A 115,343-nucleotide genomic window follows, 5' to 3' on the forward strand; every position below is an offset into this window, starting at 1 on the left:
CCCCCCCCCCCCCCCCCCCCCCCCCCCCCCCCCCCCCCCCCCCCCCCCCCCCCCCCCCCCCCCCCCCCCCCCCCCAACCCCCCCCCCCCCCCCCCCCCCCCCCCCCCCCCCCCCCCCCCCCACAGGGGGAGGGCGGCGTTCAATCAGATCGGGCAGGTCACGCCGGTGCCACGAATCCCGCAATAGCCTTCGGGGTTCTTCGCCAGGTACTGCTGGTGATAGGCCTCGGCATAGAAGAAGGTCGGCGCTTCGTCGATTTCCGTGGTGATGGTGCCATGGCCGGCCTTGCTCAGTTCGGCCTGGAACAGCTGTTTGCTCTTCAGCGCGGCCTCCAGTTGGTCCGGTTTGGTGGCGTAGATCACCGAGCGGTACTGGCTGCCGATGTCGTTGCCCTGGCGCATGCCCTGGGTCGGATCATGCAGTTCCCAGAACAGCGCCAGCAGCTGTTCGTAGCTGACGATCTCCGGTTCATACACCACCAACACCACTTCGCTGTGGCCGGTCAGGCCCGAGCAGACTTCCTCGTAGGTCGGGTTCGGCGTGAAGCCACCGGCGTAACCTACCGAGGTGCTGTACACCCCTTCGCGTTGCCAGAAGCGCCGTTCCGCGCCCCAGAAACAGCCCAGGCCGAAGATCGCGAATTCCACGTTGCCGGGGAAGGGGCCCAGCAACGGGTTGCCATTGACGAAATGTTTTTCCGGCACGCTCATTGGAGTTTCGCGGCCAGGCAGAGCTTGTTCTTTGGTTGGGAGCACGTTTTTGTTCACCAGTATTTCCGAGCGCAAGACCATGTCGCAGTCCTCTCAGTCAGGTTGGGATAAGCGATACAGGAAGATAGACCAACAGTGTGCCCGAGTGTTACAGCGCTGTCAGGCCAAAGGGCCGCGCGGGTAACGTTTGAGCTGCTGGATCAGTTCGATGCCGGGGATCGGCCGGTCGAACAGGTAGCCCTGGCCGACGTCGCAGCGATGGCGACGCAGGAAGGTCAGCTGTTCGTAGGTCTCGATGCCTTCGGCCACCACCTTGATCTTCAGGTTGTGGGCCATGGCGATCACCGCGGAGGTGATTTCCATGTCGTCCTGGTTATCCGGGATTTCATGGATGAAGCTGCGATCGATCTTGATGATGTCGATCGGGAATTTCTTCAGGTAGCTCAGGGACGAGTAGCCGGTGCCGAAGTCGTCCATGGCCAGGGTCAGGCCGAGCTTTTTCAACTGGTCGAGTTGCTGGTGGGTGTCTTCGGTGGCTTCCAGCAGCAAGCCTTCGGTCAGTTCCAGCTCCAGTAGGCTCGGCGGTAGCTGTTCTTCCTTGAGGATGCTGGCGATGGAGGCCACCAGGTCCGGGTCGGAGAACTGCTTGGGCGACAGGTTGATTGCCACCTGCAGCTTGCCCAGGCCGGAGGCGGTCAGTTGCTTGCTCATGCGGCAGGCCTGGCGCGCGACCCATTTGCCGATCGGGATGATCAGGCCGGTTTCTTCGGCGACGCTGATGAACTGGTCCGGACGGATCATGCCGCGCTCCGGGTGGTTCCAGCGCAACAGCGCTTCCATGCCCAGCAGGCGACCGCTGCGCAGGCAGAGCTTGGGCTGGTAGAACACGTCCAGCTCGTTCTGGGTCAGGGCGCGACGCAGGTTGTTCTCGACGAACAGCTTGTAGCTGGCCTCGGCGTTCAGCGCTTCGGTGAAGACCTGGACCTGGTGCTTGCCGTTGGCCTTGGCCTTGTGCAGGGCCAGACCGGCGTTGCGCATCAGTGTCTGTGGGTCGCGGCCGTGCAACGGCGCGCAGGCCAGGCCCACGGAGCCGGTGACGCTGATCAACTGGTTGTCGACGAACATCGGTTTGTCGAGGGTGGTCAGCAACTGGCTGGCGATCTGTTGCCCGGTTTCCAGGTCGGTGTCGTCCAGCAGCACCGCGAATTCGTTACTGGCGAAGCGCGCCAGACTGCCGCTCGGACTCAGGCTGTTGCGCAGGCGTCGGGCCAGGCTGATCAGCAGCTTGTCGCCGGTCTGGTGGCCGAGGCTGTCGTTGATCCGCTTGAAGTTGTCGATGTCCACCAGCAGCAGGCTGATGGGCGAATCGCTGTCGCGGGCGAAACGCTCGTCGAGGTTGCGGATAAAGGCCGGACGGTTGCCCAGGTTGGTCAGGTTGTCGGTGTAGGCCAGGCGTTCGATGCGCTGTTGCGCGAGCTTGGTCTGGGTGATGTCTTCGTAGATGCCGATGTAGTGGGTCAGCTCTCGGTTGTCGCCATAGACCTTGGAAATCGACAGCTGGCCCCAGTAGGGTTCGAGGTTCTTGCGCCGGCTCTTGAACTCGCCTTGCCAGCTGTTGCTCTTGGCCAGGCTCGAGGGCGCGTCGAACAGCAGCTCGCTGAGGTTCTCCAGGGCCGGCAGCTCGGAGAGCTTCTGGCCGTGGACTTCCTCGGTGCTGTACTGGGTGATGGCGGTGAAGCTGGGGTTGACGTATTCCACCACGCCTTCGCTGCTGACCAGCAGGAAGGCGTTGGCGCTCTGCTCGACGGCGCGCTGGAACAGGTGCAGGGCGCTGGTGGCGGTCCGTCGGTTGTGATTATTGATGACCTGGGCGAACTGGTCCGCCAGCTCGCCGGCAAAGGCGATTTCATCGGACTGCCAGGCGCGGCTCTTGCCGGTTTGTTCCAGGCACAGCACGCCGACCACCTGGCCGTCGATACGGATGCTGGCGTCGAGCATGGCATTGGTGTCGCGCGGGCGCAGGCTTTCGGCCATTTCCCGGGTGCGCGGGTCGCGGTTGGCGTTGTGGGCGTCGATGGCGCGGCTGGTGTGCAGGGCTTCGAGATAGTCGGGGAAACCACCGACATCGATGATATCCGGCAGCACGTACTGCTGGCGATCACGGTGATAGGAGCAGATCGGCACCAGGCGATTGCCTTCGAGGTTCCAGATGCTCGCACAGTCGATTTCGTAGATATCGCAGGCGCAACGGGTGATCAGTTCGGCGGCTTCGAGCAGGGACTTGCCGGCGCTGTAGCGCTGGCGCGCCAGGCGCAGGATCAGGTCCTGCTGGGCGCGCACCCGGTCCAGGTGGAGCAATTGCTCCTGCTGGGCGCGCTGGTTCAGTTCCAGGGCAATCTGCAGGCGGTTGTTCTGGGTTTCCAGGTCGGCGGCCGGCAAGGCCGGTTCCTGGCCGAGCAGGCCCTGGACCACCAGCAGGTAGCCACGCAGCAGGTGACGGTTGTGTTGTTTGTAGGCTTCACCGACTTCCAGCAGGCTCAATGGGCCCTGGGTGGTGTGCAGGGTGTAGCGGATCAGGTAATGCGGGCTATCGACCAGTTGCTGCTGGATGGTGTCGTGCAGCCGGTAACGGGCTTCGGGCTCCATCAGGCTGGCATAGGGCGAACCGACCAGGGCACACAGTTCGATGGCCGGTTGGCCGAACTGGCGCTCGCAATTGGGATCGAGAAACAGCAGTGCCCAGCTTGCTTCATTCAGCCGTTCGAAACGCAGCATGCCGAGCCGCGAGGGCACCGGCAATTGCGTGACTACCTCGGCCGCCAATCTATTGGCGACATCCGGTTGGCTTTTCATTAAGAGCTCGCTTCAAGAGTACGGGTCACGCTGGTTCAAGAGCGTTTTTCTGGCGTGTTGGGCAAGGTTGCATTAAGCGGGTCAGGCTGACAAGCACAACAGTGGCTCCGTGCCTTCAATGTATCGGCCGAAGGGGGAAATTCTTCAGTGAACGGGCCTCGCCAGCCGTCTATTTCGCGATAGTCACGGTGTTTGCTGAATCGTTTGTGGTGTTGCCCGGAAAACGGACAAAAAAAGCCCCGCCAAGTGGCGGGGTTGAGGTACGAGCGTGGCGCTCGGAAATCGGTGCGCGGCCCCGGTCTCCTCATGGGAAGAGACCGGGTTCGCGGTTACAGCAGGATAGTGCGGATGTCCGCCAGCAGGTCGCTCAGGCGCTTGGTGAAGCGCGCGGCGGCCGCGCCGTTGATCACGCGGTGATCGTAGGACAGCGACAGCGGCAGCATCAGCTTGGGTTGGAACGCTTTGCCATCCCAGACCGGCTGGATGGTGGCCTTGGAAACACCGAGGATCGCCACTTCCGGCGCGTTGACGATCGGCGTGAAGCCGGTGCCGCCAATATGCCCGAGGCTGGAAATGGTGAAGCAGGCGCCCTGCATGTCGTCGGCGGAGAGCTTCTTGGTCCGGGCCTTTTCAGCCAGGGAAGCCGCTTCGGCGGCGAGTTGCAGCAGGTTCTTCTGGTCGACGTTCTTGATCACCGGGACCAGCAGGCCATCCGGGGTGTCGACGGCGAAGCCGATGTTGACGTACTTCTTGCGGATGATCGCCTTGCCGCTTGGGGCCAGCGAACTGTTGAAGTCCGGCAGCTCCTTGAGCAGGTGGGCGCAGGTCTTGAGCAGCAGCGGCAGAATGGTCAGCTTGACGCCAGCCTTCTCGGCCACGGCTTTCTGGGCCACGCGGAACGCTTCCAGCTCGGTGATATCCGCCGAGTCGAATTGGGTCACGTGCGGCACGTTCAGCCAGCTGCGGTGCAGGTTGGCGGCGCCAGCCTGCATCAGGCGGGTCATCGGTACTTCTTCGATTTCGCCGAAGCGGCTGAAGTCCACCACCGGAATCGGCGGGATGCCGGCTCCGCCGGTTGCGCCGGCAGCCGCGGCGGCCGGTGCTTCCTTGGCCTTCTGCATCATCGCCTTGACGTAGACCTGCACGTCTTCCTTGAGGATGCGACCGTGCGGACCGCTGGCGCTGACCGCGTTCAGTTCGACGCCGAACTCACGGGCCAGTTGGCGTACCGCTGGGCCGGCATGGACCTTGGCCCCCGAGTTGGCCGGGGCGGCTGCCGGAGCCGCTGCTGGAGCCGGTGCAGTGGCGGGTGCGGCTTCAGCCTTGGCCGGTGCGGCAGGTGCGGCCGCTGGAGCAGGAGCGGCTGCCGTGGCAACGCCCTTGACCTTCAGCTTGAGGATCAGGTCACCGGTACCGACTTCGTCGTCGAGCTTGATGGAAATGCTTTCCACCACGCCAGCGGCCGGCGATGGGATTTCCATGCTGGCTTTGTCGGATTCGAGGGTGATCAGCGATTGATCGACCTCGACGGTGTCGCCGGCCTTGACCGAGACTTCGATGATCTTGGCCTTGCCCGCCGAACCGATATCCGGGACGTGGATGTCCTGGACGCTGTCGGCAACCGGAGCGGCCGGTGCAGCCACTGGCGCCGGAGCGGCAGTCGGTGCGGCGGCGGCTTGGGCCGCTGCTGGAGCAGCAGCCGATGCAGCACCAGCGACTTTCAGAACCAGGATCAGGTCGCCGGTACCGACTTCGTCGTTGAGCTTGACGCTGATGCTTTCCACGACGCCGGCGACCGGCGATGGAATTTCCATGCTGGCCTTGTCGGATTCGAGGGTGATCAGCGATTGATCGGCTTCGATGCTGTCACCGACCTTGACCGAGATCTCGATGATCTGGGCTTTGCCCGACGAACCGATGTCCGGCACGTGCACTTGCTGGGCCGAGGTGGCGGCAGGCGCGGCGCTCGGAGCGGCAATCGGTGCCACGGCGGCAACCGGCGCAGCCGCCTGGGCGGCAGGCGCTGGTGCGGCCGCAGGCGCCGCCGCAGCGGCACCTTCGACTTCCAGTTCGAGCAGTTCGTCGCCTTCTTTCAGGCGGTCGCCCAGCTTCACTTTCAGGCTTTTGATGATGCCGGCTTTCGGCGCGGGCACTTCCATGCTCGCCTTGTCCGATTCCAGCGTCAGGATGCTCTGGTCGGCTTCGATACGGTCGCCGACCTTCACAAACAGTTCGATTACTTCACCTTCACCGCTGCCGATGTCAGGTACGCGAATGAGTTCGCTCACAGGGTGTCTCCTCAGCAGTCCAGTGGGTTGCGTTTTTCCGGGTTGATCCCGAACTTGACGATAGCGTCCGCCACCACCTTGGGTTCGATCTCACCACGGTCAGCCAAGGCTTCCAGGGCTGCCAACACCACGAAATGACGGTCGACTTCGAAGAAGTGACGCAGCTTCTTGCGGCTGTCACTACGGCCGAAACCGTCGGTACCCAAGACTTTGAACTCCTTGGATGGGACCCACTGGCGAATCTGTTCAGCAAACAACTTCATGTAGTCGGTAGAGGCGATCACCGGACCTTTGCGGCCGTTGAGGCATTCTTCGACGTAGCTCAGCTTTGGCTTCTGGCCAGGGTGCAGGCGGTTGCTGCGCTCCACGGCCAGACCGTCGCGACGCAGTTCGTTGAAGCTGGTCACGCTCCACACGTCGGCGCCGATGTTGAATTGCTCACGCAGGATCTTCGCTGCTTCACGCACTTCGCGCAGGATGGTGCCGGAGCCCATCAGTTGCACGTGGTGAGCCGCTTCCTTGGTGTCTTCCTCGAGCAGGTACATGCCCTTGATGATGCCTTCCTCGACACCGGCCGGCATGGCAGGTTGTTGGTAGGACTCGTTCATCACGGTGATGTAGTAGAAGACGTCCTGCTGCTCTTCGGTCATCTTCTTCATGCCGTCCTGGATGATCACCGCCAGCTCATAGCCGTAGGTTGGATCAAAGGTGCGGCAGTTCGGGATGGTGCCGGCCAGGATGTGGCTGTGACCGTCTTCGTGTTGCAGGCCTTCGCCGTTGAGCGTGGTCCGGCCGGCGGTGCCGCCGATCAGGAAGCCACGGGTGCGGCTGTCGCCAGCGGCCCAGGCGAGGTCGCCGATCCGCTGGAAGCCGAACATCGAGTAGAAGATGTAGAACGGCAGCATCGGCTGGTTGTGGCTGGAGTACGAAGTACCGGCAGCGATGAAGGAGCTCATGGCGCCCGCTTCGTTGATACCTTCTTCGAGAATCTGGCCCTTCTTGTCTTCCTTGTAGAACATCACCTGGTCTTTATCGACTGGCTCGTAGAGCTGGCCGACGGAGGAGTAGATGCCCAACTGACGGAACATGCCTTCCATACCGAAGGTACGGGCTTCGTCGGGGATGATCGGAACGATGCGCGAGCCGATTTCCTTGTCCTTGACCAGTTGCGCGAGGATCCGCACGAAGGCCATGGTGGTGGAGATTTCACGGTCGCCCGAGCCGTCCAGGATCGCCTTGAGGGTATCGAGTGGCGGAGTCGGGATGTTGACGCTCTTGGCGCGACGCTGTGGCACGAAACCGCCCAGTGCAGTGCGACGCTCGCTGAGGTAGCGGGCTTCGGCGCTGTTGGCTTCCGGCTTGAAGAACGGCAGGTTTTCCAGCTGGTCATCTTTGACCGGAATGTCGAAGCGATCGCGGAACAGCTTCAGGCTTTCAACATCAACCTTCTTGGTGTTGTGCGCGGTGTTCTTCGCTTCGCCGGCGCCGGTGCCATAACCTTTGATGGTCTTGGCCAGGATGACGGTCGGTTGTTCCTTGTGGTTGACCGCTTCGTGGTACGCCGCGTAGACCTTGTACGGGTCGTGGCCGCCACGGTTGAGTTTCCAGATCTCGTCGTCGGACAGATCAGCAACCATCGCCTTGAGTTCTGGCGAGTTGAAGAAGTGCTCACGGACGAACGCGCCGTCTTTGGCTTTGTAGTTCTGGTACTCGCCGTCGATGACTTCGTCCATCCGGCGTTGCAGGATGCCGTCGACGTCCTTGGCCAGCAGTGGGTCCCAGAAACGGCCCCAGATGACCTTGGTGACGTTCCACTGGGCGCCACGGAACACGCCTTCGAGTTCCTGGATGATCTTGCCATTGCCGCGAACCGGGCCGTCGAGGCGCTGCAGGTTGCAGTTGATGACGAAGATCAGGTTGTCCAGTTTCTCGCGGCCGGCCAGGGAAATCGCACCCAGGGATTCCGGCTCGTCGCACTCGCCGTCGCCGAGGAAACACCAGACTTTTTGCTTGCCTTCCGGGATGAAGCCACGGGCTTCCAGGTACTTCATGAAGCGAGCCTGGTAGATCGCCTGGATCGGACCCAGGCCCATGGAAACGGTCGGGAACTGCCAGAAGTCAGGCATCAGCCAAGGGTGTGGGTAGGACGACAGGCCCTGACCGTCGACTTCCTGGCGGAAGTTGTTCATTTGCTCTTCGCTGATGCGACCTTCCATGAACGCACGGGCGTAGACGCCTGGCGAGGTGTGGCCCTGGAAGTAGATCAGGTCGCCGCCGTGTTCGTCGGTCGGGGCCTGGAAGAAGTAGTTGAAACCGATGTCATACAGGGTGGCGCTGGAGGCGAAGCTGGAGATGTGACCGCCCAGGTCAGAATCTTTCAAGTTCGTGCGCATTACCATGGCCATGGCGTTCCAGCGCACCAGCGAGCGAATGCGGCGTTCCATGAACAGGTCGCCAGGCATGCGTGCTTCGTGGGTGACGGGAATCGTGTTGCGGTACGGCGTGGTGATGGCGTAGGGCAGTTGCGAGCCGCTGCGGGTCGCGAGTTCGCCCATACGGGTCATCAGGTAGTGAGCACGGTCTTCGCCTTCTTTGTCGAGAACCGATTCCAGGGCGTCCAGCCATTCCTGGGTTTCGACGGGATCGAGGTCTTGCATGGCTTGCTCCAGGGCGGAAAGGCTTCCAGAATCGGTTGCCTGAGTTTGCGACTGGCCTTGTGGGCAGACGACATAAATTCTTGGATGTCCGGAGGTTGTACCGGAGTCCTGTAGTTTTACTACAAATCGTCGGCCATTTCAGCCTTTCGAATGTATAGACGAGTAGTAAAACTACAGATCGACGAGTAAAAACTTCCTGCTATGTTGTGAGCGTAATCGATATTGTTGGTTGGAAATTAATCAAGGCGACCATTTTTTTGAAGCTGGCTGCCAAAAAATAACCATTATCAGCTATTTCTAACTTTTGTTCGACAGTCCTTTCCAGAGCGTGTTTCTCGCTATCACAGACTGCGGCTGATTGTTCGATCACCAAGGATAGACCATGAGCCTTCCAACGTTGGCCGACCTGCCGGCCATTCTCCTGCCTGCCGCCAGTCGTGCCGAGCAGTCGTTTCGTGCCGCCGTCGCCGTCCTGGAGGACGATCACGGGTTGGCGCAGTGGACCGCGCAGCGCTGGGCGCAGTTCGCCCGGGTCAGCGCGGCCAGCGACTTCTTTATTGAACAATCGGTGCGTGACCCTTTGATGTTGCTGGAGCTGGCGCAGTTCGGCGACCTGGATCGTGGCTTGGCACCAGGGGAGATGTGCGGGCAGATCGCCGCGGCGCTGCAGCCGGTCGAAACCGAGGATGAGCTGGGTCGCGCCCTGCGGCGTCAACGCACGCGCCAGCAGGTACGGATCATCTGGCGTGACCTGACTCGCCAGGCGGATCTGGTGCAGACCTGTCGTGATCTTTCCGATCTGGCCGACGCCTGCATCGACCAGGGTTATCGCTGGCTGTACCCGCGGCATTGCCAGCAGTTCGGCACGCCCACCGGGCGGCGCAGCGGCGAGGCGCAGCAGATGGTCATCCTCGGCATGGGCAAGCTCGGTGCGATGGAGTTGAACCTGTCCTCCGACATCGACCTGATCTTTGCCTATCCGGAAGGCGGCGAGACGGTCGGGGTCAAGCGCCCGTTGGACAACCAGGAGTTTTTCATCCGCCTGGGCCAGCGCTTGATCAAGGCCCTGGACCCGATCACCGTCGACGGTTTCGTGTTCCGCGTCGACATGCGCTTGCGGCCCTATGGCTCGGCCGGTGCGTTGGTGCTGAGCTTCAACGCTCTGGAGCAGTACTACCAGGATCAGGGTCGCGACTGGGAACGCTACGCGATGATCAAGGCGCGGGTGGTGGCCGGTGACCAGGTGGCCGGCGCGCAATTGCTGGAGATGCTGCGGCCCTTCGTCTATCGGCGTTACCTGGATTTCTCGGCCATCGAAGCGCTACGCACCATGAAGCAGCTGATTCAGCAGGAGGTCCGGCGCAAGGGCATGGCCGAGAATATCAAGCTGGGTTCCGGTGGTATTCGCGAGGTCGAGTTCATTGCCCAGGCCTTCCAGCTGATTCACGGCGGGCGTGACCTGAGCCTGCAGCAACGGCCGCTGTTGAAGGTGCTGAGCACCTTGGAAGGCCAGGGTTACCTGCCGCCGGCGGTGATCGGCGAATTGCGCAATGGCTATGAATTCCTGCGCTACACCGAGCATGCGATCCAGGCGATTGCCGACCGCCAGACCCAGATGTTGCCCGACGGTGAAAAGGACCGCGCGCGGATTGCCTTCATGATGGGCTTCGACAGTTGGGCGGCGTTTCATGGGCAACTGATGCACTGGCGCGGGCGGGTCGACTGGCATTTCCGCCAGGTGATCGCCGACCCGGACGAAGAGGACGGTGCCGCGAGCGAAGTGATGGTCGGCGGCGAATGGCTGCCACTGTGGGAAGAGTCCCAGGACGAGGAGGCGGCCTGCCGGCAGTTGCAGGAAGGCGGTTTCAAAGAGGCCGCCAAGGCCCTGAAACAGCTGGCGGCGCTGCGTACCAGTCCGCAGTTGCGCGCCATGCAGCGTCTCGGCCGGGAGCGGCTCGATGCCTTTATTCCGCGGCTGCTGGCCCAGGCGGTGGAGCATGCCGATCCGGACCTGGTGCTGGAGCGCGTGCTGCCCTTGGTGGAAGCCGTGGCCCGGCGGTCGGCCTACCTGGTGCTGCTTACGGAAAACCCCGGGGCCTTGCGCCGCTTGCTGACCTTGTGTGCCGCCAGCCCATGGATTGCCGAACAGATCACCCGCTTCCCCATGCTGCTCGACGAGTTGCTCAACGAAGGCCGGCTGTTCAAGCCGCCGCTGGCGCCGGAGTTGGCGGCGGAGCTGCGTGAGCGCCTGACGCGGATTCCGGAAGACGACCTCGAGCAGCAGATGGAAGCCTTGCGCCACTTCAAGTTGGCGCATCGCCTGCGGGTCGCGGCCTCGGAGATTTCCGGCAGCCTGCCGTTGATGAAGGTCAGCGACTACCTCACCTGGCTCGCCGAAGCGATCCTCGAACAGGTGCTGGCCCTGGCCTGGCGCCAGACCGTCGCCCGGCATGGTTCACCGCGCCGCGTCGACGGCAGCTTGTGCGACCCTGGCTTTATTATTGTCGGCTACGGCAAGGTCGGCGGCATCGAGCTGGGCCATGGCTCGGACCTGGACCTGGTGTTTATCCATGATGGCGACCCGAATGCCGAGACCGATGGCGCCAAGCCCATCGATACCGCGCAGTTCTTCACCCGCCTGGGCCAGCGGATCATTCACCTGCTGACCACCCAGACCAACTCCGGCCAGCTCTATGAAGTGGATATGCGCTTGCGCCCGTCCGGGGCTTCGGGCCTGCTGGTCAGTTCCCTGGGCGCCTTCGAGCGTTACCAGCAGAATGAAGCCTGGACCTGGGAACATCAGGCGCTGATCCGCGCCCGGGTGCTGGTGGGCTGCCAGGCGCTGGGTACGGCGTTCGAGAAGGTGCGGGCGGCGGTGCTGGGGCGTGAGCGGGATTTGCCGACCTTGCGTCAGGAAGTCAGCGAGATGCGCGCCAAGATGCGTGACAACCTGGGGAGCAAGGCCACTGCGGCGGGCACCGCGGCCAATGCCTTCGAGACCACGGCACCCTTCGATATCAAGCAGGATGCCGGTGGTATCGTCGATATTGAATTTATGGTGCAATACGCGACATTGGCCTGGTCGAAAGCGCACCCGGCGTTACTCCGCTATACCGACAATATCCGCATTCTCGAAGGGCTGGAGCAGGCTGAGCTGATTCCCGCCACGGATGCCAACCTGCTGCGCGAGGTCTACAAGGCCTATCGCTCCGCCGCCCACCGCCAGGCGCTGCAGAATGAGGCGGGGGTGATCGCTGGCGATCAGTTCGCGGTCGAACGCCGCGATGTCATGCGGATATGGACCGAGCTGGGGCTAAGCTGATTGATATTTTAGAGGCGGGGAGGCTTAAGCCTCCCCGCATCGTTTGTGGAAGCCTATGAATATTCTGATCGTTGGGCCCAGCTGGGTCGGTGACATGGTGATGGCTCAGACACTGTTCCAGTGCCTGAAGCAGCGTCATCCGCAGTGTGAGATCGATGTACTGGCCCCGGAGTGGAGCCGCCCGATCCTCGAGCGCATGCCCGAGGTGCGGGCCGCCTTGAGCTTTCCGCTCGGCCACGGAGCCCTGGAACTGGCCACGCGGCGGCGCATCGGCAAGTCCCTGGCCGGTCAATACGACCAGGCGATCCTGCTGCCCAACTCGCTGAAGTCGGCGCTGGTGCCGTTTTTCGCCGGCGTGCCAAAGCGCACCGGTTGGCGCGGTGAGTTCCGCTACGGCCTGCTCAACGATGTACGCAAGCTGGATAAAGAACGTTATCCGCTGATGATCGAGCGTTTCATGGCCCTGGCCTATGAGCCGGGTGAAAGCCTGCCGACGCCATATCCGCGGCCGAGTTTGCAGATCGACCCGACCAGCCGCGAGGCCGCGTTGGCCAAGTTCGGACTGAGCCTGGATCGCCCGGTGCTGGCGTTGTGCCCGGGTGCCGAGTTCGGCGAATCCAAGCGCTGGCCGTCGGAGCATTACGCGAAAGTCGCCGAGACGTGGATTCGTGAGGGTTGGCAGGTCTGGGTGTTCGGCTCGAAGAACGATCACGGGGTCGGCGAAGACATTCGTCAGCGCTTGATCCCGGGGTTGCGGGAAGAGGCGGTGAACCTCTGTGGCGACACGTCCCTGGCCGAGGCCATCGACCTGATGTCCTGTGCCGATGCGGTGGTCTCCAACGACTCGGGGCTGATGCATGTCGCCGCCGCGTTGAACCGGCCGCTGGTGGCGGTCTACGGCTCGACTTCGCCGGTTTTCACTCCGCCGTTGGCGGACCAGGTGGAAATCGTCCGCCTGGGCCTGGAGTGCAGTCCCTGTTTTGACCGGACCTGCCGCTTCGGCCATTACAACTGCCTGCGTCAGCTTGAGCCGACCCCGGTGAACGAAGCCTTGCAGCGGTTGCACGGCACTGCGGTCGAGGTCCACTAATTGCGCGTATTGCTGGTCAAGACCTCCTCCCTGGGCGATGTGATCCATGCCTTGCCGGCGCTCACCGATGCCGCGCGAGCGATTCCCGGCATCCGTTTCGACTGGGTGGTCGAGGAAGGGTTCGCCGAAATCCCGAGCTGGCACCCGGCGGTGGACAAGGTAATTCCAGTGGCGATCCGCCGCTGGCGCAAGAATATCTGGCAGACGATCAAGAGTGGCGAGTGGCGGCGTTTCAAGCAGAGCTTGCGCGCCACCCCCTACGATCTGGTAATCGATGCCCAGGGCCTGGTGAAAAGCGCTTTGCTGACCCGTTATGCCAAGGCCCCGGTGGCCGGTCCGGACACGAACTCAGCCCGCGAACCCCTGGCCAGCCGCTTTTATTCGCGGCGCCTGGCAGTGGCGCGAAATCAGCATGCGGTCGAGCGCATGCGCCAGTTGTTTGCCTTGGCGCTGGGCTATGACTTGCCCAGGGGCATGGGCGACTACGGCCTGGATGTCGACAAGCTGGTCGAGTTGCCGCGCAAGGCGCCTTTCGTGCTGTTTCTGCACGGCACCACCTGGGACACCAAGCACTGGCCGGAAGCCTACTGGCGCGAGTTGGCCGTGCGTCTGGGTCAGTTGGGTGTGCCGGTGAAACTACCCTGGGGCAATGCCGAGGAAAAGGCCCGGGCCGAGCGGATTGCGCGCAACCTGAAGCATGTCGTGGTCCTGCCCAAGCTGAACCTGGCTGGGGTCGCGAAGGTACTGGCCGGCGCCACTGCCTGCGTCGCGGTGGATACTGGCCTCGGTCACTTGGCCGCGGCGCTGGATGTACCGACGCTGTCGCTGTTCGGTCCGACCAGCTCGAGCCTGACCGGTGCCTACGGCCGGTCGCAGATCCATCTGGCGAGCAATTTTCCCTGCGCGCCTTGTCTTCAAAAGAAATGCACCTACGTTCCGACAGCGGAGGACCAGCAGCGCTTCGATCTGAAACGCGAGTTGCCTCTGTGCTTCACACGCTTGAATCCCGAGCGTGTGGCGAGCCGATTGAGCGCGCTGTTAATGGCTGAGGAGCGGCACTGATGCAACTGGCTTTTGTTCTGTACAAGTACTTTCCGTTTGGCGGATTACAGCGTGACTTCATGCGCATTGCCCTGGAGTGCCAGCAGCGCGGGCACCAGATCCGCGTCTACAGCCTGTTCTGGGAGGGGGATATCCCGCCCGGCTTCGAGGTGGTGATGGTGCCGGTCAAGGCGTTGTTCAATCATCGGCGTTACGCCAGGTTCAGTGCCTGGGTCAAGGCCGACCTGGCCAAGCGCCCGGTGGCGCGGCTGATCGGTTTCAACAAGATGCCCGATCTGGACGTTTACTATGCCGCCGACGGTTGCTTCGAAGACAAGGCGCAGAATCAGCGTCATTCGCTCTATCGCCTCTGGGGCCGCTATCAGCATTTCGCCGAGTATGAGCGGGCAGTGTTCGCCAGGGAGGCAAAGACGGAAATCCTGATGATCTCGGAAGTTCAGCAGCCGCTTTTCGTCAAGTATTACGACACCCCGACGGAGCGCTTCCACGTGCTGCCGCCGGGGATTTCCCTGGATCGTCGGGCACCGGCGAATGCCGCCGAGATCCGCGCCGAGTTTCGCCGCGAGTTCAACCTGGCGGACGATGAGCTGCTGCTGGTGCAGATCGGTTCCGGGTTCAAGACCAAGGGGCTCGATCGCAGCCTCAAGGCCCTGGCCGCGTTACCGTCGGCCTTGAAAGAGCGCACCCGGCTGTTTGTCATCGGCCAGGACGATCCCAAGGCCTTCCAGGCGCAGAGTGCCTCGTTGGGTTTGGGCGAGCGAGTGCAGTTCCTTATGGGGCGCAGTGATGTCCCGCGTTTCCTGCTGGGTGCCGATCTGCTGATCCATCCGGCCTACAACGAAAATACCGGCACGGTACTGCTTGAGGCCCTGGTGGCCGGCCTGCCAGTGCTGGTGAGCGCGGTCTGCGGTTATGCCCGCTACATCGCCGATGCCGATTGCGGCCTGGTGCTGGACGAGCCGTTCGAGCAATCCCAGCTCAATCAATACCTGGAGCGGATGCTGTCCGATCAGGCCGCGCGCCTGGCGTGGAGCCAATATGGCCTGACCTATGCCGAGACGGCCGACCTCTACAGCATGCCGCAGCGCGCGGCGGACGTGATCCTGGGGGAACTAGCGCAATGAAGTTGATCCTGGCCGAGCCGTTCAAGCACCTGTGGGCCGGACGCGATGCGTTCGCCGAGGTCGAGCGCCTGGAGGGTGTGGTTTACCGTGAGCTGGAAGCGCGGCGTACCTTGCGTACGGAAGTCGCCGGCCGTGGTTATTTCGTCAAGATCCACCGTGGCATCGGCTGGCGGGAGATCTTCAAGAACCTGGTGACCGCCAAGCTGCCGGTTCTCGGTGCCGGTCAGGAGTGGCGGGCGATCCAGCGTCTGCAGGAGGTCGCGGTGCCGACCATGACCGCCGTGGCCTATGGCGAACGTGGTAGCAACCCGGCGGACCAGCATTCGTTTATCGTCACCGAAGAGCTGGCGCCGACCATCAGTCTCGAAGACTTCAGCATGGACTGGCCCAAGCAGCCGCCGGAGCCGCGGCTCAAGCGCGCGCTGATTGCCGAAGTGGCGCGGATGACCGGCATGATGCACCGCGCCGGGGTCAATCATCGTGACTGCTATATCTGCCACTTCCTGCTACACACCGACAAGCCGGTGACGGCCGAGGATCTCAAGCTCTCGGTCATCGACCTGCACCGTGCCCAGACCCGCGCGGCGATCCCCGCGCGCTGGCGCAACAAGGATCTGGCGGCGCTGTATTTCTCGGTGCTGGATATTGGCCTGACCCGACGCGACCTGTTGCGCTTCCTGAAAGGCTATTTTCTCAAGCCGCTGCGCCAGATCCTGCGGGATGAAGCGGCGCTGCTGACCTTGCTGGAGCGCAAGGCAGAGAAACTTTACCAGCGCAAACTGCGTTACGGCGGCGCGCTCTGATGTTGCCGCGCTTGCGTCGTTTGGCGAAGGAAGTGGTTGATGCGTTTATCTGAGTTGAAAACGGCCGGACGGGCTCCGGCAATACCCCTGGGCCTGGAGTTGGCGGACCCTGCCGGCAGCGCACAGCTGCAGTTGCTGAGCCTGTTGCGCGTGCTGCCGGGGCAGCGGTATGTCGGTGCCGGGGTCTGGCGTGGGCGGACGGTGCTGGCCAAATTACTGGTGGGCAGCAAGGCGGCACGGCACTTCCAGCGTGAACTGCAGGGCGTTCGGCTGTTGGCCGAGCAGGGCCTGAGCACGCCGCGGTTGCTGGTCGATGGCCTGAAAGAAGGCGAGGGCGGCTGGTTGCTGTTCGAGTTTCTCGAAGGCGCCGAGAGCCTGGGCGAGGCCTGGAGCAAGGTCGAGTCGTTGCCGCTGCTGGCCGACGAGCAGCAACAGGTGCTGGCCGAGGCGCTGGGCGTCATTGCGCAGATGCACGGCAAGGGCCTGTGGCAGGAAGACCTGCACCTGGACAATCTGCTGCGCCATGACGGCAAGCTGTATTTGATCGATGGCGCCGGGATCCGCGTCGAACAGGCGGGCCAGCCGCTGTCACGGCAGAAAGTGCTGGAAAACCTCGGGATGTTTTTTGCCCAGTTGCCCAAGGCATTCGAACCTTTTATCGAAGAGCTGCTGGTGCATTACCTGCTGAGCAATGGCGAGCATGCGTTGCCGCTGGAAGCGCTGCTCAAGCAGGTGGACAAGGTCCGTGGCTGGCGCTTGAAGGATTTTCTGCGCAAGGTCGCTCGCGAGTGTTCGCTGTTCAGTGTTCGCAGTGGGGCGTTCGGCCTGCGGGCGATTCGTCGCGAAGAAGAAGCGGCGCTGGGGCCGGTGCTGGAGCAAGCCGATGCGCTGCTCGCCCAGGGGCCCTTGTACAAGAATGGCGGTACGGCCACGGTGGGACGGGTCGATGTCGGCGATCGTCCACTGGTGCTCAAGCGCTACAACATCAAGGGCTTCAGCCATTGGCTCAAGCGTTTCTGGCGACCGAGCCGGGCCTGGCATTCCTGGCGTGAGGGCAATCGCCTGGCGTTCCTCGGGATCGCCACGCCCAAGCCGCTCGCCGTGCTGGAACGGCGGTTTTTCTGGCTGCGCAGCCGTGCCTACCTGCTCACCGAGCACCTGGACGGGCCGGATGTGATCGAGCGCTTTGCACCGTACGTGGAATCGGGCGCAGTACCGCCGACCGAGCTCAAGGCGCTGGAGCAACTGTTTGTCGAGTTGATCCGCGAACGTATCAGCCACGGTGATTTCAAGGGGCATAACCTGTTCTGGCAGGATGGCCGTTGGGCCTTGATCGACCTGGACTCGATGCGCCAGCATAGGTCGGCGCACAGCTTCGCCAAGGCCTATGCTCGTGATCGGGCGCGCTTCATGCGCAACTGGCCGGCGAGCAGCGCCTTGTATCAGCTGATCGACCAGCGTTTGCCCCAATCGACGACAGCCCTCCAGGGCTGATATGCCTGCGGTCGGATACAGCGGGCAGATGAAACCAGAGTGATCGTCTGCCCGGTGTCAGCTCCCGCATTGATAATCCTTGCTATAATCCTGCCCTTTAGTTGTTTGCCACCCCCTTGGTGGGAACACATTTTTTCAGGCGCCTTGTCGCCTGCATATGGACTTTGAGAGGCTAGACCCCTGTGGCATTGACGATTCTCGGCCTGTCCGGCGCCCTTAGTCATGATCCCTCCGCAGCGCTGTACATCGACGGCAAGCTGATTGCGGCGGCCGAAGAGGAACGCTTCGTACGCGACAAGCATGCAAAGAACCGCATGCCTTACGAGTCGGCGAAGTTCTGCCTGGAGCAGGCGGGTATCAAACCGTCCGACGTTGATGTGGTGGCGATTCCGTTCGCCCCCATCAGCCTGTTCGGCAAGGCTCGCTGGCACTATGCCAAACGTTACTGGTACGCCCCGGATCGCGCCCTTGACGCGCTCCTGATGGGCAACCGCCGCTACAAGCGCTATCGCAACAAGATCGTCTGGTGCCTGGAGCAACTGGGCTTCGATCCGAAGAAAGTCAAGATCGAGCCGGTCGAGCATCACCTGGCCCACGCTTCCAGTGCCTACCACTGTTCCGGTTTTAAAGAGAAAACCGCGATCCTCGGTATCGACGGCAAGGGCGAGTACGCCACGACTTTCTTCGGCTACGGCGAAAACGGCAAGATCCACAAGATCAAGGAGTTCTTCGACCCGGACTCCCTGGGTGGCCTGTACGGTGCGATCACCGAGTTCCTCGGCTTCGAAATGCTCGACGGCGAATTCAAGGTGATGGGCATGGCCCCTTACGGCGATGCCAGCCAGTACGACTTCTCGCGCCTGGCCTCGTTCGAAAACGGCGAGCTGGTGATCAACACCGACTACGCCAACGTCGTCGGCCTGCGTCGCTACAAGGAAAAGGGCAAGGGCTTCTACTTCTCGCCGAAGCTGATCGAATGGCTGGGCCCCAAGCGCGAAGGCGATATTGCCGACGAGCCCTACATTCACTACGCGGCCAGCATGCAAGCGCTGTTCGAGAAGATCTCGCTGCAGATGATCGATTACTACCTGGGCGATATTCTCAAGGACACCGGCAAGCTGGCCTTTGCCGGTGGTTGCGCGCTGAACGTCAAGTTGAACCAGAAGATCATTGCCCGCAACGACGTCAAGGAACTGTTCGTGCAACCGGCTTCCGGTGATGCCGGTACGGCGGTGGGCGCGGCGGCCTATGTGTCCCATGCCCGTGGTGTACCGGTGGAGAAGATGGAACATGTCTATCTCGGCCCGTCCTACAGCAACGAAGACGTGATCGCCGCCTGCGCGCGTCACGAGAACGCGCCGAAGTGGCGCAAGCTCGACAACATGCCGGAGCAGATCGCCAGGATCATGGTCGACGGCAACCCGGTGGCCTGGTTCCAGGGTCGCATGGAGTTCGGTCCGCGGGCCCTGGGCGGGCGTTCGATCATCGGTTGCCCGAGCATCGCTGGCGTGGCGGATCGGATCAACCACCAGATCAAGTTCCGCGAGCGCTGGAGGCCGTTCTGCCCATCGATGCTCGACACCGTGGCGCCGCAGATGATCAAGATCGATCACCCGGCGCCGTTCATGACCTTCACCTTCGAAGTGTCCGAAGAGTGGAAGACCCGTGTGCCGGAAGTCGTGCATGAGGACGGCACTTCGCGAGCCCAGGTGCTCAAGCGCGAATACAACCCGCGCTACTACGACATGATGAAGGCGCTGGAGGTATTGACCGGCAACGGCGTATCCCTGAACACCTCGTTGAACCGTCGCGGCGAACCGATGATCTGCTCGCCGACCGATGCCCTGAACATGTTCTTTGGCTCGGACCTGCAGTACCTGATCATGGAAGACATCCTGGTGGTCAAGGATGGCGCCAATGGGTATGACCCCCTGGGTTGATATCGCCTGCTTTGGGTGGCTGCCGGGTGTTCAGCCGCTTGCACAGTAAGCTCGAGCAGGACTGCCAGCCCCGTGAGGCTGGCAGGTTGCAGTTGTTGATCCACTTCCCGGGCCGCTGAGCCACTACCATCGCAGCATGGAGAATTATGAAGCCTCGTTTCAAGGTTTTGCAGCTACAGCCGGATTACAACGTAAAGGAAAATGACTTCGCCGATCTGGCGGAGCAGATTATCAAATCGCTTCCGGCAGAGCGCTTCGAGGTGACTTCGGCGTTTCTGCGGGGGCATCCGGCTCCCGGGCAACCCTTGAGCGTGGCGGATCACTCCAAGTACTTCGAGTTTCCCTATAAGGCCGTCAAAGGGCTGCGCCTGGGGGCCATGTGGCAGATCTACAAGTACTGCCGTGAGCAACAATTCGATGTGGTGATTTGCAACCGATTCAAGTCATTGAACATGATGCTGGTGCTCAACCGCTGGCTGAAAATCCCATTGTGCATCGGGATTGCCCACGGTTTTGAAGAGTACGACCGCCTCTATCGTCGTCTTCATCATCAGCGTTGGGTCAGTCCGAACTGGCGATTTGTCGGGGTTTCGGCGGCGGTCAGAGACTATTTGGTGGAACTGAACTGTGGTTTTACACGGCAGAACACCACGTTTGTCACCAATGCCATCGATATCGAGCAGTCCGAGCGGTTGCAACTGCCTCGCGATCAGGCCCGCGAGGCGCTGGGCCTTGCGCTCGAGCCGCGGATCATCGGCGCGTTGGGTCGCCTGGTGCCGATCAAGGGGCACGACCATTTGCTACAGGCTTTTGCCTTGCTCAAGGACAAGTACCCGAACGCGCAGGTGGCGATTATTGGCTCCGGGCGTGCCGAAGCGGACTTGCGGGCCGAGATTGAACGTCTGGGGCTGACGGGCCGCGCGCATTTGACCGGTTTTCGTGAGGACGCCATGAAGTATGTGCGGGCGTTTGATATTTGGACCATGCCTTCGCTGACCGAGGGGTTGGGGTTGGCGTTGCTGGAAGGCATGAGTGGGCACTTGCCTGTCATTGCTTCCAACGTTCCGGCGATGTTGCCGCTGGTGCAGGGCGCCGGTGGCCTGTCCCACGATCCGGGCAATGTGGAGCAACTGGCCGCAGCGCTGGACACCTATCTGGCGATGAGTGATGAACAGCTGCGCGCCAAGGGTGAGCAGGTCTTTTGTTACCTGGAAGAGCATCACACCCTGACGGAGTTCCGGCAAAAGTACCAAGACTTGATTGAAACCAGTCTGCGCGAGGTGGGACGGGCATGAGTCAGCAGCCGCTGGTTTCGGTTGTCATCGCTTCCTATAACCATGGACCCTACATCGAGCAGAGCATTCTGAGCGTGCTGGGCCAGACATACCCGAATATTGAGCTGTTGGTGGTCGACGATGGTTCGACAGACGATAGCGTCGAGCGCATTACGCGGCTGCAGGCCGAGCATGGATTTGATTTCCGGACCCAGCAGAACCAGGGGCTGACGCGCACCCTCAATGGGGCCATTGCTCGAACCAAAGGTAGCCTGATTGTGTCCTTCGGTTCGGACGACATCATGTTTCCCGAGCGGATCGCCACGCAGGTTGCTTATATGGCCGATAAGCCTGAAGTGGGTATTTGCGCCGGTAATATGGAAATCATCGACAGTAATGGCGAACTGATGCCGGAAAAGCGCCAGCACCGTGACCTGCCGTTCCGGCGCCTGAACTTCGATGAAATGTTCATGGGGCTCAAACCGTTTCCGCCAGCACCGACGCTGATGCTGCGTCGTGAGGCCCTGGACAAGGTCGGCGGCTTCGATCCGGAGATCCCCCTGGAGGACCTGTACATCGAACTCAAGATCACCCATGCCGGTTATTACATCGATGTGCTGAATGTGGTCATGGCCCAATACCGCCAGCATGCGACCAACTCATACAAGAACCACCGGTTCATGATCAACAACATCCTCAAGACCTATGGGCTGTTCAGCGATCATCCCGGTTACGATATCGCCCGTTATAAATTCCTGAATTCGATGTTTGTCAAAACCGCCAATCGAGATAGGGCGTTGGCTCGCGAGTTGCTCAAGCAGCTTCCGTTCAAATACTTTGATCGCAAGACCTGGCGTGGTTTGGGTCGCTTGTTTTTCTCGCGACAACACAGGGGATAACGGCGTGGGCTGGCTTGAACGCTATCGGGAAAAACGCGCCAAGCGTGCGATTCGCAAACTGCCGAAAATCGAGCAGGGAGGCGCACGTTTTCGCCTTCAGTACCCTGACTATGATTATGGCTATGGCAGCTATGGCGTGCCGCTGGTCCATGATTGGTATGAAGGTACGACGTTGCGTATCGGGGCCTATTGTTCGGTCGCCGGTGGTGTACAGATTTTTCTCGGCGGCCATCATCGTGCTGATTGGGTGACTACTTTCCCGTTTCCCGCCATGTTGCCGCAGGTGTCGCAGATTGCCAACTATGGCGGTTCTCGCGGTGATGTCAGGGTCGGCAACGATGTGTGGCTTTGTTCCAATTGCACGCTGCTTTCCGGCGTCACCATCGGTGATGGCGCGATTGTCGCCGCCGGTGCGGTGGTGACTCGGGATGTTGAGCCTTATGCCGTGGTAGGCGGGAATCCAGCGCGCTTTCTGAAGTGGCGTTTTCCAGAGGACCAGCGCCTTGCATTATTGCAAAGTGCCTGGTGGAGTTGGCCTAAGGACGAAGTGCGGGGTTTGGCCGACAAGCTTTGCAGCGACGATATTACCGGGTTTCTCGCCTACGCCAGGCAGCGCACAGCCTCTTGAGTCGTGAGGAGGGTACGCAACCTGATGTCTTGTGCTCGTCCGTCGATCCAGCTCGCCTTCGGAGCGGATGGTAACGACGGCGTGGAGTGCAAGTGAGCAGGCCAACCATGACTCAAGGTTGAGCTGGGTTCGCCTTTGCCAGTTGTTGATTGCGGCGGTTGGCGATGCTGAGTGCCGCGATCAGCGCCAAGGGGATCCACAGCAGGAACCAGTGTTCGCGCGGTCGTGTGATGATCGCGCCACCTTCGGTCAGGCCTGCACCAATGCCATAGACCAGCAAAGTGGAGGCGAGGACGAACATTGGCTGGAGTCGCTGTCGGTAGCTGCTGAGCAGGCCCCACACCAATACGAAGACCCAGGGGATCAGGCCTATGATCCCGACGTAGTAGAGAACCCCTAGAGCAAAATTGTGCGGCTCCTCCAGCAGAAAACCTATGCCAACATCGATGCGCAGTTCGGAGTCGTATCCATGACCGATCCAGGGATGTTCGGCGATTCGCTGCAAGGCAATTTGCCAGATCTGCAGGCGATAGGAGCTGCCACGGTCGCCCAATATCTCCGGGAACAACAGCAGAATGGCGGCTGAACCCAGCAGCATGCCCGCGATCATTAGCAGGGCCCTGCGATTGCGGCTGACAATACTCAGCCACAGGATGGACAGGGTAAGGGCGACCAGAGGGGTTCGCGAACCCGTTGCCATGACCGCGACCAGCATGACGGCCATCGCCGGTACGCTGAGCCAAAGGGCCGACAGGCGCTGGCTGGTAATGCTGATGTACAACCAGTAAATGCAGAAAAAACCGAACAGGTGAGAGCTCAGCAGCGGGTTGGTGAAGGCTCCTGCGCCAACCATGCGATGGCCTGGCGCATAGTCTTTTATAAACGATGCAAGGTCGCTGATGGTCGCGACCAGGGCGATGATTGCCGCGCAGAACAGCAGGGGTTTCAGGGCCTCGCCACGGTACTGGAGCAGCATGGCGCAACCGGCGAAGAGCATGAGGGGTTGCAGGGTGATTTTCATCATCCCGAAATCCGGGTTCTGCGGAGGGCTCCACAGCAGGGTCAGGCACAGCCAGATACAGAGCGCGAGGAATCCGGCAATAATCGGCTCACCCAGCAGGGTCTTGATTTCCCTCGGGCGCAGACAGAGCATCAGCAGCGAGGGGATACCGAACAGCCCGAGGTAAAATGTAGCCAGCGAGCTACGACTCTTGAGATAGAACATCCCTGAAAGCAAGATCAGCAATCCCAGCGGCAGGATCCATTGACACAGGAAGTCGAAAATACGGTTTGAGGCAGAGGTAAGGCGATTGGATTGCATGCAGGCAAGTCATTCCACAAGAGTGATCACCGCCCATCATAAGTGGGTGGCATTTCAATGTCATTGGTCGAGGCCCAGGATTGTTGCTTGTGCCATGTGCAGGTACAGCTGGGAAGCTGTGCTAAAGTCAGCCTCCTTTTTCATAATCGCCGCGTGATATGACCGAATCCAGTCTCAGCGCAAGCCCCTCGAGCTTGAAAGTATACTTCCGCCTACTCGGCTACGTACGGCCTTATATTGGCATGTTCGCCCTGAGTATCGTGGGTTTCCTGATATTCGCTTCGACCCAGCCGATGCTCGGCTATATTCTGAAATATTTCGTCGACGGCCTGTCCGATCCGCAAGCCGCGCTGTTTCCCTCGGTACCTTACCTGCGCGACCTGCAGTTGCTGCAGGCGGTGCCGCTGTTGCTGGTGCTGATCGCTGCCTGGCAAGGGTTGGGCTCGTACCTGGGTAACTTCTTCCTGGCCAAGGTGTCCCTGGGGCTGGTCCACGATCTGCGGGTGGAGCTGTTCAATAACCTGCTGACCCTGCCCAATCGTTATTTCGACACCCACAACTCCGGGCACCTGATCTCGCGCATTACCTTCAACGTGACCATGGTCACCGGGGCGGTGACCGACGCGATCAAGGTGGTGATCCGCGAAGGCATGACCGTGGTCTTCCTGTTCCTCTCGCTGCTGTGGATGAACTGGCGCCTGACCCTGGTGATGGTTGCCATCCTGCCGTTGATCGCGGTGATGGTCAGCACCTCCAGCAAGAAGTTTCGCAAGCAGAGCAAGAAGATCCAGGTCGCCATGGGTGATGTCACCCATGTTGCCTCGGAAACTATCCAGGGCTATCGCGTAGTTCGCAGCTTCGGCGGTGAAACCTATGAGCAGAAGCGTTTTCTCAAGGCCAGCCTGAGCAACACCGACCGGCAGTTGCGCATGACCCGCACCGGTGCGATCTATACGCCGATGTTGCAAATGGTGATCTACAGCGCCATGGCGGTGCTGTTGTTCCTGGTGCTCTACCTGCGTGGCGATGCCTCGGCGGGCGACATGATCGCCTACATCACCCTGGCCGGTTTGCTGCCCAAGCCGATTCGCCAGTTGTCCGAGGTCAGCTCGACGGTCCAGAAGGGGGTAGCGGGTGCCGAAAGCATCTTCGAGCAACTCGACGTCACTCCGGAAGTGGACAACGGTACCGTGGAGCGCGAGTCGGTCAGTGGGCATCTGGAAGTGCGCAACCTGAGCTTTACCTATCCGGGAACCGAGCGGCAGGTCCTGGACAATGTCAGCTTCAGTGTCGCTCCTGGCCAGATGGTCGCCCTGGTCGGCCGCTCCGGCAGCGGCAAGTCGACCCTGGCAGCCTTGATCCCGCGCTTTTATCACCATGGCAGCGGGGAGATTCTGCTCGATGGCGTGGAGATCGAGAACTATCGACTGCTGAACCTGCGTCGACACATTGCCCAAGTGACCCAGCATGTCACGCTGTTCAGCGACACCGTGGCGAACAATATCGCCTACGGCGATCTGGCCGGCGCTCCCCGGGCCGATATCGAGTCCGCGGCGGCGGACGCCTATGCCAAGGATTTCGTCGAGCAACTGCCCCAGGGCTTTGACACCCTGGTGGGTGAAAACGGCGTGCTGCTTTCCGGTGGCCAGCGCCAGCGTCTGGCAATCGCCCGGGCGCTGCTCAAGAACGCCCCGCTGTTGATCCTCGACGAAGCGACCTCGGCCCTCGACACCGAGTCGGAGCGGCATATCCAGGCTGCCCTGGATCATGCCATGCAAGGGCGCACCACCCTGGTGATTGCCCACCGGTTGTCGACGATCGAGAAGGCCGATCTGATCCTGGTCATGGACCAGGGCCGTATCGTCGAGCGCGGCACCCATGCCGAGCTGTTGGTTCAGAACGGTTACTACGCTCGGCTCAATGCCATGGGCCTGGATGAACCGGCACACGTCGGGATCGTCTGATCCGTTGGCAGGGCGCGCGACGCTGGTCGTTGCGCCCTGTTTTGTCTAGGCAAGCCTTCGGCAACCCTGTGTTAATATCGCGCCCCTGTTCATTTTTTATGTGGGTTGCTCCATGAAGTTGTCCATGCCGCGATTCGATCAAGCCCCTGTCTTGGTGGTCGGCGATGTCATGCTCGACCGTTACTGGCATGGTGGTACCTCACGGATTTCTCCTGAGGCCCCGGTACCGGTGGTCAAGGTCGAGCACATTGAAGATCGCCCCGGCGGCGCCGCCAACGTTGCCCTGAACATCGCCGCCCTGGGTGCCCCGGCATCGCTGGTGGGGGTCACTGGTGACGACGAGGCGGCCGACAGCCTGGCCAACAGCCTCGAGGGCGCCGGGGTCCGGGCCCTGTTCCAGCGCATTGCGCACCAGCCGACTATCGTCAAGCTGCGGGTCATGAGCCGTCACCAGCAGTTGCTGCGGATCGACTTTGAAGAACCCTTCGCCACCGATGCCCTGGCCCTCGGGGCTGAAGTCGACGGTTTGCTCGAAGGGGTCAAGGTGTTGGTGCTGTCCGATTACGGCAAAGGCGCCTTGAAGAATCACCAAGCCCTGATCCAGGCCGCCCGGGCACGGGGTATCCCCGTGCTGGCCGACCCCAAGGGCAAGGACTTTTCGATCTACCGTGGCGCGAGCCTGATCACGCCGAACCTCAGCGAATTCGAAACCATTGTCGGCGGTTGCGCCGATGAGCATGAGCTGGTGACCAAGGGTGCCCAGTTGATGCAGGACCTGGACCTCGGTGCCTTGCTGGTGACCCGTGGCGAGCATGGCATGACCCTGCTGCGCCCCGATCATCCGGCGCTGCACCTGCCGGCCCGGGCCCGCGAAGTGTTCGATGTGACCGGTGCCGGCGATACGGTGATCTCGACCCTGGCAGCGGCCATTGCCGCGGGCGAAGAACTGCCCCACGCGGTGGCCTTGGCCAACCTCGCCGCCGGCATCGTCGTCGGCAAACTCGGTACGGCGGCCATCAGCGCGCCTGAACTGCGCCGGGCGATCCAGCGCGAGGAAGGTTCCGAGCGCGGTGTGCTGGGCCTTGAGCAATTGCTGCTGGCGGTCGACGATGCCCGGGCGCACAACGAAACGATCGTGTTCACCAATGGCTGCTTCGACATCCTCCATGCCGGTCACGTGACCTACCTGGAGCAGGCGCGGGCCCAGGGCGATCGTTTGATCGTCGCGGTCAACGACGACGCCTCGGTGAGCCGCCTCAAGGGTCCCGGCCGTCCGATCAACAGCGTTGATCGGCGCATGGCCGTACTGGCCGGCCTGGGTGCGGTGGACTGGGTTATCAGCTTCCCTGAGGGTACGCCGGAAAACCTGCTGGCCCAGGTCAAGCCGGATGTGTTGGTCAAGGGTGGGGATTACGGGATCGACCAAGTGGTCGGCGCCTCCATCGTGACGGCCTATGGCGGTACGGTGAAAGTGCTGGGGCTGGTGGAAAACAGCTCGACCACGGCGATTGTCGAGAAGATCCGGAGCAACTGATAAGCGCCAGGCCCGTGTGTGGGAGCCGGCTTGCCGGCGATGAGGCCCTTGAGCCTTGTGGTGACTATACGGTCGCCATCGCCGGCAAGCCGGCTCCCACAGGGATGGCGTACATTCCTCCCTGTCAGCGCCCGGTTTTCAGCGGCACGATCTTGCGCAGGATCTGCCGTGCCTTGCCGGTCAGGCGCTTGATCTTCGATTCTTTCTCAGGCTCGCCCAGCCCTTGCTGGCGGACCCAGTCCTTCCAGCGAATCCGCTCCTCGCGCACCACCCAGCCTTCCTGTCGGGCAAAGCTTTCCGCCAGGTACAGGCCACGGGTACTGGCCGGATGCAGTTGATCCTTTTTCAGCGTGTAAAGCTCGGCGCAGGGCTGCCCGTCCTTGAGCGGCATCAGGTACAGGTCGGGTCGGCCGCGGTCCAGGCGAGCCACCAGTTGATCGTTTTCCAGGCGCTCGTCGACATGGAACAGGCTCAGGGACTTGGCCTCGCGCGGGACGTCCAGGCGCAGGTCATAGATCAGTTGCAATGACGCCGTGGGCAGGTGCACGTAGGTCCGCGGTCGCTCCATCAGTTGCTGGGCACCGCAGCGTACCGGCCGCGCCGCTCCGGACAAGGGCGTCAGGCGAAAGGGCAGGGCCTCGCGGTAATGCAGGGCCGCCGAGTAGGGCGTCGGCAACCAGGTGTCGTTGAAGCGGCCACCGAGCCAGCCTTCCGGGGTTTCCAGCAGGCACTCCTCGGCGATTTCGGCAATCGCGGTGAGCAGCGGGATGGCCAGTTCATGGGCCGGGACATAGCCGGAAATCAGTTTGAGCACCACATCGCCGCGATCCTGGCGCCGCTGGCGGACCAGCACCCAGTAATCGCGATTGTGCCAGTGCAGGGTCAGCCGCACAGAGACGCCGAGATTGGCCAGTTCCAGGGCGAAGCGCTCGGGGTTGGCCACCGTGACCGGTTTGCGCTTGTGCAAGGTTTGCGCAAAGTTCAACGGCATCCCGACGCTCTGGTAGCACAAGCCTTCGGGTGTCGCCTCGACGAGTAACGGCAGGGTCTTGAAGTCGCTGGGGTTCTTGCGTATTAGCGTCCGCGGCATCTCGGCTCCTTCTTGCGTCGGGGTCGGCCGCCTGGGCGGCATCAGTTTTGGCGAATGACCCGGGCCACCGTCGCCACATTGTCGGCGAGGTGCCGCGGGTTGATGGTGCCGACAATAGCACTGGCAACGCCGGGCTGTGCAAATAGCAGTTCGAAGCTGGCCCGCACCGGGTCGATATCCGGGGCCAGGCAGGCGTGGCCGCTGGCCAGGGCCTTTTTCACCAGGATCGCCTTGCCGTGGCTGGCAGCATAGTCGATGACCGGCTTCTCGCCCTGTTCGTTCAGATTGTAGGTGATCATCGCGCAATCACCTTGTTCCAGAGCCTTCAGCCCACCTTCGACGGTTTTGCCGGAAAAACCGAAAGCACGGATCTTGCCTTCGCGTTTCAAGGCCGCAAGGGTCTGGTAGACATCGCTGTGTTCGAGGATTGCCAGATCGTTGCCGTCGGAGTGCACCAGCACCAGGTCGATAAAGTCGGTTTCCAGGCGTTGCAGGCTGCGCTCCACGGAAAAGCGCGTGTGGGCGGCACTAAAATCATGGCTCGATTGGCCGGCTTCGAACTCTTCGCCGACCTTGCTGACGATCACCCACTCCTGGCGTTGGCCGCGTAGCAGCGGGCCAAGGCGTTCTTCGCTGCGGCCATAGGCCGGCGCGGTGTCGATCAGGTTGATGCCCAGGTCGCGGGTCAGCTGGAGCAACTGGCGGGCTTGCTGATCGTCGGGAATCTGGAAGCCGTTGGGGTATTTGACCCCCTGGTCGCGGCCGAGCTTGACGGTGCCCAGGCCCAGGGGCGACACCCGCAGGCCGGTACCGCCCAGGGCCCGATGCAGGTCGTGCAGGGTCGGCTGGCTCATGGCAGCAGTTGCTCCCAAGGGGTTTGCCCCATGGTCGGTTTCGGCAGTTCGGGCAAGGTGGTTGCCGGGCCCGGGCGAATACCGTCGCGCTCCAGGCTCTTGAACACGCGATCGGCGAAGTCCGGCGCCAGGGCCAGCTTGGTCGGCCAGCCCACCAGCAGGCGATCCTGCTCGGCGAGGAAGGCATTGTCCGGACGGGTCAGGCCCGATTGCAGCGGCTCGGCGCGCTCTACCCGCAAGGTGGCCCATTGTGCCTGGCTGAGGTCGACCCAGGGCAGCAGGTTGCCCAGCTCCTTCTGTGCGCTGGCGATTTGCGCGGCAGGCTCGCGGGCAACGCCTTCGGCCTCGGCGATATCACCGCCGAGGTACCAGACCCATTGGCCATCGGCCGCCGGATGGGTGGTCACGGTAATGCGCGGCTTGGGCCCGCCGCCCAGGCAATGGGCGTACAGCGGCTTCAGGCTCGGGCCTTTGACCAGCACCATGTGCAAGGGTCGCGTCTGCATGGCCGGCTGACTCAGGCCCAGGGCCTTGAGCAACGCGGCGTTGCCGGCGCCGGCGCTGAGCACGATGCGCTGGGCATGGATATTCCGTCCGTCGACCCGCAGGCCGACCAATTGCTCGTTGTCCAGCAGCGGTTCGATAGTGTGGCCGGCGAGCAAGCCGTCACCGGCCAGTTCGGCCAGGCGGGTGATCAGGCTCGGCACATCGATCACCAGTTCGGCCAGGCGATAGACCTTGCCCTTGAAGCGCGGGTCTTGCAGGGCGGGCGGCAGTTGTTCGCCCTTGACCTGGTCGACCCGGCCGCGCACCGCCTTGCTGGCGAAGAAGCTGGTGAGGTTGCCGGCCAGGGTGCCGGGGGACCAGAGATAATGGGCTTCGGACAGCAGGCGCACGCCCGTCAGGTCGAGCTCGCCGTTGCCGGCCAGGGCTTCGCGCCAGCGCCGCGGCATATCGGCGATGGCTTCCGAGGCGCCGCTCAGGGCCCCGTGCAGGGCGTACTTGGCGCCGCCGTGGATGATGCCCTGGGACTTGACGCTCTGTCCGCCGCCGAGGCTGGCGCTTTCCACCAGGACCGTCGAAAAGCCCTGGCGGCGCAGGCGCGCGTTGAGCCAGAGACCGGCAACGCCGGCGCCGACAATCAGGACATCGGTGGAGAGAGCGGATGGCATGCGACAACCTCGGTGTTCAAGACAAGGCTCGCAGTATACAGGCTCATGACAGGGCGGTTGGCGGTCGATCGCGCTCTTGGGGGGTATTCCGGTGGTGCGCGGGTTTGTGTAGGAGCAGCCGGTCGACGCTCCTACAATGGGAATTTGCCCGCGCGTCACGGGGGCCCTAGTGCCCGGCGGTCTTCGAGAACAGCTGGATCACCACCACCCCGAGCACGATCAGGCCCATGCCGAGCATGGCCGGGATATCCAGCTTCTGGCCGTAGAGAAACAGCGCCGCGACGCTGACCATCACGATCCCCATCCCGGCCCAGACCGCGTAGGCGACGCCCACCGGCACCGTGCGCACCACCAGGGTCAGCATCCAGAACGCAATGGCATAACCGACGATGATCAGCAGCAGGGGGAGCGGCGTGCTCAGGCCCTTGACCGCTTTCATGGAAACGGTGGCGATGACTTCGGCGCAGATGGCAATGGCCAGGTAGTAGTAAGCGTGCATGGGGCAATCTCTCGTGTTGGGGCCTGCTGATAAGGTTGGCATTCTAGAGAGTCGACAGATGGGGTAAAGTCATTACCTATCTGAAAAGAAGATGGGTTGTTCATGAGTATTCAGTGGAACCTGGAGCAGATGCGCCTGTTTGTCGGTGTCGCCGAGCAGCGTTCGTTTTCCGCCGTGGCCCGTGAACAGCGCAAGGCGCAGTCGGCGGTCAGCAATGCGATCGCCCTGTTGGAAACCGACCTGGGGGTGGCGCTGTTCGAGCGTAGCAGCGGTCGCCAGCCGAAGTTGACCGAGGCCGGCGCCGCCTTGCTGGAAGAGGCGCGGGAAGTGCTGCGCCAGTGCGATCGCCTGAATGGCCGGGCGTTGGCCTTGATGCGCGGGCAGGAGGCCTGTTTGCGCCTGGCCCAGGATGAGGCCATGCCCTACCAGCCGGTACTCGACAGCCTGGAGGCACTGTCTGAGCATTACCCCAGTGTCGAGGTGCAACTGGCCAGCGGCGCCCAGGGTGATGTCGCGCGCAAGCTGGTGGAGCGCCGTGCGGACCTGGGCCTGCTGTTCCACCACGAGCAGATGCCGCAGACCCTGGAGCGGCGCGTGCTGGGCAGTGTCGAAATGGTCACGGTGTGCGCAGTCAATCATCCGCTGGCGGCGCAGCGGCAGGTCAACCGCCGGCAACTGGCCCAGCATCGGCAATTGCTCATCGCCCCGCAACAGAGCGGTTATCCCGGCGGCGAGCCGCTCAGCCCGCAAGTCTGGCGGGCGGACTCCTTCTACGTGATGGCCGAACTGCTGATGCGTGGTCTGGGTTGGGCCTGGTTGCCGCGTCATGTGGTGCAATACCCGGCGTACCAGAACCAGATGGTCGAGCTGCGTAGCGAATGGACGCCGCCGGCGCTGGTGGTGGAGCTGGTCTGGCGCCGTGACGAACCCCTGGGGCCGGCGGCGCGCTGGTTGGCCGAACGGTTTGCCGAGCACTTGCAGGCGATTGGTTGAAAAAGCCGATAAACTCCGTCGCCATGAATAGAACTCTCTACAGCTTTTTGTTTCATTTGGGGCTGCCGCTGGTGGCGTTGCGTCTATGGCTGCGGGCGCGCAAGGCCCCGGCTTATGCCCGGCGTGTCGGCGAGCGCTTTGCCAGTGGCCTGCCGACACTGCGCCCGGAGGGGATCTGGGTGCACGCGGTGTCGGTCGGCGAGAGCATTGCCGCCGCGCCGATGATCCGCGCGTTGCTGGCGAAGTATCCGCAGTTGCCGATCACGGTGACCTGCATGACGCCCACCGGTTCCGAGCGGATCAAGGCGCTATTCGCCGACGAGCCGCGGATCCAGCATTGCTACCTGCCTTACGACTTGCCGTGGGCGGCGGCGCGGTTTCTCAATGTGGCCCGGCCGAAGCTGGCGGTGATCATGGAAACCGAGCTGTGGCCCAACCATATCCATCAGTGCGCCAAGCGCGGGATTCCGGTGGCGTTGGCCAATGCGCGGTTGTCGGCGCGTTCGGCCAGGGGGTATGGGCGCTTCGCTCGCTTGACCCGGCCGATGCTGGAAGAAATGAGCCTGATCGCGGTGCAGACCGAAGCCGAAGCCGAGCGTTTCCGGCAGTTGGGCGCGCGGCCTGAATGTGTCGAGGTGACGGGTTCGATCAAGTTCGACTTGAGCATCGACCCGCAACTGCTGGTGCGCGCCGCCGAGTTGCGTGGGCAATGGCAGGCACAGGAGCGGCCGGTGTGGATCGCCGCGAGTACCCATGAGGGGGAGGACGCGGTGGTGCTGGCGGCCCATCGGCAATTGCTGGACAGCTATCCGAACGCCCTGTTGATTCTGGTGCCGCGTCATCCGGAGCGTTTCGACAGTGTGTTCGCCCTGTGCCAGGAGCAGGGCTTTTCGACGGTACGGCGCTCCAGTGGCGAACCGGTCAGTGCGCAAACCGCGGTGCTGCTCGGTGACACCATGGGTGAACTGTTGTTTCTCTACGCCCTGGCCGACAGCGCGTTTGTCGGCGGCAGCCTGGTCCCCAACGGCGGGCATAACCTGCTGGAGCCGGCGGCGCTGTGCAAGCCGGTGTTGAGCGGGCCGCACCTGTTCAACTTCCTCGAGATCGCCGCGTTGATGCGCGAGGCGGGGGCGTTGCAGGAAGTCGAGGATGCCGAAGGGCTGGCCGTGGCGGTACAGCGTCTGTTCGAATTGCCGCGCGATGCGCAGAAGATGGGCGAGGCGGGGCTGAAGGTGATGAAGGCCAACCAGGGCGCATTGCAGCGCCTGCTGGATGGGTTGGGGCGCTTGCTGTCGCTGTCGCGTTAGTCCCGTCGACGCGATCCTTGTAGGAGCCGGCTTGCCGACGATGGCGTCGGTTTGGACGGCGTGGGGCTCAAGGCCCTCATCGCCAGCAAGCTGGCTCCTACAGGGTTTCGTGGCGTTCTCAAGGTCTCCATCAATACTTCGGACTGCCCTTGAGATTGGCCGCCGCGGCCTTCGCCAGATCCGGCGGGAGGAAGTCCTTGTCCGGGTTGTAGTCGGCCTTCAGATAGCGCTGCAGGTCGCTCAGGTCGCCCGGGTTCAAGGTGCCCGCTGCCTGCTTCAGGCGCAGGTTGTCGAGAATGTAGTCATAGCGGGTGTTGTTGTAGTCGCGCACCGAGGTGTACAGCTGGCGCTGGGCATCGAGCACATCGACGATATTGCGCGTGCCCACCTGATAACCGATTTCGGTCGCTTCCAACGCACTCTGGTTGGAGATGATCGACTGTTTGCGTGCCTGCACCTGTTCCACATCGGTGTTCACCGCGCGATGCAGGTTGCGGGTATTTTCCACCACCTGGCGGCGCAGGGCTTCACGCTGCTGTTCGGTCTGGCTCAGGCGCGAATAGGATTCACGCACCTGCGAGCTGGTCAGGCCACCGCTGTAGAGCGGGACAGTCAATTGCAGGCCGATCGTGGTCTGCTTCACGGGGCCGGCATAGTTCTGGTTCAGCGCGTTGGGGTTGCTCAGGCCGAAACCGTCGTTGTCGCCGGCCTCGTACTTGGCCACCGCATCAAGGGTCGGGGCATGGCCGGCCTTGCGCTGTTTGAGGGTTTCCTCGGCGGCGCTGACGGCATAGTTGCTCGCCAGCAGGTTGAGGTTCTGTCGGGCCGCGGTGTCGACCCAGGCCTTGGCATCATTCGGGGTCGGCGCCAGCACCGGCAAGGTGTGGACGATGCCCTGGATCGAGTTGTACTGACGGTTGGTCAGGGTGATCAGGGCTTCGAAGGCGTCCGCCACCGCGCGCTGGGCAACGATCCGGTTGGCCCGAGCGGTGTCATAGCTGGCCTGGGATTGCAGCACGTCGGTCTTGTCCGACAGGCCGACGTCGAAGCGCTCGTTGGACTGGTCGAGCTGGCGCTTGAACGCCGCTTCCTCGGCCTTGGTCGAAGCCAGGGTGTCCTGGGCGCGCAGCACCGCGAAGTAGCTTTCGGCGCTTTGCAGGATCAGGTTCTGCTCGGTCGCCGAGAGTTGCAGGGCGGCCTGTTCGTTGACGTCCTTGGCAGCCTGGTACTGGAACCAGCGGTCGGCACGGAACAGCGGCTGGGCCAGGGTCGCCTGGTAGGTGGTGGCGCTGCGGTTCAGGCTGGTCGACGGTTGGTCGATGGAGGTGTGGACGTTGTTCACATCGGCACCGGCCGACAGGTTCGGCAGCAGGCCGGCGCGGGCCTGGGGCACTATTTCCTTGCGTGCGTCGTAGTCGGCGCGGGCGGCGGCCAGGTCGGCGTTATTGCCCACGGCCTCCTGGTACACGCTGACCAGGTCGGTCTTGGCCGTCAGGGGCGTTTCAGCTGCCCAGACCCATCCGTTGGTCGCACAAGACACGGCCAGGGCCAGTGAAAATTTGCGCAGCATGAGACAGTTCCTAGAGTAAATATTACGGTGGTAATGCGATGACCGAGGCTACTGCCCGGCTTGCCCAGCGTCAAGACGTAGCGAGTGTAGTGCCGGGGCGGGGCGGCAACAATCCGGTATATCTGCCATTTATCCAGACGAATCAGGGGGAGATGGCATTATGTCGCAGTCTTCTCTACACTCGGCTGGTTCTTGTCGGGGTGCCTTGCTATGAGGCTGAGATCGGATAATTCCGGATCCCGTTGAACCTGATCAGGTTAGCGCCTGCGTAGGGAACAAGATTTCTCGTCCCTCGGCGAGTCCTCTTGTGCTCCGTCCGGGATGTTGTTCGACAATCGAACAGCGTTCTGCAGGACCGAGCACAGCACCCGTTCTGGTGCGTCCGTACCTTCAGGTTCGTCCCGACAATCCCCTGGATACCGTCTGGAGAGCCGTGATGAGTACAAAATCAAAAGATGCCGCCAACCTCAGCGATTCAGCCAAGGTCGATGAGCAATCGGTACAGCCTTTTACCCGTTCGCAGAAAATCTACGTGCAGGGCTCGCGCCCGGATATCCGCGTGCCGATGCGCGAAATCAGCCTGGATGTGACCCCGACCGATTTCGGCGGCGAGATCAACGCCCCGGTGCTGGTCTACGACACCTCCGGCCCCTACACCGACCCGAACGTGACCATCGATGTGCGCAAGGGCCTGGGCGATGTGCGCTCGGCGTGGATCGACAGCCGTGGCGACACCGAGCGCCTGACCGGGCTGAGCTCGAACTTCGGCCAGCAGCGCCTGGCCGACCCTGAACTGACCAAGCTGCGTTTCGCCCATGTGCACAACCCGCGTCGGGCCAAGGCCGGTGCCAACGTCAGCCAGATGCACTACGCGCGCCAGGGCATCATCACCGCCGAGATGGAATACGTCGCCATCCGCGAGAACCTCAAGCTGGAGGAGGCCCGTGCCGCCGGCCTGCTCAAGCAGCAGCACCCGGGCCACAGCTTTGGCGCGAGCATCCCGAAACAGATCACCGCCGAATTCGTCCGCGAGGAAATCGCCCGCGGTCGCGCGATCATTCCGGCCAACATCAACCACGTGGAGCTGGAGCCGATGATCATCGGCCGCAACTTCCTGGTGAAGATCAACGGCAATATCGGCAACAGCGCCCTGGGTTCTTCCATCGAGGAAGAAGTGGCCAAGCTGACCTGGGGCATCCGCTGGGGTTCGGACACGGTCATGGACCTGTCCACCGGCAAGCACATCCATGAAACCCGCGAGTGGATCATCCGCAACTCGCCGGTGCCGATCGGTACCGTGCCGATCTACCAAGCGCTGGAGAAGGTCAACGGCGTGGCCGAGGATCTGACCTGGGAGCTGTTCCGCGACACCCTGATCGAACAGGCAGAGCAGGGCGTCGACTACTTCACTATCCACGCCGGTGTGCTGCTGCGCTATGTACCGATGACCGCCAAGCGCGTTACCGGGATCGTTTCCCGTGGCGGCTCGATCATGGCCAAGTGGTGCCTGGCGCATCACAAGGAAAACTTCCTCTACACCCATTTCGACGAAATCTGCGAAATCATGAAGGCCTACGACGTCAGCTTCTCGCTGGGCGACGGCCTGCGTCCGGGCTCGATTGCCGACGCCAACGACGAAGCGCAGTTCGGTGAACTGGAGACCCTCGGCGAGTTGACCAAGATTGCCTGGAAGCACGACGTGCAGTGCATGATCGAAGGCCCGGGGCATGTGCCGATGCAGTTGATCAAGGAGAACATGGACAAGCAGCTGGAGTGCTGCGACGAGGCGCCGTTCTATACCCTCGGCCCGCTGACCACCGACATCGCACCGGGCTATGACCACATCACCTCCGGCATCGGCGCGGCGATGATCGGCTGGTTCGGTTGCGCCATGCTCTGCTACGTCACGCCCAAGGAGCACCTGGGCCTGCCGAACAAGGATGACGTGAAGACCGGGATCATCACCTACAAGATCGCCGCTCATGCCGCCGACCTTGCCAAGGGCCACCCGGGCGCGCAGATCCGTGACAACGCCTTGAGCAAGGCGCGTTTCGAGTTCCGCTGGGAAGACCAGTTCAACCTCGGCCTGGACCCGGATACCGCACGGGCCTATCACGACGAGACCCTGCCGAAGGATTCGGCCAAGGTCGCGCACTTCTGCTCGATGTGCGGGCCGAAGTTCTGTTCGATGAAGATCACCCAGGAAGTCCGTGAATACGCGGCCAACCAGCGTATCGAAGCGGTCGATGTGGAGGCCGCGCAGGGCATGGCGGAACAGGCCGAGCGCTTCAAGCGCGAAGGCAGCCAGTTGTACCAGAAGGTTTGACGCGATCTGAAGTAATAGGGTGCCTGTAAGGGCCCTTTCGCGGGCAAGCTCCGCTCCCACAGGACTTGAGTCGAGCCTGAGTTTGTGCACGACTGAGGACTTGTGGGAGCGGAGCTTGCCCGCGAAGAGGCCCTGGCAGGCGCCAGCGCATTCACGGCATAAACACTATCTTCGAGATCCCCCTCCCTTGAGCACACCTAGTAGCACCTATTCCCCGGATCTCGCGGTCCCCGCCGACAAGCGTGTGTTCGGCGCGCGCGATCTGTTTTCCCTGTGGTTCTCCCTCGGCATCGGCCTGATGGTCCTGCAAACCGGTGCCTTGCTGGCGCCGGGGCTGGGCCTGTCCGGCTCGTTGTTGGCGATCCTCCTCGGCACCGTGGTCGGCGTCCTGCTGCTGGCCGCGGTCGGCGTGATCGGCAGCGACACCGGCCTGTCCTCCATGGCCGCGCTCAAACTCAGTCTCGGCGAGTACGGCGCCAGCCTGCCGGCGCTGCTCAACCTGCTGCAACTGGTGGGTTGGGGCGCGTTCGAAATCATCGTCATGCGCGATGCGGCCAGCCTGTTGGGCGCCCAGGCGTTCAGCGCGGGCAGCCTGCTGGCCAACCCGCTGCTCTGGACCCTGGTGTTCGGCGCACTGGCGACCTTGCTGGCGGTCAGCGGTCCTTTGACCTTCGTACGCAAGATCCTGCGCAAATGGGGTATCTGGTTGCTGTTGGCGGCCTGCCTGTGGCTGACCTGGAACCTGTTTGCCAAGGCCGACCTGGCGGCACTCTGGGCGCAGGCCGGTGACGGTTCGATGCCGTTTGCCGTGGGCTTCGATATCGCCATTGCCATGCCGCTGTCCTGGCTGCCGCTGATCGCCGATTACTCACGCTTCGGCAAACGCGCGAAAAGCGTGTTCGGCGGTACGGCGCTGGGCTTTCTGATCGGCAACTTCTGGCTGATGAGCCTGGGCGTGGCCTACACCCTGGCGTTCGCCCCCAGCGGTGAAACCAATGCCTTGCTGCTGGCCCTGGCCGGTGCCGGGCTGGGCATTCCGCTGCTGCTGATTCTGCTCGACGAGTCGGAAAACGCTTTTGCCGACATCCACTCGGCGGCGGTCTCCAGCGGCATCCTGCTGCGTTGGAAGGTCGAACACCTGGCCCTGGCCATTGGCGTGCTCTGCACCCTGATCGCCTGCTTCGCACCGTTGGCGCAGTACCAGAACTTCCTGCTGCTGATCGGTTCGGTGTTCGCGCCGCTGTTCGGCGTGGTGCTGGTGGATCACTTCATCCTGCGTGGGCGTAGCGCCGCGGGTGCCGCGTCGCTGTTGCGCTGGCCGGCGCTGTTGGCCTGGCTGGGTGGCGTGTCGACCTACCACCTGCTGGCCAACTTCCATCCGGAACTGGGCGCTACCCTGCCATCACTGCTGCTGGCGGGGTTGCTGCAAGGGCTGCTCGGTCGGGCGTTCAGCCTCGGGCGGGGAACCGCTCGGGCTTGAGCACGCCGTTGAGGCGCTGGTACGGAATGTTCAGCTCGATCAGGCCCATGGCGTAAGGGGCGATGGTCGTCACGTTGTACTTGAGGATCACGCCGTCGCTGGCCAGGGTGACGTTTGGGGTTTTCTGGAAGGGCCAGGATGTAACGAAGTCCTGGTCCAACCGGTTGTTGATCTGCCAGTTGTTATGGGCCACCTTGGCCAGCTTCCAGAACGTCTCTTCCTGGCCCGGCAGCAGCATGTCCTGCAAGCTCAGGGCCTTCTGCTCCTGGCGTGACCAGGTGAGGAAACCGCGCCCCGGCATGCCGTGTTCGTCGCCGTCGTCCAGGTAGCTGGCGAGCTCGAGGATCACCAAGCCGTCATGCTGCTCGCGTACCTTGGCTTGCAAATAGCTGCTGTGGCGGCTTTCGGCAGTGGCGAGGAACTGTTCGCGATAGGCCTTGAGCGAGGTCGGCAATGGTCCGTTGGCCGAAGTGCGGCCCATTTGCAGCAATGTCCGCTCCACCGCGGCGTCCAGTTGCGGCTCATCGGGGAAATGCACGGTATCGATGTTCACCAGCGGGCAATCCGGATCGTTGCAGCCCGGCTTGATCTGTTCGGAGGTGTCGCTCTTGACGCTCAGCGGCGCCTTCAGGCTGGGCTGGAACAGGCTCTGGCAGGCGCCCAGGGTCAGGGCTATTACCGTCAGCGCGGCGATTTTAAAAAACGACATGGGTGTCCTTCGTCAGCGAAAGAAAGGTCAAGTGATCGTGCTTCGACTGTCAGCGGCGTACTCGGTTCGCCACTAAGCTAATTAGAGTAGGTTTCAGGGGCGCCCGTCTATCCCGGCGAGGGGAAAGGGCTGCATCATGGCACTTCGGCGCGTTAGGATGGTGCGAAGTCGAGGGAAAGCCTCGCCGCTATCGCAATGGGGAAGATGATGACGGACAGCACCAAGAGCAGCCCGACCACGGTCGAGATCATCCTGCGGGAGAACTGCTTCAAGGGTTTCTATCGACTCGATCGGCTGCACCTGCGCCATGAACTGTTTGATGGTGGCATGGGCAATACGATCAATCGTGAAGTCTTTGTCCGGCACGATGCGGTGTGTGTCCTGCCCTACGATGCCCGGCGCGATGAAGTGCTGTTGCTGGAACAATTCCGGGTGGGGGCCATGGGCAAGGCCGAGAATCCCTGGATGATCGAGCTGGTCGCCGGTCTGATCGACAAGGACGAAGAACCGGAAGAGGTTGCCCGCCGCGAGGCACAGGAGGAAGCTGATCTGAATCTGACGGCCCTGTGGCCGATCTCCCGGTACTTTCCGTCGCCGGGTGGCAGCAACGAGTTGGTGCATTTGTACCTGGGGCGCTGCGACACTCAAGGGGCTGGCGGCCTGTACGGGCTGGCAGAAGAAAATGAGGATATCCGTGCCACGGTCTGGGCTTTCGAAGAAGCCCTGCAAGCCGTGCGCGATGGGCGAATTGCCAACGCGGCGTCGATCATTGCCTTGCAATGGCTGGCATTGAACCGCGCTGAAGTGAGGGGGTTATGGTCGTAAGTCTGTTGCGCGAACGTTATCGGGTTGACCTGGTGGGGCTGCAAGCGGCCTGCGAGGCCAACTACGCACGCCTGATGCGGTTGCTGCCGCAGATGCGCGAGCAGCAGCGTGCACGGCGCATTGCCATGACCCAGGGCGAGCAGATGCTCGGCGTGCTGGCGCTGGAGGTGTTGCAGGATAATCCCTACACCACCACCTTGCTGGTGCGTCAGGAGCACAGCCTGCCGTGGTTGCCGGTGCCGCAGTTGCAGGTACAGGTCTACCACGACGCGCGCATGGCCGAGGTGATCAGTGCCGAGCATGCCCGGCGCTTTCGCAGTATCTATCCGTATCCGAACTCGGCCATGCACCAGCCGGACGAAAAAGCCCAGCTCAATGTCTTTCTCGGCGAGTGGTTGAGTCACTGCCTGGCCTGCGGCCATGAATTCGAGGCGGTTCGCTAGGTTGTATCCGGTTAAATGTGAAGTGTGTCCGTTTCGCCCATTTCCTCTTTACCGATTCCCCGACCATAATTGCCTGCGGCGCGCTTTCTTGACCGAAGCGTGCAGAACGACCCCTCAGTATTTTGCAGGAGAGCCTCTTGCCGAGCGTATCCACTCAGTCGACCCCCGCGGACGCCGTGCTGCTGGTGCAACTGTCCGACAGCCATCTGTTTGCCGAGGCGGACGCTACCTTGCTGGGCATGAATACCCGCGACAGCCTGCAACGGGTCATCGACTGCGTGTTGGCGGAACAGCCCGGCGTCGATCTGCTGCTGGCCACCGGCGACCTGTCCCAGGACGGAACAGTGGCGTCCTATCGGCAGTTCCGTGAGATGAGCGAGGTGATCGGCGCCCCGGCACGCTGGCTCCCGGGCAATCACGACGAGTTGCGGGAAATGGCCGAGGCCGCTCACCACAGCGACCTGCTCGAGCCGGTGGTGGATATCGGCAACTGGCGGATTACCCTGCTGGACTCCGCTGTGCCGGGCTCGGTACCGGGCTATCTGCAGGACGAACAGCTGCAGTTGCTCGCGCAATCGCTGAGCGAAGCACCGCAGCGTCATCATCTGGTGTGTTTCCATCACCATCCGATTTCCATCGATTGTGCCTGGATGGAGCCCATCGGCTTGCGTAACCCCGAGGCGCTGTTCGCCGTGCTGGACCGCTTTCCCCAGGTTCGCGCGCTGCTCTGGGGGCATATCCACCAGGAACTGGACCGCGAGCGCAACGGCGTGCGCTTGCTGGCGTCACCCTCTACCTGTGTGCAGTTCGCGCCGGGCAGCGAAGCGTTCAAGGTCGACGACAAGGCTCCAGGTTATCGCTGGCTGCGCCTGCATCCGGACGGACGGTTGGAGACCGCGGTTTCCCGGGTCCGTGGCTTCGATTTCGAGGTCGATTACGGCGGTACCGGCTACTGATCACTTCTGCTTAACAAGTAGGAAACGTCTCAAGGCGAGTCAGCGCGCCGGAGTCAGGCTAAACTGCGCGTCTTTGTCTGTGCGGTGCCTGGCGCTTGTGTGCGGGAGCCTGCCAATGGAGAGTGATCACATGTCCGGTTCGATCCTGTATATCCACGGCTTCAACAGCTCGCCGCTGTCGAAGAAGGCCACTCAGTTGATTCAACTGATGCAGCGCCTGGGCCTGGAAGCGCAGTTGCGGGTACCGGCCTTGCATCATCATCCACGCCAGGCGATGCTCCAACTGGAAACAGCGATTGCCGAACTCGGTCGTCCACTGCTGGTCGGCAGCTCGCTCGGCGGCTACTATGCGACGTGCCTGGCCGAGCGCCATGGCCTGAAGGCGTTGCTGGTCAACCCGGCGGTGGCGCCGCACCGGATGTTCGACGGCTACCTCGGTCCCCAACAGAACCTCTACAGCGGCGAGACCTGGGACCTGAGCGTCGATCATGTGACGGCCCTGGCCGAGCTGGAAGTCCCGGCCCCCCAGGACCCGCAACGTTTCCAGGTCTGGCTGCAGACCGCCGATGAAACCCTGGATTATCGTGCCGCCCAGCAGTATTACCGGGCCTGTGCCTTGCGTATCCAGGCCGGCGGCGATCATAGTTTCCAGGGCTTTGCCGAACAATTGCCGGCGTTGCTCAGCTTTGCCGGCATCGGTGCCGATAGATACCAGGCGATCGATTTTTCGCGGCTCTGATGCCCTGAGGCACGGTGCCTTGAGAATGACCCCTATTCATAGACGACTGACGACGAGACCCCATGGCCACTCCCAGCGCTAGCTCTTATAACGCAGACGCCATCGAAGTCCTCTCGGGCCTCGACCCGGTGCGCAAACGCCCGGGCATGTACACCGACACCAGTCGGCCGAACCACCTTGCCCAGGAAGTCATCGACAACAGCGTCGATGAAGCCTTGGCCGGGCATGCGAAATCGGTGCAGGTGATCCTGCACGCCGACCATTCCCTGGAAGTGTCCGACGACGGTCGCGGCATGCCGGTGGACATTCACCCGGAAGAGGGCGTGTCGGGCGTCGAACTGATCCTCACCAAGCTGCACGCCGGCGGCAAGTTCTCCAACAAGAACTACCAGTTCTCCGGCGGCCTGCACGGCGTCGGGATCTCCGTGGTCAACGCCTTGTCGACCCAGGTGCGGGTCCGGGTCAAGCGCGATGGCAACGAATACCAGATGACCTTCACCGATGGCTACAAGGCTACCGAGCTGGAAGTGATCGGCACTGTCGGCAAGCGCAACACCGGCACCAGCGTGTACTTTGCGCCGGACCCGAAGTATTTCGATTCGCCGAAGTTCTCCGTCAGCCGCCTCAAGCACGTGCTCAAGGCCAAGGCGGTATTGTGCCCGGGGCTGCTGGTCAGCTTCGAGGACAAGGCCACCGGCGAGAAGGTCGAGTGGCATTACGAAGACGGCCTGCGTTCCTATCTGGTGGATGCGGTCAGTGAATTCGAGCGGCTGCCGGACGAGCCGTTCTGCGGCAGCCTCGCCGGTAATAAGGAAGCGGTGGACTGGGCTCTGCTGTGGTTGCCCGAAGGCGGCGACAGCGTCCAGGAAAGCTACGTCAACCTGATCCCCACCGCCCAGGGCGGGACCCACGTCAATGGCTTGCGCCAGGGCCTGCTCGATGCCATGCGTGAGTTCTGCGAATTCCGCAGCCTGCTGCCGCGTGGCGTGAAGCTGGCGCCGGAAGACGTCTGGGAGCGGATTGCCTTTGTTCTGTCGATGAAGATGCAGGAACCGCAGTTCTCCGGCCAGACCAAGGAGCGCCTGTCTTCCCGTGAAGCGGCCGCCTTCGTTTCCGGGGTGGTCAAGGACGCTTTCAGCCTGTGGCTCAATGCCAACCCCGAGCTGGGCATGCAACTGGCTGAGCTGGCGATCAACAACGCCGGCCGGCGCCTGAAGGCGAGCAAGAAGGTTGAGCGCAAGCGTATTACCCAAGGGCCGGCGCTACCGGGCAAGCTGGCCGACTGCGCCGGGCAGGACCCGATGCGGGCTGAGCTGTTCCTGGTGGAAGGTGATTCCGCCGGCGGTTCGGCCAAGCAGGCGCGGGACAAGGAGTTCCAGGCGATCCTGCCGTTGCGCGGGAAGATCCTCAACACCTGGGAAGTCGACGGCAGCGAAGTGCTCGCCAGCCAGGAAGTGCACAATATCGCCGTGGCCATTGGCGTCGATCCGGGCGCGGCGGACATCAGCCAGCTGCGCTACGGCAAGATCTGCATCCTCGCCGACGCCGACTCCGACGGCCTGCACATCGCAACCCTGCTCTGCGCCTTGTTCGTCCAGCATTTCCGCCCGCTGGTGGATGCCGGTCACGTCTACGTGGCGATGCCACCGCTGTATCGGATCGACCTGGGCAAGGAGATTTTCTACGCCCTCGACGAAGCCGAGCGCGACGGCATTCTCGATCGCCTGGTGGCCGAGAAGAAGCGCGGCAAACCCCAGGTCACCCGATTCAAGGGCCTGGGCGAGATGAACCCGCCGCAATTGCGGGAAACCACCATGGACCCGAACACCCGGCGCCTGGTGCAGTTGACCCTGGACGATTTCGAGGCCACCTCGGAAATGATGGACATGCTGCTGGCGAAGAAACGCGCCGGTGATCGCAAGACCTGGCTCGAATCCAAGGGCAACCTGGCCGAGGTCCTGACCTGATGCGCGGTTGCCCCGGCGGCGAACCACGGCTGCCGGGCCCGCGTGTTGAATACCCCCGAATTCACCTGCGCGGTGCTAACGCCGCCGCGCCAGACTACGAACTGATGAGGCCCGCATGAGCGACTCCCTTGATCTCAGCCTGGATGGCGTAGAACGCCGGTCATTGGCTGACTTCACCGAACAGGCCTACCTCAACTACTCCATGTACGTGATCATGGACCGTGCGCTGCCGCATATCGGCGACGGCCTGAAGCCGGTACAGCGGCGGATCGTCTACGCCATGAGTGAGCTGGGGCTGGATGCCGACGCCAAGCACAAGAAGTCCGCGCGTACCGTCGGCGACGTGCTCGGCAAATTCCACCCCCACGGCGATTCGGCCTGCTACGAAGCCATGGTGCTGATGGCCCAGCCGTTCAGCTACCGCTATACGCTGGTGGATGGCCAGGGCAACTGGGGGGCGCCGGACGATCCGAAGTCCTTCGCGGCCATGCGTTACACCGAGTCGCGGCTGTCGCGGTATTCCGAAGTGCTGCTCAGCGAGCTGGGCCAGGGCACTGCGGACTGGGTGCCGAACTTCGACGGCACCCTCGACGAACCGGCGGTCTTGCCGGCCCGTTTGCCGAATATCCTGCTCAACGGCACCACCGGTATCGCCGTGGGCATGGCCACCGACGTGCCGCCGCACAACCTGCGGGAAGTCGCCAGCGCCTGCGTGCATCTGCTGGATGATCCGAGTGCCAGCGTCGAGGACCTGTGCAAGTTCATTCCGGGCCCGGATTATCCGACCGAAGCGGAAATCATCACGCCGCAAGCCGACCTGCTGAAAATCTACGAAACCGGGCGTGGCTCGGTGCGCATGCGCGCGGTCTATCGCATCGAAGACGGCGATATCGTCGTGCATGCCCTGCCGCACCAGGTCTCTGGGGCCAAGGTGCTGGAGCAGATCGCCGCGCAGATGCAGGCCAAGAAGCTGCCGATGGTCGCCGACCTGCGCGATGAGTCCGACCACGAGCACCCGTGTCGGATCGTGATTATCCCGCGCTCCAACCGCATCGACCTCGATGAGCTGATGCAGCATCTGTTCGCTACCACTGACCTGGAGTCCAGCTACCGGGTCAACATCAATATCATCGGCCTCGACGGCAAGCCGCAGTTGAAGAACCTGCGCACCTTGCTGGTGGAGTGGTTGTCGTTCCGTGTCAACACCGTGCGCCGACGCCTGAAGTTCCGCCTGGACAAGGTCGAGAAGCGCCTGCACCTGTTGGACGGCTTGCTGATCGCCTACCTCAATCTGGATGAAGTGATTCATATCATCCGCACCGCGGAACACCCGCGGGCCGAGTTGATCGCGCGTTTCGACCTCAGCGAGATCCAGGCCGACTACATCCTCGATACCCGCCTGCGTCAGTTGGCGCGGCTGGAAGAGATGAAGTTGCGCAACGAGCAGGATGAGCTGCTCAAGGAACAGGCCAAGCTGCAAGCGCTGCTGGCTAGCGAAGCCAAGTTGAAGAAGCTGGTCCGCAACGAACTGCTGGCCGATGCGCAAACCTACGGCGATGACCGTCGCTCGCCGATTGTCGCCCGTAGCGAAGCCAAGGCCCTGTCGGAAAACGAACTGATGCCGACCGAGCCGGTGACGGTCGTTCTGTCGGAAAAAGGTTGGGTTCGCTGTGCAAAAGGCCATGATATTGATGCTACGGGCCTTTCCTACAAGGCCGGTGATGGCTTCAAGACCTCGGCCGCGGGGCGCTCCAACCAGTTCGCGGTGTTTATCGACTCCACCGGGCGCAGCTACTCGGTGGCGGCGCATACCTTGCCTTCGGCCCGTGGCCAGGGCGAGCCGCTGACTGGTCGTTTGACACCACCACCGGGAGCCAGCTTCGAGTGCGTGCTGCTGCCTGAAGACGAGGCCCTGTATGTCATCGCTTCCGACGCCGGGTATGGTTTTGTGGTCAAGGGTGAAGACCTGCAGGCCAAGAACAAGGCGGGCAAGACCCTGCTGAGCCTGCCTAACGGCTCCAAGGTGATGCCGCCCAAGCCGGTGGCCGACCGTGAGCAGAACTGGCTGGCGGCGGTGACCACCGAAGGCCGGTTGCTGATCTTCAAGGTCAGCGATCTGCCGCAACTGGGCAAGGGCAAGGGCAACAAGATCATTGGGATTCCCGGTGAACGCGTGGCCAGCCGCGAGGAATACGTCACTGACCTGGCGGTGATTCCGGACGGCGCGACCCTGGTGTTGCAGGCGGGCAAACGCACCTTGTCGCTCAAGGCCGATGACCTGGAGCACTACAAGGGCGAGCGTGGCCGGCGTGGCAACAAGCTGCCGCGAGGCTTCCAGCGGGTTGATGCCTTGTTGGTAGAAGGTCTCAGTTAAAGCGGTTTAGAGCGTTCGTTCAGCGTATTAGCAGGAAGATCGCTACTGTGGCACTGGAGTCAGGGCGCATATTCACGGATGATATGCGCCTCTTGCGGCACCCGCGTGGCGGCGTGCCCAAACGAATTTTTGGATCAGACTGTGGCAGGGCCTTGTGGCGGCCACCTGGATGGGATGATGACTGTTCTGCGCCTTCCTTTTATCGTGCTGCTGACGGGCCTGCTTGGCTTGGCCGGATGCAGCGTGCACCAGCCGGTTTCCCTGTATCAATTGGACAGCGGCACGCCCGGCCAGCCTCAGCAAAGCGCGGGGATGTCGGTGGTGCTCGGGCCGGTTTCCCTGGCCGATTACCTGCAACGCGAAAGCCTGCTGCAGCGCCAGCCCGATGGCAGCCTGACAGCGGCGACCGACGGTCGCTGGGCCGGCAGCCTGTCGTCCGACATCAATCAGCTGCTGGTCCGCCAGTTGGCCTGGCGTCTGGACAGCCAGCGCGTGGTGCTGGCACCGGCGATTGCCGGGAGCACGCCGGATGTGCAGGTACTGTTGTCGATTACCCGACTGGATTCCGGTGCCCATCAACCAGCGATTCTCGATGCGCAGTGGCGTTTGCTCGACCGCCGTGGGCAGGTGCGCGATAACCGTATCGTCCATCTGGAGCAGCAGCACAGCGGGACGTCGGCGGCACAGGTGCAGGCCCAGGGCGAGCTGTTGCAGCGCCTGGCCGAGCAACTGAGCATGGCACTCAAGCCACTGGCCAATCAGGCGCCGCTGGTGGAAAACCGCAAGGCAGCATCTCCGGCCCCGGCCAAGCAGGCCGAACCCGAGAAGCCGAAGATCCCGATGGCTTCGCCGATTCGTACGGATATGGAAGTGTTTCGCTTCTGAGGCCTGCTTCTGAAGTCAGTGCTCAGTCAACAAAAAGCCCGCATCGAATGCGGGCTTTTTGTTGGGCCAAGGATGGCTGTATGTTCACCTCAAACCATCGTCATGCACGGTCTGCTGGTGTAGGAGCCGGCTTGCTGGCGATGGCGTCCGCTGGAGCGCTACAAGACTCACGGGCCTCATCGCCGGCAAACCGGCTCCCACAGGGTTTGTGGTGTTTGGGCGATCGTCGATCAGCTCTTGGCCCGGGTCTCGTGCATCCGCGCCAGCTGGCGCTCCAGCATCGAGGGATACGGTTCCATCAAGCGCTCCACGCAGCAAGCCCCCTCGGGACTGGCAATCGGGCGGATACGCGCGCGCTGGCGAATCAGCGGGTCATCACTGATGCGTCGTTCCACCAGCAGCAGGTTGCGGCTGTGCTGCGACAATGCCAGGGCGTCCTGGGCGGTTTCCGTCAGCAGCAGGTCGATCTGGCTCAGGCCGAACAACGCGTTGCCCAACGTAAGGCCAAGCTGCAGTTGCAGTGTGATGCCGCTGTCGGCCACCTCGATCTGCAACTGGTGGCCCAACGCCCGGAGCAGTTCGCCACAGCAGATGGCGTTGGTCAGGTAGTCGTCACCGCTGTCTTCGCTATGGAAGAGCATCAGGGTGCTGCCATCGTTCAGGGTGTGCAGCTCGCTCTCATACAGCGAGGCAGCCTGGTCCAGGCAGTCGCGGTAACGGTCCAGCAGTTCCGTCAGGCGCGCGCGTGGCAGGCGCCGCAATTGGTCCTGGGCACCCAACTGCACCGCCAGCACCGCGCTGTGCTGTGGCTGTCTCGGTGCTACCGGCTGCGGCTTCACGGCCGCGCCGCTCGCGGTACGCGGGTCTTCCCGCAGGTCGGCGAACGGATCTTCGTCGTCGTCCAGTTCATCTTCCACGTTGCTGACGACATGCCGGGGCGCCGGCTTGGGCAGCGGGGCCGCCGCCGTCTCGTCGAAGCTTGGATCGCGCAGGTTGCGGACCTGGAAGGCGGGTTCGGTCTGTTCTTCCTCGGCGTAGTCGTGTTCGTCGTAATCGATTTCCGGTTCCGGCTCGGGCTCCGGTTTGACCGGGGCAAAGCGCGAATGCAGCTGGCGCGCCAGGTCGCCGATTTCATCCTGGCGCTGGGTCGCCGGGGTGTGTTCGTCCATATCCCGCAACCAGACCCGCAATTGCAGCAGCGGCGTGGAGATATGCCGGCCCAGGCGCAGGCTCAAGGCCAGGGCCAGGGCCAGCAGGATCGCGCTGAGAATGCCCATGCTTTGCAGGCTGATGGTCATCGGCTGCTGGAATTGCGCCATGTCCAGGCTGATGCGCAGATGCCCGGCGGTCACGTCCTGGAAGGTGATCTTGGTCTGGTACAACCCTTCGGCTTCGCCCAGCAGGCCGTTTTTCGGGCGCTGGCCGGCCTCGGCGAGGATGCGGTTGTCGACGCTGTAGATCGCCGCATGGGCCACCAGCGGGTTCTTCGTCAGGTTGTTCAGCAGCACGTTGAGGCTGAGGATGTCGTTGGACACCAGCAGTTCCGTGGCGGAGGTGGCCGTCTGGGTGGTCAGGCTCTGGCCGAGGGCATCGGCCTGCTGGTGCATGGCTTCCTTGAACTGCAATCCCATCACGCAGGCATAGATCACCAGCGCCAGCGCGACGAGGATCACGTTGTGGCTGGCAATGCGCAAGGCGAGCGGTACACGGCGGTGACGCAAGGCCCGGAAGATCAGCAGGAAGAAATTATCGGTTTTGACTGGCGTGGGCCGGTTCACTGAGCGCGGCTCTTTTGTCCGTGAAGTTGACGCGCAGTATAACGAGAGGCCCTAGACCGGCAAAGCGCTGGCTGTGCCCGATGGTCAGTGAAAGTGGGTAGAATGCGTTTTTTTTAACGAGCGGGGGTGCGCTTTGCGCGAAATCGTCCTGATCAGCATCACCGGAGAGGACCGTCCGGGTCTGACCGCGGCCATGACTGGCGTGCTGGCACAAGCTGCGGTGAACATTCTCGATATCCGCCAGGCGGTTATCCATGGCAGCCTGGCGTTCGGCATTCTGGTCGAATTCGCCGACGCCGCGCAGTCTTCGTCGGCCCGCAAGGACATTGAAGCCAGTGCCCCGGGGCAGGCGCAGCAGGTGCGGTTCACCGCGGTTTCCGAGGCTGAACACCGGGACTGGATGGCCAGCGCCACGCACAAGCGTCATGTCGTGACCCTGATGAGCCGTCAGGTAAACGCCGAGCAGTTGCAGCGGGTGACGTCGATCACCGCGCGGCACGGCCTGGAGGTCGAGCGGATCGACCGTCTGTCGGCGCACGCAGCGTCTGACGTGCCGTCGGGCCTGAGCAAGAGCTGCTTCGAACTCTCCATGCGCGGCGAACTGACGGATCCGCAGGCCTTGCGCCGCGAATTCCTCAACGCGGCCCAGGAACTGAATGCCGATATCGCCCTCCAGGAAGACTCGCTGTTCCGGCGTCACCGGCGCCTGGCGGTGTTCGATATGGACTCGACCCTGATCGAGGCCGAAGTGATCGACGAACTGGCCAAGGCGGCAGGCGTCGGCGAGCTGGTCTCGGCCATCACCGAGCGGGCCATGGCTGGCGAACTGGATTTTCGCGCCAGCTTCAAGGAGCGCCTGGCGCTGCTCAAGGGGCTCGATGTCAGTGTGCTGGACGCCATCGGCGCCTCGCTGCGCCTGACCGAAGGGGCCGAGGTGCTGTTCGCCGAGTTGAAGCGCCTGGGCTACAAGACGGCGATCCTCTCGGGCGGTTTCACCTATTTCGCCAGGCAGTTGCAGGCGAAGCTGGGCATCGACTATGTCTTCGCCAACGAACTGGAAGTGGTGGACGGCCGGTGCACGGGGGTGGCTGTCGAGCCGATTGTCGACGCCCAGCGCAAGGCCGATCTGCTGCGTGAGTTGGCCGCGAAGGAAGGCCTGAGCCTGGAGCAGACCATTGCCGTCGGTGATGGCGCGAATGACCTGCCGATGCTGGCGATTGCCGGATTGGGCGTGGCGTTCCGCGCCAAGCCGTTGGTCAGGCACGCGGCCAAACAGGCGATTTCGACCCTGGGGCTGGATGGGGTGCTGTATTTGCTGGGTGTGCAAGATCGGGATGGACAGCGCTGAATTTCGGCGTCTGTCAGATCGCATCGCCGGCAAGCCGGCTCCTACAGGTCTGTGTCTCGTCGCAAAATATCGTACTGCCACAACCCTTGTGGGAGCCGGCTTGCCGGCGATGAGGCCCTTGAGGTTTGCATCGTCTTTCCGGGCGTCATCGCCAGCAAGCCGGCGCCTACAGGATCTTCCACAGCGAGCCGAAATCATCCTCGGCCACGCCCAGGCCGCCGGCACTCGGATCGGTCTTCGGCGTCACCGGCTGTTCGAGCAGCCGGTACTCGAACTGATTGAAACTGCCGGTGCTGGCCAGACGTTTGTTCAGCCCGGCGCGACGCTCCTCGCCGTTGCTGTTGATGACCACCTTGTGTCCTTCCTGGAATGGCAGGCGTGGCGTCAGCAGCGTGGCGGGTATGCCGATGGCGCTGATCTCCGGTAGCAGCAGGGCCCGCAGATACGGACTGTTACCTTCGCCGCCGCGCACCAGTTGCAGGCCACAAGGCTGGGCATGCGGGGCCACCAGTTCGATGCCCATCTGCGTGCCGCCGCTGCGCACCTGGCGTATCCAGCGCACCACGGCGACGCTCCAGCCCTGGCTTGAGGGATCCTGCACGCCGACCATTTCGCCGGCCTGCAATTGCGCGGGCACTTCCCTGGGCCAGGCCAGGCAGTAACCGCCAGGGCTGTGATTGATGATCAGCAGGCCATGGGTCGGGAAGTCTTCGATGCTATTGAGGGCCGCCTGACTGCTGTCGGCGTCACCGGTTTGATACTGGATTTCTTCGTAGGGCAGCAGTGTATCGGCGCCGCCAGAGCGCTGGGCGTCGAAGGCGTGGCTCCAGGCGTCCTTTTCGGCGCTGTTGGACAGCAGCGCGGCGAATTGCGCGGCCCGGCTGGTTGCGGGAATCTTGAGGATATCGCTGAAGGAACGCTGGCCGCTCAGGTAGAAGTGCAGTGCGCTCATGCCGACACACAAGGTCAGGCTGCCCTGTCCCGGCGTGCGCTGGAAGGTCCGTTCGGCGGCCTCGCCCCAGGCACCGCTCAAGTGCTGCAGGACGTCGAGGCTCAGGCCGTTGGGTACCTGCAACCGCGACTGACCGCGCAGCTCAGCGGGCAGTTCGAGGTATTCCTTGATGGCCTCGACCAGGGGCAGGGTGTTGATCCCGATCAGGCTCGGCAGCTGTTCGACGGCGAACAAGGTCGTATAGCGTGGCGGGGCGTCACTCCCAGGCGCCACGGCGAACAGGCTGGAAGCTTGCTCGGCGCTTTGCAGCTTGACCTGGGCGCTCCAGGGTTCGAGGACTTCGGCCAGGCGGGCAATGTTGTTCTGGCGCATCTGGTTGCTGCGTGCGCAACCAAGCAGCAGGGCGACAATGTAAGTTTGCTCGACGCTCAGGGGCAGTGGCTGGCTGGCCTGCTCGTCGAACACCGGAATGTTGTGCACCTGATGGGCAAAGGCTACCTGATAGAGCTGGTGCACCTCGAACCAGAGGCTTTCCGGAACCGGGCAATAGAGTTGGCTGGCGCGCACCAGCGGCCCGTTGAGACAGTGCAGCGCGCGCTGGATGGCGGTGGTCAGCAGGGTGCGGTCCTTGCCACCCTTTGAGGCCACGCGCATGGCGATCTGCTTGTAACCGATGGCCAGGTGGTTTTGCAGGGCCTGGCAGAGGTTGGCGACTTTTCTCGGACGTTCGTCGAGGACGATGGACTGGTTGAGAAAGTGCCGTTCCAGGTGCTTGCAGACGTAGTACACCTCGGGGCGCAGCAGTTCCAGCAGTTGCAAGCGGTTTTCACTGGGGGTCAGCAGCAGGTTGAGTTCACCCAGGCCCTGATACAGCAGGCGAGCGGTTTCCCCGAGATTGGCTTTCGGCAGGCCGGCGATCCAGCGCTTGAGGTCGCGCGGTGTCGCATCGCAGAAAGACAAGCTCAACTGCGTAGGCGTCGGTGCGCGCAACAACAGATGGGGACTCGGATTGCTCATGTAGCGGTCCAGCTCCGGCAGCGAAACAACCTGGGCCAACGACAGGCCAGGATGACAAAAACGATGGCGAAATAATGCCATGACTCTAGCAGGGTTGCGGGGCCGCTGCAGCCTTGCCGGTCCAATCCGACGGCGATCCGTTGCCCGCACCCGGCGCCTTGCGGCTCGCGACAGAGCCCGCGAGCCGCAAGGCGCCGAGGTTCATCAAGCCTGGGCCGGAGCACCGAGGCCTTGGCCCATGCGCACGGACGAACCCGCGACCAGCCCTTCAACCCATTGTACCTGCTGTGGCCCGAACAGCACGATGGCGGTGGAGCCCAGTTTGAAACGCCCCAGTTCCGCGCCCTTTTCCAGATGAATGGGCTGGCGCGCGGCTTCGTCGTAGCGCACGGTTTTCAGTTCGCGCTTGGGCGGGGTGACCAGACCGGCCCAGACCGTTTCGATCGAGGCGACGATCATCGCGCCGACCAGGACCACGGCCATCGGTCCGCGTTCGGTATCGAACAGGCAGACCACCCGCTCGTTGCGGGCGAACAGCTCCGGGACGTTTTCCGCGGTGGTCTGGTTGACCGAGAAGATCCGCCCAGGCACGTAGACCATTTCCCGCAGGGTTCCGGCCAGGGGCATATGGACCCGATGGTAGTCTTTGGGCGACAGGTAGATGGTAGCGAAGTCGCCGCCCATGAACGGTGCGGCGGCGGTCGCATCACCGCCGAGCAGTTCCAGCACGCTATAGCTGTGGCCCTTGGCCTGGAACACCCGACCGTGTTCGATCGGCCCGAGCTGGCTGACCGCGCCGTCCGCCGGGCAGAGAATCGCCCCCGGGGTTTCATCCAGCGGGCGGGCGCCGTCTTTCAAGGCGCGGGTGAAGAAGGCATTGAAGTGCTCGTAGGCGGTCAGGTCCTCGACCAGTGCCTGGGACATGTCCACCTGGTAGCGCTGGGCGAACCAGGCGGTAAAGGCGTTCTTGAACCAGCGCACGCGGCATTCGGCGATGCAGCCGGCCAGGCGCGACAGCAGGTGATGGGGCAGCAGGTACTGGCTGAGGATGAACAAACGCTTTTTCATCAAGGATCCTTGGAAATCTCAAATCTCTACGGGGGTGTCGGGGTGGTTGCCCCATTCGCCCCAGGAGCCGGCATAACCTTTGACGCGCGGGTAACCGAGCGACTTGGCGACCAGATAGGTAAAGCCAGAGCGATGATGGGTCTGGCAGTGGGTGATCACTTCCTTGTCCGGGGTGATGCCCAGTTCGGTGAGGATCTGCGGCATGTCGCGGCGGATGCGCAACTCGCGCTCCTTGTCCATGCCGGCGGTCCATTCGAAGTTCACCGCGCCGGGGATGTGTCCAGCCTTGGCGGCAAGGGCTTTCTCGCCGCTGTATTCCAACGGGCCGCGGGCGTCCCAGATGGCCAGGTCGGCGGCGCCGAGGCGGCTTTGCAGATAGTCGCGGGTCGCGGTGGGCTCGTCGTGCAGGGTCAGGGCCACGGGACCACCGACGGCCGCGGGGGTGTCACTGTCGACGGGCCGGCCTTCGCCCAGCCAGGCGTGCAGGCCACCATCCAGATAGTGGTAACGCGCGTGGCCGATAACGTCCAGCAACCAGATGAAGCGTCCGGCCCAGCCGCCGCCTTCGTCGTCATAGACCACGTAGACCGCGTCCGGGTTGTGACCGAGTTCGCCGAACAGCGCTTCGAGCAGTTCCTTCGGCGGCAGCAGGCCGGGAGCCGGTGGCTGGCCCAGTTGGGTGCGCTTGGGATCGACGAAACGTGCGCCGGGAATATGCCCACTGGCGTAGCGGGCGCTGCTGGTCAGGTCCACCAGGATCAGTTCGGGTGTATCGAGGCGGGGCAGCAGGTCGCCGGGCTCGATCACCAGCGGCAAGCCAGAGAAGTCAGGCATGTGAGGTCTCCAGGGCGCAAAAAAGGGAGGATTGTAACGCAGCGTCAGGTGCCGCGGTGGGTAAAGGCATGTAATGCCTTCTCGATGCACTGTGCGGTTTTACCGAAGGCCTGCACGGTCATTTCCGAAAAGGGTCCGCCGCCCTGGTCGGCCAGCACCAGCATGACCACTCGGCCATTGTTGCTCAAGGAGCGCAGCAGCAGGTGTTCGCCGGGGAACTGCGCCCGCAGGTTGCCGGGCAGCAGGGCCGAGAACTGGGCGTTGTTGGCCGGGGTCAGGCGGATCTGCGCCGGCTGGCTCAGTAGCCGTTGCAGGATCGGACTCGCGCTGACCTGCAGGACCAGGCCGGCCGACTCCTTCGCCAGCCCGGTGATCTGGTGCACCCGCAAGCTGCTCTGGGTTCGGTCGGCCATCAGGATCATCACCCGGCGCAGGCCGCAGGTGCTCAGGGCATCGCGGGCGACCCCGGTCAGGTGCATGGCGTTGGTGAACCGGCTGGGGGTGGCGAGCAGTTCGGCGCAGTGTTTGCGCCAGAGCGCCAGGGCCTCGGGCGAAGGATCCGCCGCAGGTAGCAGGCCGCTGTGCACACGCCGCATGCTGCCGCGCCAGATCAGGGCCTCGGCCGGGTGCCAGAGGTCCGGCATGCTGTGCTGGTTGGCGCTCTGCGCCGCCTGCTGGTGCAGTTGCTGCTGCAACTCGTCCATGGGTTGTTGCAGGTACAGGCTGGTCAGGTATTGCCAACGCAGGTGGTGCGGACTGTCCCAGGCCTGTTGCGCCGAGAGGGCCAGGCCGTTGGCCAGCAGCACGGTGTTGGAGGGCTGGTTCAGCCAGCGGCGCAGCTCCGGATCGGCGTCGAGCCGCTGTTGCTGGTGCAAGCGGTGCTCGCTGTCACGGGCGATGTGCAGCGCCCTGGCCAGGGTGCGCAATTCGGTTTTCAGCAACTGATAACCCTGGGTGACCCAGTTCGGCAGGCGCCAGATATCAGCGAGTGCCTGGCACAGGTCGAGCAGACGCACGCCGAACAGCTCCTGCTCGACGGCCGCGGCCGACTCATTCTTGTGAATCACCCGCAGCTCCCAGTCTTCGAGCAGGTTCGGGTGTGTCAGCGCCAGCGGCCAGAGCGGCGAGAGAAACAGTAGGCTGCCCCAGTGGATATCCTGCCAGAGGCGCGCCAGGCGCGCGGCGAACAAACCGTTGGCCTGCTGGCTGGCGTGTTGGCTGATCAGCTGGAGCTGGCGCAAGGCGATTGGAATCTCTTCCGGTGCCTTGGCTGGCAGACGTGCGAGCAGTTCCTCGGTGCGTTTCAAACCCAGGCGATTGATCGCCACTTCAAGGTTTTCCGCCGGCTCGGTCATGCTGCCGTGGGTGTGCTGGTTGGCTTCGCAGATCACACTCAGCGCCAGGGCCGGGCTACCCTGCATGAGTTCGGCGATATCGCGCAGTGAGCTGCGGCTGTCGCGGATGGCGCGGCAGACCCGGTCGTGACTGTCCTGGGGGACGGGCAAACGCACGGCTTGCAGCAGCTTGATCCAGCCCTGCAGCGTGTTGGGTTTTTGCGTGGAGACAGTCGTTTCGTTAGCCATATTCGAGCGCGGTCATCATCACTGTTAACAGGCCCGTAGAGGGCTGGGCAGGCGCTGCGCAATCGACCGTGCAAGCTGGCACATGGCCGGTTTTCTGGCTTTTCGCCTGAACTGGCTATAGTCTGGCGCAGTTTTGCCGATAAGTAGAAGAAGAGATTTATTAACTTCCGAATATGACCTTGAACCCGACTCAGTAAGTGCTCTCTACCTATGGCTAAAATTATCGGCATCATTGTCGTATTCGCGAGCGTGCTCGGCGGGTACGTGCTTTCCCACGGTAAGATCGCCGCGCTGATTCAGCCCTTCGAGGTGATGATCATCGGCGGTGCGGCCTTCGGTGCGTTTCTGCAGGCCAACCCGGGCTACATGACGATGCACGTGGTCAAGAAGTCCTTGAGCATGTTCAGTTCGCGGTTTACCCACACCTTTTATCTTGAGGTCCTCGGGCTGATCTACGAGATCCTCAACAAGAGCCGCCGCGAAGGCATGATGGCGATCGAGGGCGATATCGAAGACGCCGCCGCCAGCCCGATCTTCGCCAAGTACCCGGCCGTGCTCAAGGATGAGCGCATGACCGCGTACATCTGCGACTACCTGCGCATCATGTCCTCCGGCAACATGGCGCCCCATGAGCTGGAAGGCTTGTTCGACATGGAGCTGTTCTCCATGAAGGAAGAGCTGGAACATCCGGCCCATGCCGTGACCGGCGTCGCCGACGCCATGCCCGGTTTCGGTATCGTCGCGGCGGTACTGGGGATCGTGGTGACCATGGCCTCCCTCGGTGAGGGCGACCAGAAATCCATCGGCCTGCACGTAGGTGCGGCGTTGGTGGGGACCTTCTTCGGTATTCTCGCCGCCTACGGTTTCTTCGGCCCCTTGGCGACGTCCCTGACCCACGATGCCAAGGAAGAGCTGAACATCTACGAAGCGATCAAGGCTTGCCTGGTGGCCTCGGCTTCCGGCATGCCGCCTTCGCTGGCGGTGGAGTTCGGGCGCAAGGTCCTGTATCCGAAGCACCGTCCCAGCTTCGCCGAGCTGGAACAAGCGGTTCGCGGTCGCTGAGTCATGGAAAACAATCAGCCGATCATAATCAAGCGCGTCAAGCGCTTTGCCGGCGGGCATCACGGCGGCGCCTGGAAAATCGCTTTTGCCGACTTCGCGACGGCGATGATGGCGTTCTTCTTGGTGCTGTGGCTGCTGTCCACCGCGACCCCGGAACAGAAAATCGCCATCGCCGGCTATTTCAAGGACCCGATCGGCTTCTCCGAGAGCGGTACGCCCTACATCATCGACCTGGGCGGTTCGCCGGTGCTGGCGCCGGACAAGACCCTCAATCCGGAAGTCAAATCCGAGCCACAGCCGGACAAGGTCAAGATCGACAGCGATCAGGTCGAGAGCATGGCCGAGCAGGTGGAGAAAGAGCGCCTGGAATTGCTGATGCAGGAGCTGCATAAAAAGGTCGACGAGAGCCCGGAACTGCAGAAGTTCAAGGACCAGATCAAGTTCGAGATCACCCCCGATGGCCTGCGCATCCAGATCATGGACGCGGAAAACCGGCCGATGTTCGACTCCGGCAGCGCGCGTCTGAAGCCTTATTTCGAAGACATCCTGCTGGCCATGGCCGACACCATCAAGGCGGTGCCGAACAAGATCAGCATCAGCGGTCACACCGATGCCAAGCAGTACGCCGGCACCGGCGGCTTCAGCAACTGGGAGTTGTCGGCCAATCGCGCCAACGCGGCCCGGCGTGCGCTGGTGGCCGGCAGTTATCCGGACACGCAAGTGGCGCGGGTGGTGGGTTACGCCTCCTCGTCGCTGTTCGACAAGGCCGACCCGTTCAATCCGGTCAACCGGCGCATCGATATCGTGGTGTTGACCAAGAAGGCACAGAAGGCCATTGAAGGCGAGCAGGGCGAGGATGGGGCCAAGCCGGCACCGACCGAAGGGCAAGGTGCTCCGGGCGAGGTGCCGAAGGACCCGAACGCGCTGCCGGCCGACAAGCAGCCGCTGCCGGCCCATGAGCTGCGGCAACGCCTGAACATCTTCGAGGATGGGGTGCTGAAGATGGACGAACCGGGCAAGCCCAAGACCGGTTCATAGTAGGAGCGAGCTTGCTCGCGATGGTAGTCCAGGCACTGCGGGGTATCAGGTTTCCCGCGTTATCGTTGGCGTCCATCGCGAGCAAGCTCGCTCCTACAATCAGCCAGCCTCAGTAGCTGTCTTGCGGCAGGCTGGCGATGATCGAACGGTAGCTGTTCATCCGCTGCTGCTGCACGCGGCCGTCTTCCAGGGCCTTGAGCAGGGCGCAGCCGGGCTCGCGGTCATGCTTGCAATCGCGGAAGCGGCAGGTGCCGATCAGATCGTTGAACTCGATAAAGCCAGCTTCGACATCGGCACGGCTGACATGGCCCAGGCCGAACTCGCGAATCCCCGGGGAGTCGATCAGTTCACCGCCGCCGGGGAAGTGGAACAGCCGCGCGGTGGTGGTGGTGTGGGTGCCCTGGCCGGACAGTTCGGAGAGCGGGCCGACACGGGTGTCCACCTCGGGCAGCAAGCTGTTGACCAACGAGGACTTGCCGACCCCGGATTGGCCGACGAACACGCTGATGTGCCCGTCCAGCTGCTGCTGCAACTGTTCCATGCCGTTGCCGTGATGGGCCGACACTTCCAGCAGCGGATAGCCCAACTGCCGGTAGACCGCCAGCAGTGCATTCAGCGCCGGGGCGTTCTGCTCATCGATCAGGTCGAACTTGTTCAGCAGCAGCAACGGGCGGATGCCGGCGTGTTCGGCGGCTACCAGGTAGCGGTCGATCAGGTTGGCATGGGGTTCGGGCAGCGGGGCGAAGACGATCACGATCATGTCGACGTTGGCGGCCACCGGTTTGAGCTGGCCGCGGCTGTCCGGGCGCTTCAGTTCGGTGGTGCGTGGCAGTTGCGCGACGATCACCCCGATGCCCTGGTTGCCGGCACGCCAGACCACCTGGTCACCGGTCACCAGCGCTGGCAGGTTAGCCCGCAGGTGGCAGCGGAATACCTGACCCTTGAGCTCACCCTCTAGCGCCTCGACTTCGACCTGCACGCCGAAGTGCGCGATCACCAGACCCGTCTGTTCGGCCCCCAGGTCGCCGCCTTCCAGCGCTTCCACGGCTTGGGACTCGCGTTTGGCGGCGCGCGCGGCGCGTTCGCCCTGGATCTTTTCGATGCGCCAGTTCTGGCGGCGGTTGAGCTGGCGTTTGGCCATGGGTGTTCCGTGTCGTTGAATCGGCGGGGAGGGTCAAGCGGTCGCGAGTTTAGCACGCCCGGCAAGCGCGGCCTGCGCTAAACTGTGCGGCTACGCCGAGGAGCCAACTCATGCAAAACCCGCAGAACCTGATCTGGATCGACCTGGAGATGACCGGCCTGAGCCCGGACACCGACGTCATTATCGAAATGGCGACTATAGTCACCGACAGCAACCTCAACACCCTGGCCGAAGGGCCGGTGATCGCGATCCATCACAGCGATGAAATCCTGGCCGGCATGGACGAGTGGAACACCCGTCAGCATGGCGGTTCGGGGCTGACCCAGCGCGTGCGCGACAGCCGCATCGACATGGCCGAGGCCGAGGCGCAGACCATCGCCTTCCTGGAACAGTGGGTGCCCAAGGGCAAGTCGCCAATCTGTGGCAACAGCATCTGTCAGGATCGGCGTTTTCTCGCCCGCCACATGAAGGCCCTGGAAAACTATTTCCACTACCGCAACCTGGACGTGTCGACCTTGAAAGAGTTGGCCGCACGCTGGGCGCCGGAAGTGCGCGACAGCTTCCAGAAGGGCAGCACGCACCTGGCGCTGGATGATATTCGCGAGTCGATTGCCGAGTTGCAGCACTACCGCAAGCACTTCATCAAGTTCTGATCGCTTGGTGGGCGTTGTTGTCTGTGGGCGCGGAGCTTGCCCGCGAAGCCTTGTAGCGGCCCCACTGGCCCCTTCGCGGGCAAGCTCCGCTCCCACAATGGCGGGCGTCCAGGCTTGATCGGCTAATATTGGAAAGGGTAGGTGCGCTCTTTTGGTGCGCGGCGCAAGCCAGTAGACTGCGCGCCTCCTCCTACCCGGATCGCCATCATGTTGCTGATGCTCTACCTCGTCGCCATTACCGCTGAAGCCATGACCGGTGCCCTCTCGGCGGGACGGCGTGGCATGGACTGGTTCGGCGTGGTGCTGATCGCCTGCGTTACCGCCCTCGGCGGCGGTTCAGTGCGTGACGTTCTGCTGGGGCATTACCCGCTGACCTGGGTCAAGCATCCGGAATACCTGGTGCTGACCTCGGTCGCGGCGTTGGTGACGATATTCATCGCGCCGTTGATGCGCCACTTGCGCTCGCTGTTCCTGGTGCTCGATGCCGTGGGCCTGGTGGCCTTTACCCTGATCGGCTGCATGACCGCCCTGGAAATGGGCCAGGGCCTGATGGTGGCTTCGGTCAGCGGGGTCATCACCGGGGTGTTTGGCGGGGTGTTGCGCGATATTTTCTGCAACGACATTCCGCTGGTGTTCCGTCGTGAACTCTATGCCAGCGTCTCCTTCGCGGCCGCCTGGTGTTTTCTCGGGTGCACCTATTGGCAGTTGCCCCATGAACAGGCGATTTTGATCACGCTGTTCGGTGGCTTTCTGCTGCGCCTGCTGGCGATTCGTTTTCACTGGGAAATGCCGAAGTTCGTTTATAACGACGAAGCCTGATGGGCGTATATATCTATTGTTTGAACCCTCATTGTCGATCTGTCCGGGTAGGATCTGATCGATAAATTCCGTTTTTCTTTTGAAAAGGACTGCGAGTAGCCTTGTGACTCATAAGGAGTAATAAGGATATTACGATGTCTGAGTCTTTTTTTCTGATAACTTCCCTTGGTGCGTTGCCCAACAGGACAGGGTTGTTATATGAATGAGTTATTGTTCGATTATGCTGCGCATCGATATGAGGTGTCGGGTGATGCGTTAAGTCAGGACGCTCTGGCCTACCTTGAGGAAATTCAACGTGTTCTGCAGAAGTATGAAGTCTCTTTCCCGGGTCTCTATCTGGATGGTAAGGAGATACGTGCTGCACAAGGTGGAAACATTTATACGCTGGGGACCGTATACACGCAGGGCACGAATGCGCAGCGCATTATTTATCCCTGCTTTCGAGATGAGTTCGTATTTGATTTCGCTCGGGAAATACCGTCCTTCTCCTTGTGGAAGGGCATGGATGCGGAGCGGGTAGAGTCCTATACAAAACTCAAGTCATATTTTATCAAGGACGCTGGGGCTGAGGCGCATCGGATAAGTTTCGCGCTGACCCAGGATTTTGTTGCCCTGTGCAAGTTGGATGACGATAATTTCAGGGCAAAAAGAGTCGAACTGGATTTTTTAAAAGGGCTACTTTCTCTTTATCAGGTGGGCCTCGCACAGGCGAGGATAAGAGCTTTTCATGGGGTAAGCCTGGCGAGTCTTGTCGAGTCGGGCACAACACGTCGTCGCAAGCGCGCCGTTGAACATGTATTGAATCTACTCGTGGGTGACGATGTCGCCGATGTCCGGCTTTACCGAGTGATTGCGGCGCAAAGTCCCGCGTCTATTGCCAGTATGCATTTGATCTACAAGTACAACATAGAATGGAAAGGGCGTATCAATACAAGAGAGGATTTTTCCAGTTTCCTGTTATCCACCAATCTCTGGTTGATGCCGCCCGCTCTGTTTGCGGGGCTCCCCTATCTGAACGAATTGAGAACGCAGAGCGTGCCACACATCCTGGGTTCTCTACCTCCCGTGGGCTCCGCTGAATGGAACGGGATGCTTGTCAGCCTGCATGGAGAGTTTGAGCTGTTCAGGCGTCGAGAGCTGGGCAGTCTACTTAGGCCTGGGGGGCGCCATTATCTTGAACTGGGAGCGGATTATTCAATCAGCAATAATGAGCTGGTCGTAAAATATTCTGCGCCGGCGGCGGAAGGTGTTTCTTTTGATGGGATTGTCAATGTTGTAGGGCATGGTCGGGATATTGAAAAACGTGTGTTCGGACATCCGGAAAAGGTAGCGGAATGGTTGTATAGCAATATACTCAATACCTACACCGCGTCTGGATTCAAGAAATTAAGGGTTGTCAATTTTCAATCCTGTCATGTTTCTCATGTGGCGGCTTCAAATATTACCTGTCTGCTTTTGGAGAGGGCCTTGGTACAGGCTCATCTTGACAAGAGTCAAATTCCCAATGTGCTGGTTGTATCCAGTCCCAGAGCGCCTCTTGTACTGACGTCGGATTGGGTGCTGGGTCCGTTGTCGAGCAAATGGCAAGATCATCATCTTGTTTTGCCCGGTCTTGTTCTCAAGGCCTTCAGGTACCTTATCGACGCCTCCCTGAGCCCACTGCGTCCGCGCAGGCCTGAGGACCCTCCGAATACCTGGAATATTCAGGTGGCGATCAGAGAAAATTTCGAGTGGTCCGACGGACCAGCAGACTTGAATAATCTTTCCTTTGTCGACTACTTAAAGCGCACGCATGTTTTAGAGGTCGGCAAACTGTCGGCGAATGAGCGCCATGTTTCGCACATGGATGAAATGGCGTTCGATGCTATCCGGAGGCCTGCACAAGCGGCGGCCAATCTCCGCAAAAGTGCCTTGGACGGGCTGGATCGATTGATCAATGATAAATTTTCCGACTCGGCTGAAACGGTCAGGGAAATGCTGGCGATTGCCTCCATAGAGGGCGGGGGAGGCGGTGGGTTATTGCCGATCGGCGAAGTTGAAACAATGAGGAAGGTGGTGGATTTTCTGCTGAGGTTGAAGGCGGCCACCGATCGAGGTGACTCAGTAGAGGGGCTGCTTGCTTATACCGGGACAAAAGTAAAATTCCTGATTGATCCTTATGATCCCCATGGGGCGCAAAGGATAAGAGCTATCTCCAATGCTATTTTAAAGTTCTGTGGCTCTACGGTGCCCAGCAGTGAAAGTAACTATAAAAGCGCCTATGAAAAATTCTTTCTGCTCAGTAAGCAGGAATATTGGGAGATGACCGGCATCAATATCGATTCTGCCACGCGTGAATTTTTCAAAAATATACCCTATGGCGAGTTCCCTCCGAGCTTGTTTCGGGAGTTTCAAACAGCAACCCCCAAAGTGGGCACCCTGATTGTAGACAATGCCATTCAGCGCAGCCTCCTGGGCAGTGAACAGCTCGGCGTATCAACGCGAGAGCTGCGGGGGTTGCTGGAGATTGGCGATGAAACAAAGATTCTTCCAGCCCTGGAGCAGTTGGAAAACCAACTGAACAGCAAGAAGGCGCTGCTCAAGGACTCGGCATCCCTGAAAGGTCTGCAAGACACCCAGGAACAGCTCGACCTGGCCAGGAACCGCCTCAAGAAACAGCAACTTTCTGCCCGGGTGCTGAAGACCAGCGCCCGTGTGGCCACCGGCACCAGTCGCTTGCTGGGCGCTTTCGGGGTCTTTGCCGATTTTCGAACCCAGCCCTTCCAGCTGGATTTTTCGTCGGCCCGATCGGGCGTCTTTAGCGTCAGCGACTCGTTGGCGGTGGTCAAGGGGGTGTTCGATTTCACCACCGACGTTGGCCCCGCGGTTGCCTTGCGCCTGGCTTCCAGTGCTTCCCGCGCCCTCTGGCAGCCCCGGCTGGACCAGTTGTTCTTCAAGCTGAACAAGGTGCTGCTGCCACTGGATGTGCTGTTCACCGCCGTCAGTCTCTATCGCAATATCGAAGGCGCCCAGTTGGCCAAGACCGCCGAGGAACAAGCGCTCTACATCACCATGACGGTGATCGACGGGGTGGCCTTCGGCGTCAACCTGGCAGCCTTTATCCTGATCGGCGTGCCGGGGGTAAATGTCGTGCTGATCCTGGTCGGTGCGGCCTTGACTGTCGTCAATATCATCCTGAATGCGATCGTCAGCCTTTCACAGCTGGAGAACTACCGCTGGAATGAAAAGGTCAGCCTGTTCTTTCGCAATATGTTTGGTTCTTCGGCGCTGGAAGGGATCTTGACCCAGCAGCAGATGCGCCAGGTGGCGGACCAACTGTTCGACGGCCGCCAGGACCCGGGGACGGGGATTGTCACCGCTGGTTTACATGAGGATGGCATTGATCTGTTCCTGACACCGATGATCAACGATGCGGACGATGACGATCAGACCAACCCGCTCAAGGACATCGGCTCGGTCAGCCAGGAGGCGAGCCTTCGGCAGGAGCCCAGGGGTTATACGTTATCGCCTTTGGGGCTGGCTCCGAATGACTTGAAAACCTGGCCGGATGGCAAGGGCCAAGGGAAACACGCCCAGGTCTGCAAGGGCTGGTACCTGCGTCGTCGGGAGGCCCGCCGGGGACGCGAGCGAAAGCTGATGGTGACGATGCCTTCGACGCCGAACAAACGCTTGGAAGTACTGGATTTTGGCCCGATCCCGACGGTTCTGTTATTCGGTGCCACCCCGCATCTGCTCTTGAACGTCAATCCTTTTGGCTGGGCGACCGGTGAGTCCCCGCAGGAGCAAGCCCTTAACAAGTACCAGGTCAAACTGTACCCCGAGACGAGTTACACCCTGCAGTTCAAGAAAAGCCTGATGGCTTCAAAGGACTTCGACTCGAACTTTGGCAGTCGTACCGAGTTGCTTGTCCCGCAAGGGCCGTTCCAGACGCTGCCTCGGGTCAGCCTGGATCTATCCGGCCAGGAAGATGCTCGCGAGACGATTGCCGAGCTGGACTTGTCGCTGTCCTCCCTGGAAGTGACCAAGTTCAAGGGTAAAAGCACTTTCAAGCTCGAACTGGTGACGTCCGAAGGCCAAGCCTGCGCGCTGGAACAAGTGGTTCGAACCGTTCAACTGCCCGCCTATATCCGCTTCAAGAGCGGAGAAACGCACCCCGTGATGGCGGTGGTCGGGGAGGCCTCACGCATTACCTTGAGAAACTCGACAGGACGCTCCCTGCTGCTGCTGAGACGGGAAACGAGAAGTTGCGAGGTCGACATTCAGGCGGCGGTCAGCGGTTTTGCGGTCTCCATCTAGAGCTCAGGCGTTGGGCGCGGGCTCGCGTGGTACATAGAGCTGAAACACTTTAAGGGAATATAAGTGATGAGTAAGAAAAAAGTAGTAAAAATCACCGGTCACGGTGTGGCGAAGGACGCCAGGCTGGAGAGGGTCGAGCTGATGCTGACGGATACCTCACTTAAATACCATGATATCACCACCTGGCTGGATTCCCGAGTATCCCCGGTGAGCAAGCAGTCGTTTAAAATTGAGGACCGTGAGCAATCCAAGCTGCAAGTATCTTTGGAGGGTAATTATTTCGTCAGCGAGGAAAAAGGCGGCGAGTTGGTGTTGAGAAAAAATATAGAAAATAATTTAAGACTGGTCCTGCAGAACCAGACCATTACCTTGAATCCCGATCTTTACTATGGGGAGCGCTTATATAATGTTCTGGAGATGGACCTGCCCGAGCTGCGGGTGCCAGGAAATAATCAAATGGTTTTCCTGGGCAGCGCGGCCAGTCGATCTTATGACTCCACAGCGCTCGTTTTCAATCCACAGCGGGAAGCGGATCTCGACCGCTATCTTCACGACGGTATCGTTAATTATGAAATTAAAATGACTCGCTATGACGGGCAGGCGACGCAGCCAACCGTCGGCTATCTGAGTTTTGATGAAATAAAGAAGAAGAAATCAAGAGGTTTTGTTCTGCTTCCGCGGGTAACGACGTCGGCCTTCAATTTGAGCTCCATCCAATTTTCTTATCATATTACGCGCAGTGGGGGCCGTCGCATAGAGTTGCTCGAGGATGCTCAAAAAGACTTCTTGCAAGTCAAGGTCATGGCCTCGAGTCATCAGCTCATCGATATGAAGGCCATTAATAAGTCCCATACGTTGGGTTCTCTGTACCTGAAGTTTCCATTGGATGGCAAGGACCTGTTCAACTATTTGAATGTCACCTTTCCAAGGTTCAGGGTATTTTATGACTCTGCCACTGAGGTGACCTATAACAGTCGTCATCGACTGGATCTTTCGAGCGCGGTTAAAAAAAACGGGGCTGAGCTGCTGATCGATATGATGTCGTTGCGTTCGGTCGTCTATCTGGATAAAAGGTCCTTTTTACGGGTGAAAGGCCTGACCTACCTGGAGACGCCACCCTCGACGGAGACCGCCAGCTTTTTCTATGAAGTATTCGATGCCGACTACCAACCGCTGGGCGAGGGAAAATATATCGGTCGTTGCCACTTCCGGAAGGTCAACGAGGATGCCGCCGCGGCGCGATTATTGAACCTGGATGCTCAAGGGCAAACCTACTTCGTTGAAATGGACATTAAGGATTCATTAAAAGAGAACGACTCGGCTTGCTACTATCGAATGGATCTGTCGTCGTTATTTTCTTCGGCGGCCCTCCAGCAGATGTCTCTTTCGGAGGTGGATTTTTATTATGACCGAACGTTGACGTTTGCCGCGATTGAAAAGGACCTGGAGGTCCCCTACGAGGGATTGGATATAGCACCCACAATCGCGGATTCAAAGTTGCAGGATTTCCTTGAAGAGCATGTCCTGGCCTATACCAGCATCCCCTTTTCTTTTGAAAGAATGGCAGAAAATGTCTCCATGACCGGGGGCTTTCCCAAGGAGGTCACTCAGTCTGTTTCCATTCATGGGTATTCTAAAGTTGGGAGAAAAATATTCAGCACGAAATGGCGGGAGAAATCAGCGATAGAAGCGCAGCCGGCCTGGTGGCGCGGCGTCGATATACTGGTGCTTTGTATCTGGATGAAGAAAGACGCGCTTTCAGCAACACCGTCGCCTTACACCTATCGGGCAGAGCGGGAGTTTGACCGAGGTGCATACGATGCCGCTTATTTCCTGACGATTGAAGGCAAGTTCAATCCTTATACCTACATCCCTTGCCTGACAGGCACTCATCACTATGAGTTGGACCCAGGTTTTTCCAATACGCTGTATGTCGGGCAGGGGCGCAGTAAAATTCAAGGGCGTGGTTCGCCCAACACGCTGTACCTGCTGTGGAATTCACACACCACCTTTGATTTCGCCGCCGAGGAGGACTATCGCAAGGGGATGGCGCCTTCTCGGCTGAAACTGCTTGGGGTCGACCTGGAAAACATCAGGATAAAGGTGCCTGGGTCGGAGCACGAGCTTTGGGGCAGTATCGTTCTGGAATGGGCGCTTCTGCTCGATCCGAAGAAAGAGCTGGCGACGACTCAAGACTCAGCTGTCCTGGCGTTACTCGAGGGGAGCCAGGCGGCTATCAAAGAGGGCTCGCTGACGCTGGTCAACTTTTTGAAAGAGCCTTTCGCTGAGTTCCTGGAAATCGAGATAAGAGGCCGCCTCTATACATTGGAGGTGTCGCCGAATGACGGAAAAATCTATTGGCGGCGGCAAGTCGATTTAAGTCGTGAGACGCTCGGAGAAAAAACCGTCCTGCATCGATGGGCGGACAAAAACGTGTATGTCCTGCGCAACAGCATACTGGGCAAACCCAACACAGCGCTTTATCCCAGCGCTGATGGCCAGGATATTCTGATTGCCCGTGGAGAGGTGGCTTACCTGCATGGCGGTAAAAATGAAACCCAGCTTGTCGGAAATCTCCCGGAGAATTTTTTCTATCTCAACCAGGGCGGCACTGACAATGTGATTGCCAACGGCTATAGCAATACGATTGAAATTTCCAGCGCGCTGGGCGGCACTAAAGTTCTTTTTCTATCGACCAGAAAAAATGCAGTTAATGTCATAACGGCCCCCAGCGTCAGTTTCACAAGCGCACAGATAAAGGACGATGACCTGTTCTTGTTCCAGGAAACCGAAGCGCACCTGCTGACACTCTGTTTAAAAGGGCTTGTGGCGTGGCGCAAGTCCGGGCAAAACAGGGTCAGCCTGAGGCTTGCGGAAGGCACGTTCAGCGCCGACCAGTTAATTGAGTTCCTGAAGTTGGCGCAACGGCGCGATCGAGAAGAAGTTTATAAATATCAATCTGTCCTTGCCGAACCCGCGCTTCAGCAAGGGTTTACCCAATTGGCCGATACCGTCGTCCAGAAGGCAGGTTCACACGCTTACCTGAAAGATCAAATCCAGCAGTATGACGTGGTCGAAAAGGAATAAGGGAGGGACAGTGATGTCTGCGCAATTCAAGCTGTTAGAAATGAACGAAGATCGCTATACGGTGGACAGTCCTTTTTATGGAGAAAAGGATTATACGTTCACCTTTGAGTTTACTGCTGTCAATGCGGTCTGGCAGGCGCATGACGCCGACTCTGCCAGTCTTGTTGCCAAACCCAACATCTGGATGGGCGAAAAAAAGCACGACCACTATCGCACGGAGCCACGGGAGGGCGCGGCGAGTGAGAGGGTCTTTTCCTATCGAGAAGGCCGAAGCTTTACACTGGTCTGTTTGAACGATCAGTTGTATCTCATGCTTAGAATATGGGAGGAGGATGCAAGCGGCAAGGTGTCAGCCGCGAGCCGACAGGCTAAAAGTGCGGTGAAAGTGGCGACACGTCAGGTGTCGGGCAAGACCGAACCGCTTATTTTTTCTCACAAGGATCCCTGCGTTATCAAGTTGGAAACAAAAGACGGTGTCTCGGTCGTCAAAGTCTGGAATAGCGAAAAAGCCGGGGAACAGCCTTTTATCCTGGCTGACTTCGGCGAAGATTTTAAAGATTTTTTCTCGGGTTTCGGCGTGTTCCGCTTCAACACGATTCCCGCGCCGGTCAAAAGTGGCCGGCACTCTTTGCAACTGCACAGGGTGGCCGCCTGGGTAGGCAACCCTCAACCCGAAGGCGAGAATAATTTCAGGGATTATCTGAGCGAAAAAAAGCAGGTATTGAAGCGTTTTGGATACCGGCAATTACCGCTGGAGAGATTGTCAGCCCACTACCCCCTGCAAGGAAACCGCTGGAGCACGTTTGGCCAGAACGCTTTTGCCTCCGTGGAAAACCGGCATTTTGCAATCGGGGCTGCGAAGGGACTCTGTTTTGATGCATTCAAAAACAAGTGCTCCATTTTTTTGCGGCCCACGGGAGATCGCGGCGCGTCCAGTAGCGGTATGTTGAATATCGCCTTGAAAGAAGAAGGTTTATCTAAAATCACCACAGTGGTGACGCAAATCGGTGAGTGCAGCCAAGCAGAAGCGGTTTTTGCAAAGCGCAGGCAATGGTTGAATTTCAAGGCGGCTGTCGAGGAGATAGAGGCTTTCGACCCGAGCGAATCCTTCGTCCTTTCTCCTCACTATAAGGATGGATCGATTGCCGCCGTCATCAACACCGGCAAGTTGACGAATCGACTTCCACAGTTCATGAAACGTTTGGCCGCGGCCGATTTTGCCGACGCACGCCGGATCACGGAAACGATGAGCCAGCTTCAAACTGCTCTGCGTGACGACCAGAAAAAGCTGTATGTACGTCGAGAGAAGATGGGGCTACTCACGGTCAAAACCTCCGCGCCGGAGAACAGCCTCGCGTTCAGTCTACAGATACTCAGGCGCATGAATATTGATGCCAGCGGTCGCGCATTGAGTTACGAAGAGAAACTGGTTTTCAGCGATGCTCAGGGCAATGACCATGGACTGATGGATCTAAAGGATTTCCCCTGTTTCCTGTTGTTGTCGTTAAGCGCCGACCGAAAAGAGTTCAGCCTGTTTGCCGCACGTTTGGACAGTGAGCTGGCCACGCCATTGACGCCTGCCTTCCACTACAAAACCTCCGCTACAGCAGATAGCGGCTCGGCTCAGGCCAGTCGAACAATCACTGAAGTTGTTTTGGCGCTTGGCTTGGGAAACGCGTCCCTTGACGGCCCTGTGACGATCTCGATCAAGGATTTGAGCCTGTGGAACACTGCATTGTGGCAACGCCAGGGACTGCTCGGCGCGGCGGACAAAGCGGACGAAGACTATAACGTGAAAACATTGGCCCATCTGAGCTTTTCCGGTTCGTTCAATGCTCTGCTGGAACAATATAAAAAATCCCTGAACGTTTAGGCGGGGCCGTATGCAAAGGTTGTTGTTTGATTATAGTCTGAATCAATATGAAATATCCGGCAGTGGGCTAAACCAGGAGAGCTTGGCCTATTTTGAATCGATCATCACGCTGCTGAAACGTTACGCTATCGTTTTTCCCAGTCTCCAACTGGAAGATAAGGAAATCCGAGCTAGCCAAGGCGCAAGGACTTACCGCTTGGGTGAGATTCATAGTCAAATGCATGAGGGCCGTCGAGTCATTTATCCGTGCTTTCGAGACCAATGGGATTTTGATTTTACCAAGGAGATCTCATCATTTCGGCTCTGGAAGGACATGAACGAAAGTTTGCGAGGGGCTTACTCACAGCTTGAGTCGGATTTATTGACGGCGAGGGGCGAAGGCGCGCGCGCACTGATCCATTTGACCTTGCTGAAAGACTTCATCGCGATGGCTAAATTGCAGGGTGAAGACTTTATTGAAAAGAAAATCGAGTTGAATTTTCTGAAAGGCCTGGTCGCTCTGTATTATTTGGCGATCGTCCAGAAAAAGCTGAGGGTTTTTCACGGCGTCAACGTGTCGGCTACCCTCACACGATCGGCGGGGCGGGTGAAGCGCGCTGTAAAAGGGTCGCTGTATCTGCTGATTGGCGAAGATATCGCCAGTGCCAAGCTGTATCGGGAGTTTTCTTCTTTTGAAGACCCCATTTCCATGCATGTTATCAGTTTGTATTTTTCTTATAAAAGTAAAGGCGGGCTTAAAAATCCCGAGGATTTGCTTAGATTTTCTCTGGCGATAAAAGCCATGATCGCGGCGGATATCGATCGTGGCAGATGGCGGCTTGATGCGACCCTTTTTCCCATCATAGCCGATGTATTGGATCCCCATGGGACCGTACCCGGCGATCCAGAGGCGGTTCGACGTTACCTCGATAATCTGGATGGGGATTTTGTACGTTTCAGAAAGGCAAGACTGGATCAAGCCATTGGCCGTGAGCAGGCGGCTGGGGTTTACAGCATCAGTCACCACTATCGGGTGCAGTCACCTGCGGTCGGTGCGTTCTGGGACACAAAACCGCCAAGGTTCATTGATCTGCTACCGATTGATTACATCAGTCCGAGCCATGCGCAAAGCGGTTTTGATGGAACCATCAATATACTCGCTCATGCGGATGTTTTTGGTTTGGGCGGCGTCTCTAATCCTGAGAGAATCGCGAACTGGCTATATGATAATTTCTCAGGTTCGTTTGGCAAGGATCCGGTAAATTTCAGGGGAATAAAATTTATCAATTTTACCGCCTGTCACTTTCCCAAGGCCATGGCGGAGTATGTAACGGTTCTGTTTCTGGCGCGTTGCCTGGAGGAGGGACGCTTCAAGGTGGTCGGCGGTGATGGCCTGGAAAGGAACTGGCTGCCGAATATCACTGTTATTTGCAGTCCGCATGTTTCGTTGGTGTATCTGGGCGGGCGATTTTGGCCGATTCATTCCTCCTTTGTGGAATCGGGTGACAACATGTCTCCCCTGCCAGGGGTTGTGCTGAACGTCATGAATGCCATGCGGGCTCGTGAATTTTCCAGTTTTATATCCAGAGCCGGTGCTTTGGATCTTAATGAGCCCTATGTTCAACAGTTCCTAAAAGAGACCCATCTGTTTTCCATCGACGGTCTGAACGGAAGTGACTTTCGGGGCGGGGTCATTTCGCAGGATGAGTTCGATCAGGCAAAAAACAAGAAAGCGGCGGATTACAAAATTTATGAGCAAGGTGTCTTGGAGGAGAGAAACCGAAGGCGGGTTGAGCGAGACGTTCTTGTTCAATCGCTGTCGCCGCCATTCGGACCCTTGACGAGAGAACAGCACATTGCCAATACTGAACATTTGGCTTATGAAATGGTGTCTATCAAACCCAAGGGCGAGGGCGCATTTTTACGAGTCAATACATTTGAAACGATGCGGTTGTTGCATGGTTACTACGCAGAGATAAAAAATCGCTACCGCTCTCAGGCACCCGGTGGGAGGGGCGACAGTGAGGCCAATAGCCGAATATACAAGCGGGCCTTGGAGGATCTGAAACGGGAAAACAGAATAAAATTCCTTATTGATCCACTGGATCCGAATTATCATTATAAACGACACGCGATACTCAAATGGTTCAGGGAGCATTTGGGTGTCAACTATAGAGAGTTTCAGGACTTTTCATTTTATAGTCCGCACGAGTCGCGAATGATAGGTTGGGAACCGGAAAATTACGCGTGGACCTCCTATTATAATCAGCAACTGGCAGACATACTGTTTGTCACCACCGCCGGGGACGCGAGCGAAAGCTGATGGTGACGATGCCTTCGACGCCGAACAAACGCTTGGAAGTACTGGATTTTGGCCCGATCCCGACGGTTCTGTTATTCGGTGCCACCCCGCATCTGCTCTTGAACGTCAATCCTTTTGGCTGGGCGGCCGGTGAGTCCCCGCAGGAGCAGGCCCTCAACAAGTACCAGGTCAGATTGCACCCCGAAACCAGCTACACCTTGCAGTTCAAGACCAGCTTGATGGCGTCAAAGGACCTTGACTCGAACTTTGGCGGTCGTACCGAGTTGCTTGTCCCGCAAGGGACGTTCCAGACGCTTCCTCAGGTCAGTCTGGATCTATCCGGCCAGGAGGATGCGCGCGAGACAATTCCAGAGTTGGACTTGTCGCGGTCTTCCCTGGAGATCGTCAAGTTCAAGGGCAAGAGCACCTTCAGGCTCGATCTGGTGATCGACAATAGTCAGACGGCTTGCGCAATGGAGCAGGTGGTTCGAACCGTGCAACTACCTGCCCATATCAAGTTCAAGAGCGGAGAGCAGCACCCGGTGATGGCGGTGGTCGGGGAAGGATCGCGGCTTACCCTGAGAAACGCCAATGGGCGGTCCCTGCTGCTGTTGAAACGGGAAGTCCGCTATTGTGAGATTGATATTCAGGCGTCGGTCAGCGGTTTTGCGGTCTCTATTTGAATCTCGAGGTCAAACGGCGTCGCGCTGCGTATGTTGCCGCAGTGCCCACTGCACATGTTCCTGGACCAGTTCCGACGGGTAGTCGCGACGGCTGTTGAGCGCTTCAAGCACCGGAATCGTCGAAGGCGCGTTTCCCAGCCCGACCGCCAGGTTGCGCAGCCAGCGTTCATAACCTGCCCGGCGCAGTGGCGAACCCTCGGTATTTTTCAGAAAGGTCTCTTCGTCCCACAGAAACAGCTCGGCCAGCCCGGCATTGTCCAGGCTGTGCCGGGGCTTGAAGTCGCCTTCATCCGACGGGCGGGCGAAACGGTTCCACGGGCAGACCATCTGGCAATCGTCGCAGCCGAACACCCGGTTGCCGATCAACGGGCGCAGCTCTTCCGGGATCGCGGTTTTCAGCTCGATGGTCAGGTACGAAATGCAGCGTCGCGCGTCCAGCACATAAGGCCCGACGAACGCCGCTGTTGGACAGATATCCATGCACGCCGTGCAGCGTCCGCAATGCTCCGTGGCATGGGGGGCATCTACCGGCAGCGGCAGGTCGACGAACAGCTCGCCGAGAAAGAAATAGCTACCGGCCTGGCGATTGAGCACCAGGGTGTTCTTGCCGATCCAGCCGAGCCCGGCCTGTTCGGCGATGGCCTTTTCCAGGACCGGGGCGCTGTCGACGAAGGCGCGGTAGCCGAACGGGCCGATAACCCGCTGGATACGCTCGGCGAGCTGCTGCAGGCGCTTGCGGATCAGCTTGTGATAGTCGCGGCCCAGGGCGTAGCGCGAGACATAGGCCTTTTCCGGTTGACCCAGGCGCTGGGCCATCTGGGTGTCGCCCGGCAGGTAGTCCATGCGCAGCGACACCACCCGCAATGTCCCGGGCACCAACTCGTCGGGATGCGAGCGCTTGCTGCCGTGGGCGCCCATATAGTCCATGTCGCCGTGATAGCCGGCGTCGAGCCAGCGTTGCAGGTGCTGTTCATGCTCGCCCAGCTCAAGGCCGGCGATGCCAACTTGTTGAAAGCCCAGTTCACGGCCCCATTCCTTGATGGATTGGGCGAGGGCGGGAAGGTCGACGCTATTTACAGGCATGAGACAGGAGAAACCTAGGCTTTGATGCGTATAATTCTGCCAGACATCAGAGCTCGACGACGCATGCCGCAGACCAAACCGCCTTTTTCCGATATTCAGTCATTGACCCTCGCCACGCTGCCGAGCCTTCCCGCACGACAATTGGATGCCCACAAGGGGCAGTTCGGCCATGCCCTGTTGATCGGCGGCGACCGGGGGTTTGGTGGCGCGATCCTGCTCGCTGGCGAAATGGCCTTGCGCGGCGGTGCCGGACTGGTATCCCTGGCGACCCGTCCCGGGCATGTGGCCGCCGCGTTGGCCCGGCTGCCGGAGGTCATGGCACTGGGTATCGAATCGGCCAATCAGTTGATGACCGTGTTGGCCCAGGCCAGCGTACTGGTGGTCGGCCCGGGACTCGGTCAATCCGCCTGGAGCCGCAGCCTGTTGTCGCTGGCGGCCAACGCCGGGGTGCCGCAAGTCTGGGATGCCGACGCCCTGAACCTACTGGCCACTGGCAGTTTCGCGCTGCCGGCGGACAGCGTGATTACCCCACACCCGGGGGAGGCGGCGCGCTTGCTGGGAATTTCCACGGCAGCCGTACAGGCGGATCGTCCCGCCGCCGCGCGCCAGTTGGCCCAGCGGTACCAGGCGGTCTGTGTGCTCAAGGGCGCGGGCAGCCTGATTGCCGCGCCGGACGGGCGTCTGTCGATCTGCGAGCGCGGCCATCCGGCCATGGCCACGGCGGGGCTCGGCGATGTCCTGTCCGGGCTGCTCGGTGCCCTGCGGGCTCAGGGCCTGCCGGCGTACGAAGCCGCCTGCCTGGCGGTATGGCTGCACGCCAGCGCCGGCGAACAGTTGGGAAAAAACGGCCGTGGACTGGCGGCCAGCGATCTGATTCCGGTCATTCGACAGTTGCTGGAGGAGCAATCACCGTGTCTGAACTAACCCTTCAACTGCCTGATGAAGAGGCCATGGTGGCGTTCGGCCGGAAAATCGCCGAGGTGAGCCGTGGCGTCGGAGTGATTTTCCTCGAAGGCGACCTCGGTGCCGGCAAGACCACCCTGTCCCGGGGCATCATTCGCGGCCTCGGCCATGCCGGCGCGGTGAAAAGCCCGACCTTTACCCTGGTTGAACCGTACGAAATCGGTGATATCCGTGCCTTCCATTTCGATCTGTATCGCCTGGTCGATCCGGAGGAGCTGGAATACATGGGCATTCGCGACTATTTCGACGGTGCGGCCCTGTGCCTGGTGGAGTGGCCGCGGCGCGGTGAGGGCTTTTTGCCAAAGCCTGACCTGACCATTACCATTAGCCCGCATAATGGCGGCCGTTCGCTGTATCTGTTGTCCCAGGGCCCGCGTGGCGACTCCTGGTGTGCCGATCTGGCATTGGAAATCAAATAAATGATGGGGTTTGGTATGCGCCTTCGCGCGTTGGTTGCTGTCGTGGGATTGTTGCTGGCGGCACTGGCCGTTGACGCCTTGGCGGCGACACAGGTCAAGAGTGTTCGCCTGTGGCGGGCCCCGGACAACACGCGGCTGGTATTCGACCTGTCCGGCCCGGTCCAGCACAGCGTATTCACCCTGACCTCTCCGGATCGGCTGGTGATCGATATCAATGGCGCGACCCTGGGCGGCCCGCTGAACGTGCCGACCGCCAACACCCCGATCAACAGCCTGCGGGCTGCCCAGCGCACGCCGACCGACCTGCGGGTGGTGGTCGACCTGAAAAAGGCGGTCACGCCGAAAAGCTTCGTCCTGGCGCCGAACGCGCAGTATGGCAATCGCCTGGTGGTCGATCTGTACGACAACCCCGCCGATGCCGCGCCCGCGCCGGCACCGACGCCTGCCGTGGCCACCGTGCCGGCGGTCCCGGTAACGCCGACGGAGCCGGCGATCAAGCTGCCGCCGGCTCCGGCGGGCAAGCGTGACATCATTGTGGTGATCGATGCCGGCCACGGCGGCGAAGACCCGGGGGCCTCCGGCTCCCGTGGCCAGCACGAGAAAGACGTGGTGCTGGCCATCGCCCGAGAGTTGCAACGCCAGGTCAGTGGTCAGAAGGGCTATCGTGCCGAGCTGACCCGCACCGGCGACTACTTTATCCCGCTGCGCGGTCGCACCGAGATCGCCCGCAAGAAAGGCGCCGACCTGTTCGTCTCGATTCACGCGGACGCCGCGCCGTCGGCGGCGGCCTTCGGTGCCTCGGTGTTCGCCCTGTCCGATCGTGGCGCCACCTCCGAGACCGCCCGTTGGCTGGCGGACAGTGAAAACCGCTCCGACCTGATCGGCGGCGCCGGCAACGTCAGCCTCGACGACAAGGACAAGATGCTCGCCGGCGTCTTGCTCGACCTGTCCATGACCGCCTCGCTGACCTCCAGCCTCAACGTCGGTCAGAAAGTCCTGAGCAATATCGGGCGGGTCACGCCGCTGCACAAGCAGCGGGTGGAGCAGGCCGGGTTCATGGTGCTGAAGTCGCCGGATATTCCGTCGATCCTGGTGGAGACCGGATTTATCTCCAACTCCAACGAGGCGTCCAAGCTGGCCTCCTCGAATCATCAGCAGGCACTGGCGCGCTCTATCAGCGCCGGTATCCGCCAGTTCTTCCAGCAGAACCCACCGCCGGGCACCTATATCGCCTGGCTGCGGGACTCCGGCAAGATCGCCGAGGGCCCGCGTGACCATCGCGTGGCGCCGGGCGAGACCCTGGCGATGCTTGCCGTGCGCTACCAGGTCTCGGCGGCGACCTTGCGCAGCGCCAACAACCTGAGCAGCGATGAACTGAAGGTCGGGCAGAACCTGACCATTCCCGGTGCTGAACTGGCGGCCAAACAATGAGCGAAGCCCTCAACAGCAACACCCGCATCGAACTGCTCAGCCCGCGACTGGCGAACCAGATTGCCGCCGGTGAGGTGGTCGAGCGTCCGGCCTCGGTGATCAAGGAACTGTTGGAAAACAGCCTGGACTCCGGCGCCAAGCGCATCGATGTGGATGTCGAGCAGGCCGGCGTCAAGCTGCTGCGGGTGCGCGACGACGGCAGCGGTATCTCCGCCGACGACCTGCCGTTGGCGCTGGCCCGTCACGCCACCAGCAAGATTCGCGACCTGGAAGACCTGGAACGGGTGATGAGCCTTGGCTTCCGTGGCGAGGCCCTGGCCTCCATCAGTTCCGTCTCCCGGCTGACCCTGACTTCCCGCACCCGTGATGCCGACCAGGCCTGGCAGGTGGAAACCGAAGGCCGCGACATGGATGCCCGGGTGCAGCCCGCGGCCCATCCGGTGGGCACCTCGGTGGAAGTCCGCGATCTGTTTTTCAACACCCCGGCGCGGCGCAAGTTCCTCAAGGCCGAGAAGACCGAGTTCGATCATCTGCAGGAAGTGATCAAGCGCCTGGCCCTGGCCCGTTTCGATGTCGCCTTTCATCTGCGCCACAACGGCAAGAGCATTCTCAGCCTGCACGAGGCCCATGACGATGCGGCCCGTGCCCGGCGTGTGGCGGCGGTCTGCGGTGCGGGCTTCCTCGAACAGGCGCTGCCCATTGAGGTGGAGCGCAACGGCCTGCACCTGTGGGGTTGGGTCGGCCTGCCGACCTTCTCCCGCAGCCAGGCGGACTTGCAGTATTTCTATGTGAACGGCCGCGCGGTGCGTGACAAGCTGGTGGCCCATGCGGTGCGCCAGGCCTATCGCGATGTGCTGTTCAACGGCCGGCACCCGACCTTCGTGCTGTTTTTCGAGGTCGATCCGGCGGTGGTCGACGTCAACGTGCACCCGACCAAGCACGAAGTGCGTTTCCGTGACGGGCGCATGGTCCACGATTTCCTCTACGGCACCCTGCACCGCGCCCTGGGCGACGTGCGCCCGGAAGATCACCTGGCCGCGCCCGCCGCTGTCGCCGGTATGGTCCGGCCGACGGGGATCGAGGCCGGCGAATTCGGTCCCCAAGGCGAGATGCGCCTGGCGGCCAATCTGCTGGAGCAGCCCCAGGCCCAGCCTTCATCCGCGTTTGCGCCGGCGGCCGGGTCGGGTTCCGGTGCCGGTTATCAATATCAGTACCGCCCGCCAGCCACCCAGATGCCGCCAGCCGCCGAGGCCCAGGGCGTCTATCGCGAGTTTTTTGCGCCGCTGCCGGATGCGCCGACCCTGCCCGACAGCCAGGGCGACGTCCCTCCGCTGGGTTATGCGCTGGCGCAGCTCAAGGGTATCTATATCCTCAGCGAAAACGCCCAGGGCCTGGTGCTGGTGGACATGCACGCGGCCCATGAGCGGATCATGTACGAACGCCTGAAGATCGCCATGGCCAGTGAAGGTCTGAGCGGCCAGCCGTTGCTGGTGCCCGAATCCCTGGCGGTCAGCCAGCGCGAAGCCGATTGCGCCGAAGAGCATGTCAGCTGGTTCCAGCGCCTGGGCTTCGAATTGCAGCGCCTCGGCCCGGAAACCCTGGCGATCCGGCAGATCCCGGCCCTGCTCAAGCAGGCCGAGGCCAATCGTCTGGTCCAGGACGTACTGGCCGACCTCATGGAGTATGGCACCAGCGACCGGATTCAGGCGCACCTGAACGAATTGCTCGGGACCATGGCCTGCCATGGCGCGATTCGCGCCAATCGGCGCCTGGCCCTGGCGGAAATGAACGGCTTGCTGCGGGATATGGAAAACACCGAACGCAGCGGCCAGTGCAACCACGGTCGGCCCACCTGGACCCAGCTCGGGCTGGACGATCTGGACAAACTGTTCTTGCGCGGTCGCTGATGACGGGCTCCAAGGCATTACCACCGGCGATCTTCCTGATGGGCCCGACGGCGGCGGGCAAGACCGACCTGGCCATCGAGTTGACCAAGGTGCTGCCGTGCGAGCTGATCAGTGTCGACTCGGCCCTGGTCTACCGGGACATGGATATCGGCACGGCCAAGCCCTCGAAAGCCCTGCTGGCGGAGTTTCCGCACCGGCTGATCGATATTCTCGACCCGGCGCAAAGTTATTCCGCCGCCGAATTTCGTCGTGACGCCCTGACGGCGATGGCCGAGATCACCGCGCGCGGCAAGATTCCGCTGCTGGTGGGCGGTACCATGCTCTATTACAAGGCCTTGCTGGAGGGGCTGGCGGACATGCCGGCGGCCGATCCGCAGATCCGTGCCGAAATCGAAGAAGAGGCCGCACGCCTTGGCTGGCAGGCCCTGCACGACCAATTGGCGGTTATCGACCCGGAATCGGCGGCACGCATCCACCCCAATGACCCTCAACGCCTGAGTCGGGCGCTGGAAGTCTACCGGGTCAGCGGATCGAGCATGACCGCCCACCGCCAGCGACAATCTGCGCAAAGTACTGACGCAGCCGCTTCGGGACGGCCTCAATTACCCTATACTGTTGCCAACCTGGCCATCGCCCCGGCGAATCGTCAGGTCCTGCACGACCGAATTGCACAAAGATTCACACAAATGCTGGAACAGGGGTTCGTAGAGGAGGTCGTAGCTCTGCGTAGGAGGAATGACCTGCATGTCGGGTTGCCTTCTATACGTGCTGTAGGCTACAGGCAAGTCTGGGAGTACCTCGAGGGCAAGCTGACGTCAGCCGAAATGCAGGAGCGCGGCATCATTGCCACGCGCCAATTGGCGAAGCGCCAGTTCACCTGGTTGCGCAGCTGGACGGATCTGCACTGGCTGGACAGCCTGGATTGCGACAATCTGCCACGCGCCTTGAAATACCTTGGGACGATCTCCATATTGGGCTGAGTCCTTGCAATTGCCGTCTATCCTTGGGGGAAAGGCGGTATAAGCCATCCATTTACCTATTTTTTATTATTGATCCTTAAAGGAGTGCGGCACATGTCAAAAGGGCATTCGCTACAAGACCCTTACTTGAATACCTTGCGTAAAGAGAAGGTTGGGGTTTCCATCTATCTGGTCAACGGCATCAAGCTGCAAGGCACGATCGAGTCCTTCGACCAGTTCGTGATCCTGCTGAAGAACACCGTCAGCCAGATGGTCTACAAGCACGCGATCTCGACAGTGGTACCGGTTCGTCCAATTCGTCTGCCTAGCGCAACCGAAACCGAACAGGCTGATGCTGAGCCTGGTAACGCCTGATAGGAGTCTCCTTTGTTCTTTGAGCGCCACGGTGGTGGTGAACGGACCATTCTCGTTCACTTGGAAGGTCAGGACCCTGAGGCGCGCGAAGATCCGCAGGAGTTTCAGGAGTTGGCAGCATCGGCAGGCGCCGAGACCGTCGCGTTTTTCAACGTGCCGCGTCATCGGCCAACCGCCAAATATCTGATTGGCACTGGCAAGGTCGAGGAGCTTCGCGATCTGGTCAAGGCCGAACAGGTCGACATCGTGATTTTCAATCACATCCTCACGCCCAGCCAGGAACGTAACCTCGAACGCGTTTTCGAGTGTCGCGTGTTGGATCGCACGGGCCTGATTCTCGATATTTTCGCCCAGCGCGCCCGCACCCATGAAGGCAAGCTCCAGGTCGAACTGGCCCAGCTTGAGCACATGAGTACGCGGTTGGTCCGCGGCTGGACTCACCTTGAGCGACAGAAAGGCGGTATCGGCCTGCGCGGTCCGGGTGAAACCCAGCTGGAAACCGACCGGCGTCTGTTGCGGGTGCGCCTGCGGCAGATCAAGGGCCGCCTGGAAAAGGTTCGCAGCCAGCGCGAGCAGTCGCGCCGCGGGCGCAAGCGCGCCGATATCCCGACGGTGTCGCTGGTGGGTTACACCAACGCCGGCAAGTCGACCTTGTTCAATTCCGTCACTGAGTCCGACGTCTATGCGGCGGACCAGTTGTTCGCCACTCTCGATCCGACCCTGCGCCGTCTCGAGCTCGATGACCTCGGGCCGATCGTGCTGGCCGACACCGTAGGTTTTATCCGGCACCTGCCGCACAAACTGGTCGAGGCTTTCCGGGCTACGCTCGAAGAGTCGAGCAACTCCGACCTGTTGCTGCATGTGATCGACGCCGCGGAGCCGGACCGGATGCTGCAGATCGAGCAGGTCATGGTGGTGCTTGGCGAGATTGGCGCCCAGGATTTGCCGATCCTCGAGGTCTACAACAAACTCGATTTGCTCGAGGGTGTCGAACCGCAGATTCAGCGCGATGAAGACGGCAGGCCGCAGCGGGTCTGGCTCAGCGCCCGTGACGGGCAGGGCCTGGAACTGCTCGAACAGGCGATTGCCGAGTTGCTGGGCAACGATTTGTTCGTTGGCACCTTGCGCTTGCCGCAGCGTTTTGCTCGACTGCGTGCACAGTTCTTCGAGATGGGTGCGGTGCAGAAGGAAGAACACGACGACGAAGGCATTTGTCTGCTATCCGTTCGTTTGCCCAGGGCCGAGCTCAATCGAGTGGTCACGCGCGAAGGGATGAAGCCGCCGGAATTCATCGAACAACACACTTTGCAATAAAAGCCTGGGAAAGCGGTTGTGCCGCGTTGACAGGCATTCTGTAGCATTGGTCGGCGCGCCGCGGGCGCGTCTTTGCTTTATCAGATGGAGAGCGCTATGGCTTGGAATGAGCCGGGTGGCAACTCGAACAATCAGGATCCTTGGGGTGGCAAGCGCCGTAACAACGGCGACCGCAAGGGGCCACCGGATCTCGACGAAGCCTTCCGCAAGCTGCAGGAGAGCCTGAACGGGTTGTTCGGTGGCGGTAAGAAACGCGGTGAGGATGGCGGTTCGGGCGGTGGCAAGGGCGGCGGTTTCGGTCTGCTCGGCATCGGCCTTGTCGTGCTCGCGGCCATGTGGCTGTACAGCGCGGTCTACGTCGTCGATGAACAGGAGCAGGCGGTGGTCTTGCGCTTCGGCAAGTACTACGAAACCGTAGGGCCGGGCCTGAACATCTATTTCCCGCCGATCGACAAGAAGTTCCTGGAGAACGTCACCCGTGAGCGGGCGTACACCAAGCAGGGCCAGATGCTGACCGAAGACGAGAACATCGTCGAAGTGCCGCTGACCGTGCAGTACAAGATCAGCAACCTGCAGGACTTCGTGCTGAACGTCGACCAGCCGGAAATCAGTCTGCAACAGGCCACCGACAGTGCCCTGCGCCACGTGGTGGGTTCCACCGCGATGGACCAGGTGCTGACCGAAGGGCGGGTGCAGATGGCTGGCGAGATCAAGGAGCGCCTGCAACGCTTCCTCGACACCTATCGCACCGGCATCACGGTGACTCAGGTGAACGTCCAGAGCGCCGCCGCGCCGCGCGAAGTCCAGGAAGCCTTCGACGACGTGATCCGCGCTCGCGAAGACGAACAGCGTTCGCGCAACCAGGCCGAAGGTTACGCCAATGGCGTGGTGCCGGAAGCCCGTGGCCAGGCCCAGCGCATCCTCGAGGATGCCAACGGCTATCGCGACGAAGTGGTTTCCCGCGCCAAGGGTGAGGCCGACCGCTTCACCAAGCTGGTGGCCGAGTACCGCAAGGCACCGGAAGTTACCCGTCAGCGTCTGTACCTGGACACCCTGCAGGAAGTCTTCAGCAATACCAGCAAGGTGCTCGTGACCGGCAACAAGAACGGCCAGAGCAACCTGCTTTACCTGCCGCTGGACAAGATGATCCAGAGCGGTTCGGGCGGCAGTTCGCCGGCCAAGGGCGTGGGGCCGATGGCCAGTGGCAACACTGATGTCACGCCGCATATCACCGAGCCGCAACCCACACGCACCCGGGAGAGCCGCTGATGAGCAATAAATCACTGATCGCCCTGATCCTCGGGGTCATCGTGGCGGTGGCTGCCTGGAACTGCTTCTACATTGTGTTGCAGACCGAGCGGGCCGTCCTGCTGCAATTCGGCCGTGTGGTCGAGGCCGATGTCCAGCCGGGCCTGCATGTGAAGCTTCCTTACGTCAACCAGGTGCGCAAGTTCGACGCCCGCCTGATGACCCTGGATGCCCCGACACAGCGCTTCCTGACCCTGGAAAAGAAAGCCGTGATGGTCGATGCCTACGCCAAGTGGCGGGTCAAGGACGCCGAGCGCTTCTACACCGCGACTTCCGGCCTGAAGCAGATCGCCGACGAGCGTCTGTCCCGGCGTCTGGAGTCGGGCTTGCGTGACCAGTTCGGTAAACGCACCCTGCACGAAGTGGTGTCCGGCGAACGTGATGCGCTGATGGCTGACATTACTGCGTCGTTGAATGGCATGGCCGAGAAGGAACTGGGTATCGAAGTGGTCGATGTCCGGGTCAAGGCCATCGACCTGCCGAAGGAAGTCAATCGCAGCGTCTTCGAGCGCATGAGCACCGAGCGTGAGCGCGAGGCCCGTGAGCACCGCGCCAAGGGTAACGAACTGTCCGAAGGCATCCGTGCCGACGCTGATCGCCAGCGCCGAGTGTTGTTGGCTGAAGCTTATCGCCAGTCGGAAGAAGCCCGCGGTGACGGTGATGCCCAGGCCGCCGCGATCTACTCCAAGGCCTATGGCCAGGACCAGGAGTTCTACGCGTTCTACCGTAGCCTGCGCGCCTACCGTGAAAGCTTTGCGGACAAGAGCGACGTGTTGGTGCTGGACCCGAGCAGCGACTTCTTCCGTTACCTGGAAAAAGCCAAGCCCTGATCCAAGGCGCATCATGCCCCCTCCGCCCGGCAGCTAAAACGCCGGGCGGGGTGATCCTTTCGGAAAACGGGTGTATGATGCGGCAGCCGGGAAATTCCCGGCTTTTTTGCGTCTGTATGTTTGATAGGCAGGCGGCGGGTTGATCGACCCGACAGGTTTTTCGAGGAAAGTGGTAGGCGAAGCCGATTTCAGGCTGTTCGTCGCGTCGTTCTTGCGCGCGCGTTAACCATTTTCTGCTTCACTCAAGGCTCGCCTGCGGGCTAGCTGCCCGGATCATAGGGGAAAGGCGTTAATGGCAACGGTAGATCGCTGGCTCCTGCCAGATGGCATCGAAGAAGTACTGCCGCCTGAAGCGGCGCGCATCGAAGTGGCGCGGCGCCAGGTGTTGGACCTGTTCCAGAGCTGGGGCTATGAGTTCGTTGTCACCCCGCATATCGAGTATCTGGAATCCTTGTTGACCGGCGCTGGCCAGGACCTGGACCTGCGCACCTTCAAGGTGATCGACCCGCAGTCGGGCCGGCAGATGGGGTTCCGCGCCGATATCACGCCGCAGGTGGCGCGTATCGACGCCCACACTCTGCGGCGCGAAGGCCCGAGCCGTCTGTGCTACGCCGGCAGCGTGCTGCATGCGCAGCCGCGGGCCTTGTCGTCCTCGCGCAGTCCGATCCAGTTGGGCGCCGAGTTGTACGGCGATGCCAGCCCGAGCAGCGACGTCGAGGTCATCAGCCTGATGCTGGCGATGCTGCAACTGGCCGATGTGCCGGATGTGCACATGGACCTTGGCCACGTCGGTATCTATCGTGGCCTGGCTCGCGCCGCCGGCTTGTCCGGTGAAGTGGAGCAACAGTTGTTCGATGCCCTGCAGCGCAAGGCGATCGATGAAGTGATCCAGTTGACCGAAGGTTTGCCGGCCGATCTGGCCGCCATGCTGCGGGCGCTGGTGGATCTGTGTGGTGGCCGCGAAGTGCTGGCGGCGGCGCGTGAGCGCCTGGCCGGTGCGCCGCCACAGGTCACGGCGGCACTGGATGACCTGTTGGCGATTGCCGAGCGGCTGTCCGCGCGTTTTCCGCAGTTGCCGCTGTATTTCGACCTGGGCGAGTTGCGCGGTTACCACTACCACACCGGTGTGGTGTTCGCGGTGTTCGTGCCGGGTGTCGGCCAGGCCATCGCCCAGGGCGGTCGTTATGACGACATCGGCGCGGATTTCGGGCGTGCGCGTCCGGCCACCGGTTTTTCCACCGATTTGAAAACCCTGGTGACCCTGGGGCGTGCCGAGATCGAGCTACCGTCTGGCGGTATCTGGATGCCTGACAGCACGGATGCGGCACTCTGGCAGTTGGTCTGCCAGTTGCGCGGCGAGGGTCAGCGTGTGGTCCAGGCCTTGCCCGGACAACCATTGGCCGCCGCCCGCGAAGCGGACTGCGACCGGCAATTGATTCAGCAGAACGGGCTTTGGCAAGTATTGCCGCTGGCTTCTTGAGTTTTCCCGCCGGCGGCTGCCGGCACCAAGTTTGCGCGAATGAGGACAAGTGTTATGGGTAAGAATGTCGTAGTCCTGGGCACCCAGTGGGGTGATGAGGGCAAAGGCAAGATCGTTGATCTGCTGACCGAACATGCTGCCGCCGTAGTGCGCTATCAAGGTGGCCACAACGCTGGACACACCCTGGTGATCGACGGAGAGAAAACCGTCCTGCACCTGATCCCGTCGGGTGTCTTGCGCGAAGGCGTACAGTGCCTGATCGGCAACGGCGTGGTGGTTGCACCGGACGCCCTGCTGCGGGAAATCACCAAGCTGGAAGAGAAAGGCGTACCGGTGCGTGAGCGCCTGCGTATCAGCCCGTCCTGCCCGCTGATCCTGTCCTATCACGTGGCCCTGGATCAGGCTCGCGAGAAGGCCCGTGGCGAGCTGAAGATCGGTACCACCGGTCGTGGCATCGGCCCGGCGTACGAAGACAAGGTCGCGCGTCGCGGCCTGCGTATCGGCGACCTGTTCCACCGCGAGCGTTTTGCCGCGAAGCTGGGCGAGTTGCTCGACTACCACAACTTCGTGCTGGTCAATTACTACAAAGAGCCGGCCATCGACTTCCAGAAGACTCTCGATGAGTGCATGGAATACGCCGAGCTGCTCAAGCCGATGATGCTCGACGTCACCGCCGAGCTGCACAACCTGCGTCGTGCCGGCAAGGACATCATGTTCGAAGGCGCCCAGGGTTCGCTGCTGGACATTGACCACGGTACCTACCCGTACGTCACCAGCTCCAACACCACCGCCGGCGGCATCGCCACTGGTTCGGGCGTGGGGCCGATGTACCTGGATTACATCCTCGGCATCACCAAGGCCTACACCACCCGTGTCGGTTCGGGTCCGTTCCCGACTGAGCTGTTCGATGATGTCGGTGCCTTCCTGGCCAAGCGTGGCCACGAATTCGGTGCAACCACCGGTCGTGCCCGTCGTTGCGGCTGGTTCGACGCCGTGATCCTGCGTCGCGCCATCGACGTCAACAGCATCTCGGGCCTGTGCCTGACCAAGCTGGACGTGTTGGACGGTCTTGAAACCATCAATATCTGCGTGGGTTACAAGAACGAAAATGGTGCGGTCATCGACGCGCCGACCGATGCCGACAGCTACATCGGCCTGGAGCCGGTGTACGAGCAAATGCCAGGTTGGAGCGAGTCGACCCTGGGTGCCAAGACCCTGGAAGAGCTGCCGGCGGCGGCGCGTGCTTACATCAAACGTATCGAAGAGTTGGTCGGCGCGCCGATCGACATTATTTCGACAGGTCCGGATCGCAACGAAACCATCGTTCTGCGCCACCCGTTCGCCTGATAAGCCGTTGATGTAGATCACAAAGGGTCCCTTTTGGGGCCCTTTGTCGTTTCTACCTGTTGTTCGGCACGGGCCTTGCTGGGATTATCCTCTAAAAAAGGTGCCATCAAATTAATGGCGCCAAAGTCGAGGAATCTCCAGTGTCGGCCGTTCTCTCACTGTTACAAAGCCGTCTATTGCGGCCTGTGTTCGTTACCCTGGGTATCGCTCTTTTGGTGCAGGTGCTGGTGGCGGTCGCTCTGACTCGAAGCACGGTCACTGCGCTGGAGGCGGATCTGGGGACTCGTCTGGGTATCGACAGTCAGAAGCTGTCCGGTGAATTGGAGCAAGCCGGTAAAGAGGTGACGTCGAGTCTCGACAGCCTTTCGGTCAGTACGCGCCAGCGTCTGACCAGCGGCTTGTCCTCGCGGCTGAAGGATGAGCAGGCTCAGTTGCGCACGGCGTTGGAGAAGGATCTGAGGGATTCGGCCAACGACATGGCGCAGTTGCTGGCCTCCGTGGCCCCGCGGGCCATGTGGGACAACGACGTACCGACCCTTTCCGAATTCGCCCGCCGCGCTCAGCGCAATCCGAACGTGCTGTTCGTGGTGTATGACGATGCGACCGGTGAGCACCTGACCCGCTACCTGAATCGGGAAAACCCGATCAACAAGGCCCTTTTGGAAAAGGGCGAGGGTGAGCGAGCGCTGGACAAGGTGCTCAATGCGGCGAAGAACGATCCGTCGGTCTACTACCTCGAAGCGTCGATCAGCCCCAATGGCGTGGAAATCGGCAAGGTGCGGATGGGCGTTTCCACGGCCTCGGTCGAAACCGACCTGAAGGCGCTGGACCAGCGTTTCACGGCCTTGATCGCCAGCAGCGACAAACTGGTGGGCGACAGCCTGCAAGGCGCCTCGGCGGACAGTTCCAAGGCCATGCAGGCCCGTTTGCAATCGGCCCAGGCCACCGCTTCGCAAATGCAGGTCAATACCACTGCAACGGTGCAGGATGCGGCGCAGACCTTGCGCTGGCGGATCGGCATGGGCCTGGCCCTGGTCGGCCTCGGTGTACTGCTGTTGCTGGCGGTGGTACTCGGGCGGCGGGTGGTCAACAAGTTGCATCTGCTGATTGCGGCCTTGAATGACCTGGCGGCGGGGGAGGGTGATCTGACCAAGCGCGTTCAGCTCAACAGTAATGACGAGATCGGCGACATGGCCTCGGCGGTGAACCGCTTTGTCGACAAACTGCAGCCTATCGTGCGCGAAGCCGGTGATGTGGCCCAGCGTACCGGAGTGGAAATTGGCCAGATGACCTTGCGCAATGCCGGTGCCGATGCCGCCGCCGGCTTGCAGCGTGACGAAGTGGCGCAGAGTTTGCGCGAGCTGTCGAAGATGGCCGATGACGCGCAGGCCGAAAGCCATGCGATGCAGGCGGCGTTGAAGCAGGTGGTGGATATTCGCCAGGCGACGGATGAAAACACCCGGACCTCGGCCCAGGTCGGCAATCTGATCGAGGCCCTGGCCGGGCAGGTGGATACCGGTGCCAAGGTGATCGAGCGGTTGGCGCAGCAGAGTGAACAGATTGAAGTGGTGCTGACGGTGATTCACGGGATTGCCGAGCAGACCAACCTGCTGGCCCTGAACGCGGCCATCGAGGCGGCGCGGGCGGGTGAGACCGGTCGCGGGTTTGCCGTGGTGGCGGATGAGGTGCGGGCGTTGGCGAGTAAGACGCAAAGCTCCACCGGCGATATCCAGGCGCATATCGGTGCCTTGCAGCAGGGCGCGCGGGAAGCGGTGGCGGCCATCGGTCAGGCGGGGCGTCAGGCCAGTGAAGGCTTGGCGGTGTTGCGCAGCAGTGTGAAGTTGCAGCAGAGCGTGCAGTCTTCGGTAGAGCAGGTGCATGCGGCGATCGGTCTGGCGACTCAGGCGGCGGCGCATCAGGCCGAGGGCGCGCATGCGGTGCGTGGGCGGGTCGAGGTGATCCATGCCCAGGCCGAGCGGGCGGCGCAGGCGGTGGTGGAAACCACGGCCAGCGGCAAGGTGCTGGACAGCCTGGCGGGGCAGCTCAAGGCGAGCCTGGGGCAGTTCCGGGCCTGATTTGTGGTGTCAGTGGCGGCCCCTTCGCGGGCAAGCTCCGCTCCCACAGGTTTTGTGTCGCGCCGCTAACCTGTGGTTGAGCGTGGACACGGTGGGGGCGGAGCTTGCCCGCGAAGAGGGCCTCAGGGTCGACAAAGTACGGGCTGAGTACCTATCTGTGGCAAGCCCGCTCGCCACAGGTGTGTGGTGTGTCCAGGAAAATGATGGGATCAGAAACGCAAAAACCCGCTTTCGCGGGTTTTTGTGAGATTTCAGAGTGTTACTCTGAAACTTGAATTGGTGCCCAGAAGAAGACTCGAACTTCCACGACCTTGCGGTCACCAGCACCTGAAGCTGGCGTGTCTACCAATTTCACCATCTGGGCAGCATCAGCAGCGTTGCACGCCGTTGATGGGACGCACTATACGGAGAGCCTTTTGATCTGTAAACCCCTGTTTTGCTTTTAATAAATCAAATTTGGGGGCTTGCCGGCGATGGCGTCCGCAAGATCGCCACATGGCTCAAGGGTCTCATCGCTGGCAAGCCAGCTCCTACAGGGTTCGTGTCGTAACAAAATCTGTATTCGACGCTGCCTCCCATGTGGGAGCCAGCTTGCTGGCGATGGCGTCGGCAGGATCGATGCAAGGCTTGCTGGCCTCATCGCCGACAAGCCGGGTGTGGCGTATTCGGGAAAGTGTCGGGGCCAGAAACGCAAAAACCCGCTTTCGCGGGTTTTTGTGAGATTCCAGAGTGTTACTCTGAAACTTGAATTGGTGCCCAGAAGAAGACTCGAACTTCCACGACCTTGCGGTCACCAGCACCTGAAGCTGGCGTGTCTACCAATTTCACCATCTGGGCAGCATCGTCAACGTCTCCGTCGTCGATGGCGCGCACTATACGGAGACGCCTTTTAACTGTAAACCCCTGTCATGAAAAAAACCAAAAAAAACGCTTCAATGTGCATCGTCCGGCATTTTTCGCGCCGACAAATGGGTTTTAAGCCGGCCTGTGTGCCTGAAATTTCCCGTTTCAATACGCGTATGCCAAACTAACCCGCATATAGACAAGGTGAAATTTATCTAATGGCCGATTGGCAGTCCCTCGATCCCGAGGCCGCTCGTGAAGCGGAAAAATACGAAAACCCCATTCCTAGCCGCGAGCTTATCCTGGCGCACCTGTCCGAGCGTGGATCGCCGGCCAGTCGCGAGGAGCTGGTGGATGAGTTCGGTCTGACCACTGAAGATCAGATCGAGGCTCTGCGCCGCCGCCTTCGTGCCATGGAGCGCGATGCGCAACTGATTTACACCCGCCGTGGCACCTACGCGCCGGTGGACAAGCTCGACCTGATCCTCGGCCGCATCGCCGGTCACCGCGACGGCTTCGGCTTCCTGATCCCGGACGACGGCAGCGACGACCTGTTCATGAGCCCGGCGCAAATGCGCCTGGTGTTCGATGGCGACCGCGCCCTGGCGCGGGTTTCCGGCCTGGATCGGCGCGGACGCCGTGAAGGCGTGATCGTCGAAGTGGTGTCCCGTGCTCACGAGAGCATCGTCGGGCGTTACTTCGAGGAGGGCGGCATCGGCTTCGTGGTCGCGGATAACCCGAAGATCCAGCAGGAAGTGCTGGTGACCCCGGGCCGCAACGCCGACGCCCGGGTCGGGCAGTTCGTCGAGGTGAAAATCACCCACTGGCCGACGCCGCGCTTCCAGCCCCAGGGCGATGTGATCGAAGTGGTGGGCAACTACATGGCGCCCGGCATGGAGATCGATGTCGCGCTGCGCACCTACGACATTCCCCACGTCTGGCCCGAGGCCGTGCTCAAGGAAGCGGCCAAGCTCAAGCCGGAAGTCGAGGAGAAGGACAAGGAGAAGCGCATTGACCTGCGCCATCTGCCGTTCGTCACCATCGACGGCGAAGACGCCCGCGACTTCGACGATGCGGTCTATTGCGAAGCCACTCCAGGCAAACTGCGGCTGTTCTCCGGCGGCTGGAAGTTGTACGTGGCGATTGCCGACGTTTCCAGCTATGTGAAGATCGGTTCGGCGCTGGACGCCGAATCCCAGGTGCGCGGCAACTCGGTGTACTTCCCCGAGCGTGTCGTACCGATGCTGCCTGAGCAATTGTCCAACGGCCTGTGCTCGTTGAACCCGCATGTCGACCGCTTGGCGATGGTCTGTGAAATGACCATCAACAAAAGCGGGCAGATGACCGACTACGTGTTCTACGAAGCGGTGATCCACTCCCATGCGCGCCTGACCTACAACAAGGTCAGCGCGATCCTGGAGCAGCCGAAGACCACCGAGGCGAAGAAACTGCGTGGCGAGTATTCGGAAGTGGTTCCGGACCTCAAGCAGCTCTACGCCCTGTACAAGGTGTTGCTGGCGGCGCGGCATACCCGTGGCGCCATCGACTTCGAAACCCAGGAAACGCGGATCATCTTCGGTTCCGAGCGCAAGATCGCGGAAATCCGTCCGACCACCCGCAACGACGCGCACAAGCTGATCGAAGAATGCATGCTGGCGGCCAACGTGGCCACCGCCGAGTTCCTCAAGAAGCACGAGATTCCGGCGTTGTACCGGGTGCACGACGGTCCGCCGCCGGAGCGCCTGGAAAAACTCCGCGCCTTCCTCGGTGAGCTGGGCCTGTCCCTGCACAAGGGCAAGGACGGTCCGTCGCCGAAGGATTACCAGGCGTTGCTGGCCAGTATCCAGAGCCGCCCGGATTTCCACCTGATCCAGACCGTGATGCTGCGCTCCCTGAGCCAGGCGGTGTACAGCGCCGACAACCAGGGCCACTTCGGCCTGAATTACGAGGCCTACACCCACTTCACCTCGCCGATCCGCCGTTACCCGGACCTGCTGACGCATCGTGCGATCCGCAGCGTCATCCACTCCAAGCAGGATACGCCGCACGTGCGGCGTGCCGGCGCGATGACCATTCCGAAGGCGCGGATCTATCCGTACGACGAAGCGGCGCTGGAGCAGTTGGGCGAACAGTGCTCGATGAGCGAGCGGCGTGCCGACGAAGCCACCCGTGACGTGGTGAACTGGCTCAAGTGCGAGTTCATGAAGGATCGCGTGGGCGAGTCGTTCCCGGGCGTGGTCACCGCGGTGACCGGTTTCGGCCTGTTCGTCGAGCTGACCGATATCTACGTCGAAGGCCTGGTGCATGTCACCGCCTTGCCGGGTGATTACTACCATTTCGATCCGGTTCATCACCGTCTGGCGGGCGAGCGCACCGGTCGCAGCTTCCGTCTTGGCGACACGGTGGAAGTGAAGGTCATGCGCGTCGACCTCGACGAGCGCAAGATCGACTTCGAAATGGCTGAGAAAACCCTCAGCGCGCCGATCGGTCGCAAGAAGCGTGGGACTGAAACCAGCGCTCCCGCTCCTGCCGCTGTCGAAAAAGCCCCGGAGCCGGCCAAGGCCGGGCGTCGTGGCGCAACCGCGAAGAAATCGGACGAGGCTTATCGGCCCAGCGATGCGGCGGCGAAAAACGCCGAAGTGCGCAGGAGTCGTGAACTGAAGCAGGCGTTGTTGGCCGAAGCCAAGAACGGCGGTAAAGGCAAGACCGAGGGAAAGCCCGCGCACGGGGCTCCGTCGGAGAAGCCGAGCAAGCATCGTAAAGGTCCGCCAAAGGCGGGCGCTGGTCCCGCGAAAAGCGGCGGGGCGCGTAAACCCAAGGGCAAGTCATGAGTCAGTTGGAAAAAATCTACGGCGTGCATGCCGTAGAGGCGTTGTTGCGTCATCACCCGAAGCGCGTCAAGCAGATCTGGCTGGCCGAAGGCCGCAGTGATCCGCGGGTCCAGGTGTTGCTGGGGCTGGCCGCGGAAAACCGGGTGTCGGTCGGTCAGGCCGAGCGCCGCGAGATGGATGCCTGGGTCGAAGGCGTGCACCAGGGCGTGGTAGCGGACGTCAGTCCGAGCCAGGTCTGGGGTGAGGCGATGCTCGACGAGTTGCTCGATCGCACCGAAGGCGCGCCGTTGATTCTGGTGCTCGACGGCGTGACCGACCCGCACAACCTTGGCGCTTGCCTGCGCACCGCCGATGCGGCCGGGGCGTTGGCGGTGGTGGTACCCAAGGACAAGTCGGCGACGTTGACGCCGGCGGTGCGCAAGGTGGCCTGCGGCGCGGCGGAAGTGATTCCGCTGGTGGCGGTGACCAACCTGGCGCGGACCCTGGAAAAACTCCAGCAGCGCGGCCTGTGGGTCGTCGGTACGGCGGGAGAGGCGGAGCAGGAGTTGTACCAGCAGGACCTGACCGGCCCGACCATCCTGATCATGGGGGCCGAAGGCAAGGGCATGCGGCGCCTGACCCGCGAGCATTGCGACTATCTGGTGCGCCTGCCGATGGCCGGTAGCGTCAGCAGTCTCAACGTCTCGGTGGCCACCGGTGTGTGCTTGTTCGAAGCGCTGCGCCAGCGCAGCGTCAAGGCTGCCACCAAAAAGGCCTGATTACCGCAAAACCTTTGTGGGAGCTGGCTTGCCAGCGATGACGGCCGAACGGTCACCGCAGGACTTGCCGGCCTCATCGCCGGCAAGCCGGCTCCCACATGGGATGTGTGTCATACGCAAACCCTGTGTCCGACGCCGTCCCCTGTAGGAGCCTGGCTTGCCAGCGATGAGGCCCTTGAGTCTTGCACTGTCCATCGCTGCCATCGCCGGCAAGTCGGCTCCCACAGGGTTCGCGACTTGCGCTGGGTGATCTGTTCAAATAATCACCAATTGTCTTGCACCCCTCTCGCCCCTTCTCTACAATTGCGCCCCTTGCCGTGATGGCTGGCGCATCTGTGCCTACTCCAGGCAAGACACACAAGTGTCATTCACTCCTTGTCTGACCGTTTTTGAGCGGCAGGCTACAACCCGTAAGGAGCATTCATGCGTCATTACGAAATCATCTTTTTGGTCCACCCGGATCAAAGCGAACAAGTCGGCGGCATGGTAGAGCGTTACACCAAGCTGATCGAAGAAGACGGCGGCAAAATCCACCGTCTGGAAGACTGGGGCCGTCGTCAACTGGCCTATGCAATCAACAATGTTCACAAGGCTCACTACGTGATGCTGAACGTTGAATGCACTGGCAAGGCCCTGGCCGAGCTGGAAGACAACTTCCGCTACAACGATGCTGTGATCCGTAACCTGGTCATCCGTCGCGACGAAGCCGTTACTGGCCAGTCCGAGATGCTCAAGGCTGAAGAAAACCGCAGTGAGCGCCGTGAGCGTCGCGACCGTCCTGAGCACTCCGACGCCGATGGCGTTGAGGGTGATGACAGCGACGCCAGCGATAACGCTGACGAGTAATCCACGGACCTTTTGAGGAGCCAATTACATGGCACGTTTCTTCCGTCGTCGTAAATTCTGCCGCTTCACCGCTGAAGACGTGAAAGAGATCGATTACAAAGATCTCAACACCCTGAAAGCCTACGTATCCGAAACCGGCAAAATCGTTCCAAGCCGTATCACCGGTACCAAAGCTCGTTATCAGCGTCAGCTGGCCACCGCTATCAAGCGCGCCCGCTTCCTGGCCCTGCTGGCCTACACCGACAGCCACGGCCGCTGAGACCGGGCAGTCGACACGCAGTAAAGGATTGAATGCATGCGCGCCTTAGCTGGATTCATCATGCGCGGACGTATGCAGGCCATGCTCGTCGTGGCCGGATCTGCGGCATTGCCGCTGTTGTTCTGGTTGAGTGCCGCCGCCGGGTGCCTTGTGCTCCTGCGGCGCGGTTCGGACGCCCTTGGCGTCATTGGTCTGGGTGTGTTGTCGGTGCTGCTGTTCTGGCACTTCAATATCCAGAAAGACCCCACGGCCCTTTTGGTGCTGCTCGGGTCTTGCAGCCTGGCGTTGGTTTTACGCGCTGGCTACTCCTGGAACCGCGTGCTGCTGGTCAGCATGGCTGTAGGGTTGGCATGTGCGGTGAGTCTGGGGACGATTTTCAGTCCCTTCATCGAAGGGTTGGCGCAGACGTTTGAACAAGTCGTGCCGCTGGCTCTCGGTGAGGTCTACCACAAGTTGTCGGTAGATCAGCGAGCGTTCCTCGCGTCACTGGCCGTGCCCCTGTTGATCACCTCGACGGCGATCTCGCTGCAGGTCTTTAGTGTGATGTGCCTGATTCTTGGGCGCTATTGGCAAGCGTTGTTGTACAACCCCGGTGGTTTCGGACGCGAGTTTCGCGCGATCCGGATCCCCAAGAAGGTGGCCCTGTCGCTGCTGGCCGTCATGTTTGTCGCGCCGTTTATCGGCCTGCATGCATTGATTTTGTTGCCGCTGTGCGGTGTTCCACTGGTCTTCGCCGGCCTGGCCCTGATTCACGGGCTGGTGGCGCAGAAGAAACTGGCCAGTTTCTGGTTGGTGGGGATGTACGTCACGCTCGTGCCATTCATGCACTTGCTCGGTCCGTTGCTCATGGTATTGGCCATTGTCGACAGCCTGATTGATTTTCGCGGACGCCTGGCGTCGAAAGACGCCGATAACGGTTCCGCGAACGGTGAAGGTTAAAAGTTAAGAGGATTTCCACATGCAACTGATCCTTCTGGAAAAAATCGCCAACCTGGGCAACCTGGGCGATAAGGTAAACGTTAAGGCCGGTTACGGTCGTAACTACCTGCTGCCATTCGGCAAAGCCACCGCTGCGACCGCTGCCAACCTGGCTGCGTTCGAAGAGCGTCGCGCTGAGCTGGAAAAAGCCGCAGCAGACAAGAAAGCTTCGGCTGAATCGCGTGCCGCCCAACTGGCTGAGCTGGAAGTGACCATCACTGCCACCGCCGGTGACGAAGGCAAGCTGTTCGGTTCGATCGGTACCCACGACATCGCTGATGCCCTGACCGCCTCCGGCGTTGAAGTGGCAAAAAGCGAAGTGCGTCTGCCGAACGGCACCATCCGTAACGTGGGTGAATTCGACGTGGCCGTGCATCTGCACGCCGAAGTCGAAGCAACCGTACGCGTTGTCGTGGTGGCTGCTTAAGCAGTACCCAATCGTCTGGCGACTTGTGCGCCAGACGGTTAACATCGGGCACGACTCTGTTCATTCAGGTCGTGCCCTTTGTTTTTTTGGCAACGTCCTTTTGCAAACCCCCTAATTCCAAGTGGCCATGAACGATATCTCCGCTCCCGAGCAATACGATCTGCAAACCGCCGCGCTGAAAGTGCCGCCGCATTCCATCGAGGCCGAACAGGCCGTGCTCGGTGGTCTGATGCTGGACAACAACGCCTGGGAGCGCGTGCTCGATCAAGTCTCGGACGGCGACTTCTATCGACATGACCACCGCCTGATCTTCCGCGCCATTGCCAAGCTGGCCGATCAGAACATGCCGATCGACGTGGTGACCTTGGCCGAGCAGTTGGACAAGGAAGGGCAGACCTCCCAGGTCGGCGGCCTGGGCTATCTGACGGAGCTGGCGAAGAACATTCCGTCGGTGGCCAACATCAAGGCCTACGCGGCGATCGTTCGCGAGCGAGCGACCCTGCGCCAGTTGATCGGCATCAGCACTGAAATCGCCGACACCGCGTTCAACCCGCAAGGGCGTACCGCTTCCGAGATTCTCGACGAAGCCGAGCGGCAGATTTTTCAGATCGCCGAAGCGCGGCCCAAGACCGGCGGTCCGGTCAGCGTCAACGACCTGCTGACCAAGGCCATCGACCGGATCGATACGCTGTTCAACACCGACAACGCCATCACCGGTCTGTCCACCGGCTACACCGACCTCGACGAGAAGACCAGCGGCCTGCAACCGTCCGACCTGATCATCGTCGCCGGCCGTCCGTCCATGGGTAAGACCACCTTCGCCATGAACCTGGTGGAGAACGCGGTGCTGCGCAGCGACAAGGTGGTGCTGGTGTACTCCCTGGAGATGCCAGGCGAATCGCTGATCATGCGTATGCTGTCTTCCCTCGGGCGGATCGACCAGACCAAGGTCCGCGCCGGTCGTCTGGAAGACGACGACTGGCCGCGGCTGACCTCGGCGGTCAACCTGCTCAACGACCGCAAGCTGTTTATCGACGATACGGCCGGTATCAGCCCGTCGGAAATGCGTGCGCGGACCCGCCGCCTGGTGCGTGAGCACGGCGAGATCGGCCTGATCATGATCGACTACCTGCAGTTGATGCAGATCCCCGGTTCCAGCGGTGACAACCGGACCAACGAGATTTCCGAGATTTCCCGCTCCCTCAAGGCCCTGGCCAAGGAATTCAACTGCCCGGTGGTGGCCCTGTCCCAGCTCAACCGCTCCCTCGAGCAACGGCCGAACAAGCGTCCGGTGAACTCCGACTTGCGCGAATCCGGAGCGATCGAGCAGGACGCCGACGTCATCATGTTCGTCTACCGGGACGAGGTCTATCACCCGGAAACCGAACACAAGGGCATCGCCGAAATCATCATCGGCAAACAGCGTAACGGCCCGATCGGTTTTATTCGCCTGGCTTTTATCGGCAAGTACACGCGCTTCGAGAACCTCGCGCCGGGCAGCTACAACTTCGATGATGACGAGTAAGTCGAACATTTCGTCAGCCGGATTGCAGATTCACGGACTTGCTTCGGGCGGCGCGAATACAGTGCGCACCCCCGCTTCGCTGTAGCCGTAATTCCAGCGCAGTTCTTCATCGGCGGGAATAGCCCGGGTGGTAAAGAAAGCGCTCAGGTGGAACGACTCAAGGCGACCTTCGCCCATATCGACATCGACGGGAAACGACGCGCCTTCGACGTTGTAGCCGGCGACGGCTTGCCGGACCGGGACGTTTTCCTCGTATTCGAAAATGGAATTGATGCGCGAAATGATGTTGTCTCCCGACAGCATCAGTCGATCCCATTTCGGTCGGCTGGGCCGGGGCGCCGGCAAAATGTCGATCACGAACGGATCCCGACGGGCATTGCTGACGTGAAACGGGATGAAACTACCGCCATACACCCCAATGGCTTCCCCGGCTTTCAACGGTTTTCTGGCAACGACCATGGCCTGGCCGATCAGGCTTTGCTCCTGGGGAACCTTGGCATCCTGTTCGGTGAACTCCCGCAATAGCAGCTTCTCCTCGTACAGTTTGGCGGTCTCTTCATGGGTCGCCCATTTCAAATACGGCAGGATGTCCTTGGCCGGGTAGCGTATTCCCGAGTTGCTGATGTTACTCATATGCTGGATTTTTTTGATGCGCAGAGGATTGCCTGACAGGTCTCTTATGGGATAACGGCCATTGTTCACGCGGTCATAGTCACCTATTTTGTTGGGTGAGCGCTGATAGGATTTGATGACTTTCATCCGCCGCAGGTCTTCGGCGGTGAAAGGCTCGGGCTTGATGTACTCAAGCGCCGAGACCATTTCAGAGTCACTGTTCACAAGCTCTATCTTGCTTTGTCCCGGGCCCGGCGCTCCGCCTTTCAAGCCGATGGCGGTATTGATTTCCCAATGACCGGCCTTTCGTCGTAGCACCGGGCGATACCAGCGAAAAGGGTTGCGGGCGTCGATCAGTTTCCAGCCAAGGTCTGAAGATTCGACCTGGTAGTAGTGCCCCGCCTCCTGGATGTAGTGCCGGGAAAAGGTGTCCTGATACAGACCATCGTCCACGAGGTGGAGGTCGCCCGGTGGTGTTTTCAGCGCGAAGTAAGTATCCGGCGCAATGCCGGGATGCGAAGACGCAAGGGGCTCGGGAGAAGACCGGAGCTGGCGCACGGCCGCTGGCGAAGAGCTCAATTGCCGGATCTTGTGGAGCAGTGATTGCTTGAGGGTGATGTCTTGATTCGGGCCCGTAACGCCCAGGTTGTCGAGCTCGGTTTTGGGCAGGGCTTGCCGGATCGCCGTATAGAGCTCGCTCGGCGCCAGGATTTGTCGATCGTCGGTGTCGTAGACCCGATAGCGCGAGTCTTCACGGAGCAGGCGCCTGACGGTCGTTGCCCGGTCATTGCCGACACTGGCCAGCGGGGGCTCGGCCAGCGAGTCCGAATACAGTTCCAGGCGAACCTTGCCCGACCAACCGGGGAGCGCTTCAAGGGTGTGGAACACCAGTTGGTCTGAAGCCGGATTGGCTGTCGTGGGCAGATAAAGACCTTCATAAAGTCGAGCGGTATCCACCCCCTGCACCGAGAGCTCGGTTTCTTCTTTCAGGTAGGGCAGCAAGCTTTTCTGCTTCAGGATCTGCTCGGCTTCGGCGGGATTGATGGATCTGGCCAAGGCCTGCACATAGCTCTTGGGCAGGTTTGGAAAGTCCTGTCGAATCTGTTCGAGCAGCGGGCCTTCGACGTGTTCGCTGTTTCGATAAAGGGCCTCGAACTGTTGCGCCGGGTTCTGCTCGGCGATCCCGGAAGGGCTGCCGCTGGCCTTGCCCGAGGGGCTTTCCGGCAGGCGCCGATGTTGGGTTTGCCTGGCGAGCCGGAAGCGTTTCAAGGTGTCGGTCAATTGCGCCGGCGGTGACTGGTTAGCGAGATGAAGTTGAAGCAACGATTGTGAATCGGTTGCGCTGGCGTGCAGGATCGGCGCCAGGTCCTCATGCTGGATGGCCGCTGCAAGCGGTCCCAAGCGCTTGAGTCGTTTCAGGTCATCCCAGTCTTGTGGTTTTTCATACCGGGTGCGCCAGGCCCCGGCCCCGTTTTGCAGCAAGGGCGGTGAATACGCCCAGGGGTCGTGGGGATGTCGAATGGACCACTCGGGTGGATCGCCAGCACTGCCCACCTCATAGAGTTGCTCGTCCAGCGCCAGGTAGTGCTTGTCCTGGTAGTCGTAGAGGCCCTGTTCATCGGGGAGCAGCGCTTCAGGCAGTTCAAGGGGTTGCCGATAGGGCGTCAAGTCCGGCTTCCATAAGCAGGACGTGCCGGGTGAGGGTTCGACGCGAATCAGCGACTTGACGAACCGACCGGCCTTGATGGCGCCCGCGCTTGCCCCCATGAGTGCGACCTGCTCGGCGATGTCCATCAGGTAGTTGAGGGCTTCAACCTGCTCATGACGTCTCCAGGCATTGAATCCTTGATACACCTCATGGATCAGTTGGGCTCCGGTGAAGATCAGCAGAATATCGCCTACCAGCGGTATGAACGACACGGCTAGCCCCAATGCGCTCAGACCGGCCTTTTCGTAAGTTTGTAACAGGCGTTGATGAGCTTGGCTGTCGAGATCCGCTGTAGGGGGGACGACTTCCCGTCCGTGGCGTTCGATCTGTCGTATGCGCTGGGCGCGCAGGCTTTGGAATACGTTGCCTTCCACTGGGTGTCGCGTCAGCAACAACGAATCAGCTGCCGGAATCTGCGTGTTTGGTTTCCATTTTTGCCACATGGCGCGTTTGATCATCTGGCTGAGCAGCTCTCCTTGATCGCTGGTTGGGAGGAATCGTGAAAAGAACCGTGTGTAGCTGTGTGACAGCAGCCTGTGGCTTAGCTCGTCTTCGAAATCCCTGAGGGAGTCGTAGCGCGCCAAGGAGCTGATCGGATCCTGCGGTATGTAGACGATGCAGGGGTGGCTACCATCCTCGGCGTCCAGTCCGATGACCAGCACCTCGCTGAGGTCCATACCAAGGAATTTGAGCCGAGAGCAGGGCTGGGTGCCATACCTGACGACATAGCGGTTGTTCAGCACGTCGAGCAATGCGTGGTAGTCGGCTATCGAGATCTCTTTTTTGATTCTGGCCAGATGTATCGTTACGGCAAAGGCGTCGGTATAGCTCTTGAGCAGAGCATCCTGGGTGCGGCTGGCGTCATCGCCATCGGCTTGGGCAGGAGGCTTGAGAGCTGAGCGCAGGTGAGCCTGGTAAAGGCTGCCGAAGTCGAGGCTGCGGCAGACCAGGGCGAACGCCTCGGGTTTGATCCGGGTTTTGCCGCCTTGGACTCTGGGCGCCGAGTAAATCCCCGAGCCCGCGCCGAAGGTCTCGGCGCTGGTGAGCGATTCGTCGAAGTTGCGCAGGGCGGCGGATAAGAGGCTTTGTTCGCTGGTCTCGCCCTGGAGCGAAATCAATCCGAAGAAATAGTTGTTTTTGCGCACGTGTACGAAGGTCGCCCGTTCGACATCCAGGTGGAGTTGGAAGTTGAAGGCGATGGCCCGTTCCAGCAGTGGCTTGATGAATTGCGCGGGCGATTGCAGTTTTGCCAGCAGCTGCTGGACGTCATGCCGGGAATGGCAACTGGCGATCAGGCTCTGGCGCAAGGCCTTGCGTTGATCCTGGGGCGTATCGAGCAGCCAGGCTGGCAAATGATCTTTAATGATATCGAAATGCATTGGGTCGTTCGGGGCGGGGGGAGATGCGCTCGTCATGGCGGTCGCCTTGCTGGTTTTTTGAAGGACCAGCTAACGACAAGGCGGTTGTACGGCTGCACTAGATAGTTGTCGGCCAGCGTTCGGGAGATGGGCGTGGGTAAAACCAACTGTTATCGTCGGACTTGATCAAAATTTGTGCTATATTCCGCGCCCGCGAATTTTCATCTCGACACCGGTCATCGCCATGCAAGCAGCCAAGCCGTTATTTGACTATCCCAAGTACTGGGCCGAATGTTTCGGGCCAGCGCCCTTCCTGCCCATGAGCCGGGAAGAGATGGATCAGCTTGGCTGGGATTCCTGCGACATCATCATCGTCACCGGTGATGCCTACGTTGACCATCCGTCCTTCGGCATGGCGATTATCGGCCGGCTGCTGGAGTCCCAGGGCTTCCGCGTCGGGATCATTGCCCAGCCGAACTGGCAGTCCAAGGACGACTTCATGAAGCTTGGCGAGCCGAACCTGTTCTTCGGGGTCGCGGCCGGCAACATGGACTCTATGATCAACCGTTACACCGCCGACAAGAAAATCCGCTCCGATGATGCCTACACGCCCGGCGGCCTGGCCGGCAAGCGTCCGGATCGCGCCAGCCTGGTCTACAGCCAGCGCTGCAAGGAGGCCTACAAGCATGTGCCGATCGTCCTCGGCGGCATCGAGGCCTCGCTGCGCCGGATCGCCCACTACGACTACTGGCAGGACCGCGTGCGCAACTCGATCCTGATCGACGCCAGCGCCGATATCCTGCTCTACGGCAACGCCGAGCGGGCGATTGTCGAAGTCGCTCAGCGCCTGTCCTACGGCCACAAGATCGAAGACATCACCGATGTACGCGGCACCGCGTTCATTCGCCGCGACACGCCGGCAGGTTGGTACGAAGTCGACTCCACGCGCATCGACCGGCCGGGCAAGGTCGACAAGATCATCAACCCCTATGTGAACACCCAGGACACCCAGGCCTGCGCCATCGAGCAGGAAAAGGGGCCAGTGGAAGATCCGCAGGAAGCCAAGGTCGTGCAGATCCTGGCCAGCCCACGGATGACCCGCGACAAGACTGTGATCCGCCTGCCGTCGGTGGAAAAGGTCCGTGGCGACGCGGTGCTTTATGCCCACGCCAACCGTGTGTTGCACCTGGAAACCAACCCGGGCAACGCCCGTGCGCTGGTACAGAAGCATGGCGATGTGGACGTCTGGTTCAATCCGCCGCCCATTCCGATGACTACTGAGGAAATGGACTACGTGTTCGGCATGCCTTATCAGCGCGTCCCGCACCCGGCGTATGGCAAGGAGAAGATCCCGGCCTACGACATGATCCGTTTCTCGGTGAACATCATGCGTGGCTGCTTCGGCGGCTGTACGTTCTGCTCCATTACCGAGCACGAAGGGCGGATCATCCAGAACCGTTCCGAAGAGTCGATCATTCGCGAGATCGAAGAGATCCGCGACAAGGTGCCGGGCTTTACCGGGGTGATTTCCGATCTCGGCGGCCCGACCGCGAACATGTATCGCATTGCCTGCAAGAGCCCGGAAATCGAATCCGCGTGCCGCAAGCCGTCGTGCGTGTTCCCCGGCATCTGCCCGAACCTGAACACCGATCATTCGTCGTTGATCCAGCTCTATCGCAGCGCCCGTGCCTTGCCGGGTGTGAAGAAGATCCTGATCGCCTCCGGCCTGCGCTACGACCTCGCGGTCGAGTCGCCGGAGTACGTGAAAGAACTGGTGACCCATCACGTCGGCGGCTATCTGAAGATCGCCCCGGAGCATACCGAGGAAGGTCCGCTCAACCAGATGATGAAGCCGGGCATCGGCAGCTATGACAAGTTCAAGCGCATGTTCGAGAAGTACTCCAAGGAAGCCGGGAAAGAGCAGTACCTGATTCCGTACTTCATTGCCGCGCACCCGGGCACCACCGACGAAGATATGATGAACCTGGCGCTGTGGCTCAAGGGCAACGGCTTCCGGGCCGACCAGGTGCAGGCGTTCTACCCGTCGCCGATGGCCACCGCCACGGCCATGTACCACTCGGGCAAGAACCCATTGCGCAAGGTCACCTACAAGAGCGACGCGGTGACCATCGTCAAGAGCGAGGAGCAGCGCCGGTTGCACAAGGCGTTCCTGCGCTACCACGATCCGAAGGGCTGGCCGATGCTGCGCGAGGCCTTGCAACGGATGGGCCGTGGCGACCTGATCGGGCCGGGCAAGGACCAGTTGATCCCGCTGCACCAGCCGGCGACCGACAGCTACCAGAGCGCGCGCCGGAAGAACTCGACACCGGCCGGCAGCCACAAGGTGGCGAAGGACACGACCACCAAGATCCTGACTCAGCACACCGGCCTGCCGCCCCGTGGCAGCGATGGTGGCAATGCCTGGGACAAACGCGAACAGGCCAAGGCCGCGGCGTTTGCGCGTAACAAGCAGGCCGCCAAGGAGCGTACCGACGCGGCCAAGGGCAAAGGCAAGAAGCCGACCCGCAAGCCGGTGGTGCCGCGCTGATTGCAGGTTGAGTGATGGCGTTTTGCGTTCTAGTGGCCGCGAGAGTCGTTTGTTAAGGTGACGTGATTCCCACGTCACCCGACGACAAGCCTTCTCTTCAAGGATGAACACTTGTGAGCAACCCGCTCCCTGGCATCGGCATGGATTCCAGCCCTTCGCAATTCCTCGCTCGCCAACGTATCGAAAGCCAGATCAACCTGCCGAAGCTCTTTGCGGCGATTGATGCCGACCCTGGCATCGTCGGGGCCGGCGTGGTCTATATCGGCGTCGACTTCAGCGTCGTCACCCTGCGCGAGTTCCAGCCGATCTGCAGCATCAAGCCCAAGCGCATCATCTTGCGCGAGGCGCAGAAGTACATTGCGCCGGTGCAGTTCGCCCAGCAGGTGCAGGACAATCCCCGTGAGTCACGGTTGGTTGGAGAAGCGATCAATACCACCTTGTCCTGCGCGGGTGCGGTGATCGGCTGGGTGGTGGTGTTGAGTGGCTCGGTGGCGGTTCCCTTCTCGGCCGGGGCCAGTTCGGTGGTGGTTGCCATTGGCTACACCGCAGCCGTCGCCAGTACCGCGCAATGCGCCATCGGGGGATACCGAACGGTCAACGAAGCGGTCAATCCTGCGCGCAATGACGATCTGGATAGCGAGGCCTGGTATCAGTACGCCTCGATAGCCCTGGATGCTGCTTCGTTGATGGGGGTTGGGGCATCATCCCTGACGACCCTCAAGCTGGTGCGCATGACCAAGGCCACCACCGGCAAGACCGTTCGTGAGGTGCTGCGCGGGCTTAGCCGTCAGGAGCGTTCGAAGTTGACCAAGGAACTGTTGAGCATCAACGATCCCAGGCTGACCCCGAAAATGCTCAAGTTGAAACAGCTGGCCGGCGAGTTGCCCAAGCGTTTCACGCCCACCGAGATCAAACATGCCACAGTGACCCAGATCAAGGACTCCCTGGGGGCCGCCATTGGACTGACTGGCAGCGCCTTGTCCGGCAACGTGAAAACCATCGCCGTCGGGCTTTACGAGGAGATTGAGGAATAATGGAAGACCTGAGCCTGCCGCGTTTCCTGGCGCACTACTTCCCCACCTTCATCGGCGGGATTTTTGCGGCGTTGATCTCCGTCTCCTGTGGCGTGCCGCTGGTGGGTGACCACTTTTTCCCTGACGCCTCGTTAGGCGAGCAGGCGACCGGCATGTTTATCGCGGTCGTGGCACTGGCATTGGTGGTGGTTCACTGCAATTTCATGATTGTGCGCGGTCGTCCTCAATGGGTTCGGGGACTGGTTCTGCTATTCGCGCTTTGTTTTTTGAGTGTGTTGCCGACCATCGAGTCTCACCCTCATCGAGTCATTTACGGATTGGCTGTCTTTGCACCGCTTATTGGCCTGCTGCTGCTCAACAGCAAACGCCACCGCGAAATGCGCAGCAAGCTCGTCGATATCCGCCAGCAGCGCGAAGCCCTGAAAAATGCCCTGAAGACCCGGCGAAAAACGCGCGGATAACGGCGTTCGACCATTCGCCCCGTTTCTGTGCGACTCTCTGCACTACGCCCGCAAGCTGGCGCCATTCTGGTGCTGTGCTTAGCTGAGCGAGCACGACTCACGCCGAAAGCGCGGGGCTTGGCCAAGTGGCATAAGTCTTGCGCGCACAGGTATAAGCCCAGGCTCGCAGGAGGCACGCCGTGTCGATCCATGTCGCATTGCACCATGTCACGCATTACCGCTATGAACGCGCCATCGAGCTCGGTCCGCAGATCGTTCGCCTGCGTCCGGCCGCCCACAGTCGCACGCGGATTTTGTCCTATGCGCTGAAGGTCCAGCCCGAGCAGCATTTCATCAACTGGCAACAGGATCCCCAGGGCAACTACCTGGCGCGCCTGGTGTTCCCGGAAAAAACCGCGGAGCTGCGCATCGAGGTCGACCTGGTCGCCGAGATGGCGGTGTTCAATCCGTTCGACTTTTTCCTCGAACCCTACGCCGAGAAGATCCCGTTTACCTACGCCGCCGATGAAAAGCACGAGCTGTCGCCGTACCTGGAAAAGCTGCCGCTGACGCCGAAGTTCCAGGCCTACCTGGATGGCATCGACCGCACGCCGCTGCCCAGCGTGGATTTCCTGGTGGCTCTCAACCAGCGCCTGAGCGAAGACATCGGTTACCTGATCCGCATGGAGCCCGGCGTGCAGACGCCCGAGCAGACCCTCGTCAACGCCTCCGGCTCCTGCCGCGACTCGGCCTGGTTGCTGGTGCAACTGCTGCGTCACCTGGGGCTGGCGGCGCGTTTTGTTTCCGGCTACCTGATCCAGCTCACCGCCGACGTGAAGGCCCTCGACGGCCCGTCCGGCACCGAGGTCGATTTCACCGACCTGCACGCCTGGTGCGAAGTCTATCTGCCGGGTGCCGGCTGGATCGGCCTGGACGCCACTTCCGGGCTGTTCGCCGGCGAAGGGCATATTCCGTTGGCCTGCAGCCCCGATCCCTCGTCAGCGGCGCCGATCAGCGGCCTGGTGGAACCCTGCGAGTGCGAGTTCAGCCACGAAATGTCGGTGGAGCGGATCTGGGAGGCGCCGCGCGTCACCAAGCCCTACACCGAGGAGCAATGGCTGGCGATCCAGGCCTTGGGCCGGCAGATCGACGCCGACCTGCTTGAAGGCGATGTGCGCCTGACCATGGGCGGCGAGCCGACCTTCGTCTCCATCGATGACCCGGACGGCGCCGAGTGGAACACCGCAGCCCTGGGCCCGGACAAACGCCGGCTGTCCGCCGAACTGTTCCAGCGCATGCGCAAGCGTTATGCCCCGCAAGGCCTGGTGCATTTTGGCCAGGGCAAGTGGTACCCCGGCGAGCAATTGCCGCGCTGGTCGCTCAATAGCTACTGGCGCCGCGACGGCGTGCCGATCTGGCACAACAGCGCGCTGATTGCCGACGAGCAGGAAGACTATGGCGCCGACGGCGCAATGGCCGGGCGTTTCCTGGCGAGTGTCGCCGAACGTCTGAAACTGCCGCCCCGCTTTGTTTTTCCAGCCTACGAGGACAATTTCTACTACCTGTGGCGCGAGGGGCAATTGCCGATCAACGTCACGGCCACAGACCCACGACTGGATGACGAACTGGAGCGCGCGCGGCTGCGCAAGGTGTTCTCCCAGGGTCTGGACAAGGTGATTGGCCAGGTCCTGCCGCTGGCCCGTACCGCGGCCAATGACCGTTGGCAGAGCGGACGCTGGTACCTGCGGGATAGTCATTGCCGGCTGGTGCCGGGGGACTCACCGCTGGGTTACCGTCTGCCATTGGCTTCGCAACCTTGGGTGACGGCAGCGGAGTATCCGTTCGTGCACCCGACCGATCCGAACCAGGATTTGCCCGAGCTGCCGGACACCGAAGCCCTCAAGCTCCACGGCGAGCCGGTGGTGAGCGAAGAGCGAGTGCCGAAGATCGACGAGTCCGCCGCCTGGCTGACCCGCACCGCCTTGTGCGCCGAAGCCCGGGGCGGACGCTTGTATCTGTTCATGCCGCCACTGGAGCGGGTCGAAGACTATCTGGAACTGGTCAGCGCCATTGAAGCCACTGCCGAGGAGCTGCATTGCCCGGTGTTGCTGGAAGGCTACGAGCCACCCCACGATGCGCGCCTGGCGAATTTCAGGATCACCCCGGACCCGGGCGTGATCGAGGTCAATGTGCAGCCGTCCGCTACTTGGGACGAGTTGGTCGAACGCACTGAATTCCTCTACGAAGAGGCGCGCCAGACCCGCCTGACCACCGAGAAATTCATGATCGACGGGCGCCATACCGGCACCGGCGGCGGCAACCATTTTGTCCTCGGCGGCGCAACGCCGGCGGACTCGCCGTTCCTCCGGCGACCGGACCTGCTGCGCAGCCTGATCAGCTATTGGCACAACCACCCGTCGCTGTCCTACCTGTTCTCCGGGTTGTTTATCGGCCCGACCTCCCAGGCGCCGCGGGTGGACGAAGCGCGCAATGACTCGCTGTATGAGCTGGAAATCGCTTTCGCGCAGATACCGCCAGCGGGCGAAGAATGTCCGCCCTGGCTGGTGGACCGCTTGCTGCGTAACTTGCTGATCGACGTGACCGGCAATACCCACCGCGCCGAGTTCTGCATCGACAAGCTCTACTCGCCGGATGGCGCCACGGGGCGCCTCGGCCTGCTGGAGCTGCGCGCCTTTGAAATGCCGCCCCACGCGCGCATGAGCCTGACCCAGCAACTGCTGCTGCGGGCGCTGGTGGCGCGCTTCTGGCGCGAGCCCTATGCGCCGCCCAAGCTGGCGCGCTGGGGCACCGAACTGCACGACCGCTTCCTGTTGCCACATTTTATCGAGCAGGATTTCGCCGATGTCATCGTCGACCTCAACGCCGCCGGCTATCCCCTGCGCGCCGAATGGTTCGCCGCGCACTTGGAGTTCCGCTTCCCGAAAGTCGGCGACTACGCGGTCAACGGCATCGAGCTCGAAGTGCGCCAGGCCCTCGAACCCTGGCATGTGCTGGGCGAGGAGGGCGCGGTCGGCGGCACGGTGCGCTACGTGGACTCGTCGCTGGAGCGCTTGCAGGTCAAGCTGAGTGGCCTGGCGCCGCAACGCTATCTGCTGACCTGCAACGGCGTGGCGGTGCCGCTGCAACCTACCGGGCGGGTCGGCGAATTTGTCGCCGGCGTGCGCTATCGCGCCTGGCAACCGGCCAACTGCCTGCAGCCGACCATCCCGGTGCATGCGCCGCTGGTGTTCGACCTGCTCGACACCTGGATGCATCGTTCCCTCGGTGGTTGCCAGTACCATGTCGCCCATCCGGGTGGGCGCAACTACGAGACCTTGCCGGTCAACGCCAACGAAGCGGAAAGCCGGCGCATGGCGCGCTTCTTCCGCCTTGGCCACAGTCCCGGCACGCTGCCGATTCCGCCGTTGAAGATCAACGACGAACTGCCGATGACATTGGACTTGCGACACACATAAAGCTGACAGGGCGCACGGAGTTTTCGCGTATCCGTGCGTCATCTGTCTGCGTTAACCTGATTGCCCTTGCCGTCTGCCGAGCTTTCCATGCCCGACCTGCTTGACCGCTACCCGCTGACACCGGGGACCTATCACGAACTGCTGGACGACGGCGGCGCCGTGCGTGCGCATTGGCGGCCGCTGATCGACCAGTTGCAACGCAGCACGCCCGCGCAACTGGCTCAGCGCCAGGCCTTGTTGGCCCGGCAGATCCAGGAAAACGGCGTGACTTACAACGTCTACGCCGACCCCAAGGGCGCCGACCGGCCCTGGGAGCTCGACCTGTTGCCGCATATCATCCCTGCCGACGAATGGCAGCGGGTGGCGGCGGGCATTGCTCAGCGGGCACGACTGCTGAATGCGGTGCTGGCCGATCTCTATGGCCCGCAGACCCTGATTCGCGATGGTCTGTTGCCCGCCGAACTGGTCTTTGGCCACAACAACTTCCTCTGGCCCTGCCAGGGCATCCAGCCGCCGGCCGGGACCTTCCTGCACCTGTTCGCCGTCGACCTGGCGCGCACACCGGACGGTCGCTGGTGGGTCACGGCGGATCGGACCCAGGCGCCGTCCGGGGCCGGTTATGCCCTGGAAAACCGCACCATTGTGTCGCGGGCCTTTCCCGACCTGTACCGCGACCTGCGGGTGCATCACCTGGCCGGGTTCTTCCGCACCCTGCAGGAAACCCTGGTACGCCAGGCACCGAGCGATGCCGAAGCACCGCTGGTGGTGCTGCTGACCCCGGGCCGTTTCAACGAAAGCTATTTCGAACACCTCTACCTGGCGCGCCAGTTGGGTTATCCGCTGGTGGAGGGTGGCGACCTGACGGTGCGCGACGCCACGGTCTACCTCAAGACCCTGAGCGGCTTGCAGCGGGTCCACGCGATCATGCGCCGGCTCGACGACGACTTCTGCGATCCGCTGGAACTGCGCACCGACTCGGCCCTGGGCGTGCCCGGTTTGCTGGAGGCGGTGCGTCAGGGCCGGGTGCTGGTGGCCAATGCCCTGGGCAGTGGCGTGCTGGAGTCGCCCGGCCTGTTGGGCTTCCTGCCGAAGATCAACCAGCACCTGTTTGGCGAGGAGTTGCTCCTGCCGTCCATCGCCACCTGGTGGTGTGGCGAGCCGCCGGTGCTGGCCCAAGCTCTGGAAAAACTGCCTGAACTGCTGATCAAACCGGCGTTTCCGTCGCAGAGTTTTGTCCCGGTGTTCGGCCGCGACCTCGATGACGCACAACGCCAGGCCCTGGCCGAGCGCATGCGCGCCCGGCCTTACGCCTATGTTGCCCAGGAGCTGGCGCAATTGTCCCAGGCGCCGATCTGGCAAGCCGAGGAGGGCACCCTGCAACCGCGGGCCATCGGTATGCGCGTATATGCCGTTGCCAGCGCCGACGGTTATCGGGTACTGCCCGGCGGCCTGACACGGGTGGCGGCGGATGCCGACGCCGAGGTGGTGTCGATGCAGCGCGGCGGTGCGAGCAAGGACACCTGGGTGCTCAGCGAACGCATGCCCAGCGGTGAACATTGGCGTACGCCGCGCTCCCTCGGGGTCCGCGACCTGGTGCGACGCGATCCCTACCTGCCGTCGCGGGTGGTGGAAAACCTGTTCTGGTTTGGTCGCTATTGCGAGCGTTGTGACGACAGCGCGCGCTTGTTGCGGATCATGCTGGCGCGCTATGTCGACGGCGATGATCCCCAGGCCTTGCAGGCGGCGGTGGAACTCGGCGAAAGCCTGATGCTGCTGCCGGAAGAAGGCGAGTTGCCCGAACGCCTGCTGGCGGCCCTGCTCGGCGACGACTGGCCGTTCAGCCTGCGCTCCAATTTGCAGCGCTTGCAGTGGGCGGCGTCCCAGGTGCGGGGCAAGCTGTCGCGGGAAAACTGGCAGGCGCTGGTGGAGCTGCAACGCGAAGCGATGAGTCTGGAAAGCGAAGACCCGAACTTTGGCGAACTGCTGGATTTCCTCAACCGTCTGGTGATGTCCCTGGCGGCGTTATCCGGTTTCGCCCTGGACGATATGACCCGCGACGAGGGTTGGCGCTTTCTGATGATCGGTCGGCGCATCGAGCGCCTGCAGTTTCTCAGCAGCAGCCTGGCGGCCTTCCTGCGTGGCATCGCGGTGTTCGATCAGGCCGGGTTGGCGTGGCTGCTGGAGCTGGGCAACAGCAGCATCACCTACCGTTCGCGCTACCTGGCGGTGCCGCAACTGATCCCGGTGCTCGACCTGTTGCTGCTGGATGAGCAGAACCCCCATGCCGTGCTGTTCCAACTGAAACTGGTGAGTCGCACCTTGCGCCGTTTGAACGATGACTTCGCTGTTCCGCGCGAGTTGGGCCTGAACCAACTGGTCGAGCGCCTGGGACGTTTCGATCTGGGCAATCTGGAAAGCGCCTTGTTCGGCGATACCGGCGTGCGCGAAGTGCTCGATGGCCTGGCCGAGCTGTTGCAGGAAATCGCCGATGCCAGTGGTCAGGTCTCCGATCGCCTGGCCTTGCGGCATTTTGCCCATGTCGACGATATCAGCCAGCAGACGGTGTCCGTGTGATGAGTGCCCTCTACCAGATTTTCCACGATACCCATTATCACTACGACAGCCCGGTGTCGCTGGCCCAGCAGCTTGCCCACTTGTGGCCACGAGCCTGTGACTGGCAGGTGTGCAGCGAGCAGATGTTGAAGATCAGCCCCGAGCCGACCAGCCGTCGCGATGAGCGCGATGTGTTTGGTAATCCGTTGACCCGTCTGGCGTTCGAGCGACCCCACGACGAGCTGCTGGTCAATGCCTGGCTGAATGTCGAGGTGTTGGCGCGGCCGGCGGTGGATTTCAATCTGTCCACCGCCTGGGATGCCACCCGCGGCGCCCTGACCTACAGCGGCCAGGTGTTGAATCCGGAGATCCTTGAGGCGTGCCGTTATCGTTTCGAGTCGCCGTATGTGCATCTGAAGAAAAGCTTCGTCGAGTTTTCCGAGAGCTGCTTCCCGCTCGGGCGCCCGTTGCTGGTGGGCGTCCAGGCGTTGATGGAGAAGATTTTCAGCGAGTTCACCTTCGATGCCGAAGCGACCCAGGTTGCCACGCCGCTGGTGGAGGTGCTGGAGCGCCGGCGCGGGGTCTGCCAGGACTTCGCCCACCTGATGCTCGCCTGCCTGCGCTCGCGGGGCCTGGCAGCGCGTTATGTCAGCGGTTATCTGCTGACCCAGCCACCGCCCGGTCAGCCACGCCTGATCGGCGCCGATGCCTCGCATGCCTGGGTGTCGGTGTTCTGTCCGGTGTCGGGTTGGGTGGATTTCGATCCGACCAACAATGTGCAGCCGGCCCTGGAGCACATCACCCTGGCCTGGGGCCGGGATTTTTCCGATGTGTCGCCGTTGCGTGGGGTGATCCTGGGGGGCGGCAGCCATGACCCGGAAGTGCGGGTGACGGTCATGCCGATGGGGGATGTGGGGCGGCCGGCCAGCTAAGCCGAACACAAGCCTGCCAGGGTCCTGAACCGGCCACTCCGGTCAACGCAACCCTGTAGGAGCCGGCTTGCTGGTGATGAGGCCGGTACATCCGCCGTCTTGTCTGCGTGGCAAACATCGCCATCGCCAGCAAGCCGGCTCCTACAGGTTTCTGTGCAATCAGGCGTTCGGGGTCGGATCCTGCGCCTCGGTTTCTTCGCCTTCCGCTTCCGGGTTCAACAAGGCCGCGGCCTCTTCTTCAGCGGTGGTCTTCTTGCGTTGCAGCTTTTCCTCTTTCTTCTGCTCTTTGGCCAGGTCGCGCTGACGTTTGGCGAAGGAGTAATTGGGTTTGGCCATGGGCGATCCTCTGGGGTCGAAGGTGAGGTTGAGCGGCGCGTATTCTGCCTGTGTTCGTGGCGCAGCACACGAAACAATGGTTTTTCGCGACAGGCTTACCCCCAGAATAAAGGCTGGCCGGCGACTCTCCAAGGATTAAACCTCGCGCGAAGGCCTTTCAAAGGTACCACTGGCACCACAGGCGTAGGCGGCGAGCAAGTTTTGCAGCAGGCTGTTGATAGACATTTTAGACGCTCCGTTGAGTGAGAACGTCCTAATGTTAGAGGGCGCCAGTTCGTCTGGCTGGTTGATTGTATCCATCGAAGCGATAGCTTAGGATTGTATACAATTTCTTGATTCAGATCAGGGGGACTGATCTTGATTTCGGGCAGTCTTCCCATTTGATTCGCTGATTTTCATACCCTGCCTTGGAGATTCACCATGTTCGCCAAAGTTGTTGCGGTATCCCTGCTGGCCCTCGCCAGTGGCCAATTGCTTGCCGCCGAATGCAAGGTCGATGTCGACTCCACCGATCAGATGTCCTACACCGTCAAGGAAATCAGCATCGACAAGAGCTGCAAGACCTTTACCGTGAACCTGACTCATGCCGGCAGCCTGCCGAAGAATGTCATGGGCCATAACTGGGTGTTGAGCAAGACCGCCGATATGCCCGGGATTGCAACTGACGGCATGGCCGCCGGGATCGACAAGAACTACCTGAAGGATGGCGACACCCGGGTCATCGCCCATACCAAGATCATCGGTGCCGGCGAAAAGGATTCGGTCACCTTCGACGTGTCGAAACTGACAGCCGGTGAGAGCTATGAGTTTTTCTGCACGTTCCCGGGCCACAACTCGCTGATGAAGGGTTCGGTCGTACTCAAGTAACCCGCGTTGCCACCCTGGCTCCAGCGGTCAGGGTTGCTCCTTCATCTTCAGATTCAGGCGAATACGTTTACCTTGCAGGTCCTCCAGGCTCAGGGTTCCACCGAGTTTGGAGGGTTTGCGATTGCCGCCGATCAGCCGTCCCTGATCGTCCAGCGCGTGGCAAGTGAGTACCTGACCCGGTCCGGAGAGAGCATTGGGGTCGCTGCTCTCCCAGTCGCACAAGCCTTCATAGTGTTTTTCCCCCGAACTCGGAAAGCCCGACACGCCCGGTCGCAGGTTGTCGCGCACGGCGATCGAGCCGCTATGGGTGATGCTGCGATTCAGGTTGTCAGGTCCGTACAGCGCCTCGGTCTCGAAGCTCACTTCACTCAGATACAGTTTGCAGTCAGGCAATTCGTAGCCCAGGGGCACCTTGAAGTCCGTGCTGTGGGGCGTTTGCGCGAGCGCGGTATTGAAGTGCAGCACCGTGGGCTGATAGGGACAGCCGGTCTGGCTGGCTTTCGGGATGTAGTGGGCGTTGGCCTGCAAGGCGGTTCGCGCCGGCATCTGGGTGATCAACGAAAAGTGCGCGGCGCTGGGTTGGCCGGCGACAGGCTTGTCGGGGGGGCTGGCGGCGGTGGCGACCCAACAGATGACCCCGAAGGCTCCGAGCAACGGAAAGGACCAGGGGGATCGGAGCACGGGTTGCGCTTGCAACTTCGGGTATTTGCGATTGAGCAACATCGGGTGGGGTCCCTGCCAACAACAAGATGCGGCGAAGACTGCCCAGTGACCGATGCTGCCTCAAGCGTTACGCGGAAAAATAGACGCTTCCTACGACATTTCAGCCGAATAAATCACGGCGCAAATGGCATCTCACGCTTGTGATGAGTTTTTTCGTACGTCCGGCAGATGATGTCGAAGGCTTCCTGGCGTATCGGCTCGCCGTGCAGGAAGGCGTCGATCTCGGTATAGGTGACACCGTGGGAAGCTTCATCGGGCTTGCCCGGTGCCAGGTCTTCCAGGTCGGCGGTGGGGATCTTTTCCACCAGGAACTCTGGCGCGCCGAAGTGCCGGGCAATGGCCCGGACCTGGTTTTTCACCAAGCCGCTCAAGGGCGCGAGGTCGCAGGCGCCGTCACCGAACTTGGTGAAGAAACCCATCACCGCTTCCGCCGCGTGGTCGGTGCCGATCACCAGGCCATGGGCGGCGCCGGCGATGGTGTATTGCGCGACCATGCGCATGCGCGCCTTGGTATTGCCGAGGACGAAGTCCCGCGACACCGCGGCCTTGCCTTCGAAGGCCGCGACTTCGCCGGCCAGCGACTTGACGGCCGGGCCGATGTTCACCGTGTGGCGCTCGTCGGGGGCGATAAAGTCCACCGAGGCCTGGGCTTCGTGTTCGTCGAACTGGGTTTCGTACGGCAGGCGCACCGCAATGAAGCGGTAATCCAGGTTGCCGCTGCGCTCGCGCAGCTCACGCATGGCGCGCTGGGCCAGCAGGCCGGCGGTCAGCGAGTCGACGCCGCCGCTGATGCCCAGCACCAGCGTCTTGAGCCCTGAGTTCAGCAGGCAATCCTGGATAAAGGCGATCCGCCGCGCCACTTCGGCTTCGAGGGCGGCCTGGTTGGCGAACGGTGGCTGGACCTTGAGCTGTTCAGCAATCTGGCGCTGTACGGCTTGCATGATTCACTCCTTGCGGGATGGGGTCTGGAACGGGTTGATCGGTACGGCTTGGCGAGTCTCTAGCTGCTGACCTGGAACACATGGCGCAGGTAGGCGACGAAGTTCGGGTCCTTGCACTGGGCCTTGCCCGGCTCGTCGGAGATCTTCGCCACGGGCTGGCCGTTGCAGGCGGTCATTTTAAGCACGATGCTCATCGGTTCCACCCCCTCGATGTCGCAGGTGAGGTTGGTGCCGATGCCGAAGCTGACATTGATCCGACCGCGCAGCGCGCGGAATATCCCCAGGGCCTTGGGCAAACTGAGGCTGTCGGAAAACACCAGGGTCTTGCTCATCGGATCGATGCCCAACTGGTGATAACGATTGATGCATTTTTCGGCCCAGGTCACCGGGTCGCCGGAGTCGTGGCGCAAACCGTCGAAGAGCTTGGCGAAGTACAGATCGAAATCCTTGAGGAACGCATCGGTGGTGATGCAGTCGGTCAAGGCGATGCCGAGCAGGCCACGGTATTCGCGAACCCAGCAGTCGAGCGCGGCGATCTGGCTGTCGATCAGGCGCGGGCCGAGTTGCTGGTGGGCCATGATCCACTCGTGGGCCATGGTGCCCAGCGGCTTCATGTCGAACTCGCGCGCCAGGTGCACGTTGCTGGTGCCGACGAAGCGTCCGGGGAAGTCGTGCTTGAGCACGCCGACCACTTCTTCCTGAACCCGGTAGGAGAAACGTCGGCGGGTGCCGAAGTCGGCGACCTGCAGCTCGGCCAGTTCCTCGACGGAAGCGTTGGCGCTGAGCCAGTCGAACTTGCGATAGAGCTGTTCGCGGGCCTGGCTCAGCAGGGTTTCCTGATAGCGATAGCGGTTGCGCACTTCGCTGACGATGGCCAGCAGCGGCACTTCGAACAGAATCACATGTAGCCATGGGCCGCGCAGGCGGATAAACAACTCGCCGTTCTCGATCCCGGTGTGGATGTAGCGCAGGTTGAAGCGGAACAGGCCGAGGAAGCGCAGGAAGTCCGGCTTGAGGAAACTGATGCGTTCGAGGAAACCCAGCTGGTCGGCGCTCAGGCTCAGTTCCGCCAGACGTTCGATCTGGTAGCGGATTTCCGCCAGGTACGGACGCAGGTCTTCGCTGTTGCGGCAGCGGAAATCCCATTCGACTTCGACGTTGGGGTAGTTGTGCAGCACTGCCTGCATCATGG

83 protein-coding genes, 2 tRNA genes and 1 riboswitch (1 of these 86 running past the window's edge) are annotated in these 115,343 nt (G+C 61.3%); of the genes, 60 read left to right on the top strand and 25 right to left on the bottom strand.

All coding sequences use genetic code 11. The features are described from left to right. Nucleotides 1-143: 143 nt before the first annotated feature. The 4 genes from msrA to aceE form a co-directional block, all read right to left on the bottom strand. Nucleotides 144-791 (bottom strand): peptide-methionine (S)-S-oxide reductase MsrA, encoded by a 648-nt coding sequence (gene msrA / locus AC07T0_RS11220; RefSeq protein WP_495001245.1) that lies wholly within the window; start codon nucleotides 789-791, stop codon nucleotides 144-146. Between the two features lie 78 nt (nucleotides 792-869). Further along, complete coding sequence (locus AC07T0_RS11225; protein WP_495001246.1) at nucleotides 870-3,563, bottom strand: putative bifunctional diguanylate cyclase/phosphodiesterase; 2,694 nt, start codon at nucleotides 3,561-3,563, stop codon at nucleotides 870-872. Nucleotides 3,564-3,892: 329 nt separating this feature from the next. Continuing rightward, nucleotides 3,893-5,851, bottom strand: coding sequence for a dihydrolipoyllysine-residue acetyltransferase (gene aceF / locus AC07T0_RS11230; RefSeq protein ID WP_495001247.1), 1,959 nt, complete (start codon nucleotides 5,849-5,851; stop codon nucleotides 3,893-3,895). Between the two features lie 11 nt (nucleotides 5,852-5,862). Further along, on the bottom strand, nucleotides 5,863-8,508 hold the full coding sequence (gene aceE / locus AC07T0_RS11235; RefSeq protein ID WP_495001248.1) for a pyruvate dehydrogenase (acetyl-transferring), homodimeric type: 2,646 nt from the start codon (nucleotides 8,506-8,508) through the stop codon (nucleotides 5,863-5,865). 382 nt (nucleotides 8,509-8,890) lie between these two features. Here aceE and glnE point away from each other — a divergent pair, with 382 nt between their 5' ends. The 10 genes from glnE to AC07T0_RS11285 all read left to right on the top strand — a co-directional run bounded on the left by glnE (nucleotide 8,891) and on the right by AC07T0_RS11285 (nucleotide 22,144). Further along, nucleotides 8,891-11,830 carry a bifunctional [glutamate--ammonia ligase]-adenylyl-L-tyrosine phosphorylase/[glutamate--ammonia-ligase] adenylyltransferase gene (gene glnE / locus AC07T0_RS11240; protein ID WP_495001249.1) on the top strand — a complete coding sequence of 980 codons (2,940 nt, stop codon included), beginning with the start codon at nucleotides 8,891-8,893 and terminating at the stop codon, nucleotides 11,828-11,830. A 55-nt stretch (nucleotides 11,831-11,885) separates the two neighbouring features. Then, the gene (gene waaF, locus AC07T0_RS11245) at nucleotides 11,886-12,920 is read left to right on the top strand and encodes a lipopolysaccharide heptosyltransferase II (protein WP_495001250.1); all 1,035 of its coding nucleotides are present in this window, start codon (nucleotides 11,886-11,888) and stop codon (nucleotides 12,918-12,920) included. Further along, the gene (gene waaC / locus AC07T0_RS11250) at nucleotides 12,921-13,982 is read left to right on the top strand and encodes a lipopolysaccharide heptosyltransferase I (RefSeq protein ID WP_495001251.1); all 1,062 of its coding nucleotides are present in this window, start codon (nucleotides 12,921-12,923) and stop codon (nucleotides 13,980-13,982) included. It begins immediately after the preceding gene. Next, nucleotides 13,982-15,106, top strand: coding sequence for a glycosyltransferase family 4 protein (locus AC07T0_RS11255; protein ID WP_495001252.1), 1,125 nt, complete (start codon nucleotides 13,982-13,984; stop codon nucleotides 15,104-15,106). Before waaC ends, AC07T0_RS11255 begins: the two co-directional genes overlap by 1 nt. Beyond that, nucleotides 15,103-15,909, top strand: coding sequence for a lipopolysaccharide core heptose(I) kinase RfaP (gene rfaP, locus AC07T0_RS11260; RefSeq protein ID WP_495001253.1), 807 nt, complete (start codon nucleotides 15,103-15,105; stop codon nucleotides 15,907-15,909). Before AC07T0_RS11255 ends, rfaP begins: the two co-directional genes overlap by 4 nt. Nucleotides 15,910-15,948: 39 nt before the next feature. Beyond that, the gene (locus tag AC07T0_RS11265; protein WP_495001254.1) at nucleotides 15,949-17,403 is read left to right on the top strand and encodes a lipopolysaccharide kinase InaA family protein; all 1,455 of its coding nucleotides are present in this window, start codon (nucleotides 15,949-15,951) and stop codon (nucleotides 17,401-17,403) included. A 182-nt stretch (nucleotides 17,404-17,585) separates the two neighbouring features. Beyond that, nucleotides 17,586-19,343 (top strand): carbamoyltransferase family protein, encoded by a 1,758-nt coding sequence (locus AC07T0_RS11270; RefSeq protein ID WP_495001255.1) that lies wholly within the window; start codon nucleotides 17,586-17,588, stop codon nucleotides 19,341-19,343. A gap of 146 nt (nucleotides 19,344-19,489) precedes the next feature. After that, nucleotides 19,490-20,638 (top strand): glycosyltransferase family 4 protein, encoded by a 1,149-nt coding sequence (locus AC07T0_RS11275; protein WP_495001256.1) that lies wholly within the window; start codon nucleotides 19,490-19,492, stop codon nucleotides 20,636-20,638. Then, entirely contained in the window at nucleotides 20,635-21,516 is an 882-nt protein-coding gene (locus tag AC07T0_RS11280) for a glycosyltransferase (RefSeq protein ID WP_495001257.1), read from the top strand. The genes AC07T0_RS11275 and AC07T0_RS11280 overlap by 4 nt, the downstream gene beginning before the upstream one ends. 4 nt (nucleotides 21,517-21,520) lie before the next feature. Beyond that, a complete protein-coding gene (locus AC07T0_RS11285; protein ID WP_495001258.1) occupies nucleotides 21,521-22,144 on the top strand; it encodes a CatB-related O-acetyltransferase in 624 nt (207 codons plus the stop codon). Between the two features lie 112 nt (nucleotides 22,145-22,256). On the opposite strand, the gene AC07T0_RS11290 is transcribed toward AC07T0_RS11285, so the two are convergent. Further along, nucleotides 22,257-23,465: an O-antigen ligase family protein gene (locus AC07T0_RS11290; protein ID WP_495001259.1), complete on the bottom strand. Its 1,209-nt coding sequence runs from the start codon at nucleotides 23,463-23,465 to the stop codon at nucleotides 22,257-22,259. A gap of 158 nt (nucleotides 23,466-23,623) precedes the next feature. On the opposite strand from AC07T0_RS11290, the gene msbA reads away from it, so the two are divergent. Continuing rightward, nucleotides 23,624-25,429 (top strand): lipid A export permease/ATP-binding protein MsbA, encoded by a 1,806-nt coding sequence (gene msbA / locus AC07T0_RS11295; protein ID WP_495001260.1) that lies wholly within the window; start codon nucleotides 23,624-23,626, stop codon nucleotides 25,427-25,429. Between the two features lie 112 nt (nucleotides 25,430-25,541). After that, nucleotides 25,542-26,963 carry a bifunctional D-glycero-beta-D-manno-heptose-7-phosphate kinase/D-glycero-beta-D-manno-heptose 1-phosphate adenylyltransferase HldE gene (hldE, locus tag AC07T0_RS11300; protein WP_495001261.1) on the top strand — a complete coding sequence of 474 codons (1,422 nt, stop codon included), beginning with the start codon at nucleotides 25,542-25,544 and terminating at the stop codon, nucleotides 26,961-26,963. Between the two features lie 124 nt (nucleotides 26,964-27,087). Here the strand turns inward: hldE and AC07T0_RS11305 are convergent, their stop codons facing one another. From AC07T0_RS11305 to AC07T0_RS11320, 4 genes are all read right to left on the bottom strand, one after another. Next, nucleotides 27,088-28,053, bottom strand: a complete 966-nt coding sequence (locus AC07T0_RS11305) for a metal ABC transporter ATPase (RefSeq protein WP_495001262.1) — start codon at nucleotides 28,051-28,053, stop codon at nucleotides 27,088-27,090. A gap of 41 nt (nucleotides 28,054-28,094) precedes the next feature. Continuing rightward, entirely contained in the window at nucleotides 28,095-28,907 is an 813-nt protein-coding gene (locus tag AC07T0_RS11310) for an aldo/keto reductase (RefSeq protein WP_495001263.1), read from the bottom strand. Then, on the bottom strand, nucleotides 28,904-30,079 hold the full coding sequence (locus AC07T0_RS11315; RefSeq protein ID WP_495001264.1) for an NAD(P)/FAD-dependent oxidoreductase: 1,176 nt from the start codon (nucleotides 30,077-30,079) through the stop codon (nucleotides 28,904-28,906). The genes AC07T0_RS11310 and AC07T0_RS11315 overlap by 4 nt, the downstream gene beginning before the upstream one ends. 166 nt (nucleotides 30,080-30,245) lie before the next feature. Beyond that, complete coding sequence (locus AC07T0_RS11320) at nucleotides 30,246-30,578, bottom strand: DMT family transporter (RefSeq protein WP_100940484.1); 333 nt, start codon at nucleotides 30,576-30,578, stop codon at nucleotides 30,246-30,248. Between the two features lie 108 nt (nucleotides 30,579-30,686). Here AC07T0_RS11320 and AC07T0_RS11325 point away from each other — a divergent pair, with 108 nt between their 5' ends. After that, nucleotides 30,687-31,571 (top strand): LysR family transcriptional regulator, encoded by an 885-nt coding sequence (locus AC07T0_RS11325; RefSeq protein WP_495001435.1) that lies wholly within the window; start codon nucleotides 30,687-30,689, stop codon nucleotides 31,569-31,571. A 23-nt stretch (nucleotides 31,572-31,594) separates the two neighbouring features. Then, the gene (gene waaA, locus AC07T0_RS11330) at nucleotides 31,595-32,878 is read left to right on the top strand and encodes a lipid IV(A) 3-deoxy-D-manno-octulosonic acid transferase (RefSeq protein WP_495001265.1); all 1,284 of its coding nucleotides are present in this window, start codon (nucleotides 31,595-31,597) and stop codon (nucleotides 32,876-32,878) included. Between the two features lie 130 nt (nucleotides 32,879-33,008). Here waaA and AC07T0_RS11335 read toward each other — a convergent pair whose 3' ends face one another. After that, entirely contained in the window at nucleotides 33,009-34,448 is a 1,440-nt protein-coding gene (locus AC07T0_RS11335) for a TolC family outer membrane protein (RefSeq protein WP_495001266.1), read from the bottom strand. A gap of 186 nt (nucleotides 34,449-34,634) precedes the next feature. Further along, nucleotides 34,635-34,740, top strand: a riboswitch (TPP riboswitch). A 144-nt stretch (nucleotides 34,741-34,884) separates the two neighbouring features. Here AC07T0_RS11335 and thiC point away from each other — a divergent pair. Both thiC and cytX read left to right on the top strand, forming a co-directional pair. Next, nucleotides 34,885-36,774 (top strand): phosphomethylpyrimidine synthase ThiC, encoded by a 1,890-nt coding sequence (gene thiC / locus AC07T0_RS11340; RefSeq protein WP_495001267.1) that lies wholly within the window; start codon nucleotides 34,885-34,887, stop codon nucleotides 36,772-36,774. Between the two features lie 187 nt (nucleotides 36,775-36,961). After that, the gene (gene cytX, locus AC07T0_RS11345) at nucleotides 36,962-38,254 is read left to right on the top strand and encodes a putative hydroxymethylpyrimidine transporter CytX (protein WP_495001268.1); all 1,293 of its coding nucleotides are present in this window, start codon (nucleotides 36,962-36,964) and stop codon (nucleotides 38,252-38,254) included. Here the strand turns inward: cytX and AC07T0_RS11350 are convergent. Further along, nucleotides 38,223-38,963: an RsiV family protein gene (locus AC07T0_RS11350; protein ID WP_495001269.1), complete on the bottom strand. Its 741-nt coding sequence runs from the start codon at nucleotides 38,961-38,963 to the stop codon at nucleotides 38,223-38,225. The genes cytX and AC07T0_RS11350 overlap by 32 nt on opposite strands. Nucleotides 38,964-39,170: 207 nt before the next feature. Between AC07T0_RS11350 and AC07T0_RS11355 the strand changes: the two genes are divergently transcribed. The 7 genes from AC07T0_RS11355 (at nucleotide 39,171) to AC07T0_RS11385 (ending at nucleotide 47,152) form a co-directional block, all read left to right on the top strand. Further along, entirely contained in the window at nucleotides 39,171-39,788 is a 618-nt protein-coding gene (locus tag AC07T0_RS11355) for an NUDIX domain-containing protein (RefSeq protein ID WP_495001270.1), read from the top strand. Then, entirely contained in the window at nucleotides 39,779-40,231 is a 453-nt protein-coding gene (locus tag AC07T0_RS11360) for a DUF1249 domain-containing protein (protein WP_248745306.1), read from the top strand. Before AC07T0_RS11355 ends, AC07T0_RS11360 begins: the two co-directional genes overlap by 10 nt. A gap of 137 nt (nucleotides 40,232-40,368) precedes the next feature. Then, nucleotides 40,369-41,187: a 3',5'-cyclic-AMP phosphodiesterase gene (gene cpdA, locus AC07T0_RS11365; RefSeq protein ID WP_495001271.1), complete on the top strand. Its 819-nt coding sequence runs from the start codon at nucleotides 40,369-40,371 to the stop codon at nucleotides 41,185-41,187. Between the two features lie 130 nt (nucleotides 41,188-41,317). Then, on the top strand, nucleotides 41,318-41,926 hold the full coding sequence (locus tag AC07T0_RS11370; protein WP_495001272.1) for a YqiA/YcfP family alpha/beta fold hydrolase: 609 nt from the start codon (nucleotides 41,318-41,320) through the stop codon (nucleotides 41,924-41,926). A 62-nt stretch (nucleotides 41,927-41,988) separates the two neighbouring features. Continuing rightward, nucleotides 41,989-43,893 carry a DNA topoisomerase IV subunit B gene (gene parE, locus AC07T0_RS11375; RefSeq protein WP_495001273.1) on the top strand — a complete coding sequence of 635 codons (1,905 nt, stop codon included), beginning with the start codon at nucleotides 41,989-41,991 and terminating at the stop codon, nucleotides 43,891-43,893. A gap of 115 nt (nucleotides 43,894-44,008) precedes the next feature. Next, the gene (parC, locus tag AC07T0_RS11380) at nucleotides 44,009-46,267 is read left to right on the top strand and encodes a DNA topoisomerase IV subunit A (protein WP_495001274.1); all 2,259 of its coding nucleotides are present in this window, start codon (nucleotides 44,009-44,011) and stop codon (nucleotides 46,265-46,267) included. Nucleotides 46,268-46,444: 177 nt separating this feature from the next. Then, nucleotides 46,445-47,152 carry a PqiC family protein gene (locus AC07T0_RS11385; protein WP_495001275.1) on the top strand — a complete coding sequence of 236 codons (708 nt, stop codon included), beginning with the start codon at nucleotides 46,445-46,447 and terminating at the stop codon, nucleotides 47,150-47,152. A 230-nt stretch (nucleotides 47,153-47,382) separates the two neighbouring features. On the opposite strand, the gene AC07T0_RS11390 is transcribed toward AC07T0_RS11385, so the two are convergent. Then, entirely contained in the window at nucleotides 47,383-48,930 is a 1,548-nt protein-coding gene (locus AC07T0_RS11390) for an AhpA/YtjB family protein (RefSeq protein WP_495001276.1), read from the bottom strand. A gap of 133 nt (nucleotides 48,931-49,063) precedes the next feature. Between AC07T0_RS11390 and serB the strand changes: the two genes are divergently transcribed. Further along, the gene (gene serB / locus AC07T0_RS11395) at nucleotides 49,064-50,278 is read left to right on the top strand and encodes a phosphoserine phosphatase SerB (RefSeq protein WP_495001277.1); all 1,215 of its coding nucleotides are present in this window, start codon (nucleotides 49,064-49,066) and stop codon (nucleotides 50,276-50,278) included. 166 nt (nucleotides 50,279-50,444) lie between these two features. Here the strand turns inward: serB and AC07T0_RS11400 are convergent, their stop codons facing one another. The 4 genes from AC07T0_RS11400 to AC07T0_RS11415 form a co-directional block, all read right to left on the bottom strand. Beyond that, the gene (locus tag AC07T0_RS11400; protein ID WP_495001278.1) at nucleotides 50,445-52,247 is read right to left on the bottom strand and encodes a cyclic-di-GMP receptor FimW-related protein; all 1,803 of its coding nucleotides are present in this window, start codon (nucleotides 52,245-52,247) and stop codon (nucleotides 50,445-50,447) included. Nucleotides 52,248-52,451: 204 nt separating this feature from the next. Continuing rightward, nucleotides 52,452-53,315 (bottom strand): archaetidylserine decarboxylase, encoded by an 864-nt coding sequence (gene asd, locus AC07T0_RS11405; protein WP_495001279.1) that lies wholly within the window; start codon nucleotides 53,313-53,315, stop codon nucleotides 52,452-52,454. A gap of 18 nt (nucleotides 53,316-53,333) precedes the next feature. Then, nucleotides 53,334-54,149, bottom strand: a complete 816-nt coding sequence (locus tag AC07T0_RS11410) for a rhodanese-like domain-containing protein (RefSeq protein ID WP_495001280.1) — start codon at nucleotides 54,147-54,149, stop codon at nucleotides 53,334-53,336. 44 nt (nucleotides 54,150-54,193) lie between these two features. After that, nucleotides 54,194-55,732, bottom strand: coding sequence for an HDOD domain-containing protein (locus AC07T0_RS11415; RefSeq protein WP_495001281.1), 1,539 nt, complete (start codon nucleotides 55,730-55,732; stop codon nucleotides 54,194-54,196). A gap of 210 nt (nucleotides 55,733-55,942) precedes the next feature. On the opposite strand from AC07T0_RS11415, the gene motA reads away from it, so the two are divergent. Then, nucleotides 55,943-56,794, top strand: coding sequence for a flagellar motor stator protein MotA (gene motA, locus AC07T0_RS11420; protein WP_495001282.1), 852 nt, complete (start codon nucleotides 55,943-55,945; stop codon nucleotides 56,792-56,794). A 3-nt stretch (nucleotides 56,795-56,797) separates the two neighbouring features. Next, a complete protein-coding gene (motB, locus tag AC07T0_RS11425) occupies nucleotides 56,798-57,832 on the top strand; it encodes a flagellar motor protein MotB (RefSeq protein WP_495001283.1) in 1,035 nt (344 codons plus the stop codon). 109 nt (nucleotides 57,833-57,941) lie between these two features. Here the strand turns inward: motB and rsgA are convergent, their stop codons facing one another. Then, entirely contained in the window at nucleotides 57,942-58,973 is a 1,032-nt protein-coding gene (rsgA, locus tag AC07T0_RS11430; protein WP_495001284.1) for a small ribosomal subunit biogenesis GTPase RsgA, read from the bottom strand. 110 nt (nucleotides 58,974-59,083) lie between these two features. Between rsgA and orn the strand changes: the two genes are divergently transcribed. The 7 genes from orn to AC07T0_RS11465 all read left to right on the top strand — a co-directional run bounded on the left by orn (nucleotide 59,084) and on the right by AC07T0_RS11465 (nucleotide 72,665). Continuing rightward, complete coding sequence (gene orn / locus AC07T0_RS11435; RefSeq protein ID WP_177090531.1) at nucleotides 59,084-59,626, top strand: oligoribonuclease; 543 nt, start codon at nucleotides 59,084-59,086, stop codon at nucleotides 59,624-59,626. A 204-nt stretch (nucleotides 59,627-59,830) separates the two neighbouring features. Continuing rightward, a complete protein-coding gene (locus AC07T0_RS11440; RefSeq protein ID WP_495001436.1) occupies nucleotides 59,831-60,445 on the top strand; it encodes a trimeric intracellular cation channel family protein in 615 nt (204 codons plus the stop codon). A gap of 198 nt (nucleotides 60,446-60,643) precedes the next feature. Further along, nucleotides 60,644-64,741 (top strand): hypothetical protein, encoded by a 4,098-nt coding sequence (locus tag AC07T0_RS11445; protein WP_495001285.1) that lies wholly within the window; start codon nucleotides 60,644-60,646, stop codon nucleotides 64,739-64,741. A gap of 66 nt (nucleotides 64,742-64,807) precedes the next feature. Then, nucleotides 64,808-67,828 carry a hypothetical protein gene (locus AC07T0_RS11450; RefSeq protein ID WP_495001286.1) on the top strand — a complete coding sequence of 1,007 codons (3,021 nt, stop codon included), beginning with the start codon at nucleotides 64,808-64,810 and terminating at the stop codon, nucleotides 67,826-67,828. 13 nt (nucleotides 67,829-67,841) lie between these two features. After that, on the top strand, nucleotides 67,842-69,701 hold the full coding sequence (locus AC07T0_RS11455) for a hypothetical protein (RefSeq protein ID WP_495001287.1): 1,860 nt from the start codon (nucleotides 67,842-67,844) through the stop codon (nucleotides 69,699-69,701). Between the two features lie 10 nt (nucleotides 69,702-69,711). Further along, nucleotides 69,712-72,003 carry a hypothetical protein gene (locus tag AC07T0_RS11460; RefSeq protein ID WP_495001288.1) on the top strand — a complete coding sequence of 764 codons (2,292 nt, stop codon included), beginning with the start codon at nucleotides 69,712-69,714 and terminating at the stop codon, nucleotides 72,001-72,003. After that, entirely contained in the window at nucleotides 72,003-72,665 is a 663-nt protein-coding gene (locus AC07T0_RS11465; RefSeq protein WP_495001289.1) for a hypothetical protein, read from the top strand. The genes AC07T0_RS11460 and AC07T0_RS11465 overlap by 1 nt, the downstream gene beginning before the upstream one ends. A 9-nt stretch (nucleotides 72,666-72,674) precedes the next feature. On the opposite strand, the gene queG is transcribed toward AC07T0_RS11465, so the two are convergent. Further along, the gene (gene queG / locus AC07T0_RS11470; RefSeq protein WP_495001290.1) at nucleotides 72,675-73,748 is read right to left on the bottom strand and encodes a tRNA epoxyqueuosine(34) reductase QueG; all 1,074 of its coding nucleotides are present in this window, start codon (nucleotides 73,746-73,748) and stop codon (nucleotides 72,675-72,677) included. 63 nt (nucleotides 73,749-73,811) lie between these two features. On the opposite strand from queG, the gene AC07T0_RS11475 reads away from it, so the two are divergent. From AC07T0_RS11475 to AC07T0_RS11530, 12 genes are all read left to right on the top strand, one after another. Continuing rightward, nucleotides 73,812-74,672, top strand: coding sequence for an NAD(P)H-hydrate dehydratase (locus tag AC07T0_RS11475; protein ID WP_495001291.1), 861 nt, complete (start codon nucleotides 73,812-73,814; stop codon nucleotides 74,670-74,672). Next, nucleotides 74,660-75,130, top strand: a complete 471-nt coding sequence (tsaE, locus tag AC07T0_RS11480) for a tRNA (adenosine(37)-N6)-threonylcarbamoyltransferase complex ATPase subunit type 1 TsaE (protein ID WP_495001292.1) — start codon at nucleotides 74,660-74,662, stop codon at nucleotides 75,128-75,130. Before AC07T0_RS11475 ends, tsaE begins: the two co-directional genes overlap by 13 nt. Nucleotides 75,131-75,133: 3 nt before the next feature. Continuing rightward, complete coding sequence (locus tag AC07T0_RS11485) at nucleotides 75,134-76,561, top strand: N-acetylmuramoyl-L-alanine amidase (RefSeq protein WP_495001437.1); 1,428 nt, start codon at nucleotides 75,134-75,136, stop codon at nucleotides 76,559-76,561. Beyond that, nucleotides 76,558-78,468, top strand: coding sequence for a DNA mismatch repair endonuclease MutL (gene mutL, locus AC07T0_RS11490; RefSeq protein WP_495001293.1), 1,911 nt, complete (start codon nucleotides 76,558-76,560; stop codon nucleotides 78,466-78,468). Before AC07T0_RS11485 ends, mutL begins: the two co-directional genes overlap by 4 nt. Continuing rightward, nucleotides 78,468-79,448: a tRNA (adenosine(37)-N6)-dimethylallyltransferase MiaA gene (gene miaA, locus AC07T0_RS11495; protein WP_495001294.1), complete on the top strand. Its 981-nt coding sequence runs from the start codon at nucleotides 78,468-78,470 to the stop codon at nucleotides 79,446-79,448. Before mutL ends, miaA begins: the two co-directional genes overlap by 1 nt. Nucleotides 79,449-79,541: 93 nt before the next feature. Beyond that, on the top strand, nucleotides 79,542-79,802 hold the full coding sequence (gene hfq / locus AC07T0_RS11500; protein ID WP_123423785.1) for an RNA chaperone Hfq: 261 nt from the start codon (nucleotides 79,542-79,544) through the stop codon (nucleotides 79,800-79,802). Nucleotides 79,803-79,814: 12 nt separating this feature from the next. Beyond that, a complete protein-coding gene (hflX, locus tag AC07T0_RS11505; RefSeq protein WP_495001295.1) occupies nucleotides 79,815-81,116 on the top strand; it encodes a ribosome rescue GTPase HflX in 1,302 nt (433 codons plus the stop codon). A 96-nt stretch (nucleotides 81,117-81,212) separates the two neighbouring features. Then, complete coding sequence (gene hflK, locus AC07T0_RS11510; protein WP_495001296.1) at nucleotides 81,213-82,385, top strand: FtsH protease activity modulator HflK; 1,173 nt, start codon at nucleotides 81,213-81,215, stop codon at nucleotides 82,383-82,385. Beyond that, nucleotides 82,385-83,254 (top strand): protease modulator HflC, encoded by an 870-nt coding sequence (hflC, locus tag AC07T0_RS11515; protein WP_495001297.1) that lies wholly within the window; start codon nucleotides 82,385-82,387, stop codon nucleotides 83,252-83,254. The genes hflK and hflC overlap by 1 nt, the downstream gene beginning before the upstream one ends. Nucleotides 83,255-83,546: 292 nt before the next feature. Then, entirely contained in the window at nucleotides 83,547-84,734 is a 1,188-nt protein-coding gene (locus AC07T0_RS11520) for an ATP phosphoribosyltransferase regulatory subunit (protein ID WP_495001298.1), read from the top strand. Between the two features lie 54 nt (nucleotides 84,735-84,788). Continuing rightward, the gene (locus AC07T0_RS11525; protein WP_017125065.1) at nucleotides 84,789-86,081 is read left to right on the top strand and encodes an adenylosuccinate synthase; all 1,293 of its coding nucleotides are present in this window, start codon (nucleotides 84,789-84,791) and stop codon (nucleotides 86,079-86,081) included. Nucleotides 86,082-86,221: 140 nt separating this feature from the next. Then, a complete protein-coding gene (locus AC07T0_RS11530) occupies nucleotides 86,222-88,156 on the top strand; it encodes a methyl-accepting chemotaxis protein (protein WP_495001299.1) in 1,935 nt (644 codons plus the stop codon). Between the two features lie 277 nt (nucleotides 88,157-88,433). Here AC07T0_RS11530 and AC07T0_RS11535 read toward each other — a convergent pair. Together AC07T0_RS11535 and AC07T0_RS11540 are read right to left on the bottom strand one after the other, a co-directional pair. Continuing rightward, nucleotides 88,434-88,520 (bottom strand) — tRNA-Leu (locus tag AC07T0_RS11535). Nucleotides 88,521-88,906: 386 nt separating this feature from the next. Then, nucleotides 88,907-88,993, bottom strand: a tRNA-Leu gene (locus AC07T0_RS11540). Nucleotides 88,994-89,217: 224 nt separating this feature from the next. Between AC07T0_RS11540 and rnr the strand changes: the two genes are divergently transcribed. The 7 genes from rnr (at nucleotide 89,218) to dnaB (ending at nucleotide 96,623) form a co-directional block, all read left to right on the top strand. Beyond that, on the top strand, nucleotides 89,218-91,830 hold the full coding sequence (gene rnr, locus AC07T0_RS11545) for a ribonuclease R (protein ID WP_495001300.1): 2,613 nt from the start codon (nucleotides 89,218-89,220) through the stop codon (nucleotides 91,828-91,830). Then, nucleotides 91,827-92,588, top strand: coding sequence for a 23S rRNA (guanosine(2251)-2'-O)-methyltransferase RlmB (gene rlmB / locus AC07T0_RS11550; RefSeq protein WP_100939697.1), 762 nt, complete (start codon nucleotides 91,827-91,829; stop codon nucleotides 92,586-92,588). Before rnr ends, rlmB begins: the two co-directional genes overlap by 4 nt. A 423-nt stretch (nucleotides 92,589-93,011) precedes the next feature. Beyond that, nucleotides 93,012-93,434, top strand: a complete 423-nt coding sequence (rpsF, locus tag AC07T0_RS11555) for a 30S ribosomal protein S6 (protein ID WP_040063859.1) — start codon at nucleotides 93,012-93,014, stop codon at nucleotides 93,432-93,434. 28 nt (nucleotides 93,435-93,462) lie between these two features. Then, nucleotides 93,463-93,693 carry a 30S ribosomal protein S18 gene (rpsR, locus tag AC07T0_RS11560; protein ID WP_002551829.1) on the top strand — a complete coding sequence of 77 codons (231 nt, stop codon included), beginning with the start codon at nucleotides 93,463-93,465 and terminating at the stop codon, nucleotides 93,691-93,693. 36 nt (nucleotides 93,694-93,729) lie between these two features. Beyond that, on the top strand, nucleotides 93,730-94,632 hold the full coding sequence (locus tag AC07T0_RS11565) for a hypothetical protein (protein ID WP_495001301.1): 903 nt from the start codon (nucleotides 93,730-93,732) through the stop codon (nucleotides 94,630-94,632). Nucleotides 94,633-94,651: 19 nt separating this feature from the next. After that, complete coding sequence (rplI, locus tag AC07T0_RS11570) at nucleotides 94,652-95,098, top strand: 50S ribosomal protein L9 (protein ID WP_017125059.1); 447 nt, start codon at nucleotides 94,652-94,654, stop codon at nucleotides 95,096-95,098. 127 nt (nucleotides 95,099-95,225) lie between these two features. Then, on the top strand, nucleotides 95,226-96,623 hold the full coding sequence (gene dnaB / locus AC07T0_RS11575) for a replicative DNA helicase (RefSeq protein ID WP_495001302.1): 1,398 nt from the start codon (nucleotides 95,226-95,228) through the stop codon (nucleotides 96,621-96,623). Nucleotides 96,624-96,653: 30 nt separating this feature from the next. Here the strand turns inward: dnaB and AC07T0_RS11580 are convergent, their stop codons facing one another. Continuing rightward, nucleotides 96,654-100,199, bottom strand: a complete 3,546-nt coding sequence (locus AC07T0_RS11580; protein WP_495001438.1) for a dermonecrotic toxin domain-containing protein — start codon at nucleotides 100,197-100,199, stop codon at nucleotides 96,654-96,656. Between AC07T0_RS11580 and AC07T0_RS11585 the strand changes: the two genes are divergently transcribed. The 7 genes from AC07T0_RS11585 to AC07T0_RS11615 all read left to right on the top strand — a co-directional run bounded on the left by AC07T0_RS11585 (nucleotide 100,089) and on the right by AC07T0_RS11615 (nucleotide 111,284). Then, on the top strand, nucleotides 100,089-100,427 hold the full coding sequence (locus AC07T0_RS11585) for a PH domain-containing protein (protein ID WP_495001442.1): 339 nt from the start codon (nucleotides 100,089-100,091) through the stop codon (nucleotides 100,425-100,427). The two genes, AC07T0_RS11580 and AC07T0_RS11585, sit on opposite strands and share 111 nt — an antisense overlap. A gap of 118 nt (nucleotides 100,428-100,545) precedes the next feature. Continuing rightward, the gene (locus tag AC07T0_RS11590) at nucleotides 100,546-102,849 is read left to right on the top strand and encodes a YgiQ family radical SAM protein (protein WP_495001303.1); all 2,304 of its coding nucleotides are present in this window, start codon (nucleotides 100,546-100,548) and stop codon (nucleotides 102,847-102,849) included. Between the two features lie 113 nt (nucleotides 102,850-102,962). Continuing rightward, on the top strand, nucleotides 102,963-103,883 hold the full coding sequence (gene ssp4 / locus AC07T0_RS11595) for an Ssp4 family T6SS effector (protein ID WP_495001304.1): 921 nt from the start codon (nucleotides 102,963-102,965) through the stop codon (nucleotides 103,881-103,883). After that, nucleotides 103,883-104,344 (top strand): hypothetical protein, encoded by a 462-nt coding sequence (locus tag AC07T0_RS11600; RefSeq protein WP_495001305.1) that lies wholly within the window; start codon nucleotides 103,883-103,885, stop codon nucleotides 104,342-104,344. The genes ssp4 and AC07T0_RS11600 overlap by 1 nt, the downstream gene beginning before the upstream one ends. Before the next feature lie 179 nt (nucleotides 104,345-104,523). Beyond that, nucleotides 104,524-107,799: a transglutaminase family protein gene (locus AC07T0_RS11605; protein WP_495001306.1), complete on the top strand. Its 3,276-nt coding sequence runs from the start codon at nucleotides 104,524-104,526 to the stop codon at nucleotides 107,797-107,799. An 87-nt stretch (nucleotides 107,800-107,886) separates the two neighbouring features. Then, nucleotides 107,887-110,373: a circularly permuted type 2 ATP-grasp protein gene (locus AC07T0_RS11610; RefSeq protein WP_495001307.1), complete on the top strand. Its 2,487-nt coding sequence runs from the start codon at nucleotides 107,887-107,889 to the stop codon at nucleotides 110,371-110,373. Then, a complete protein-coding gene (locus tag AC07T0_RS11615) occupies nucleotides 110,373-111,284 on the top strand; it encodes a transglutaminase family protein (protein ID WP_495001308.1) in 912 nt (303 codons plus the stop codon). The genes AC07T0_RS11610 and AC07T0_RS11615 overlap by 1 nt, the downstream gene beginning before the upstream one ends. Before the next feature lie 159 nt (nucleotides 111,285-111,443). On the opposite strand, the gene AC07T0_RS11620 is transcribed toward AC07T0_RS11615, so the two are convergent. Beyond that, the gene (locus tag AC07T0_RS11620) at nucleotides 111,444-111,620 is read right to left on the bottom strand and encodes a hypothetical protein (RefSeq protein ID WP_177144542.1); all 177 of its coding nucleotides are present in this window, start codon (nucleotides 111,618-111,620) and stop codon (nucleotides 111,444-111,446) included. Nucleotides 111,621-112,040: 420 nt separating this feature from the next. Between AC07T0_RS11620 and azu the strand changes: the two genes are divergently transcribed. After that, nucleotides 112,041-112,487, top strand: a complete 447-nt coding sequence (azu, locus tag AC07T0_RS11625; RefSeq protein ID WP_495001309.1) for an azurin — start codon at nucleotides 112,041-112,043, stop codon at nucleotides 112,485-112,487. Nucleotides 112,488-112,514: 27 nt separating this feature from the next. On the opposite strand, the gene AC07T0_RS11630 is transcribed toward azu, so the two are convergent. The 3 genes from AC07T0_RS11630 to pncB form a co-directional block, all read right to left on the bottom strand. Then, complete coding sequence (locus AC07T0_RS11630; protein ID WP_495001310.1) at nucleotides 112,515-113,210, bottom strand: hypothetical protein; 696 nt, start codon at nucleotides 113,208-113,210, stop codon at nucleotides 112,515-112,517. 113 nt (nucleotides 113,211-113,323) lie between these two features. Then, entirely contained in the window at nucleotides 113,324-114,151 is an 828-nt protein-coding gene (gene nadE / locus AC07T0_RS11635) for an NAD(+) synthase (RefSeq protein WP_495001311.1), read from the bottom strand. A gap of 59 nt (nucleotides 114,152-114,210) precedes the next feature. Then, nucleotides 114,211-115,343 carry the 3' portion of a nicotinate phosphoribosyltransferase gene (pncB, locus tag AC07T0_RS11640; protein WP_495001312.1) on the bottom strand. 67 nt of this gene lie beyond the right edge of the window, so the window shows 1,133 of its 1,200 coding nt (coding positions 68-1,200); the start codon falls outside the window, past its right edge; the stop codon is at nucleotides 114,211-114,213.

This window comes from Pseudomonas sp. GW821-FHT04D07 (genome assembly GCF_059420225.1).

Coding starts and splice junctions, on each gene's coding strand:
- thiC (WP_495001267.1), top strand. CDS start 34,885: ATGAGTACAAAATCAAAAGATGCCGCCAACCTCAGCGATTCAGCCAAG.
- rfaP (WP_495001253.1), top strand. CDS start 15,103: ATGAAGTTGATCCTGGCCGAGCCGTTCAAGCACCTGTGGGCCGGACGC.
- AC07T0_RS11460 (WP_495001288.1), top strand. CDS start 69,712: ATGCAAAGGTTGTTGTTTGATTATAGTCTGAATCAATATGAAATATCC.
- AC07T0_RS11350 (WP_495001269.1), bottom strand. CDS start 38,963: ATGTCGTTTTTTAAAATCGCCGCGCTGACGGTAATAGCCCTGACCCTG.
- AC07T0_RS11410 (WP_495001280.1), bottom strand. CDS start 54,149: ATGCCTGACTTCTCTGGCTTGCCGCTGGTGATCGAGCCCGGCGACCTG.
- orn (WP_177090531.1), top strand. CDS start 59,084: ATGCAAAACCCGCAGAACCTGATCTGGATCGACCTGGAGATGACCGGC.
- asd (WP_495001279.1), bottom strand. CDS start 53,315: ATGAAAAAGCGTTTGTTCATCCTCAGCCAGTACCTGCTGCCCCATCAC.
- queG (WP_495001290.1), bottom strand. CDS start 73,748: ATGCCTGTAAATAGCGTCGACCTTCCCGCCCTCGCCCAATCCATCAAG.
- AC07T0_RS11355 (WP_495001270.1), top strand. CDS start 39,171: ATGACGGACAGCACCAAGAGCAGCCCGACCACGGTCGAGATCATCCTG.
- AC07T0_RS11590 (WP_495001303.1), top strand. CDS start 100,546: ATGCAAGCAGCCAAGCCGTTATTTGACTATCCCAAGTACTGGGCCGAA.
- AC07T0_RS11525 (WP_017125065.1), top strand. CDS start 84,789: ATGGGTAAGAATGTCGTAGTCCTGGGCACCCAGTGGGGTGATGAGGGC.
- msbA (WP_495001260.1), top strand. CDS start 23,624: ATGACCGAATCCAGTCTCAGCGCAAGCCCCTCGAGCTTGAAAGTATAC.
- rlmB (WP_100939697.1), top strand. CDS start 91,827: ATGAGTCAGTTGGAAAAAATCTACGGCGTGCATGCCGTAGAGGCGTTG.
- motB (WP_495001283.1), top strand. CDS start 56,798: ATGGAAAACAATCAGCCGATCATAATCAAGCGCGTCAAGCGCTTTGCC.
- miaA (WP_495001294.1), top strand. CDS start 78,468: ATGACGGGCTCCAAGGCATTACCACCGGCGATCTTCCTGATGGGCCCG.
- dnaB (WP_495001302.1), top strand. CDS start 95,226: ATGAACGATATCTCCGCTCCCGAGCAATACGATCTGCAAACCGCCGCG.
- AC07T0_RS11305 (WP_495001262.1), bottom strand. CDS start 28,053: ATGCCGCGGACGCTAATACGCAAGAACCCCAGCGACTTCAAGACCCTG.
- rplI (WP_017125059.1), top strand. CDS start 94,652: ATGCAACTGATCCTTCTGGAAAAAATCGCCAACCTGGGCAACCTGGGC.
- hflK (WP_495001296.1), top strand. CDS start 81,213: ATGGCTTGGAATGAGCCGGGTGGCAACTCGAACAATCAGGATCCTTGG.
- AC07T0_RS11615 (WP_495001308.1), top strand. CDS start 110,373: ATGAGTGCCCTCTACCAGATTTTCCACGATACCCATTATCACTACGAC.
- AC07T0_RS11280 (WP_495001257.1), top strand. CDS start 20,635: ATGAGTCAGCAGCCGCTGGTTTCGGTTGTCATCGCTTCCTATAACCAT.
- AC07T0_RS11630 (WP_495001310.1), bottom strand. CDS start 113,210: ATGTTGCTCAATCGCAAATACCCGAAGTTGCAAGCGCAACCCGTGCTC.
- AC07T0_RS11275 (WP_495001256.1), top strand. CDS start 19,490: ATGAAGCCTCGTTTCAAGGTTTTGCAGCTACAGCCGGATTACAACGTA.
- parC (WP_495001274.1), top strand. CDS start 44,009: ATGAGCGACTCCCTTGATCTCAGCCTGGATGGCGTAGAACGCCGGTCA.
- AC07T0_RS11620 (WP_177144542.1), bottom strand. CDS start 111,620: ATGGCCAAACCCAATTACTCCTTCGCCAAACGTCAGCGCGACCTGGCC.
- nadE (WP_495001311.1), bottom strand. CDS start 114,151: ATGCAAGCCGTACAGCGCCAGATTGCTGAACAGCTCAAGGTCCAGCCA.
- AC07T0_RS11370 (WP_495001272.1), top strand. CDS start 41,318: ATGTCCGGTTCGATCCTGTATATCCACGGCTTCAACAGCTCGCCGCTG.
- AC07T0_RS11335 (WP_495001266.1), bottom strand. CDS start 34,448: ATGCTGCGCAAATTTTCACTGGCCCTGGCCGTGTCTTGTGCGACCAAC.
- waaA (WP_495001265.1), top strand. CDS start 31,595: ATGAATAGAACTCTCTACAGCTTTTTGTTTCATTTGGGGCTGCCGCTG.
- AC07T0_RS11465 (WP_495001289.1), top strand. CDS start 72,003: ATGGTGACGATGCCTTCGACGCCGAACAAACGCTTGGAAGTACTGGAT.
- rpsR (WP_002551829.1), top strand. CDS start 93,463: ATGGCACGTTTCTTCCGTCGTCGTAAATTCTGCCGCTTCACCGCTGAA.
- AC07T0_RS11290 (WP_495001259.1), bottom strand. CDS start 23,465: ATGCAATCCAATCGCCTTACCTCTGCCTCAAACCGTATTTTCGACTTC.
- mutL (WP_495001293.1), top strand. CDS start 76,558: ATGAGCGAAGCCCTCAACAGCAACACCCGCATCGAACTGCTCAGCCCG.
- AC07T0_RS11415 (WP_495001281.1), bottom strand. CDS start 55,732: ATGGCTAACGAAACGACTGTCTCCACGCAAAAACCCAACACGCTGCAG.
- msrA (WP_495001245.1), bottom strand. CDS start 791: ATGGTCTTGCGCTCGGAAATACTGGTGAACAAAAACGTGCTCCCAACC.
- AC07T0_RS11360 (WP_248745306.1), top strand. CDS start 39,779: ATGGTCGTAAGTCTGTTGCGCGAACGTTATCGGGTTGACCTGGTGGGG.
- AC07T0_RS11455 (WP_495001287.1), top strand. CDS start 67,842: ATGTCTGCGCAATTCAAGCTGTTAGAAATGAACGAAGATCGCTATACG.
- AC07T0_RS11600 (WP_495001305.1), top strand. CDS start 103,883: ATGGAAGACCTGAGCCTGCCGCGTTTCCTGGCGCACTACTTCCCCACC.
- AC07T0_RS11255 (WP_495001252.1), top strand. CDS start 13,982: ATGCAACTGGCTTTTGTTCTGTACAAGTACTTTCCGTTTGGCGGATTA.
- AC07T0_RS11445 (WP_495001285.1), top strand. CDS start 60,644: ATGAATGAGTTATTGTTCGATTATGCTGCGCATCGATATGAGGTGTCG.
- rnr (WP_495001300.1), top strand. CDS start 89,218: ATGGCCGATTGGCAGTCCCTCGATCCCGAGGCCGCTCGTGAAGCGGAA.
- AC07T0_RS11520 (WP_495001298.1), top strand. CDS start 83,547: ATGGCAACGGTAGATCGCTGGCTCCTGCCAGATGGCATCGAAGAAGTA.
- waaF (WP_495001250.1), top strand. CDS start 11,886: ATGAATATTCTGATCGTTGGGCCCAGCTGGGTCGGTGACATGGTGATG.
- AC07T0_RS11565 (WP_495001301.1), top strand. CDS start 93,730: ATGCGCGCCTTAGCTGGATTCATCATGCGCGGACGTATGCAGGCCATG.
- aceE (WP_495001248.1), bottom strand. CDS start 8,508: ATGCAAGACCTCGATCCCGTCGAAACCCAGGAATGGCTGGACGCCCTG.
- AC07T0_RS11225 (WP_495001246.1), bottom strand. CDS start 3,563: ATGAAAAGCCAACCGGATGTCGCCAATAGATTGGCGGCCGAGGTAGTC.
- AC07T0_RS11485 (WP_495001437.1), top strand. CDS start 75,134: ATGGGGTTTGGTATGCGCCTTCGCGCGTTGGTTGCTGTCGTGGGATTG.
- hfq (WP_123423785.1), top strand. CDS start 79,542: ATGTCAAAAGGGCATTCGCTACAAGACCCTTACTTGAATACCTTGCGT.
- motA (WP_495001282.1), top strand. CDS start 55,943: ATGGCTAAAATTATCGGCATCATTGTCGTATTCGCGAGCGTGCTCGGC.
- AC07T0_RS11385 (WP_495001275.1), top strand. CDS start 46,445: ATGACTGTTCTGCGCCTTCCTTTTATCGTGCTGCTGACGGGCCTGCTT.
- AC07T0_RS11475 (WP_495001291.1), top strand. CDS start 73,812: ATGCCGCAGACCAAACCGCCTTTTTCCGATATTCAGTCATTGACCCTC.
- hldE (WP_495001261.1), top strand. CDS start 25,542: ATGAAGTTGTCCATGCCGCGATTCGATCAAGCCCCTGTCTTGGTGGTC.
- AC07T0_RS11265 (WP_495001254.1), top strand. CDS start 15,949: ATGCGTTTATCTGAGTTGAAAACGGCCGGACGGGCTCCGGCAATACCC.
- AC07T0_RS11315 (WP_495001264.1), bottom strand. CDS start 30,079: ATGCCATCCGCTCTCTCCACCGATGTCCTGATTGTCGGCGCCGGCGTT.
- rpsF (WP_040063859.1), top strand. CDS start 93,012: ATGCGTCATTACGAAATCATCTTTTTGGTCCACCCGGATCAAAGCGAA.
- glnE (WP_495001249.1), top strand. CDS start 8,891: ATGAGCCTTCCAACGTTGGCCGACCTGCCGGCCATTCTCCTGCCTGCC.
- hflC (WP_495001297.1), top strand. CDS start 82,385: ATGAGCAATAAATCACTGATCGCCCTGATCCTCGGGGTCATCGTGGCG.
- AC07T0_RS11450 (WP_495001286.1), top strand. CDS start 64,808: ATGAGTAAGAAAAAAGTAGTAAAAATCACCGGTCACGGTGTGGCGAAG.
- AC07T0_RS11320 (WP_100940484.1), bottom strand. CDS start 30,578: ATGCACGCTTACTACTACCTGGCCATTGCCATCTGCGCCGAAGTCATC.
- rsgA (WP_495001284.1), bottom strand. CDS start 58,973: ATGGCCAAACGCCAGCTCAACCGCCGCCAGAACTGGCGCATCGAAAAG.
- parE (WP_495001273.1), top strand. CDS start 41,989: ATGGCCACTCCCAGCGCTAGCTCTTATAACGCAGACGCCATCGAAGTC.
- AC07T0_RS11610 (WP_495001307.1), top strand. CDS start 107,887: ATGCCCGACCTGCTTGACCGCTACCCGCTGACACCGGGGACCTATCAC.
- azu (WP_495001309.1), top strand. CDS start 112,041: ATGTTCGCCAAAGTTGTTGCGGTATCCCTGCTGGCCCTCGCCAGTGGC.
- AC07T0_RS11400 (WP_495001278.1), bottom strand. CDS start 52,247: ATGAGCAATCCGAGTCCCCATCTGTTGTTGCGCGCACCGACGCCTACG.
- AC07T0_RS11310 (WP_495001263.1), bottom strand. CDS start 28,907: ATGAGCCAGCCGACCCTGCACGACCTGCATCGGGCCCTGGGCGGTACC.